Annotated in this window: 108 protein-coding genes (2 of these 108 running past the window's edge); 52 read left to right on the top strand and 56 right to left on the bottom strand. The window is 36.4% G+C overall.

Annotated elements, in window-relative coordinates:
• From CSC80_RS17590 to CSC80_RS17575, 4 genes are all read right to left on the bottom strand, one after another.
• On the bottom strand, positions 1–31 hold the 5' portion of the coding sequence (locus CSC80_RS17590) for a hypothetical protein (protein WP_099193248.1). It extends 608 nt beyond the left edge of the window; 31 of the gene's 639 nt are visible here — the first part of the coding sequence; its start codon is at positions 29–31; its stop codon lies off the left edge, out of view.
• A 305-nt stretch (positions 32–336) separates the two neighbouring features.
• Entirely contained in the window at positions 337–1,176 is an 840-nt protein-coding gene (locus CSC80_RS17585) for a universal stress protein (RefSeq protein ID WP_099193247.1), read from the bottom strand.
• A 64-nt stretch (positions 1,177–1,240) separates the two neighbouring features.
• A complete protein-coding gene (locus CSC80_RS17580) occupies positions 1,241–2,089 on the bottom strand; it encodes a universal stress protein (RefSeq protein WP_099193246.1) in 849 nt (282 codons plus the stop codon).
• 5 nt (positions 2,090–2,094) lie between these two features.
• Entirely contained in the window at positions 2,095–2,928 is an 834-nt protein-coding gene (locus CSC80_RS17575; protein WP_099193245.1) for a universal stress protein, read from the bottom strand.
• 113 nt (positions 2,929–3,041) lie between these two features.
• Between CSC80_RS17575 and CSC80_RS17570 the strand changes: the two genes are divergently transcribed.
• Positions 3,042–3,341 carry a thioredoxin family protein gene (locus tag CSC80_RS17570; protein WP_091603035.1) on the top strand — a complete coding sequence of 100 codons (300 nt, stop codon included), beginning with the start codon at positions 3,042–3,044 and terminating at the stop codon, positions 3,339–3,341.
• A gap of 27 nt (positions 3,342–3,368) precedes the next feature.
• Here CSC80_RS17570 and CSC80_RS17565 read toward each other — a convergent pair whose 3' ends face one another.
• Genes CSC80_RS17565 through CSC80_RS17555 form a run of 3 tightly spaced genes read right to left on the bottom strand, consistent with a single transcriptional unit; the run spans position 3,369 to position 5,939 of the window.
• Entirely contained in the window at positions 3,369–4,208 is an 840-nt protein-coding gene (locus CSC80_RS17565; RefSeq protein ID WP_099193244.1) for a universal stress protein, read from the bottom strand.
• Between the two features lie 23 nt (positions 4,209–4,231).
• Positions 4,232–5,077, bottom strand: a complete 846-nt coding sequence (locus CSC80_RS17560; RefSeq protein ID WP_099193243.1) for a universal stress protein — start codon at positions 5,075–5,077, stop codon at positions 4,232–4,234.
• A gap of 16 nt (positions 5,078–5,093) precedes the next feature.
• Entirely contained in the window at positions 5,094–5,939 is an 846-nt protein-coding gene (locus CSC80_RS17555; protein ID WP_099193242.1) for a universal stress protein, read from the bottom strand.
• Positions 5,940–6,144: 205 nt separating this feature from the next.
• Here CSC80_RS17555 and CSC80_RS17550 point away from each other — a divergent pair, with 205 nt between their 5' ends.
• Positions 6,145–6,906 (top strand): SDR family oxidoreductase, encoded by a 762-nt coding sequence (locus tag CSC80_RS17550; protein ID WP_099193241.1) that lies wholly within the window; start codon positions 6,145–6,147, stop codon positions 6,904–6,906.
• A gap of 108 nt (positions 6,907–7,014) precedes the next feature.
• Positions 7,015–7,668: a uracil phosphoribosyltransferase gene (gene upp, locus CSC80_RS17545; protein WP_099193240.1), complete on the top strand. Its 654-nt coding sequence runs from the start codon at positions 7,015–7,017 to the stop codon at positions 7,666–7,668.
• Here upp and CSC80_RS17540 read toward each other — a convergent pair whose 3' ends face one another.
• Positions 7,669–10,176 (bottom strand): cation-translocating P-type ATPase, encoded by a 2,508-nt coding sequence (locus tag CSC80_RS17540; RefSeq protein WP_099193239.1) that lies wholly within the window; start codon positions 10,174–10,176, stop codon positions 7,669–7,671. It abuts the gene before it with no gap.
• A gap of 131 nt (positions 10,177–10,307) precedes the next feature.
• Here CSC80_RS17540 and CSC80_RS17535 point away from each other — a divergent pair, with 131 nt between their 5' ends.
• Positions 10,308–11,066: a sigma-70 family RNA polymerase sigma factor gene (locus CSC80_RS17535; RefSeq protein ID WP_099193238.1), complete on the top strand. Its 759-nt coding sequence runs from the start codon at positions 10,308–10,310 to the stop codon at positions 11,064–11,066.
• Positions 11,067–11,123: 57 nt separating this feature from the next.
• Here CSC80_RS17535 and CSC80_RS17530 read toward each other — a convergent pair whose 3' ends face one another.
• The gene (locus CSC80_RS17530) at positions 11,124–11,585 is read right to left on the bottom strand and encodes a pyridoxamine 5'-phosphate oxidase family protein (RefSeq protein ID WP_099193237.1); all 462 of its coding nucleotides are present in this window, start codon (positions 11,583–11,585) and stop codon (positions 11,124–11,126) included.
• Between the two features lie 208 nt (positions 11,586–11,793).
• Here CSC80_RS17530 and CSC80_RS17525 point away from each other — a divergent pair, with 208 nt between their 5' ends.
• The 7 genes from CSC80_RS17525 to CSC80_RS17495 all read left to right on the top strand — a co-directional run bounded on the left by CSC80_RS17525 (position 11,794) and on the right by CSC80_RS17495 (position 23,049).
• Complete coding sequence (locus tag CSC80_RS17525) at positions 11,794–14,052, top strand: alpha-L-fucosidase (RefSeq protein ID WP_099193236.1); 2,259 nt, start codon at positions 11,794–11,796, stop codon at positions 14,050–14,052.
• Positions 14,053–14,319: 267 nt separating this feature from the next.
• Positions 14,320–16,467, top strand: coding sequence for a VIT and VWA domain-containing protein (locus CSC80_RS17520; protein ID WP_099193235.1), 2,148 nt, complete (start codon positions 14,320–14,322; stop codon positions 16,465–16,467).
• A 236-nt stretch (positions 16,468–16,703) separates the two neighbouring features.
• On the top strand, positions 16,704–17,261 hold the full coding sequence (locus CSC80_RS17515; protein ID WP_099193234.1) for a hypothetical protein: 558 nt from the start codon (positions 16,704–16,706) through the stop codon (positions 17,259–17,261).
• A 24-nt stretch (positions 17,262–17,285) separates the two neighbouring features.
• Positions 17,286–18,179, top strand: a complete 894-nt coding sequence (locus tag CSC80_RS17510) for an SH3 domain-containing protein (RefSeq protein WP_099193233.1) — start codon at positions 17,286–17,288, stop codon at positions 18,177–18,179.
• Positions 18,180–18,188: 9 nt separating this feature from the next.
• Positions 18,189–19,217, top strand: coding sequence for a hypothetical protein (locus CSC80_RS17505; protein WP_143751768.1), 1,029 nt, complete (start codon positions 18,189–18,191; stop codon positions 19,215–19,217).
• Between the two features lie 43 nt (positions 19,218–19,260).
• A complete protein-coding gene (locus tag CSC80_RS17500) occupies positions 19,261–22,293 on the top strand; it encodes a two-component regulator propeller domain-containing protein (protein ID WP_143751767.1) in 3,033 nt (1,010 codons plus the stop codon).
• Positions 22,294–22,299: 6 nt separating this feature from the next.
• Entirely contained in the window at positions 22,300–23,049 is a 750-nt protein-coding gene (locus CSC80_RS17495; protein ID WP_099193230.1) for a LytTR family DNA-binding domain-containing protein, read from the top strand.
• Between the two features lie 42 nt (positions 23,050–23,091).
• Here the strand turns inward: CSC80_RS17495 and CSC80_RS17490 are convergent, their stop codons facing one another.
• The 3 genes from CSC80_RS17490 to CSC80_RS17480 are packed head-to-tail and all read right to left on the bottom strand — an operon-like array spanning position 23,092 to position 24,266.
• Complete coding sequence (locus tag CSC80_RS17490; RefSeq protein ID WP_099193229.1) at positions 23,092–23,478, bottom strand: protein-export chaperone SecB; 387 nt, start codon at positions 23,476–23,478, stop codon at positions 23,092–23,094.
• A 1-nt stretch (position 23,479) separates the two neighbouring features.
• Positions 23,480–23,704, bottom strand: coding sequence for a hypothetical protein (locus CSC80_RS17485; protein WP_099193228.1), 225 nt, complete (start codon positions 23,702–23,704; stop codon positions 23,480–23,482).
• Positions 23,682–24,266, bottom strand: a complete 585-nt coding sequence (locus tag CSC80_RS17480; RefSeq protein ID WP_099193227.1) for a hypothetical protein — start codon at positions 24,264–24,266, stop codon at positions 23,682–23,684. The genes CSC80_RS17485 and CSC80_RS17480 overlap by 23 nt, the downstream gene beginning before the upstream one ends.
• A 430-nt stretch (positions 24,267–24,696) precedes the next feature.
• Here CSC80_RS17480 and CSC80_RS17475 point away from each other — a divergent pair, with 430 nt between their 5' ends.
• The 8 genes from CSC80_RS17475 (at position 24,697) to CSC80_RS17440 (ending at position 35,613) form a co-directional block, all read left to right on the top strand.
• The gene (locus tag CSC80_RS17475; RefSeq protein WP_099193226.1) at positions 24,697–26,337 is read left to right on the top strand and encodes a TldD/PmbA family protein; all 1,641 of its coding nucleotides are present in this window, start codon (positions 24,697–24,699) and stop codon (positions 26,335–26,337) included.
• 25 nt (positions 26,338–26,362) lie between these two features.
• Positions 26,363–27,679, top strand: coding sequence for a TldD/PmbA family protein (locus CSC80_RS17470; protein ID WP_058105550.1), 1,317 nt, complete (start codon positions 26,363–26,365; stop codon positions 27,677–27,679).
• 94 nt (positions 27,680–27,773) lie between these two features.
• Complete coding sequence (locus CSC80_RS17465; RefSeq protein WP_089260575.1) at positions 27,774–28,394, top strand: DUF4159 domain-containing protein; 621 nt, start codon at positions 27,774–27,776, stop codon at positions 28,392–28,394.
• 12 nt (positions 28,395–28,406) lie between these two features.
• Positions 28,407–29,411, top strand: a complete 1,005-nt coding sequence (locus CSC80_RS17460) for a MoxR family ATPase (RefSeq protein ID WP_099193225.1) — start codon at positions 28,407–28,409, stop codon at positions 29,409–29,411.
• Between the two features lie 21 nt (positions 29,412–29,432).
• Positions 29,433–30,332 (top strand): DUF58 domain-containing protein, encoded by a 900-nt coding sequence (locus CSC80_RS17455; protein ID WP_099193224.1) that lies wholly within the window; start codon positions 29,433–29,435, stop codon positions 30,330–30,332.
• A gap of 1 nt (position 30,333) precedes the next feature.
• Positions 30,334–31,629 carry a BatA domain-containing protein gene (locus CSC80_RS17450; protein WP_099193223.1) on the top strand — a complete coding sequence of 432 codons (1,296 nt, stop codon included), beginning with the start codon at positions 30,334–30,336 and terminating at the stop codon, positions 31,627–31,629.
• The gene (locus CSC80_RS17445; protein ID WP_236973429.1) at positions 31,629–33,866 is read left to right on the top strand and encodes a tryptophan-rich sensory protein; all 2,238 of its coding nucleotides are present in this window, start codon (positions 31,629–31,631) and stop codon (positions 33,864–33,866) included. Before CSC80_RS17450 ends, CSC80_RS17445 begins: the two co-directional genes overlap by 1 nt.
• Complete coding sequence (locus tag CSC80_RS17440) at positions 33,859–35,613, top strand: hypothetical protein (protein WP_099193221.1); 1,755 nt, start codon at positions 33,859–33,861, stop codon at positions 35,611–35,613. Before CSC80_RS17445 ends, CSC80_RS17440 begins: the two co-directional genes overlap by 8 nt.
• 7 nt (positions 35,614–35,620) lie before the next feature.
• Here the strand turns inward: CSC80_RS17440 and CSC80_RS17435 are convergent, their stop codons facing one another.
• The 5 genes from CSC80_RS17435 to CSC80_RS17415 form a co-directional block, all read right to left on the bottom strand.
• A complete protein-coding gene (locus CSC80_RS17435; RefSeq protein WP_091603114.1) occupies positions 35,621–36,034 on the bottom strand; it encodes a DUF6691 family protein in 414 nt (137 codons plus the stop codon).
• A gap of 1 nt (position 36,035) precedes the next feature.
• Positions 36,036–36,596, bottom strand: coding sequence for a YeeE/YedE thiosulfate transporter family protein (locus CSC80_RS17430; protein WP_058105558.1), 561 nt, complete (start codon positions 36,594–36,596; stop codon positions 36,036–36,038).
• Between the two features lie 66 nt (positions 36,597–36,662).
• Positions 36,663–37,682, bottom strand: a complete 1,020-nt coding sequence (locus CSC80_RS17425) for a cytochrome d ubiquinol oxidase subunit II (protein ID WP_058105559.1) — start codon at positions 37,680–37,682, stop codon at positions 36,663–36,665.
• On the bottom strand, positions 37,679–38,992 hold the full coding sequence (locus CSC80_RS17420; RefSeq protein ID WP_099193220.1) for a cytochrome ubiquinol oxidase subunit I: 1,314 nt from the start codon (positions 38,990–38,992) through the stop codon (positions 37,679–37,681). Before CSC80_RS17420 ends, CSC80_RS17425 begins: the two co-directional genes overlap by 4 nt.
• A 112-nt stretch (positions 38,993–39,104) precedes the next feature.
• Positions 39,105–39,632: a DsrE family protein gene (locus CSC80_RS17415; protein WP_099193219.1), complete on the bottom strand. Its 528-nt coding sequence runs from the start codon at positions 39,630–39,632 to the stop codon at positions 39,105–39,107.
• Positions 39,633–39,811: 179 nt separating this feature from the next.
• Here CSC80_RS17415 and CSC80_RS17410 point away from each other — a divergent pair, with 179 nt between their 5' ends.
• Positions 39,812–40,846 (top strand): c-type cytochrome, encoded by a 1,035-nt coding sequence (locus CSC80_RS17410; RefSeq protein WP_099193218.1) that lies wholly within the window; start codon positions 39,812–39,814, stop codon positions 40,844–40,846.
• Between the two features lie 4 nt (positions 40,847–40,850).
• Entirely contained in the window at positions 40,851–42,188 is a 1,338-nt protein-coding gene (locus CSC80_RS17405; RefSeq protein ID WP_143751766.1) for an OprD family outer membrane porin, read from the top strand.
• Between the two features lie 42 nt (positions 42,189–42,230).
• Here CSC80_RS17405 and CSC80_RS17400 read toward each other — a convergent pair whose 3' ends face one another.
• A complete protein-coding gene (locus CSC80_RS17400) occupies positions 42,231–42,437 on the bottom strand; it encodes a DUF2892 domain-containing protein (protein ID WP_071342453.1) in 207 nt (68 codons plus the stop codon).
• A 238-nt stretch (positions 42,438–42,675) separates the two neighbouring features.
• Here CSC80_RS17400 and CSC80_RS17395 point away from each other — a divergent pair, with 238 nt between their 5' ends.
• Positions 42,676–43,572: a sterol desaturase family protein gene (locus tag CSC80_RS17395; RefSeq protein WP_099193216.1), complete on the top strand. Its 897-nt coding sequence runs from the start codon at positions 42,676–42,678 to the stop codon at positions 43,570–43,572.
• A gap of 13 nt (positions 43,573–43,585) precedes the next feature.
• Here the strand turns inward: CSC80_RS17395 and CSC80_RS17390 are convergent, their stop codons facing one another.
• From CSC80_RS17390 to CSC80_RS17375, 4 genes are all read right to left on the bottom strand, one after another.
• Complete coding sequence (locus tag CSC80_RS17390) at positions 43,586–44,995, bottom strand: MBL fold metallo-hydrolase (protein WP_099193215.1); 1,410 nt, start codon at positions 44,993–44,995, stop codon at positions 43,586–43,588.
• An 82-nt stretch (positions 44,996–45,077) separates the two neighbouring features.
• Positions 45,078–45,878, bottom strand: coding sequence for a sulfite exporter TauE/SafE family protein (locus CSC80_RS17385; protein WP_099193214.1), 801 nt, complete (start codon positions 45,876–45,878; stop codon positions 45,078–45,080).
• A gap of 69 nt (positions 45,879–45,947) precedes the next feature.
• Positions 45,948–46,580, bottom strand: coding sequence for a Crp/Fnr family transcriptional regulator (locus CSC80_RS17380; RefSeq protein WP_071339754.1), 633 nt, complete (start codon positions 46,578–46,580; stop codon positions 45,948–45,950).
• 7 nt (positions 46,581–46,587) lie between these two features.
• Positions 46,588–46,977 (bottom strand): DUF983 domain-containing protein, encoded by a 390-nt coding sequence (locus tag CSC80_RS17375; protein WP_099193213.1) that lies wholly within the window; start codon positions 46,975–46,977, stop codon positions 46,588–46,590.
• 185 nt (positions 46,978–47,162) lie between these two features.
• On the opposite strand from CSC80_RS17375, the gene hemN reads away from it, so the two are divergent.
• Positions 47,163–48,524 (top strand): oxygen-independent coproporphyrinogen III oxidase, encoded by a 1,362-nt coding sequence (gene hemN, locus CSC80_RS17370; RefSeq protein WP_099193212.1) that lies wholly within the window; start codon positions 47,163–47,165, stop codon positions 48,522–48,524.
• Positions 48,525–48,562: 38 nt separating this feature from the next.
• Entirely contained in the window at positions 48,563–49,384 is an 822-nt protein-coding gene (locus CSC80_RS17365; RefSeq protein ID WP_058105570.1) for a universal stress protein, read from the top strand.
• Between the two features lie 85 nt (positions 49,385–49,469).
• On the opposite strand, the gene CSC80_RS17360 is transcribed toward CSC80_RS17365, so the two are convergent.
• From CSC80_RS17360 to CSC80_RS17315, 10 genes are all read right to left on the bottom strand, one after another.
• Positions 49,470–50,924: a vanadium-dependent haloperoxidase gene (locus tag CSC80_RS17360; RefSeq protein ID WP_099193211.1), complete on the bottom strand. Its 1,455-nt coding sequence runs from the start codon at positions 50,922–50,924 to the stop codon at positions 49,470–49,472.
• 65 nt (positions 50,925–50,989) lie between these two features.
• Positions 50,990–51,481: a GTP-binding protein gene (locus CSC80_RS17355; RefSeq protein ID WP_091603146.1), complete on the bottom strand. Its 492-nt coding sequence runs from the start codon at positions 51,479–51,481 to the stop codon at positions 50,990–50,992.
• A 27-nt stretch (positions 51,482–51,508) separates the two neighbouring features.
• Entirely contained in the window at positions 51,509–52,213 is a 705-nt protein-coding gene (locus CSC80_RS17350) for a sulfite exporter TauE/SafE family protein (RefSeq protein ID WP_099193210.1), read from the bottom strand.
• 3 nt (positions 52,214–52,216) lie between these two features.
• Positions 52,217–52,663 (bottom strand): FixH family protein, encoded by a 447-nt coding sequence (locus tag CSC80_RS17345; RefSeq protein WP_099193209.1) that lies wholly within the window; start codon positions 52,661–52,663, stop codon positions 52,217–52,219.
• A gap of 10 nt (positions 52,664–52,673) precedes the next feature.
• Entirely contained in the window at positions 52,674–54,092 is a 1,419-nt protein-coding gene (ccoG, locus tag CSC80_RS17340) for a cytochrome c oxidase accessory protein CcoG (protein WP_099193208.1), read from the bottom strand.
• Between the two features lie 46 nt (positions 54,093–54,138).
• On the bottom strand, positions 54,139–55,095 hold the full coding sequence (locus tag CSC80_RS17335; protein WP_099193207.1) for a cbb3-type cytochrome c oxidase N-terminal domain-containing protein: 957 nt from the start codon (positions 55,093–55,095) through the stop codon (positions 54,139–54,141).
• Positions 55,092–55,283: a cytochrome c oxidase subunit IV gene (locus CSC80_RS17330; protein ID WP_058105576.1), complete on the bottom strand. Its 192-nt coding sequence runs from the start codon at positions 55,281–55,283 to the stop codon at positions 55,092–55,094. Before CSC80_RS17330 ends, CSC80_RS17335 begins: the two co-directional genes overlap by 4 nt.
• 5 nt (positions 55,284–55,288) lie before the next feature.
• Positions 55,289–57,493, bottom strand: coding sequence for a cytochrome-c oxidase, cbb3-type subunit I (ccoN, locus tag CSC80_RS17325; RefSeq protein WP_099193206.1), 2,205 nt, complete (start codon positions 57,491–57,493; stop codon positions 55,289–55,291).
• A gap of 132 nt (positions 57,494–57,625) precedes the next feature.
• Positions 57,626–57,799, bottom strand: a complete 174-nt coding sequence (gene ccoS / locus CSC80_RS17320) for a cbb3-type cytochrome oxidase assembly protein CcoS (RefSeq protein ID WP_074674821.1) — start codon at positions 57,797–57,799, stop codon at positions 57,626–57,628.
• Positions 57,800–58,088: 289 nt separating this feature from the next.
• On the bottom strand, positions 58,089–60,482 hold the full coding sequence (locus CSC80_RS17315) for a heavy metal translocating P-type ATPase metal-binding domain-containing protein (protein WP_099193404.1): 2,394 nt from the start codon (positions 60,480–60,482) through the stop codon (positions 58,089–58,091).
• A gap of 118 nt (positions 60,483–60,600) precedes the next feature.
• On the opposite strand from CSC80_RS17315, the gene CSC80_RS17310 reads away from it, so the two are divergent.
• The 15 genes from CSC80_RS17310 to CSC80_RS17230 all read left to right on the top strand — a co-directional run bounded on the left by CSC80_RS17310 (position 60,601) and on the right by CSC80_RS17230 (position 79,425).
• Positions 60,601–61,290 carry a Crp/Fnr family transcriptional regulator gene (locus tag CSC80_RS17310; protein ID WP_099193205.1) on the top strand — a complete coding sequence of 230 codons (690 nt, stop codon included), beginning with the start codon at positions 60,601–60,603 and terminating at the stop codon, positions 61,288–61,290.
• Positions 61,291–61,370: 80 nt separating this feature from the next.
• Positions 61,371–62,225: a universal stress protein gene (locus tag CSC80_RS17305; RefSeq protein ID WP_099193204.1), complete on the top strand. Its 855-nt coding sequence runs from the start codon at positions 61,371–61,373 to the stop codon at positions 62,223–62,225.
• A 170-nt stretch (positions 62,226–62,395) separates the two neighbouring features.
• A complete protein-coding gene (rpiA, locus tag CSC80_RS17300) occupies positions 62,396–63,073 on the top strand; it encodes a ribose-5-phosphate isomerase RpiA (RefSeq protein WP_099193203.1) in 678 nt (225 codons plus the stop codon).
• A gap of 375 nt (positions 63,074–63,448) precedes the next feature.
• A complete protein-coding gene (locus CSC80_RS17295) occupies positions 63,449–65,479 on the top strand; it encodes a transketolase (RefSeq protein ID WP_074674334.1) in 2,031 nt (676 codons plus the stop codon).
• A 57-nt stretch (positions 65,480–65,536) separates the two neighbouring features.
• Positions 65,537–66,190, top strand: coding sequence for a fructose-6-phosphate aldolase (gene fsa / locus CSC80_RS17290; RefSeq protein ID WP_058105582.1), 654 nt, complete (start codon positions 65,537–65,539; stop codon positions 66,188–66,190).
• A gap of 128 nt (positions 66,191–66,318) precedes the next feature.
• Positions 66,319–67,239 (top strand): hypothetical protein, encoded by a 921-nt coding sequence (locus tag CSC80_RS17285; RefSeq protein ID WP_099193202.1) that lies wholly within the window; start codon positions 66,319–66,321, stop codon positions 67,237–67,239.
• 206 nt (positions 67,240–67,445) lie between these two features.
• Positions 67,446–67,955, top strand: a complete 510-nt coding sequence (locus CSC80_RS17280; protein ID WP_099193403.1) for a hypothetical protein — start codon at positions 67,446–67,448, stop codon at positions 67,953–67,955.
• A gap of 426 nt (positions 67,956–68,381) precedes the next feature.
• Complete coding sequence (locus CSC80_RS17270) at positions 68,382–68,900, top strand: hypothetical protein (RefSeq protein ID WP_099193200.1); 519 nt, start codon at positions 68,382–68,384, stop codon at positions 68,898–68,900.
• A 251-nt stretch (positions 68,901–69,151) separates the two neighbouring features.
• On the top strand, positions 69,152–69,727 hold the full coding sequence (locus CSC80_RS17265; protein ID WP_180268635.1) for a GrpB family protein: 576 nt from the start codon (positions 69,152–69,154) through the stop codon (positions 69,725–69,727).
• Between the two features lie 272 nt (positions 69,728–69,999).
• A complete protein-coding gene (locus tag CSC80_RS17260) occupies positions 70,000–70,491 on the top strand; it encodes a hypothetical protein (protein WP_099193198.1) in 492 nt (163 codons plus the stop codon).
• Between the two features lie 533 nt (positions 70,492–71,024).
• The gene (locus tag CSC80_RS17250) at positions 71,025–71,993 is read left to right on the top strand and encodes an MBL fold metallo-hydrolase (RefSeq protein ID WP_099193402.1); all 969 of its coding nucleotides are present in this window, start codon (positions 71,025–71,027) and stop codon (positions 71,991–71,993) included.
• Between the two features lie 110 nt (positions 71,994–72,103).
• Positions 72,104–73,237 (top strand): amidohydrolase, encoded by a 1,134-nt coding sequence (locus CSC80_RS17245; protein WP_099193197.1) that lies wholly within the window; start codon positions 72,104–72,106, stop codon positions 73,235–73,237.
• A 35-nt stretch (positions 73,238–73,272) separates the two neighbouring features.
• Complete coding sequence (locus CSC80_RS17240) at positions 73,273–74,826, top strand: arylsulfatase (RefSeq protein WP_201796647.1); 1,554 nt, start codon at positions 73,273–73,275, stop codon at positions 74,824–74,826.
• A gap of 224 nt (positions 74,827–75,050) precedes the next feature.
• The gene (locus tag CSC80_RS17235) at positions 75,051–78,242 is read left to right on the top strand and encodes a glycoside hydrolase family 2 TIM barrel-domain containing protein (RefSeq protein WP_099193196.1); all 3,192 of its coding nucleotides are present in this window, start codon (positions 75,051–75,053) and stop codon (positions 78,240–78,242) included.
• 49 nt (positions 78,243–78,291) lie between these two features.
• The gene (locus tag CSC80_RS17230) at positions 78,292–79,425 is read left to right on the top strand and encodes a formylglycine-generating enzyme family protein (protein ID WP_099193195.1); all 1,134 of its coding nucleotides are present in this window, start codon (positions 78,292–78,294) and stop codon (positions 79,423–79,425) included.
• Between the two features lie 13 nt (positions 79,426–79,438).
• On the opposite strand, the gene CSC80_RS17225 is transcribed toward CSC80_RS17230, so the two are convergent.
• Entirely contained in the window at positions 79,439–80,134 is a 696-nt protein-coding gene (locus CSC80_RS17225; protein WP_099193194.1) for a LytTR family DNA-binding domain-containing protein, read from the bottom strand.
• Between the two features lie 222 nt (positions 80,135–80,356).
• On the opposite strand from CSC80_RS17225, the gene trxB reads away from it, so the two are divergent.
• On the top strand, positions 80,357–81,334 hold the full coding sequence (gene trxB / locus CSC80_RS17220; protein WP_099193193.1) for a thioredoxin-disulfide reductase: 978 nt from the start codon (positions 80,357–80,359) through the stop codon (positions 81,332–81,334).
• A gap of 73 nt (positions 81,335–81,407) precedes the next feature.
• On the opposite strand, the gene CSC80_RS17215 is transcribed toward trxB, so the two are convergent.
• From CSC80_RS17215 to CSC80_RS17185, 7 genes are all read right to left on the bottom strand, one after another.
• Positions 81,408–81,854: a hypothetical protein gene (locus CSC80_RS17215; protein ID WP_099193192.1), complete on the bottom strand. Its 447-nt coding sequence runs from the start codon at positions 81,852–81,854 to the stop codon at positions 81,408–81,410.
• A 131-nt stretch (positions 81,855–81,985) separates the two neighbouring features.
• Entirely contained in the window at positions 81,986–83,026 is a 1,041-nt protein-coding gene (locus CSC80_RS17210) for a pyridoxal phosphate-dependent aminotransferase family protein (RefSeq protein ID WP_099193191.1), read from the bottom strand.
• Positions 83,026–84,039 carry a dipeptide epimerase gene (locus CSC80_RS17205; protein WP_099193190.1) on the bottom strand — a complete coding sequence of 338 codons (1,014 nt, stop codon included), beginning with the start codon at positions 84,037–84,039 and terminating at the stop codon, positions 83,026–83,028. Before CSC80_RS17205 ends, CSC80_RS17210 begins: the two co-directional genes overlap by 1 nt.
• A 90-nt stretch (positions 84,040–84,129) precedes the next feature.
• Entirely contained in the window at positions 84,130–84,852 is a 723-nt protein-coding gene (locus CSC80_RS17200) for a head GIN domain-containing protein (protein ID WP_058105601.1), read from the bottom strand.
• A gap of 107 nt (positions 84,853–84,959) precedes the next feature.
• Positions 84,960–86,753, bottom strand: a complete 1,794-nt coding sequence (locus tag CSC80_RS17195) for a PspC domain-containing protein (RefSeq protein ID WP_099193189.1) — start codon at positions 86,751–86,753, stop codon at positions 84,960–84,962.
• 2 nt (positions 86,754–86,755) lie between these two features.
• A complete protein-coding gene (locus CSC80_RS17190; protein ID WP_058105659.1) occupies positions 86,756–87,091 on the bottom strand; it encodes a PadR family transcriptional regulator in 336 nt (111 codons plus the stop codon).
• 211 nt (positions 87,092–87,302) lie between these two features.
• Entirely contained in the window at positions 87,303–87,785 is a 483-nt protein-coding gene (locus CSC80_RS17185) for a DUF4870 domain-containing protein (protein WP_099193188.1), read from the bottom strand.
• Positions 87,786–87,979: 194 nt separating this feature from the next.
• Between CSC80_RS17185 and CSC80_RS17180 the strand changes: the two genes are divergently transcribed.
• The 4 genes from CSC80_RS17180 to CSC80_RS17165 all read left to right on the top strand — a co-directional run bounded on the left by CSC80_RS17180 (position 87,980) and on the right by CSC80_RS17165 (position 90,742).
• Complete coding sequence (locus CSC80_RS17180) at positions 87,980–88,441, top strand: DUF4442 domain-containing protein (RefSeq protein WP_099193187.1); 462 nt, start codon at positions 87,980–87,982, stop codon at positions 88,439–88,441.
• Between the two features lie 5 nt (positions 88,442–88,446).
• Positions 88,447–88,956: a hypothetical protein gene (locus CSC80_RS17175; RefSeq protein ID WP_143751765.1), complete on the top strand. Its 510-nt coding sequence runs from the start codon at positions 88,447–88,449 to the stop codon at positions 88,954–88,956.
• A gap of 68 nt (positions 88,957–89,024) precedes the next feature.
• Positions 89,025–89,822: a TIGR00266 family protein gene (locus CSC80_RS17170; RefSeq protein WP_071339720.1), complete on the top strand. Its 798-nt coding sequence runs from the start codon at positions 89,025–89,027 to the stop codon at positions 89,820–89,822.
• A gap of 266 nt (positions 89,823–90,088) precedes the next feature.
• Positions 90,089–90,742, top strand: coding sequence for a DUF2461 domain-containing protein (locus tag CSC80_RS17165; RefSeq protein ID WP_074674319.1), 654 nt, complete (start codon positions 90,089–90,091; stop codon positions 90,740–90,742).
• Here the strand turns inward: CSC80_RS17165 and CSC80_RS17160 are convergent, their stop codons facing one another.
• The gene (locus CSC80_RS17160; RefSeq protein WP_201796646.1) at positions 90,743–92,311 is read right to left on the bottom strand and encodes a M81 family metallopeptidase; all 1,569 of its coding nucleotides are present in this window, start codon (positions 92,309–92,311) and stop codon (positions 90,743–90,745) included.
• Positions 92,312–92,494: 183 nt separating this feature from the next.
• On the opposite strand from CSC80_RS17160, the gene nudK reads away from it, so the two are divergent.
• Complete coding sequence (gene nudK / locus CSC80_RS17155) at positions 92,495–93,076, top strand: GDP-mannose pyrophosphatase NudK (protein WP_099193399.1); 582 nt, start codon at positions 92,495–92,497, stop codon at positions 93,074–93,076.
• A gap of 23 nt (positions 93,077–93,099) precedes the next feature.
• Complete coding sequence (locus tag CSC80_RS17150; RefSeq protein WP_099193185.1) at positions 93,100–93,600, top strand: peptide-methionine (S)-S-oxide reductase; 501 nt, start codon at positions 93,100–93,102, stop codon at positions 93,598–93,600.
• On the opposite strand, the gene CSC80_RS17145 is transcribed toward CSC80_RS17150, so the two are convergent.
• On the bottom strand, positions 93,601–94,869 hold the full coding sequence (locus CSC80_RS17145) for a D-alanyl-D-alanine carboxypeptidase (protein ID WP_099193184.1): 1,269 nt from the start codon (positions 94,867–94,869) through the stop codon (positions 93,601–93,603).
• Between the two features lie 145 nt (positions 94,870–95,014).
• Here CSC80_RS17145 and CSC80_RS17140 point away from each other — a divergent pair, with 145 nt between their 5' ends.
• Positions 95,015–95,212: a hypothetical protein gene (locus CSC80_RS17140; protein WP_058105611.1), complete on the top strand. Its 198-nt coding sequence runs from the start codon at positions 95,015–95,017 to the stop codon at positions 95,210–95,212.
• A gap of 73 nt (positions 95,213–95,285) precedes the next feature.
• On the top strand, positions 95,286–95,708 hold the full coding sequence (locus tag CSC80_RS17135; RefSeq protein WP_143751764.1) for a hypothetical protein: 423 nt from the start codon (positions 95,286–95,288) through the stop codon (positions 95,706–95,708).
• Positions 95,709–95,806: 98 nt separating this feature from the next.
• Here CSC80_RS17135 and CSC80_RS17130 read toward each other — a convergent pair whose 3' ends face one another.
• The 5 genes from CSC80_RS17130 to CSC80_RS17110 form a co-directional block, all read right to left on the bottom strand.
• The gene (locus tag CSC80_RS17130; protein ID WP_058105613.1) at positions 95,807–96,742 is read right to left on the bottom strand and encodes a LysR substrate-binding domain-containing protein; all 936 of its coding nucleotides are present in this window, start codon (positions 96,740–96,742) and stop codon (positions 95,807–95,809) included.
• A gap of 80 nt (positions 96,743–96,822) precedes the next feature.
• Positions 96,823–97,242 (bottom strand): DUF2141 domain-containing protein, encoded by a 420-nt coding sequence (locus tag CSC80_RS17125; RefSeq protein WP_099193182.1) that lies wholly within the window; start codon positions 97,240–97,242, stop codon positions 96,823–96,825.
• Between the two features lie 137 nt (positions 97,243–97,379).
• Entirely contained in the window at positions 97,380–97,865 is a 486-nt protein-coding gene (locus CSC80_RS17120) for a DoxX family membrane protein (RefSeq protein ID WP_099193181.1), read from the bottom strand.
• A gap of 102 nt (positions 97,866–97,967) precedes the next feature.
• Complete coding sequence (locus tag CSC80_RS17115; protein WP_099193180.1) at positions 97,968–98,465, bottom strand: CIA30 family protein; 498 nt, start codon at positions 98,463–98,465, stop codon at positions 97,968–97,970.
• A 96-nt stretch (positions 98,466–98,561) separates the two neighbouring features.
• Positions 98,562–99,173 (bottom strand): FMN-binding negative transcriptional regulator, encoded by a 612-nt coding sequence (locus CSC80_RS17110; protein ID WP_099193179.1) that lies wholly within the window; start codon positions 99,171–99,173, stop codon positions 98,562–98,564.
• Between the two features lie 130 nt (positions 99,174–99,303).
• Between CSC80_RS17110 and CSC80_RS17105 the strand changes: the two genes are divergently transcribed.
• On the top strand, positions 99,304–100,137 hold the full coding sequence (locus CSC80_RS17105; RefSeq protein ID WP_099193178.1) for an alpha/beta hydrolase: 834 nt from the start codon (positions 99,304–99,306) through the stop codon (positions 100,135–100,137).
• A gap of 77 nt (positions 100,138–100,214) precedes the next feature.
• Positions 100,215–101,351, top strand: a complete 1,137-nt coding sequence (locus CSC80_RS17100; protein ID WP_099193177.1) for a M23 family metallopeptidase — start codon at positions 100,215–100,217, stop codon at positions 101,349–101,351.
• An 83-nt stretch (positions 101,352–101,434) separates the two neighbouring features.
• Here CSC80_RS17100 and CSC80_RS17095 read toward each other — a convergent pair whose 3' ends face one another.
• Together CSC80_RS17095 and CSC80_RS17090 are read right to left on the bottom strand one after the other, a co-directional pair.
• Complete coding sequence (locus tag CSC80_RS17095; protein ID WP_236973428.1) at positions 101,435–102,283, bottom strand: endonuclease/exonuclease/phosphatase family protein; 849 nt, start codon at positions 102,281–102,283, stop codon at positions 101,435–101,437.
• Positions 102,273–104,300 carry a S9 family peptidase gene (locus tag CSC80_RS17090; protein ID WP_099193175.1) on the bottom strand — a complete coding sequence of 676 codons (2,028 nt, stop codon included), beginning with the start codon at positions 104,298–104,300 and terminating at the stop codon, positions 102,273–102,275. The genes CSC80_RS17095 and CSC80_RS17090 overlap by 11 nt, the downstream gene beginning before the upstream one ends.
• Positions 104,301–104,427: 127 nt before the next feature.
• Between CSC80_RS17090 and CSC80_RS17085 the strand changes: the two genes are divergently transcribed.
• Together CSC80_RS17085 and CSC80_RS17080 are read left to right on the top strand one after the other, a co-directional pair.
• Complete coding sequence (locus CSC80_RS17085; protein ID WP_058105621.1) at positions 104,428–104,808, top strand: glyoxalase/bleomycin resistance/extradiol dioxygenase family protein; 381 nt, start codon at positions 104,428–104,430, stop codon at positions 104,806–104,808.
• Positions 104,809–104,851: 43 nt separating this feature from the next.
• Positions 104,852–105,835 (top strand): SDR family oxidoreductase, encoded by a 984-nt coding sequence (locus CSC80_RS17080; protein ID WP_099193174.1) that lies wholly within the window; start codon positions 104,852–104,854, stop codon positions 105,833–105,835.
• A 309-nt stretch (positions 105,836–106,144) separates the two neighbouring features.
• Here CSC80_RS17080 and CSC80_RS17075 read toward each other — a convergent pair whose 3' ends face one another.
• From CSC80_RS17075 to CSC80_RS19730, 7 genes are all read right to left on the bottom strand, one after another.
• Positions 106,145–106,888 carry a DUF6090 family protein gene (locus CSC80_RS17075; RefSeq protein ID WP_071339705.1) on the bottom strand — a complete coding sequence of 248 codons (744 nt, stop codon included), beginning with the start codon at positions 106,886–106,888 and terminating at the stop codon, positions 106,145–106,147.
• A 52-nt stretch (positions 106,889–106,940) separates the two neighbouring features.
• On the bottom strand, positions 106,941–108,434 hold the full coding sequence (locus tag CSC80_RS17070; RefSeq protein ID WP_099193398.1) for a M28 family peptidase: 1,494 nt from the start codon (positions 108,432–108,434) through the stop codon (positions 106,941–106,943).
• 74 nt (positions 108,435–108,508) lie between these two features.
• Positions 108,509–109,135: a Pycsar system effector family protein gene (locus CSC80_RS17065; protein ID WP_236973427.1), complete on the bottom strand. Its 627-nt coding sequence runs from the start codon at positions 109,133–109,135 to the stop codon at positions 108,509–108,511.
• 23 nt (positions 109,136–109,158) lie between these two features.
• Complete coding sequence (locus CSC80_RS17060) at positions 109,159–110,199, bottom strand: adenylate/guanylate cyclase domain-containing protein (RefSeq protein WP_071339704.1); 1,041 nt, start codon at positions 110,197–110,199, stop codon at positions 109,159–109,161.
• 4 nt (positions 110,200–110,203) lie between these two features.
• Positions 110,204–110,578, bottom strand: a complete 375-nt coding sequence (locus tag CSC80_RS17055; RefSeq protein ID WP_071339703.1) for a response regulator — start codon at positions 110,576–110,578, stop codon at positions 110,204–110,206.
• Between the two features lie 51 nt (positions 110,579–110,629).
• On the bottom strand, positions 110,630–114,283 hold the full coding sequence (locus tag CSC80_RS17050) for a sensor histidine kinase (RefSeq protein ID WP_099193173.1): 3,654 nt from the start codon (positions 114,281–114,283) through the stop codon (positions 110,630–110,632).
• Positions 114,284–114,289: 6 nt separating this feature from the next.
• Positions 114,290–115,343: the 3' end of an ATP-binding protein gene (locus CSC80_RS19730; protein ID WP_236973426.1), read on the bottom strand. 1,106 nt of this gene lie beyond the right edge of the window; the window shows 1,054 of its 2,160 coding nt (coding positions 1,107–2,160); the start codon falls outside the window, past its right edge; its stop codon occupies positions 114,290–114,292.

Here is a 115,343-nt window from a genome sequence, read left to right as displayed (position 1 = left end):
TTAAAGAGAACAAAACCATAAACTTTTTCATGACACAGTATGTTTTATTTCTGTCGAAGGTACTTTATATCCAAGGTTGTAAAAATGACCATTGTCAGTTCTATTTTATAGTACAGCAGCTTATAAGACTGTTTTATAGAAATAGGTTAATACTTTCTTCTAGTTTTGGAATATGGCAGTTCCATCGTTGGCATTTCTAAATCTTACAACAAATATTTTTGAATAAAAAACCGCCAATGAAAAGAATTCTTTGACGGTTTAATTTTAGACATCAACCAACTAAAAATGTCTAAAATATTCTTACTTCTTGTTAACTGTAAATATCAAATAAACTTACTAGTGTAATGCTAAAATGGGTACATCACTATCGTAACCAATTTCTTTGATCAATGGTTTAGAAAAGACATTGCCAAAAAAGAAATGTTTACGGTTAATGAAAGAGACCATATCACTTTCTCTACTTTCAACAAAAAGCTGTATACCCTTCCCCAAATTTTTCTCCTTTAAAGTATGAAATTGATGTTTGGTCTCACTTAAAATAGATGATAATAATTGCTTATTACTTAATTGGGTTTCTGTAAGTTCTTTATTGTTTTCTAAATACAATACGGCAATTTCGGCATTGTGCATATTAGCCAATTCTATAAGGTATCTAAATTCTGATCTTTTATAGACATCTTTAAAATCTGTTGGAAAAACTATCTCTTTAGGCGACATGAACGATACATGTTCTGGTATGGCCAGTATTGGACATTCTCTAATTTTCTCCATGGCTATAACGGTATTACTGCCAAATAGGACACCTTTAGAGCCTGTAGCCCCTTTAGTCCCCATTGCGACCAAATCAATATCTTTCTCTTTTATATTTTGCTTAATGGCTTCTGAAAGAAAATTGGCTGTAGATTCTGTAAAATAATTGTGTTTAAAGTTCTCTTCATGTAAGCTAAGGGTGTTGATCAGTTTATCAAGTTTCTTTTCTGATTCCTGTTTTGCTAATAAATATTCTGCACTTCCTTCTTCAGGTATATTTAGACTATTGGTCGTATATTTTTCAAAACTGAACACGTTTAGAAAATAAAAGTCACAATTAAGTTTTGCATACAGATCAATGGTGTACCTAATGGCATTAAGGGCATTTTTAGAAAAATCCGTAGGTATTAAAATACGCTTGTTCATTATGGAATGATTTAGATGGTTCAATAAATATATGCGCTAACCATTTGATTCACTATGACATATATCAGTCCTGTACAGGTAGTATTAAAAACGGAACTGTAGCATAGATACTTAAATCCATTATTACAGGTTCATGTAAAAAACGTTGAAAAAACCTTCTACGGTGATAAGACATTGCCAGCATATTTATTTCTCTTTCAACTATAAAATCTTGAATAACATTGGCTTTGTCTGCGTAGTTCCAGATTTCATCATAACTATGTGGTATGTGAAGCAAACATTTATCCAGTAATTTCTGATTGGAAATTTGCTTTGAAGACATTATTTCTTCTTCATTGATATGAAGAACCGCTACCGAGGCGTCTGTAATGGCTGCAATGTTCAATAACATAGATAGCGTGCTTTTGGTACACCCTTTTTTATAATCGGTCACAAAGGCAATTTCTTTTATAGGTTTAAATGAAATTTCTTTGGGTATTGCCAAGATTGGGCACTGTGTAATGGTATTTGCGATCTGTATGGTATTACTGCCCATAAACAGTTCCTTGGCTCCTGTTTTTCCTTTATTGCCTAAAACAATGAGGTCAATTTTGTAATCCACCAATGTTTTTGAAATTAAAGTAGACAGACTTCCTTTGCTTGAAATGGTTTTGAATAAATGCTTGTCGTTAGCTGTGTCCAAAATAATTTTATGAACGGTTTTAGTCAGATTTTCATTTGAGCTGGCTTCAAGCTTTTTTAAAACTTTCTGACCTGTAAATAATGCATTTTTGGCACTGACCACAATGTCATCATATGCATTGACCAGGTAGAAAGTACATTGGTTTTCGGCAAAAATCTGTGTTGCATAAAAAAGGGCATTATACGCTTCATTGGAGAAATCCGTTGCAACAAGTATATTTTTAATTTTCATAGCTTTTATTGTGGAATTACCAAGAATGGAACGGTTACATGAAAGCCTATTTTCTTAATGACAGGCTCAATGAACAAACGCTCAAAAAAGGTGTGTTTGTTCTGTATCATTACCAATAAATTTATTTTTTGTTTAATCTGAAATTCATTGATGGCAGCTATAACTTCATTACAGGGTACTTCATGAAAAAAGCCACTTTCGGATAACACTTTGGCAAGTTGTTCTTTATTTTTTTGTTGTGTGGTATTTAATTCATCGCCTGTGTAAACATGAATTACATTTACTTGAGAAACGTGCGATTTGGTAATTTTCAGTAGTTGTGCCAAACTGTTCTTGTCTAGCCATACCTCAAAATCATTTGGAAATAGTATCTGTTCTGGAGCTTCATATTTAAAGCCCGAAGGGATGACCAAAACTGGGCATTTTGCATTTTTAATGACATGTACGGTGTTGGTGCCCAATAATATTTCCTTGGCCCCAGAAGCACCTTGCGTACCCATGACAATGACATCTATTTTTTCTGCCTCTACGGTTCTAGTGATTTCGCTAGAAAGTACATTTAGAGCAGAATGGGTGATAAAAGTGTGAAGGGGATTATTAAATTCCTTTTCTAGTGTATTTTTTAGTGCTTCAAGATTATCTTGCGAGTTTTGTTGCACAATATCTCCAAGACCAATTTGCGCCGGACTCCCCATTAAATATTCTGTATGATATACCGGCGGCATGTAACTGTTCAATAGAAAAAATGTGCATTTAAGATCTTTGTATAGTGTTAGGGCATACCGTATAGCGGTCAATGCGTTTTCAGAAAAATCTGTAGGTAGTAAAATACGTGTCATAATACTATAATTTAATAGAATAAAGTTACCTTCATTAGGTAGATTATAGTATGATATTCGTCAGTATTGAAAAGTATTTAATTGGTTATTATATAGTATAAAAGTAGTGTGTAATGAGAAAGCTTTTTAAAAAGACCATAGCCTCGGAAAATCCCACATTGGTGTACTTTTTTGCATCTTGGTGTGTACCCTGTAAACTTATGAGGCCAACAGTGGAGAAAATAGTAGAAGAAGGGGCAACAGCGATCAATAGTCTTGAAATAGACGTAGAGCTAGAAAAGGCAATCGTAAAAAAATATAAAATTAAGGGTGTACCTACCTTGGTGTTGTTCAAGAACGGTTTACCCATGTGGAGGCATACAGGTGTTATGCCCATTGAGGATATTAGATTGGCAATAAATGAACATCGTTAAAGTACTTTTGCTATAAAACCTTCTTTGTTACTCATGTATAACCAGAAATGGTACTTTGGTGTGGTAACTAATTTTTTCAACTGTTGGCCTAAAAAGAATTCGTTCTAGAAAATTAAGATTTTTTGCTACCATGATTACCATATCAAGATTTCTGCTCTCGGTAAAACATTGTACGGATTCGTCTATGTTTTTTCCTGTGATATTATGATAGGTACAAACATTATCCTTAAAATAATCTAATATGAAATTTTTGACTTTAGTTTGATTTTGGCTCAACGCTTCATTTGCGCCAGAAATATAAAGTAAGCGTAAGGCAGATCTTTTTAGAAGAATTATATCTTTTATCGTTTCCAAGACTTTGATATCATAAGCGATATTTAAATCTGAGGGAAAACCAATTTCATGAATATTTTCATAACATGCATTTTCAGGAACAGCCATTACATTACAGGGAACTTTGGTAATAACATTACCGGTGTTACTACCTATGGATACTGATTTAAGTCCCGTAGCACCCTTTGTGCCCATAATTATTAAATCGATTTTTTTATTGATCACCAAAGTCTTTAGTTCATTAATGAGAAAACCATATATAGCCTGAACTTTAAAATTATGTTTTGCATTTAATGGAAGTTTTTCAATTCTCTTTAATAGATGCTGTAGCTTTTCTTTAGGCTCCGCAAGTATGGTTTCTTCTAAAATATCTGGTGAAACATATAATGCGGCTTCTCCACTAGAATTGGTATTTATAGCGTTGATGTGCACAATATGAAAGGTACATTGCGTTTTTTTGAAGAATGTAATTCCGTATATAAGAGCGTTCCAGGCATTATCGGAAAAGTCGGTAGGGATTAATATGTTTTTCATGGTGACCGTTTAATTTTGACTAATTAGTATTGGGGCAAAAACAAAACCGGAATTTTAGAATGAAATGCAATTTTGTTGACAACCGGTTCTCCTATAACTTTCTCCCAAAATGAATGTTGATGTCTAATTAAGCTAAGAATTGCGGCAGTATTGTTACCTACATATTCATCAATACTTGTAGATATGTTTATGACAAACGGAATGTTACTGAATTTATATTTTTGACCGGTGAGTCTTTCCCTAAGTACATCTTTATGTAATTCTTGATTGTCGTTTAAATTAAACTCCAAAGCAACATGTACAATTTCAATAGAAGCTTTCCATATTTTAGAAAGTTCTAGAATAGGCTCTAATACACTTTTCTTATAAGCTGAACTATAATCCGTAGCAAAGATTACTTGGGTCAAGTTTTGAAAATTATGTCCGGTAGGTACCGTAAGTACAGGAATGTTCTTGATATGCTTTAAGACTTTTACGGTGTTGCTTCCCAAGAAAACCTCTTTGGCACCTGTAGCACCTTGTGTACCCATTATTAAAAAATCTATATCATTTTTATGGATAACGTTCTCAACCGCGGTTTCTAAGTTTCCCGGTTTTGACAAGGTCGTAAATTGATGCTTTGGGTTTTTATGGTTTGTTTTTAAATAGGATAGTACTTCTTCTAATTCTTGAACCGAGTATTTTGAAAGAGAATCATATATTGCTCCAAGTCGTTGCTGACTTTTAGCACCCATAAGATTTAAAGGGGTAGGCTCGTAAGCATGAAGTAAATAGAAGTGGCATTCGACTTCTGCATATATTTTCAACGCGGTAAAAATGGCGTTCCATGCATTATCAGAGAAATCCGTAGTAATCAATAAATTTTTCATGGCTATAGAAGATTAGTTATCGAGAAAGGTTTTGCATGACCAAAAACGGAATGGTTGGTGAAAGACCAATTTCATCAATAGTAGATTTATACAGCATATCTTCCAGAAAGGAGTGTCTTGAATTTACCATGACCAAAAGGTCCATTTTATGATCGGTAATATAAGTTGAGATGGCTTTGGCTCTATTTTCTACACCTTTGGTCACAAATGATAACCTGGCGTGAGGTAATGATTCTTCCAAGAATTTTTTATTGTCCAACTGCCTGTGGCTTAAATCAACAAAATCAGAAATATATAAACTATGAACCTCAGCCTTAAACTCTCCGGCTAAAATATCCAGTAGCTTCAATTCTCTTCGTTTGTACGGTATCATGTAATTACTGGGGAAAAGTATTTTTTTAGGTTGGCTATAATCATATTGGTCTGGGACTGCCAAAACAGGGCATTTTACATATTTAAAAACTTGTACGGTATTGCTTCCAAAAGTTATTTTAGAGCTGGCGGTTTTACCTTTGGTACCCAATATGATAAGATCAATATTTTTTAAATCGGCAAGGTTGTTCAAGGCATCTACCAAAGATTCAAAAGCGGGTACTGCTTCATATTTATGTAAAGGGTTATGCGTTTTAGTTTGGGTTTCGGTAACAAGTTTGTTTAGTTTATTTTCAGAATCATCAGCAATAGTCTTCTTCTGTTTCTCAAATGTTTCTGCATCTACCTTATGATAAGGTCCGTAAACTTCATCGGCATACGCATGTAAAAAGTAAAAATTTGCGCGTTCGCATTTAAACACATTCAATGCATACGAGATGGCGTGATCGGCATTGTTAGAGAAGTCAGTGGGTATGAGAATATTTTTCATGGCTTACCTTTTATTGATGATTTAAAAGTAAAGGAGTGCATAAAAAAATCCTATGATAAATATCATGAGCCAAATATGATATACAAGTAATTTAAAAGAAAAAAACTAGCACTTGCTGATGACTGATATTCGTCATATTATATTCTTGTTCAACAAATTACATTTATAGAAGAATGGTAACTCAATAACCATAAAATATGTAAAGATGAGCAGATTAAAAGATAAAGTAGCGGTAATAACAGGAGGTACGGGTGGCATTGGTATGGCATCGGCAAAATTATTCTTGGCACAAGGTGCGAAAGTAGTTTTGGTAGATAATAATGAAGAAGCCATAATTGAAGCACGTACTATACTCCATAATAAAAATGTGTCTTACTTTAAAGCGGATGTTTCTAAGAAAGAAGATACTATTCAGTATTTGAACCATGCTTTGGAGACCTTTGGTAAAATTGATGTTTTCTTTGCAAATGCTGGCATAGAAGGCATTTCAAGGCCTATTGTAGAATATCCGGAAGATGTGTTTGATAAGGTAGTTGCGGTAAACTTAAAAGGTGTTTGGCTGGGGTGTCAATACATAATTCCTAAAATGGAAGAGGGTGGTAGTGTTATCATAACATCATCTGTTGCAGGTTTAAAAGGATTTGCAGGTTTGGGCGCATATGTAGCTACAAAGCATGCCGTAGTAGGTATAATGCGCGTTGCGGCTGCGGAAAATGCATCTAGAACTATAAGGGTAAATACTATTCATCCAGGTCCTGTAGATAATGAAATGATGCGAAGAATAGAAAGTGATATGTCTCCTGATAGCCCAAATGCTGTTAAAGATGGTTTTACGGCTACAGTACCTTTTGGTCGTTATGCCACCTCAATAGAAGTAGCTGAACTTGCATTGTTTCTAGCATCGTATGAAAGTAAATATATAACAGGTTGTACCCACCTTATTGATGGGGGTATGTTGAACGCCTAAGTATTAGTTCATCGTAATTTTTGTAAAACTTGATAGTATAAATGATCACATTTAAACTGTCAAGTTTTATTTTTGAAAACAGTACCTTAGAATTAAAATATAGCAATAATGACCATTCATAATTTAGGAGACCAAAATTCAGTTCTTAATCAATTTATTTCCGAAATACGCGATGTACAGATTCAAAAAGATCCCATGCGATTTCGTAGAAATATAGAACGCATAGGAGAGGTGCTAGGTTATGAATTCAGTAAAGAGTTGCTTTACAGTTCTAAAGATATAGAAACTCCGCTTGGTAATAAATCTATGCATTTAAGTCAAGATCAAGTTGTTATATGTTCTATTTTAAGAGCAGGTTTACCATTGCACCAAGGGCTTTTAAATTATTTTGATGCGGCTGAAAATGCGTTTATATCTGCTTACCGTAAACATGAAAATAATGAAGATGATTTTGAAGTCGTGGTCGACTATTTTGCGGCACCATCTCTAGAAGGTAAGGTATTGGTGTTAACAGACCCTATGTTAGCTACCGGTAGAACTTTGGAAAATGTGTTAAAAGGTCTAAAGGACCATGGCACACCCAAACAAATTCATATTGTTTCTGTTATTGGCTCGCAACAGGGTATTGAGTTTGTACAAAGCGTTTTCCCGACTGGGACGCATTTATGGATTGCGGCAGTAGATCCGGAATTGAATGCCCGTGGTTATATTATTCCAGGTATAGGTGATGCCGGTGATCTTGCATATGGCCAAAAGCTATAATTATATATTTTTCTTTTTACGCTTTATTCCTTTGACTATTTCATACCATAGTACAGAAATAGCACCTATAACTATTGTAGTGCCTAATTGAGGTATAGTTAAACTGTCAAACTCAAAGAAGCGGGTTAGAACGGGCACGTACAATAATATCAATGAGAGTATGATAGTTAGACTAATAATAATAGGAACCAGATTATTCTTGTATTTCAAGGTGGTGAAAATAGAATAATAGAATGAACGATTCACTAGGGTCAAAAAGATATTGGCAACGATTAACACCATAAATACCATGGTACGTGTAGTGTTTTCAGAGAAACCTGACGATACCGAGTATTGATAAGCCGTCAATGCACCAACAGTAATGATTATGCCTTGAATAACACTAGTGGTCAGTTCTTTATAGTTGAAAAAAGTAGTTGAAAAAGGTCTAGGTTTTTTGATCATCAAATTTTTCTCCATAGGTTCGTTTTCAAAAATGATAGAACAGGTAGGTCCCATAATCAATTCTAAAATGATAACATGCGATGGTGAAAATATATTGGGATATACCCACCGTAATGCCAATGGTATAAATACCGTAAGAATAATGGGAATATGTATTGATATGATATATTGAATTGCCTTTTTAAGATTGGTATATATTTTTCTGCCCATGGCAACGGCATCTACCATTTTAGAAAGGTCATCATCAACCAAGATAAGAGAAGCCGCTTGTTTTGCAATTTCAGTTCCTTTTTTACCCATAGCAATACCAATGTGTGATGCTTTTAAAGCCGGACCATCATTTACGCCATCGCCCGTCATGGCAACAACTTCATTGTTCTTCTTTAGTGCATTAACAATTCTCAATTTTGCATCGGGGAACATTCTGGAGAATACATTGATATCTTTTACTTTTTCTTGAAGTTCAGCATCGGAAAGTAGCATTAGCTCATCACCTGAAATACATTTTTCGTATCCTATAAAATTTATTTGTTTGGCGATGGCCATAGCGGTATTGGCATTATCTCCGGTAACCAATTTAACTGCTATACCGGCATTGTCAAAGTCTTGCAATACCTGCTTAATGTTTTCTTTTGGAGGATCATAGAAAGCGATAATCCCTTTAAAATCAAATTTAAAATCTTGTTGCTCTTCAGGGTAATTTTCGCCTTCGAATATAGCCAAACCAACAGCAAGCATTCTATAGCCATCTTTACCTAATTCAGTAAGTGTAGTTTGTATGATATCAATTTCAGTATTGGTAAGGTTAGCTACCGAAATAATAGCTTCAGGCGCTCCCTTTGCTGCAATAATCTGTTTACCATCTGCATTCTGAAATACATGGGTCATCATGGGCGGTTTACCACCTAAAGGGTATTCATGAACCATTTTATAATCAGGGCGTTCATCATTTTCTATTGACCTTGCATATGTATTATGTATGGCTATTTCCATAGGGTCAAAGGGTATGGGTTCACTTGCCCACATAGCGATAGTAATAAGTTCTCTCTCGTTGGTTCCAATTATATCCTTAGTGTTGACGATTGTACCGGTATTTAGTGTAAATAGCTTGGCTAATGCCATTTTATTCTGCGTAATGGTACCGGTTTTGTCGGTACAGATTACAGTGGCGCTACCCAGGGTCTCCACAGTTTTCATCTGTTTAACCACAATTCCCATTTTCATTAATCGCCATGCTCCCAATGCCATAAACGTGGTGAAAGCTACAGGTATTTCTTCCGGTAGAATACTCATGGCCAAGGTCAGAGCTTTTAATAAACTATCTAGGAAAATACCGGAACGCATGTAATTGATGCCCCAAACCAATAGAAAAATACCACCTCCCCAGATAGACATCAATTTTACGAAGTTGAAAATCTTAATTTCCAAAGGTGTTTTTTCTTCGCTAATGTCTTCAAGGCTTTTACCTATTTTACCAAGTTTGGTCAAGTTTCCAATAGCAGTAATTTGGGCAATTGCTAATCCGCTAGCAACGGTACTTCCCGCATAAATTGAATTATCGGTACTTGTAGCATCTTTATAAACGGAAAGAGATTCTCCCGTCAATATAGATTCGTTTACAGAAAAATCATTAGAATGCACAATTATGCCATCTGCAGAAATGGTAGTGCCTTCTTCCACCATTAAAAAATCACCGATAACAATATCTTCGCTATCAATTTCAATAACCTGTGCATTACGTATAACTTTGCTTTTGGGGTGAGTAAGGTTTCTAAGATTCTCTAATGCTTTTCTACTACGTGAATCTTGATATAATGATATGGAGCCAACAAGAATAATTGCCGTTGCCAAAAAAAAACCATCGCGCCAATTACCCGAAATAAAATAAATACATGAAGCTATCAGCAGCAAAATGACCATGGGCTCTTTAGCAATACTTTTAAGGGCATCTATAAAGCTATTCTCTTTTTTATAGTTCAATGAATTTGTGCCATGTTCATTATTAGAAGCCTCCACCTGTTGGTCGGTGAGTCCGTTAATTCCGAAATCTTTAGAATTGAACATGGGCTGGTTTTATTAAAATTACGAAGTACTAAGGTATCTGAAATCTTAAGGTAAGGCACTGACATTTATCATATGAATTACGCCTTTAAGTTTGCAATTTTATACTGTAATAATCTTAAAAGTAAACAATTATGGAAATTGCCATGAACGATGTACGTATAATAATGAAAGAAACATATTCTAAATTGGTCTCCTTTAAACGTAAAGAGAATAGAGAATCTTTTAATAAAGAGTTGCTGAGGATTTTACCAAAAATATATAGATATGTTTCTAAGAGATTGAATAGTGCCGTTGCCAATGGTAAATTAAACAAAGGTATGTTTGATCCCAGTGATTTTACCGATCAGCTTTTTATAGAAGTGTATGATAATATTGATGATATAAAGAGTGAAAACGAGCTACATGTATTTTTGTTCAAAAAAGTAGATGAGCTTTTGGAAGATAGTTTGGTAGAAGAGGAGTTTGATCACGTTTTCTTTGATAATATAGACACCTATTCCAAACCGGAGTGGGATGCTATGGAAGAAGATTATACTCAAGATGGCGATGGCGACTTTTTACTTTTAGAAGAAATGGACGATAATTCTTTAGATAAAAGTAACTATACATTAGACCATGTTTTCATTACCGATGAAGAAAAGCAATTGGCAGATAAGCTCGATGCATCTTTAGATAAGGAACGTATAAATAAACACATTCAATTGGTTTTGGATAAGATGAACTTACCAATGAGAACGGTATTTGAGCTCTTCACTAACGAAGGGTTAACCACAGAAGAAATAGCTGACATACGTAAAACAACACTAGATCAAGTAGAAGAATTATTGGCTTCGGCAAGGCAACTGCTTAAGAATAGTTTTGAGAAACGATTTCTTATTGACAGCAATTAGAAAAAAAAGCTCTCATTAAAATGAGAGCTTTTTTTAATATGGTTTAGATAGTATCGTTTACAAATTGGTTACCCTAAGTTTTCCAGTAAGTTCATTAATATTGATACGAAATACGATCGGGGATTCTTCGGCATCAATTTTTGCAGAAAACTCACTTATATATTTTGGGTGCTCACCGTAAATGGTTGCTATTACTTTTTTAACGCCATCAGAAAATTCATGTAGCAAATGTTTGGCATCAATTCTAGAAAGCTCCTCAAAGGTACCCTGAACTAAAACGGACTTCCAATTGGCTATGGAGGCTATTTCATCAACTCCCAAGCAAACCGCGGTATTCTTTCGCATTTCTTGAATTTTGTGTCCCTCACTAGAATAGCTGGTAATGGAATGCGTGTCAGGATCGTAGTAAAATGTAATAGGCACAATGAAAGGGTGTCCTCCTGATATGTATGAAAGCCTGCCAATGTAGTTTTGTCCTAATAGCGCCTTACATTCTTCTTGATTCATATTTCTTCTCATGACCAATTGTTGTTTGTTGATACAATAAAAGTATACATCATTGATTTAGTGGCACATGATATTGGTCAGTTGATCATTAATTTAAAGTGTATTGCAAAAAAAGTATTGAATAACGCAAATTAAGCATCAGTTTCGCTATGAATATTAAGCTAGATTTGAAATTCATCACGTAAATTTTAATGACCAAACAACAATCAAAATTTTATCAATGACTAAGTCAACATTAACTAAAACATTATTTAAAATTGTTTCACTACTGTTAGTAGTGGCTTCTTGCATAGAGAATCCCAAACCAGTTCTAAACCTTGCTACAGCGAATACCATTGAGATAGATGGTGATGATTCAAAAGATTCCGTTATTTTAAAAGCAGCTCACGTTATACCTTCAAAAAATCAATTGAACGCATTAAAAGATGAGTTTATAGCATTTGTTCATTTTGGACCAAATACATTTACAAAACTGGAGTGGGGCAATGGTATGGAAAACCCATCTGTCTTCAATCTAGAGAACTTAGATACGGATCAATGGTGTAGTGCAATGAAAGATGCGGGGATGAAAAAGGTAATCATTACCGCAAAACATCACGATGGTTTTGTATTGTGGCAAAGTAGATATACTGAGCATGGGGTTATGTCTTCACCTTTTAAAGAAGGGAAAGGTGATGTTCTTAAAGAACTTTCAGTATCATGCAAAAAATATGGTATTAAACTAGGGGTTTACTTATCGCCTGCAGATCTATATCAAATAGAACATAAAGATGGATTATATGGTAATTTAAGCGAATATACGACACGAACTATTCCTAGACCAGTACAAGGAAGACCGTTTGAGAATAAGACAACTTTTGAGTTTGAAGTTGATGACTACAATGAATATTTTTTAAATCAACTCTTTGAATTGCTTACTGAATACGGTCCAATTGATGAGGTTTGGTTTGATGGTGCTCACCCAAAACGTAAAGGCGGTCAACAATATAAGTATAGGGACTGGAAAAAGCTTATCACGGCATTGGCACCAAATGCAGTAGTATTCGGTAAAGAAGGAACACGTTGGTGCGGCAATGAAGCCGGTGCAACCAGAGACACGGAGTGGAATGTAATACCATATACCGAAGACCCAAGAACAATGAATTTATTTGCAGATATCACCGGAGAAGATGTTGCTGGTGTTGATAAGCTAATGGAAGGTAAGTACTTACATTACCAACCTGCAGAAACAAATACTTCTATTAGAGAGGGTTGGTTCTATAGGAATGATGATGAACAAAAAGTACGAAATACAGATGATGTCTTTGATATATATGAGAGATCAGTTGGTGGTAATTCAATTTTTTTATTGAACATTCCACCAAATAGAGAGGGGAGATTTTCAGATGAAGATGTAAATGTTTTAAAAGAAACGGGTATTCGAATTAAAGAAACTTATGGTATTGATTTATTGGAAAATGCCGATGGTCCGGTAGAATTATTAGATGAAGATGAAGACACTTTTTTGGCGCTTGATAATGATAAATTAATGCTAGAATTTACACTTCCAAAAGGGGTGAAGATCAATAGATTTGCTATTCAAGAAGATATTAAAAGACATGGTGAACGAGTATCTTATCATGCCTTAGATGCATGGGTAGATGGTATGTGGAAAGAATTGGTCGTTAGCACCAACATAGGCTATAAAAGAATTTTGAGATTTCCCGAAGTAACAACGAATAAATTGCGGTTACGAATATTAGATTTTAGGGCAATTCCTGTGCTACAAAAAGTGACTGCTCACTATTATAAAAGTAGACCACCAATTTTAGATATGCATCGCTCGGAATTGGGTATGGTTGATATCGCTCCAAAAATGTCGGATTTTAAATGGAAACCCCACGGTGAAAATGCAAGTGGTAATTTAACCAAAGGAATGAAAATTGTATATACGACCAATGGTGAAGCGCCAAACGAATCTTCTACTGTGTTTAGTAAACCCTTTGCATTTGCAAATGGTACGGTTAAGGCGGCAGCAATTATGAACGGAGAATTAGGAAGTGTTACTGAATTGAGTTTTGGTATGCTTAAAGATAATTGGAAGGTTCTTAATACCGGTAGTTCTAAAAATGACCATAACGCAGAAAAGTTATTTGATGAGGATATAGAAACGTACTGGCAGTCTAATGAGAGTGGTGTAAATAACCATTTTGTAGCATTGGATTTAGGCGAAGAAACTGAAATTACCGCTTTTAAGTATACACCGCCTACTACTATTTCGACAGGTATGATCGAGAAAGGGATTATGTATATTAGTAAAGACGGTATAAAATGGCAAGAAAAAGAAACTTTTGAATTTGGTAATTTAATCAATGATCCAACGCCAAGGTTTTTCGAATTTAAAAATTCGTACTCTACCAGGTATGTAAAGTTTAAAGTAGTAGAAATTGCAGGAAGTAATTCTTCAGCAGCAATAGCTGAACTTGATTTTTATAAGTAAACCAAATTCGTTTTGAAAAAAGGATGTTACCTATTATAGTCAAGTAGCATCCTTTTTTTATTATTAATTAAAACAAAGCTATTCTGAATATTTGTTTATCGGAAAAATGTAAAGTACATATTGAGAAAATAGAAAAACCAAAATTTAAAGTTCGTTAAGCCTAATTTTACGAATTCTAGATAATACCCAACGAATACTAAAAGCCACCCTTTTTAGCGATTGTTCACTGTTAGATTTGACATCAAATAATAATCTAATACAACAAACATGAAACTACTTTACACCTTTTTACTGTGCGCAATCTGCTTTGCAGGTTTTTCCCAAGATACTGACAGTCCGTATTTATTGGTCTCTACAGAGAACGCCACTATACCTTTAAAATCTTCCATAACTGAAGCAAATATAGCGGGTACCGTTGCCCATGTTCGGGTTACACAAGTATATCAAAACAAAGGAACGGAGCCTATAGAAGCCAAGTATGTGTTTCCGCTATCTACACAGGCAGCGGTTCATAAAATGCATATGATAGTTGATGACCGACTTGTAGTTGCCAAAATTTTTGAAAAGCAAGAAGCTAAAAAAGTATACGATACCGCCATTGAAGAAGGTAAGCGTGCTGCAAAGTTAAAGCAACATAGACCCAATGTATTTCAAATGAATGTGGGCAATATTATGCCTGGCGATGAAATTACGATCGACATTTATTATACCGAAATGTTAGTGCCTGTAAATGGCGAATATCAGTTTGTGGCACCTGCCGTAGTGGGTCCACGATTTACTGGAGAAAGTACTGAAACAGAAAGTAGTTTTGCAATACCCTACATGGCAAAAGGTATTGCAGATAGTTTTGATTTTGATATTTCGGTTAGGCTAAACGCAGGTATGATCATTCAGCATGTTAATAGTGCATCACACAAAATTACAGTGGATTATCCTGATGCGGAAACAGCCGAGATTGTACTATCCGAAGAAAATAAAAATCCGTCCAACCGAGATTTTATCTTAAAATACAATTTAAGGGGCAATCAAATACAAACTGGATTATTGTTATACGAAGGCGAAGAAGAAAACTTCTTTTCTTTTCAAATGGAACCTAATAAGAATGTGGTGTTAGACGATATTCCGTCACGTGAATATTTGTTTATCGTTGATGTATCGGGTTCTATGAACGGGTATCCTTTAGAAGTATCGCGAGCCTTAATGCGCAATCTTTTATGTGGATTACGAATGACGGATACGTTCAATGTTCAGCTATTTGCATCAAGTTCTACTATGTTTAGCGCTGTGCCGGTAGAAATAAACGAGCAGAATATAGAGGCGGCAATTCGGTTTTTATCGGAAGGTCAAGGCGGTGGAGGCACACAATTGTTAAGTGCGCTGCAAACAGCATATAAACTGCCTAGAAAAGATATGAGTGTCGCAAGGTCTATGGTGGTCATCACCGATGGTTATGTAAGCGTTGAAAAAGAAGCCTTTGAACTTATACGTAACAATCTCGACCAAGCCAGTGTCTTCACCTTTGGTATCGGTTCTAGTGTCAATAGGTATTTAGTTGAAGGTATGGCAAAGGTTTCTAACAGCGAATCGTTCATTGCCACAACGTCTGAAGAAGCTGCAGAAGCGGCTAAAGACTTTGCAAATTATATAGCAACTCCATTATTGACACGAGTAAAGATTGAATCCAAAGGGTTTGATATGTACGACCTTGCCCAAAAAAGCATACCAGATGTATTTGCAGCAAGACCGGTAGTGGTTTACGGCAAATATAAGGGTAAGGCAGAAGGTAAAATTATCGTAACCGGTTACCAAGGTAAAAAACGCTTTAGACAAGTGTATAATGTAACTGACGGGCAATTAAGCAAGCAGAACAAAGCCTTGGGTTATTTGTGGGCTAGAAAGCGAATAGGGGAATTGGATGATTACAAGAAGCTATTTAATGAAGATGTGAAAGCTGAGGTGGTGGCACTAGGACTCAAATATAATTTGTTAACGAATTACACCTCTTTTGTAGCGGTTGATGAAGCCATAGTCAATAAAGACGGTACGTTGACGAAAATAAAACAGCCGTTGCCAATGCCAGATAACGTAAACAATTCTGCCGTAGGAGCAGAAGCTGAGGTCAAAGAAACCAGCAAATTCAAACGTTCGTTCAACATCATTTTTGAAGACGAGGTAGCAAAGAATGTAAAAAGACAGTTAACGATGGAATTTAAAGTGATGTATGCCAAATTAGTTTCGGAATACTTGAAAAAGTATGAAAGTCTGCGTATAAAATTCAATGCTGAAGGCAAGGTTATACGTGTAGAAAAATTTGAGAATGGCAGCTGGACCGTTGATGAAAGTATGCTGTTGGATTTTGAAAAAATAAGTTTAAAATCCGTTAAAAAAGAAATCACATTAACATTGAAAAAATAGGTAGTTAGTTTTGGTTAGTTGGTTCTCCGAAAGGAGAAGAAAACCTGTAAGATGTCTGTCATTTTGCAGGTTTTTCTTTTGCAACAATTTGAAGAATAAACATGTTGAAACCTGAATAAATACGGGCTGTTCAACGAATTCTAGATGAATAGCTACGAATACTAGAACACCCTTATAAAAGCCTTGTCTCCGTAGTAATTTAGTAGTGTAGAAAGAAAACAACTAAAATAATTATCATGAGAAAATTCATCTTTTTAGCAATCATATTATGTGTTTTTACCGCTAATGCACAAGAGTTTAAACTAACCGATACCTACGATGTTACTAACCAAAGAATCGTTGGGCAAGAGGAAGAAGACACCTGGGCGGTAGATGTCATTGAAACCAAAAATCCAGAGAAGACTATTGCCACATTGAATATTGCAGATTTTGGTTTGTTAGATGAAATAAGAATTTCGGTTTTAGAAGAACCGGCATTAGAAGGAATCACCGAAATTTTGAAAATCACTCTTGAGTATAATGCATGTTGCTCAAGTACAAAAGAGTTCTATTATTTGCTTGGTGAAGATGGGGTCATTGCCCTGCCAAGTATAAAAAATGAGTATGCCTACGAACCTATTTCAGACATACATTACATATTTCCTAACCAGTCTTTTGGCAAGGAAGGAACTATTCTAAGAGCCGCATTACAATACACGGAAACATATACGATCAAAGACATAAAAGTGCTAAGAAGCATTGCTTGGAACGATGATGACTTTGATACAGAAGATGCTATAACAGCAATTAATTAGTAATAACCCTTAAAATTTTAAATCATGAAAAATGTAAAGAAAAGTGTCCTGTTCATTTGCTTATTTGTAGTTGCAAATTTATTTGCGCAAAGTGTAGAACAAGTAGAGTTTGAAGTTATGGATAAAGAAATTCCAGCCGAAGAATTAACCTATGAGTATTTATTGGCACACAAGGTATTTTTACGAGAAAAGCCATCGGTGCGTAGTAAAAAAGTAACCTTGCTTAATATTGGTACTAAAATGGTGTTGTGGGAAAAGAGTCTGTACGCCAAGGAAATAGACTGTATCAAAAGCCATTGGTATAGAGTAACCACAGGAGACCAGACCGGATGGGTTTGGGGCGGAATGATAGCGCAGAAATCCTTTGGTAGTATTGCGGACAATCAGGTGAAGTTTGTGTACGGTTATGAAAGCAGTACAACGAACGAAGCAGGTATTACGGAGGTAAAGTACCAATTACGTGCCTTTAAAAACGGTCAGCAATTAGATAAAATGGTGTTAGATAGTTTGTCTGCTATACCGGCTCATATTGAAAACCACGGTAGTCTAGGTTTGTTCAATGTAGAAGATGTGATTACAGTAGATTTAGCCGATGTGGATACCGGTTACCAAGTAGGTAAGAGCTATGTGTTTTGGAACAATGGCAGATTTAAGAAAGTAGCAAGTTTAATTGACTATGCAGATAGCAATTATTTAAAGACAGAACATTTTGTTTTTCCTTCGGATATGCAAGGGGTAAAGAGTACCATTTTGTTAAAAACTACGATTACAAAGAATATAAAATCCTTAGATGATGCTTTGGCTCAAAACAATGTAGAATTTATTACTACGCCGTATATATGGAACGGTTCTAAGCTGATAAAAAAGCAAGAAAACCGTGAAATTGAAGACAATGCCGTAGTAAGTATAGACTTTTAAAATTAAGCAATGATGAACAAGTGTTTTATTATAGTATTGGTGAGTGTGCTAATGCTTGGTGGCAAGAAGCCGTTTTCGCAACAGTCGGAAACGGCACTTGCTTTACCGAACATAAGCATTCAAGAATCTATCGTATTTATAGCTGGTTTTGATGAGAGTGACAATACTTATTACAGCAATGCAAAACAGTATTTTCAAAAACAGGAAATGCCTATTGAAGAGGGTTTGCACACCATTAATGAGATAATCGCTTACATCAACAATGCAGGGGAGAACCAAGTTCGCTTTAAAGAAATTCACGTAGTAAGCCATAGCAATGCCTGGTTGGGAATGTCCATGAGAATTAAGGAAAATGGCGAACGCATTACCGTAAAGAGTTTAGAATATGCAGTTAAGGAGTATAACATAGAAAGCATTTGCAAAGAATATACGGGCAATACCAAGATTATTTTTCATTCATGTGGATTGGGCGAAAACAAAGCATTATTAACAGAATTGAAGCATGTTTTTAAGGCAGACCAAGTAAGTGCATCGCCCTATTTTAATGTATTTGGCGGTAAATATGCAGAACATTATCTGGCAAAACCTTACTATGGGTTTTACCCAACGGCAGAGTCTAAAGGACCAGCATTTCTCTCCCAAGAATTTAGAGAAAACTACCCAAATGTACATATAGATTGGTTAACTGCTTTAACCACTAGACAAGAGTCTTCATTTGGTGAGGCTTATAGTTTTAAATTTAATATTCCGGTTGAATGGGAATTTACTTTTGACAACAGCAACGATATGCCTAAATTGGCAGATAAGGAAGCTATCATGGATTGGGTTTCAGAATCCCCAGAAATGGCGGAGGTATTGTTTGCCTTGCAAATTCCGATAGAAAAATTTCGTTGGAGAAGTTCGGTAAATGGTAATACGCTAATTATAAAAGGAAAAACTACGGTACTGTGCGTATTGGCACCTATTTTGCAGTCTAATGGTGCTAATGAGTACCAAAATGTGTCGGTAGAAGACCGTTCGCTTTATCAAATATTATAGTAGCATTGGCGTTAGTTTAATACATAAAGGAAATCCGTTTTTTTTGAATCTGATTATTAAATACTTTTTGATTGTTTGCTGTTGTTTTGGAACAATACCATTATTTGCGCAAAACAGTCAGCTACGGTCATATACCATTGCAGATGGTTTACCGCAATCACAGGTATATGATATTGTACAAGATGATATGGGCTACTTGTGGCTAGGGACTCAAGGTGGCGGACTGGCAAATTTTGACGGAGAAATTTTTGAAGTATGGAATGAAAGTGATGGCTTGCTTTCTAATTATATAGATGCACTTTACACCGTTAACGACTCCTTGTTTATTGGAACAAAAAAGGGACTTTCCATAAAGGTAAAAAACAACTTTGTTAATCAAGAAGCTCCACAAATACTTCAATTTTTTCCAGTTGATGGTCAGTTGTATTTAGCGACTAAAAATGGACTCTATACCTACAGCAAAAATAAGCTAATAAGCAAGGTTAATTTCAATTCAGAAATTGATAATAGTGAAATCAATTCGGTTTTTTTTGATGGAAATTATTACTGGCTTGCGAGCAACAAAGCTTTGTGGAAGTTAAAAGAATTGGGTAACAACGCTACCGAAATTATAAAAGTTGAGAAGAATAATTTCAAGTCGGTCATAGCTCATAACAATCATATTATTGCAGCAACTTTTGATGATGGTGTCTTTATAATCGATAAGGCTACAACGGATAATCGTTTTTTAATGCCAGAGCCCTCACGTATAAATTCCATGTCAATTCAAAATGAAGATGAGTTATGGATAACTACAGATAATGAGGGAGTTACCATTGTGGAGACCACAACGTTTTCAGAAATAAAAAGATTGAATACTGCCAGTGGTTTGGCAACACCACACATAAGAAAGGTTATAAATGATGAAAACGGCAATATTTGGATCGCTACATCAGGTGGCGGATTCTATAAGTATTTTCAGAACAATTTTAAACATTATGATCAAGTAACAGGCTTAAAGGGCAATCGCATTTATGCGGTACATAACGCTCCGGACGGAATATGGTTTTCCACTTCGGAAAAAGGCTTGGCGAAAATTGATTCCGAAGGCATTCACCCATTGCCAAACGAGAGTACCTTTTTTGATGTAAAAATCAAGACCATTACTAGTGATGCCAAGGGAAATATTTGGGCAGGGTCAGATAATAGAGGCTTGCTTTTTAGAGAGACCAAGATGGTAGACAGCTTGGTGTTTTCATCGAGCGAAAATTACCTCATACAAATGGATACCGTTTCGGTAGAACGCACGGCAAATCATATCATTGATGAAAGCAAAGGATTTCCTTCCGATTGGGTTAGAACCGTAATTGCAGACGATAATTACATATGGGCGGCAACCTATGCCCATGGTATCGTGAAATTCAAGTACTATTCAGAAAATGACAGTCTGGTCATTGGCAAAACCTTTTCTAGTAGAGATGGTATTACAGATATGATCATAAAAAGCATGATAAAAGATACTGATGGTAAATTTTGGTTCGCAACCCAAAAGGGTCATTTGGGGTATATAGAAAATAATAAAGTGACAACTGTAGAAACAGGCTTGGAAGAACAAACTGCAATCGGTTCCATTTTGTTTCATGATGATACTATATTCTTGGGAACTTCAGGTAAGGGAATTTGGTATGCTAACAGTACGAATCCGGTAAATTTTCAGCAGCTAAAGGGTAGTAAACGCTTATCGTCTAATAATATATATCAGCTTATTTTTGATGACCAAGGCAACCTGTGGGCAGGTTCTGAACGCGGTGTAGATAAAATAGAACTTAGTGCAACGAACGAAATTGTAGATATCTATCATTTTGGTAGAAACGACGGATTTTTAGGTATAGAAACCTGCTTAAATGCGGTCGATAAAGATGAGGAAGGCAATTTGTGGTTTGGCGCTATTTATGGGTTGACCAAACATATCCCAAGTGAAAGTAAAAAAACGGCGGCTGCGCCTAAAGTATATTTTACGGGAGTAGAAGAGCGGTATAAAAGCATTGATTCCTTGATTTTAAAAGATTGGACGAATACGAGTAAAATTTTACAATTAACTCCCGATCAAACCCAGTTGGGTTTTTCCTTTAGAACAGTAGATGTTGACCACCCAAACGAAGTAGCGTATAGAACTCGGTTAGATGATAATGAGTGGAGCCCTTGGGTAAAGGAGAATAAGCAAAATTTTGCAGGTTTGGCGTATGGCGCACATACCTTTTCGGTACAATCCAGAAATTACAGATGGCAAGAAAGTGAACCTATAGCATTCCGTTTTTTTATTGATAGTCCGCTTTACCAAAAAGACTGGTTTCAATGGTCGGTTTTGGCATTGGCGGTGGTACTGTTATTAGGCTTTAGTTGGTGGTATATACGTAAGATAAAGGCAAAAAATAGGGCGGAACAGGAACGCTTGAAAACACAAAACTATTTGTTGACCCTAGAGCAAAAAGCGCTTCAGTTACAAATGAATCCGCATTTCATTTTTAATGTTTTAAATGGTGTAAAGGCAATGGCAGGCACCAAACCAGATAAGATGGATGCTACCATTAATAGTTTTGCCATACTGTTACGGGAAACACTACAAAATTCAAGAAAAGAGCATATCGGTCTAGACCAGGAAATAAAAACGTTAAAACACTACATAGAGGTAGAACGGTTAATGGCGCAAAAGCCTTTTGAATACGCGATAAAAGTTAAAACCACTCCCGATGCCGAAGAAATATTGATACCGCCCATGCTTATTCAGCCATTTGTGGAGAATGCCATACGACACGGAATTTTAAAAGGCAAAAAGGAAGGGAAATTGGAAATAGGCTTCACTACTACAAAAACACATTTGCATTGTAGTATTATTGATAACGGATTGGGTATTTTTAAATCGCAGAACGAAAAGCCAAAAACGGACCATCAATCTATGGCATTGACCGTTACCAAAGAAAGATTGGAATCCATTGCGGGTAAAAATACCTTGCATATCACTGAAATTAAAAATGAAGATGGTGGTATTGATGGAACCAAGATTTCCTTTAAAATACCGTTACTAACAGATTATTAAACACCTATGCATACAGCGATTATAGTAGAAGATATGATTGACGCCTTAACCCTTTTAAAAAGGGATATTGAGGCGCAGCACCCAGAAATTGAAATTATCGCCACGGCGCAGAGTGTAGTGGAAGCTGCCAAATTACTGCGTAAAAATCAGCCGGACATTCTGTTTTTAGATATTATGTTAGGTGACGGTACAGGCTTTGATATTTTAGAGATTTTTCCAGATTTAAAATCGAAGATCATATTTGTAACCGCAAGTGATGAGTTCGCGATAAGAGCCTTTAAATTTGCCGCAATCGACTATGTATTAAAACCCTATTCCAACGAAGATTTAGGTTTAGCGATATCTAGAGCAAAAGAGCAGTTACAGCCCAATAAAGAGCGTTTACAGATTTTAAAGGAGACCATTTCCGCGCCAGAGAAAAAACCCAATAAGATATCGTTACATACACTAGACCAAATTATAATTGTCAGTCTAGACGATATCATTCGGTGTGAATCCGATAGTAACAACACCATTTTCCACCTTCAAGATAAACGCAAGATATTCGTAACAAAGACACTAAAATACTTTGCCGATTTATTAAGTAGTCACGATTTTGTTCGTGTACACCAAAGTCACTTGGTCAATCTACAATGCATCAGCGCCTATATCAAAACAGATGGTGGTTATTTAATGTTGAAGAATGGAGTAAATGTACCTGTATCTGTCCGCAAAAAAACCGAGATTATTGAGATTTTGGATAAGATGCATAGGTAATTTACTTTTTGGTGTGAACCTAGTCTAAAATATATTAAATAACTAAGAATCCTCTTTATCTTTTGCGGCTTTGACAAAATTTATGGAGGGTAGAATAACTGGCGAATACCCTGATTGAAGTGTTAAATTTGAGATATAGGCTCGTAAATAGGGAAAAGCAATTGCAGGTGCATTAATTTTAGGAAAATTTGATAACTTAAATTCCTCCGTGATTTCCTCTTCTAATGAGAACATAAAAATAGCATCAACAAATAAGTCGAAGTCCGTATCTTTAATTTCAATTTCAAAACCTATTCCAAAAGATTTTACTTTTTCTTCTGGAAAAAAATGTCCTGTAGATAAATCAAAAGAATTATCTTTTTTTATAACTTCTGTATTTGAAGAAAAGTTGACTTTTAAAACTTTCCAATTATCTAACTGGATTTTCATACTAAGCGGCTAAAAGCAATGATTCCATATCATTAGTGTCCAGGGAGTTATCTGAATTTGGGCAGTAGAAATTTTGACCAACTTTATCAAATGACTGATTGTCGATTTCAAAATCTATATTTTCAATAAAACCGTACTTACCAAAAGCTATAGAATAAAGCTCCTCTGATTCAATTCCATCAAAGTATTGGTCAATTCGATTTTTAATTTCCTTGTTCAATTTCATCTTTTATATCTCCTATTTCTATAATTTTAGAACTAACAATATTATCACTTGGTTTATAGACTGTACATATAGTACTATTAGCTGTTCTTAAGGTAATCTTTTTAGTTCTTTCTTTTGCAAATTTAATGTAAAAATTCCCTTTAACAACATCTATAGGTAAAATGCCTTCTCCTCTCGCTAAATTAATTAATAAACCATCCATTGGTTTAAATCTAACATTTAGCTTTTTAATTTTCTTTTCAAATTTATCATATAGATATGATAGTACTTCTATTCCATCTTCACTTGTTAAATCCAAAAAATTATCTTCTTCTACTTCAATTAATGAATTTATTGTGCAATAACTTTTATGTTCATATATCTTTTTTTGATTATTCCATGAAGTAGCAATCGCCCATTTTTTAGCTTGCTCTTCAGGTTTTGAACTTAAACCATTGATAAAAAAGTAAACTCCATTTCCCATCCATTCATCATCACCTTTGGATATATCATAGTTTGAACTTACAATATTTTTGGCGGCAATTAGATTGGTCCCATGATAACCAGTGAATTGTAATGTCATTTAATAAAGTTTGTAACAAAAATAAAAACTACAAACATTAAAGTAAATAAAATTAAGGTTCTCATTAATTAATATAAATTATTTACAACTTAATAACGCATAATTAGACGTCAAAGTATTTGTTTACTAACATCTTGCCTAATTTATGATTTTTTTATTTAAAATAGAATCAACCCGATTTTTTTATAGAATTCTCAAAAGCAGCATTAAAAGTTATATTTTATGTTAAGGTTAACATAATTGTTTCAAAAGCCTGTCTATTTTTAGAGGGCTAGAATTTAATGCAGAATAAAATCTACTAAGGTTCTAGAAGTTTTGATTTTTAAAAAATGCATTTAGCTTTTTAAAATGAATAGAATTTAGAACTCACATATATGTTATTCTTTTAGGGATGTATATGGTATTATAAAAACCGATTTAAAACTAACACATGAAAAGAAGAGATTTTGTACAGTACGCCGGGTTGGGTGCCGGAGCATTGATGATGCCATCATTATTGCTAGGTAACGACATCCCTACAGAGGCGTTACTGGAACCAGGTATGGATGCCTTGGTGAAAAAACGAATGGCAGATGTTGCCTTAAATACTGCCAAATCATTAGGCGCTACCTATGCAGATGCCCGTATAGGCAGATATTTAAATCAGTATGTATTCACTAGGGAAGACAAAGTACAGAACGTGGTCAATACAGAATCCTTTGGTATAGGTATACGTGTAATCGCTAACGGTACATGGGGTTTTGCCTCTACCAATAGTGTTACCGAAGATGGTATTAAAAAAGCAACGGAGCAGGCAGTTGCCATAGCAAAAGCTAACTCTAAAATTCAAAAAGAACCGGTGAAGTTGGCTCCTGTTAACTCATATGGAGAAGTGTCTTGGAAGACACCGATCAAAAAGGATTTTAAGGAAGTTCCGGTTTCGGAAAAGGTAGACCTTTTATTAAGCGCCAACGCTGCTGCTTTGGATAACGGAGCAAACTTTGTGAACTCCGCCTTATTTATGGTGAACGAACAAAAGTACTTTGCTTCAACGGACGGTTCTTATATTGATCAGGATATTCACCGCTTGTGGCCAACACTGCGAGTAACTGCTGTAGACAAGGCTGCCGGTACTTTTAAGACTAGAGAGAATATGAGTGCTCCCGTAGGTATGGGCTATGAATATTTAGACGGATTGGAATCTGAGAAAATTGATGGTCCTGCTGGATTACGTTTATATAGAAACAGCTATGACATGGTAGAAGATGCCACTATCGCAGCAAAACAGGCAAGAGAAAAATTAACGGCTAAATCTGTTGATGCCGGTAAGTATGATTTGGTCTTAGAGCCTAATCACCTAGGTTTAACTATTCATGAGTCTGTGGGTCACCCATTGGAATTGGATCGTGTATTGGGTTACGAAGCCAACTATGCAGGTACAAGTTTTGCCTCATTGGATAAATTAAAATCGGGCAACTTTAAATATGGTAGCGACATTGTAAACCTTGTTGCGGACAAGACCCAAGTAGGTTCCTTAGGCGCTGTTGGTTATGATGACGAAGGAGTAAAAGCTAAAAAGTGGGATTTGGTGCGAAACGGCGTATTGACAAATTTCCAAGCCATACGTGACCAAGCACATATGATCGGGGAAGAGGAATCTCACGGGTGTTGCTATGCACAAAGTTGGGACGATGTTCAGTTTCAGCGTATGCCAAACGTATCATTAGAGCCAGGTAAAGAAAAGTACTCTATTGCCGAAATGATAAAGGATGTAGAAAAAGGTATTTATATTGCTGGTAGAGGTTCTTACTCTATTGATCAGCAACGTTATAATTTCCAGTTTGGTGGTACTGTTTTTTATGAGATTAAAAATGGTGAAATTGCAGGTATGTTAGAAGATGTAGCCTACCAAAGCAACACCCAAGAATTTTGGAATTCATGTGTTAAGATTTGCGATAAGGATGATTACCGTTTGTTCGGTACGTTCTTCGATGGTAAAGGGCAGCCTTCTCAGGTGAGCGCTGTATCTCATGGTAGTTCTACTGCCAGGTTCAATGATGTAAACGTAATTAACACAGGTAGAAATATTTAATTGTTTCACTCTAAAAAGAACAACAATGGCAATTTATACAAAAGAAGAAGCAAGAAAAATATTGGAGAAGGCATTGAGCTTTTCCAAAGCCGATACCTGCGAGATTAATTTAAGCGGGTATAATAGTGGTAATATAAGATATGCAAGAAATACAGTATCTACATCTGGGTACAGTTCTAACCAAAGCTTGGCGGTACAGTCTAGCTTCGGTAAAAAATCAGGTACGGCAACTATTGATGAGTTCGATGATGCATCATTGGAAAAAGTAGTGAGAAGGGCTGAGGAGTTGGCACAACTTTCTCCTGAGAATCCTGAGTTTATGGAGCCTTTAGGTCCGCAAGAGTATGATGAATCGATCACATATAGCGAGTCAACAGCAAACATAACGCCTGAGTATAGAGCAGAAGTAGCCAGTAGCAGTATTGTACCTGCAGCTGCAAAAGATGTTACCGCAGCAGGATTTTTAAACGATTCGGCAGGTTTTAGCGCTATGATCAACTCTAAGGGGTTATTCGCTTACAATCAATCTACAGATTTAGAGTTTACAGTAACCATGCGTACCAATGACGGTACCGGTTCTGGTTGGGTAACAAGAGATTTTAACGATGTAGATAAGTTCGATGCGGAAGAAGCTGCAAAGACCGCAATTGATAAAGCGGTACTTTCAAGAGAGGCAAAAGCAATAGAGCCAGGGAAATACACGGTAATATTGGAACCAGCCGCTTCGGCAGATTTGTTACGTAACATGTTCCGTTCGTTAAACGCGCGTTCTGCAGATGAGGGAAGGAGTTTTATGTCCGCTCCTGAAGGTAAAAATAAGATTGGGGAAAAAATAGTGGATGAGCGTGTCAATATTTATTCAGACCCATTGCACCCAGAAGTACCTACAGCTACTTGGAACGGAGAGGGGCAACCTATAAAAAAGACAAGTTGGATTGAAAACGGAGTGGTGAAGAACTTGGCGTATGACCGTTTTTGGGCAAAGGAAAAAGGTGTGGAGCCAGTTCCTTTTCCGTCGAACGCAATTATGGCTGGTGGCGATGCCAGTTTAGAGGATTTGATCAAGAGCACTAAAAAAGGAATTTTGGTAACACGTTTATGGTATATACGTAGCGTAGATCCACAGACCTTGTTATATACGGGACTTACTAGAGACGGAACCTTCTACATAGAAAACGGTGAAATTAAATATCCTGTAAAAAACTTCAGGTTTAATGAGAGTCCGATCATCATGCTGAACAATCTAGAAACTCTTGGAAAACAAGTACGTATCAACGGTAATTTAATACCCTATATGAAGGTGCGCGACTTTACGTTTACCAGTCTTTCAGATGCGGTGTAAGGCATCATAAAGCACTATAAACTGGTTGATTGTGACATTTCACATCAGCCAGTTTTCTTTTTTCAAGCGGAATAAAAACACTAATTACTTGCCCTTGAGCAACGAATTTTTCTTTACGAGATTACAGTATGAATCCGGCGATTGGGATGTGGATCAGCGCATGCCATCCAACCTGCTGAATTCATTGGTAGAGTACACCACCTTGAAAGTGGATACGCAAGAGAAGATAATCACCTTGGCAAGCGATGATATTTTCAAGAGTCCGTTTTGTTATATCTCAGGTCATAAGTTGGTAGAGTTTACCAAGAAGGAAAAAGAAAATTTTGAAAAATATGTGCGCAATGGAGGCTTTGTTTTTGCCGATGACTGCAATCACGATATAGACGGCTTGTTCGCAAAATCCTTTGAGCGGCAAATGGAAGAAATATTTGGTCCTTCCGAATTAAAAAAAATACCCAACGACCATGAAATCTATACCATATTCTTTGATTTTGAAGACGGTCCACCCACCACATCACAAGAGCTGAACGGCTGGGGCGATGATTTGGTGCACGATTATTTAAAGGCAATAGTCATCAATGGTAGAATAGGAGTGCTGTACAGCAATAAAGATTACGGTTGCGAGTGGGATTATGATTTTAGAAACAAACGTTGGTACAAAATAGACAATACACGGTTTGGGGTCAACATTGTCATGTATGCCCTAACCTCATAAACATATTTTTGAATGGATAAAGAATTACAACGCATTGCAGATGAGGTAGAAATGCTTTCCGGTAAATTAAGTGCTTTAAAGCAAGAAATCGGGAAAGTGATTATTGGGCAAGAAGAAACCGTATCTCAATTACTGATTACGTTTTTAGCTGGTGGTCATGCATTGTTAGAAGGGGTTCCCGGTTTGGCAAAAACACTAATGATCAGGACTTTGGCAAATGCCATAGATTTAAAGTTTAAAAGAATACAGTTTACGCCGGATCTAATGCCTTCGGATATTATTGGGACAGAGATTTTAGAAGAAGACCATACTACGGGCAAAAAGTTCTTTAAGTTCAATAAAGGTCCTATTTTCTCTAATATTATTTTGGCGGATGAAATTAACCGTACACCACCAAAAACACAAGCTGCATTGTTGGAAGCTATGCAGGAGTTTGAGGTAACTTACGGAGATAAAACCTATCCGTTAGATAAGCCATTCTTTATTTTGGCTACACAAAACCCCATTGAGCAGTCTGGTACATTTGTTTTACCCGAAGCACAGCAAGACAGATTCTTGTTGTACATAAAAATAGGATATCCAACACAGCAAGATGAAGAAGCCATTTTAAAAGCGACCACGGGTACCTTTAAAAAGAAATTGAACCGAGTTATTTCGGGCGATGATATTGTGCGTTTGCAACAGTTGGTAAGAGAGGTATCCATCAGTGATGCGCTCATCAGTTTTGTGAGTGATATCATCAGGGCAACCCGCCCAGAAACCACGATCGATGCGTATGTAAAAGACTGGGTAGATTGGGGGGCAGGTCCGCGTGCAGGTCAAGCTATGATCTTAACGGCAAAGGCTAATGCCTTGTTAGAAGGTAGGTTAGCGGTAACATTAGATGATATTAAAGCAGTGGCATTGCCCGTACTTAGACATAGGGTTTTAGTGAATTTCAGGGCAGAAGCGGAAGGCATTACGTCTGATAATGTGGCAACCCATTTACTGAGTGCCATTCAACTAAGAGGTAAATAATAACTCTCGATTATCGAGTTTATGGCAAAACAGGACTATCAAGATTTATTAAAACCAGAGGTCATCAATACAGTTGAGGGACTTTCCTTAATATCGCGCATTGTGGTAGAGGGCTTTACGGCGGGTTTAAATAGAAGTGCCAGTGTGGGTCCTGGAATGGAATTTAGTCAGTACAGAGGTTACGAACCCGGTGACGATTTACGGCTGTTAGATTGGAAAATGTTGGCACGCTCGGGCAGGTATTACATCAAACAGTCGGAAATTGAGAGTCAGGTAACTATTAAGTTTATTGTAGATACCAGTGCATCTATGCTGCACAAGGAAACCGAATTGTCAAAGGTAGACTTTGTTCGCGTGTTGGTGGCTACCTTAGCCTATTTGGCGCATAGGCAAGGTGATGCCGTGGGCTTATTCGCTTTAAATGAAAAAGATGCAATTAGCATATATCCTAAAGCAAATAAAAAGCATTATAACAGGTTGCTGTTAGAGTTGATTAAACTCTCAAACACTGGCAAGTGGCCTGCAGCCCATATTTCAAACAAGCGCATACCGAACAGAGGAGGGAAGGAGCTAATTTTTTTCTTAACGGATATGTATGAAACCGGTGACGAGATTTCAAAATTTATAAAGGGATTAAAATCCGCCAAGAACGAAGTGGTGGTTTTGCAAATTATGGGTGCTGCCGAAATGGATTTCAATTACGGTGCTAATATCACTTTTGAGGATTGGGAAACAGGGGCAAGAATAAAAGTAGATACGCAGCAGGCAAAAACCGAATATTTGAATGCTCTTGAAAACAGATTGAAAAATATTAAAGAAGAATTGCTATCTAACGGAATAGACCATCATGTATTTAGAATGGATGCACCTTTGGGCGAAGCACTTCAGTTATTTTTAAAACAACGAAAAAGAATCGGTTAGTATGTCATTTGCACATCCTTCATATCTATGGGCTTTATTGGGACTTCTGGTTCCCATAGCCATCCATTTATGGAGTAAAAAGGAAGCAAAGACCATAAAAATTGGTAGTGTACAGTGGTTATCAGAATCAAAATCAAAACAATCTAGCAGTATTCAATTGAATGAATGGTGGTTGTTGGTATTACGCATGGGCATGGTTTCGCTATTGGTATTATTGATGGCAAAACCACAATGGCATTCAAAAGTGAGTACTACATCCCTGACTTACATCATTGAACCAGAGCTTGTACAGCATACTGATTTTATGTCTCGCTTCAATGAAATAACCGATGATCAGGAAATTAGACTGTTGCGTAAAGGCTTACCGTTAAAGGAAAATGAACAAGACATAACTGCGCAGCATTTCCTACCTGATTATTGGGCTCTGGCATCTGAAATGGATGCCCTGCAGACCGATAGTATTGTTGTCTTTACCAAGGGTTTTGCAATAGGGTTAAAAGGAGCCAGACCAGTAACCAAGCATAAGATGCATTGGGTAGTCATTGATTCCGCATTAGCGATAGAGACACCTTTACTAGCCTATAAAAAGAAGAACGGTTTACAAGTGTTTACAGGCGAGAGTACTCCGTTTGACACTAAAGTCACCAATAAAAATATCAACTTAGGCGATGAATTTACGCTTAGCAATAATGGGGATAGCTTAGTAATTGCAGGAAAGAATCCGTCTAAGAAAATTCCTGTGTATGTTCAGAAACCCATTAAAATAGCACTTCATTATACCGATAGTTTACAGAAGGACAAATTGTATATAGAGGCAGCGTTAAAGACACTTTCCATTTATTTGGATAGGGAGATTCAGGTAGAATCTAGCTTAGATACTGAAGTAGTATCGAACAAAGAAGTAGATGCGATGATTTGGCTGAGTACGAAACCTGCCCCTAAAACGGCTAAAAAGTTACTAGCTTTTAAAGAGGATGCGCTATCGCAATCAATGATAATTGCCGGTGTAGCCGAGCATAGTTTCTATTTGACCAAACGAATTAACTCAGAGAACGCGGTTACGGAGCGATTAACGGAGCAATTGTTGCAAATGCTGGAAATCAATGATGAAGTTGAAAAATTAGTAGCTGAGGTGGATCATCGTTCGGTAACTGCGGCTGAATTGGAAACCACTTATACACCTAGTAAAAAGAAGCAAAAACAATTGGCAAGTCAGCATGTGAATCCGTACTTATGGTTAATACTTTTAGTATTGTTATTGGTAGAACGCTTTGTAGCATATAAACGCAAACAGTGATGGAGCAGGGCAAGTTGCATTTAGTCAAATTTCAAAAGCGATGGCAGTTGTTGTCATACGCCGAGACAGTTCTGTATGCCTTGGGAATTGCCGTACTATGCTATTTTGTTACTGAAAACGTATGGTTTGGCTTGGCATTATTTATTATAAGCGTGCTATTTTTTGTTTTCATTAAAAAGCCTTGGAAGCATAATTTGAACGCTACCAGTTCATATATAGATGCCCACGTTTTAGAAGCATCTTTTAGTACGGGATTGTTATTACAACCAGAAGACAACTTATCCAATTTAGCGAGGTTGCAACGCTATAAGGTATCGGAAGAACTCACCAAAAGATTGGGAGATATAAGTCCGCCAAATGCCTTAAAACAAGCATTTTTAGTTATGCTAGGTTGTATATTACTCGGCTTTGTTTTGCACAAATTGGCTATATTTCGCGGGGTTGTAGATGAGCTGAACAATCCGAAAAATACAGAGCAAATTCAGTTCGTGGCAACGGATAGTGTACAAGCTAAAAGCAGTATACCGGCAATTGAGCAGCAGGAAATACGGGTTATTTATCCGTCGTACACAAGATTGGGGAGTAAAACTACAGCAGACCCAAATATAAAGGCTGTTACCGGAGCTAAAATTCAATGGAAGTTACAATTTGATGCCGCAGTTGTAACACCGGTATTAGATGTGATGGGCGAGTTAATACCCATGCAAAAATCAGAAACAGGTTATCAAGTGCAATTGCCTCTAACAGCATCAGGTTTTTATAGTTTCAAATTTCAAAATGAAGAAGGAACAGAGTATACATCCGATTTGTTTTCATTGGAGGCAGTAGCGGATAATCCGCCAGAAATAGAGGTTTTAGGATTGGAGCAATACACCTATTTTGATTTTTCCGATAAAAAATTGGTAGAACTGCAAAGTACCATTACAGATGATTTTGGAATTGATGAAAGCTACATTATTGCAACGGTAAGTAAAGGAACGGGAGAGTCTGTAAAGTTTAGGGAAGAAAAATTGAATTTTAAGGAAGCCATTTCAAAAGGAACCAAATCTACACGAGCCACCAAAACACTAGATTTGAATGCCTTGAAAATGGAAGTAGGCGATGAGCTATATTTTTATATAGAAGCCTTTGATGAAAAACAGCCGAAGCGTAATGTGGCACGTAGCGAAACGTATTTTGCAGTAATCAAAGATACCGTGGGAGAGCAATTTGGTGTAGAAGGAACTTTAGGCGTAGACCAAATGCCCGATTATTTTAGAAGTCAGCGACAATTGATTATAGATACCGAGAAATTAATAAAGGATAAACCCAGCATTTCAATTCAAGAATTTAAATCGAGAAGTAATGAATTGGGGTTTGACCAAAAAGCGTTGCGCCTTAAATACGGACAGTTTATGGGCGATGAATCTGAGATAGAAGTAGCACCTGCCGTGAACGAAAGTCATGAAGAAGGTGAAGACCATGATCATGCTGAAGATCAAGAAAATATACTAAAAGAATTTATGCATGACCATGATGGTGATAACGAGCATAACTTGGTAGAACAGCATGGGCACGAACATGAAGAAACAAGCGAAGAACCAGAAGACCCTTTACATGATTACCTTCATAATCATGATGATCCAGAAGAATCTACCTTGTTTGAAGAATCGTTAAAAACCAAATTAAGAAAGGCATTAAGTATCATGTGGGATGCCGAATTACATTTGCGATTGTACGAGCCAGAAAAGTCGTTGCCATTTCAATACGAGGCTTTAAAATATATTCAAGAAATAAAGAACAGTGCTCGTATTTATGTGCACCGAATAGGATTTGACCCACCACCGATTAAGGAAGAGAGCCGACTTACCGGAAAAATAAAGGACATTAAAAATTATAGTAAAAACGAAACTACTAGTGCAGATTTACCTTTTGAAGGTATTAAAAACGCAGTTAGCCGATTGGAACAGTTGGTGCAAGGCGAACAGGAGTTTAAAGAGGATGATACTATACTTTTTACCGCTGCAGGCAATGAGCTGGCACAATTGGTAATAGAAAACCCGGGTAAATATTTGCAGGTCTTGCAAGGGTTAAAAAGTATAGAGAACAACACAGGAAGAACCCTTGAAAATTACCAATTCGTTCAAAAAGGATTGTTATTGGCTTTGCCAAGTACACCGCAGGTGCCCGGATCTGAAAAAGTGTATACAGACGAAATTAATTCACTATTTCTAAAACAATTGGAAGTGTATGATTGATGGAATTTCGTTTGTACAGAAAGAATTGCTACTACCTATAATTTTATGTGGTGTATTGTTATTTGCTGCATTTATTTTTAAGGAATGGCAAACACGAAACAAGGGCAGGTTTACTTTAAACGCTATAGTTGCATTTATAACATTGTTCGCCTTAATATTAATTGTTTTAGAACCTAGCAAAGAAGTAGAAATACAGCACAAGCAAGGACTACTCTTAACCGAAGGCTACCGAACGGCACAACAAGATAGTTTAGAGTCGATTTACCTGGGGATTCAGGTATTGGAATATAACCACAAGCAATCGGTTCGTAGGGCTTTAGATTCGCTCACAAGTCTGGTTGTTATTGGCGATGGAGTAGCACCTTACGATTTTTATAAGTTCGATAGTATTCCAACAAGTTATTTAGCTAACGAAATTACACCAGGTATTACCAAGGTAAAATTTAATAATCATCTTGTTTTAGGGGATAAGTTTAGGCTGAATGGAACTTATGCTAAATCGAAGCCAGGTTCCATTTTGGTATTGCAAGATTCACGCGGTAATGGTTTGGATTCCATTATTTTAGAAGACAGAAGTTTGCAAAATTTCTCCTTAAAAACAGTCCCAAAAGTTAGTGGTGATTTTATTTTTCGATTATCCGAAAAAGATAGTGTGGGCAAGATGTTAGCATCGAATCCGCTACCAATTACGATTCGTAAAAAAGAACCTATTCGTGTGTTGATTGTAAACACTTTTCCAACATTTGAAACAAAATACCTCAAGAATTTTTTAGCGGATGAAGGGTATCAAGTTACGGTTCGTAGTCAGCTGACAAAAGGCAAGTTTAAGTTCGAGTATTTTAATACGAAAGCGTCGCCAATTTATCAATTTACCGAGGAAAGCTTAAGTAAGTTCAATGTGGTTATTACAGATACCGAAACCTATTTCAATTTCGGAAAAACGGTAAAAGATCACTTTGAAAATAGCATACGTGAAAACGGATTAGGCTTGTTTATTCAACCAACGGAACTACTGTTTAAACTTGGTAAAGCAATGCCTTATTTTAGTTTTAAAAGCGATGGCGTAAATGAGGTGCAATTACCCAATAATACCGTAAACATAGAAAAATATCCATTTACATTTAATGAAACATTCGCTGTTAATGCTATAGATTCAAATGAACTTGGAAAATTATCGTATTACAAGCAATTGGGCTTGGGTAGAGTTGCAACCACAACATTGTTAAATAGTTATCAATTATTGTTGCAGGGAAAGAATCACCCCTATAAGAGCATTTGGACTCAGATTTTAGATAAGATCGTACAACGAAAAGAACAAGTGGTAGCATGGCAATCGCAAACGGAATTGCCAAAAGTGGGCGAGCCTTTCTCTTTTGTATTACGTACCGGTTTGGAAAATTTTCAGGTACTGAATACTGAAGAAAAACGTATTCCATTGCTACAAGATGCAAGCGTATCTTTTAAATATTCGGGTACTACATATCCGAAGAAAGCAGAGTGGAATACTTTGGAAGTAGAGGGCGACAGTACAACTCAATTTTCCTATTACGTTTACGATGCCGATGATTGGAAATCTTTAAGTGCCTCGAATACAAGAGCTGCTAATACTAAAAAGTTTGGTAAAGAAATAAAAGAAAATAGGACAGTTATGGTGAACCGTCCTATATCGCTACTATTGCTTTATATATTGTTTCTATTGGGAATTGGATGGTTATGGTTGTCTCCAAAATTATCATCCCAAAGTTAAATCAGTTTTAATGTGGTAGTTTGTCCTTTAGCAAACCGTAAACGAATGTGCCTAGAATAGCACTTGCAATTACGATTAAGATAGAAAAGTAACCAGCGCCTGCAAGCACGTACATAGGACCTGGGCAAGCACCTGCCAACGCCCATCCTAATCCAAAAATGATTCCACCAATCAAATAATTGGTAACACCTTTTCTTTTGGGGTGCAAGTTCATTTCTTTTCCTCCAATGGCTTTGATGTTATTTCTTTTAATAATCTGAACGCCTATTACCCCTAAAACAAGGGCAGAGCCAATAATGCCATACATATGGAAAGAGCCAAATTGGAACATTTCATAAATACGAAACCACGAAGCAGCTTCAGATTTATACATGATAATGCCGAAAAATATACCTATGGTTAAATAACTTAAATACTTCATGTTAACTAAAAATTAGGGGGAATAAAAGGTGAATCATAACCAAGCCGCCAATAAAGAAACCTATCACGGCAATTAAAGAAGGCAACTGTAAATTACTTAGTCCGGATATAGCGTGACCACTGGTACAACCACCCGCATAACGAGCACCAAACCCAACCATGAATCCGCCTAAAATTAGCACGGCAAGTACAAATGGATCAGTTAGGTTTTCAGAGGCAAAAAGCTCCGTAGGTAAATAAGCTTCACCCGCGCTTTCAATTCCGTAATCCGTTGAAAGTTGTTGTGCAACTTCAGGATTTATTTTTACTGTATTGTTGGACATAAATTGAGAAGCGATAAATCCGCCAATAACAGCACCAAGAACAACAATTAGATTCCAGCGTTGTGCTTTCCAATCGAACTTAAAGAAATCGGAATATTTTGCGGCACCACCAATAGAACACATGGTTCTAAGGTTAGAAGACATGCCAAATTGTTTGCCTATGTACAGTAGTACAAACATGGTTAAGGCAATTAAAGGTCCGGCCACATACCATGGCCAAGGATCGTAAATCAAATTCATAGTCATATTTTGAAACGCAAAGAAATGGAATTTAAAACACTTGCTTGGTAACCAATGTTACACAAGTTAGCGCTCTAAGAGTTTGATCAATTTAAAAGATTTGAGTAAATGGAAAAGCCCCGGAATAATTAAGACACCGCCTACAAGTAAAGAAATGCCCAAAACGTTCATAACACTATCAGGAACAGGTTGATCATAAATGCTGATGCTACCTGTGGTAGTGAAAAGTATTTTTGGAAAATGAGTAATAGTAGCCGCAAATAGAATAAAGAATATTTGAATGCCTGCCAATGCCCTAGAAATGATTCTTCTACCGGATTTAATACTTTTCCATAGCGGAAACAATAAAATGCCGGAAACTATAATGGCAGAGATAGACCAGATGTTACTAATGAAATCTACAACAAAAGCGATACCTGACAAATACCCATATGCCAATGTTATAAAACCCAAAGAAACTACTACTATAGTTGCTATAGAGGCTTTTCTCATGTACATGGATTTACTGGTGTCATCTACCTCGCCAATTAGAAATACCGATGCCAAGAAAGCACAAAGGGCTGCATAAAAGAATCCCGTTAAAATGGAAAAAATATTGAACCAAGAGTGTACATAAACTTCCAAAAAACTATGGTTTTCCATTTGTGATGGATTAATAATGTCTCCACTGACCACGCCGCCCATGGTAAGGCCTAAGAATATTGGGGTAACTAGACTAGAGGTTTTAAACATCCAATCATATAAAATTTGAGAACTGTCTTTATAGGCATCATAATATCGAAATACAAAGGCAACACCTCTAAGGGTTATACCCAATAACACCAGGGTCAATGGAATATGTAGTGCGAGTACTAAAATGTTGTAGTAATGGGGGAAGGCGATCCATAGAATCACGATTAAAATAATGATCCAAATATGGTTGGCCTCCCAAACTGGACCCATTACTTGGTAGACGGTCTTCTTATTGATAGCTTGGTTTTCTTTAGAGGAGAACAACTCAATGATTCCCGCGCCAAAATCTGCTCCAGCCAGTAAAACGTAGAGCAATAAAGAAATGGCAAGAAAGGCTAGTACAACGTAGATCATGCTTCATTGGTTTTAACACTGTTCAAGAATTTAATTTGCCTTGCCATTAACCATGTTACTGCAATGGTCAATATGGTATATACAGCTATATAAGTGTACAAACTAAATACAATACCTGGCATTGGGGTAACGGCATCTTTGGTTTTCATAATGTTGTGTATGATCCAAGGTTGCCTACCAACTTCGGTAACGATCCAACCAGCTTCAAGGGCAACAAAGCCCAATGGAGCTAAAAGCGCAAATAACAACCAGAATTTTGGCATATTGAACCAAGATTTCTTTTTGTACTTGGCTACAAAAAATAGCATTCCCGCTATCATTAAAAGAGAGCCTAGTCCCACCATGGTCTGAAAAGCGTAATGGACCATGGCAACATTAGGTTGCTCATCTTTAGGAAAATCATTTAATCCTTTTACTTCGGCATTAAAATCACCAAAAGCAAGAAAGGATAAGGCATTGGGAATTTCCAACTTGTACTTGACCTCTTGAGTTTCGTTATCCACAATTCCGCCAATATAGAGCGGAGCTCCTTTTTTGGTTTCGTAATGCGCTTCCATGGCAGCCAACTTAACGGGTTGCCTTTCTGCAATATCCTTGGCAGAAAGATCTCCGCTTAAGGGCTGTAGAATAGCAGCTATGGCGGCAAATGTTATGGCTATTTTAAATGCTTTCTTATGTAGCTCAACATTACGTTTTTTATAAACTTGGTAAGCATGAATACCTGCTACGGCAAATCCTGTAGCCGTAAAAGCGGCTAAGGTCATATGCAAAGCTTGGGTAAACCATGCAGGATTAAATAGTGCTTTTATCGGATCGATATTTAAGAATTCGCCATTAATGTAATCAAAACCGGAAGGTGCATTCATCCAACCATTGGCGGAAACTACTAAAATACCGGACATTACTCCAGATATACCTACGATGATACCGGTGAACCAGTGAAAAGTTTCAGGAATTTTTTTCCATCCGTAAAGGTAAAATCCTAAAGCAACGGCCTCCACAAAAAATGCTGCACCCTCTAATGAAAATGGCATTCCAATAATAGGACCTGCATGTTTCATGAATTCAGGCCACAAGAGACCTAGTTCAAAGGAAAGTGCAGTACCGGATACGGCACCTGTAACAAAGAAAATGGCAACACCTTTTTGCCAAGATTTTGTGAGTGTAAGGTAAATGGGATTGCGTGTATTCAACCATTTTTTGTGGGATACCACCATAAAAAATGGCATAACCATACCAATGCAGGCGAACACAATATGGAAAATAAGGGTAAACGCCATTTGTAGTCTTGCAGCATCTATATTTTCCATAATCCACCTGTTTTAAATATGGATATAAAGATACGAAACGGTGTGTTTTTCTTACGTTACAAAGGTTACCTAAATCAAAAGAAAAGTGTTAAAAATCCATATGGTTCGCTGGTTATGGCATTAAGATATAACCATCTAATTGATAATTGGCCAGCACCATCATTGCAGAAAGACCAAGTTGTGTGTTTGGGTTAAGATCTTCGTCTCCAATACCTCTAGAAGCTGTTGCTTGAGCGCAAACATAGAATTGTACTCCGTAGTCCTTTAAAAGCTGTATAACCTCTGCATTAGGGTTTTCTTTCTCATATTTGGCTTTGTATTTTTCGTCGTTCAAAGCCGTGAATGTTGCACCACCATGTATGGCAGCAACAATATTTATATTGTCAGCGGAAACACCACCCGAGCCTAACATGTTTATTAAACGGGCAATTTTAAAATAACCAATATTGGTACCATGCATTTCACGGTCATCCTTAAGGTCAAAAACGATATTATATTTTTTAGAAGCATCGGGTTGAACTGCTACGTCCTTGAATTCTTTAATTTTTCCGTAACCGTTTATGATCGGGGTCGTCCATTCCTGAGCGGTAGTAAGTTGTATTGCCATAATTGTTATTAATAAAAGAAGCGCTTTTTTCATGTGTTTCGGTATTTGAAATGATTGTAAAACTGGTTTGAATCTAGAAGTACTAATTTCTACATTTTTGTATAGTAATGAAAGTAAGTTAATGTATTTAACGCAAGTGTAACTAGGGTTACTGTCATTATGGTGCAATAATTATAGATTCGTTATTTAAATTAGCGTTAGATTACATTTATATGGGTGATTTACGAATTTTGGCGAAACAATTTTTTAGGTTGTTTACAATTGTGTTTGTATTAATAGGTCTAATTTTTATTTGGCTTTTTACCTATGAACCCAATACTTCCGCTGGAGTTTCAAATGAAGGTGGAAAGGAAGAAGAAGTTGTTTGGCAACCTAAAAATCCCATTTCTGAAATAGAAAACATGCCTATTGAAGTCAAAAAGGGATATTACCTAATATCGGAGACTTCAAGGTATATGGGGCCTGGGGCAGCAAAAACCGAAGATAGGTATAGCGGTAACAACTTGGCATGTTCCAATTGCCACTTACAAAAAGGAGCCCAGGCAGGTTCAGGTTCTTGGGTGGGAATTTTAGAACGTTTTCCGCAATTTGGTGGTAGGGGCAATAAAATTGGGACTATAGAAGACCGCATTAATGGTTGTATGGAACGCAGTATGAACGGTAGAATGCTTCCACCGGATTCAGATAAACTTGTGGCCATTGTTGCCTATATGAATTGGTTGAGCGAAGGCTTACCTGAAGATAGAAAGGCGGAATTTAAAGGGTATCCAAAGATTAAAATTCCGGATGAAAAGGTAGATTTAGTAAAAGGTAAGCAAGTGTATACCAAAGAGTGTGTTATTTGCCATGGAGAAAACGGAGCTGGGGTTTTGAGTCTAGAGGATAACAACAGTTATACGTACCCACCATTGTGGGGAGAAGATAGTTTTAATGATGGTGCGGGTATGCACAGGGTAATTACGTCGGCGGAATTTATAAAGAGTAACATGCCCTATTTACAAGCCACTTGGGATAATCCTAAGCTAACCGATGAAGAAGCATACCATGTAGCGGGTTATATTAATAGCTTTAGCAGACCACATAAACTAAGTACGGAAAAAGATTATCCCGATAAAAAGCTAAAACCGGTATCTACACCCTACGGTCCTTGGGTAGATGATTTTACGCCCGAGCAGCATAAATATGGACCGTTTCCACCTATAATGGACTTCTACAAGGAGAAATACGGAATCACTAAAACAAAGTAACCCCATGCGATTTGTATATCTGTTCATTATTTGTTTGCCTATATTTTCTATTGCACAGGATTCTGTAGCGGTAAAGAAAAAAGGAACCCTTTCAGGGCAATGGCGTACGTATTATATGATGACATCAAATAAGGGGGAGTTAAAAGACTTTAATGCTTTGGCAACCGGAGGTAAACTAAAGTATCAGTATAATTTATTGGAAAATTTAGAAATAGGTGGGGCATTGTATAATTCTACGAATTTAGGGTTACAAGATTTAACCATACCAGATGTAACAACCGGAAGAATTAGTAGATATGAAGAAGGATTGTTTGATAGGTTGGATTTAGAAAACGATGCAGTTTTTTTATTGGGAGAACTGTATGCGAAATATAAATTAAATAAGCACACCTTTACATTAGGTAGAATGAAGATCAATACACCCTTGATCAACCCCGAAGATGGCAGAATGATACCTACTTTGGTACAAGGCTTTTGGTATTGGTTTAATGCGGAAAAGGCAAAGTTTCAATTGGGCGTTTTAAATGAAATAGCACCGCGGTCAACCGGAGAGTTTTTTGATATTGGGGAAAGTATTGGTACCTATCCAGTAGGTAGAAATATTTATGGTAATACATCGGGGTATGGTGGTAATACTGAATCTGACTATGTATTAATGGCAAATGCGGAATTTAAGCTGTCAAAAGAATTTAGTGTAAATGTTTGGAACCAATATGTGGATAACGTCTTTAATGCTGTCTATATAAAACCTAAATTAAAAGTATCTAAAACTATTAGTTTAGAAGGGGAGTGGCTGCATCAAAATAAGGTAGGTGATGGTGGTAATACTATAGATTCTCTCAGGTATTACAATCAAAATTCATCGGACATATTAGGGTTAAAAATTGGGTATAAAAGTAAAGTAGGTTTACTATCATTAGGTTACGATAGAATATTGCCGAACGGTCAATTTTTATCACCTAGAGAGTGGGGTAGGGAAGACTTGTTCAGTTTTCAGAAAAGAGAACGTAGTGAAGGCTCTGCAGATAATCATGCACTAGTGTTCAACTATGTTTATACTTCTAATATAATTGATGAAGAATTAAATCTAAAAACTATTTTAAGCATAGGAAAACATTGGAAGGGTAGCGTAACCGATGCTACTTTGAACAAATACGCATTACCAGATTACACCCATATTAATTTAGATGTTTTCTTTACGATTAAAAAGTTAAAACATTTACAACCAGAACTATTGATCACTTCTAAAATTGCAAATGGGAATATTCCGAACAACCCTAACCTATATTTCAATAAGGTTGATATGTTTCATTTAGATATAATTTTCAATTACAATTTTTAAACTATTCAACGGTATGGTAGTTAATGGTAAATATAATTAGCCCTACTTTCTCATTTTACAAGTATTTATCCCTAACAATGAATATAGCGGGCAAAAGCTTATAAAAGTAGTTAAGATTAAAACACCGGCCACTGCTGCCATTATATAGCCTAAAGTACCGGTAACAGTATCAGTATAGAACGTAGTCAACAATGCTACTGCGATAAAAAGTCTGATGAAACGGTCTGTGCTTCCCATATTTTTTTTCATAATATTAGTTTTAATGGTTTTTGATGTATTGTTATATGTAATGTTGTCCTAAGTTTTTAGACCTATATCAAAGGCAATGGTTATTCTAAATAACTACTAGCCAAAGTAGTATTAATTGAGCACCTTTGGTATGATATTCGTCATGTTCAAAATTGACCAAAAACAAGGAATTGTATTGTAACTTTGGTTACAGCACCATTAATATGAATAAGGTATTTTTGCAAAAAGTTAGAGGACAATGGAAGCATATGTAGAGGCCTTTTTAAATGCGATTACCGGAACGTTAAGTTGGACATGGAAATCTATCATTTTCAACGTTCCATGGTATCTAAACTATTTTTGGGGATTGATTTTGATTTCACTTATCGTCTGGATATTGGAAATTGTTTTTCCATGGAGAAAAAATCAAGGTGTTTTTAGAAAGGATTTTTGGTTAGATGGCTTTTATATGTTTTTCAACTTCTTTTTGTTTGCCATTGCCATAAGTGGAATTTACAAGATACTGGGGGTTTTCTTTGAAGATATAGGTATTAAAGCCAATAGTTTAGCACTTATAGATATCTCTAATTGGCCTATGTGGGGGCAATTATTACTGTTTTTTATCGTATTGGATTTTGTACAATGGTTTACCCATGTTTTGCTTCATAAATATGCATTTCTATGGAATTTTCACCAAGTACACCATAGTGTAAAGGAAATGGGCTTTGCGGCTCATTTGCGCTATCATTGGATGGAGAATATATTCTATAAACCTTTAAAGACATTTGGGGTTATGATTCTTGGCGGTTTTGAACCGGAACAAGCTTATATTGTTCATTTTGCCGCTATAGCCATAGGTCATTTTAATCACTCTAATATTAAGATTACTTGGGGACCTTTAAAATATGTTTTAAACAATCCGGTAATGCATTTATACCATCATGCTTATGATTTACCAAAAGGTACATACGGTGTAAATTTCGGAATTAGTTTAAGTCTTTGGGATTATATATTTAAAACCAATTACATACCTGAAGATAGTGGGAATGTAAGGCTAGGTTATCCGGGAGATGACGATTTGCCCAAGAGCTTTTTTGGGCAACTGGTACACGGTTTTGCACCAAAAAAGAAAAGTCGGCCTTCTAAGACCGACTAACTTTTTACTCAAATTATAATGTAGTCGGGCAAACAAATTCCGTTACGGGAACACCAGCTTCTTTTATTGCCGCAAATCCTCCTTTGACATCAATTAGGTTATGTATACCTCTACTTTTTAAGATAGACGATGCTATCATGCTTCTATAGCCACCTGCACAATGTAGGTAGAACAATTTATTGTCTGGAAACTTAGTTAAATGGTCATTAATGTAATCTAGCGGCGTATTAACAGCATCTATGATGTGTTCAGATAAAAATTCGGATTCTTTTCTTACATCAAAAACTGGAGGTTTCTCGGTCTCAATTGCTTTTTTAAGTCCGTCTGCATTAACCTGACTTACGGTGTCATACTCCATTGATGCATTTTTCCAAGCATCAAAACCTCCATCTAGGTATCCTAAGGTACCATCAAAGCCAACTCTAGATAATCTGGTGACCGCTTCTTTTTCCATACCTATAGGAGCAACTAACAAAATTGGTTGTTCTACATCTGCAATCAGGGCGCCCACCCAAGGTGCAAAACTTCCGTTCAATCCAATGAATATGGATCGTGGAACATGTCCTTTGGCAAAATCATCTTGATGGCGTACATCTAAAACAATGGCACCGGTTTCATTGGCTGCCGCCTCAAAAGCAGCTGGTGATAAAGCTCTTGTACCACGTTCCAAAACTTTTTTAACGTCCTCATAACCTTCTTTGTTCATTTTAACGTTCAATGGAAAATATTGCGGTGGAGGTAACAATCCGTCGATTACCTCATCAATAAACTCTTCTTTGGTCATATCCGCGCGCAAAGCATAGTTCATTTTTTTCTGGTTGCCTAGCGTGTCTACCGTTTCTTTCATCATGTTTTTTCCGCATGCAGAACCGGCTCCATGGGCAGGATATACAATTACCTCATCTGCCAGTGGCATTATTTTTTCTCTTAAACTGTCATATAAAAAACCTGCAAGATCACGCTCTGTGATTTCTCCCATTTTCTGTGCTAAATCTGGTCTGCCTACATCACCCAAAAACAAGGTGTCACCACTAAAAATGGCATGGTCTTTACCTTGTTCATCTTTTAGTAAATATGTTGTACTTTCCATTGTATGCCCGGGTGTGTGTAGTGCAATAATGGTAACATTACCTAATGTGAACGATTCATTATCCTTGGCTATATAGGCATCAAACGACGGATTGGCCTGTGGACCATATATAATTTTTGCGCCGGTTTCTTTAGCTAACGTTACATGACCACTCACAAAATCTGCATGAAAATGCGTCTCAAAAATATATTTGATCTTGGCATTATTGGAATTTGCTTTTTTAATGTAAGGTTGTACCTCCCGTAACGGGTCAATAATAGCCACTTCACCATTACTTTCAATGTAATAGGCGCCTTGTGCAAGACAGCCTGTATATATTTGTTCTACTTTCATTGTACTATATATTTTGATTAATACCACAAAATTATCTTATGTGATGCAGGTGTACAGTGACATTGGTCACATAAGAAAAATTTTACCTAAAGAATTCCATGTAGAATATAAAAGCGGCCATTACTAATATGAAATAGCCAAAACCTTTCTTTAGTTTGTTACCGTCAATGAAATTGCTAAGGTAGCTACCTATGAAAATGCCTATCAATGAAAGAAAGGTGAAAAGCGCTAAAAATTGCCAATCGATAAGCATAGTCATTGCATCACCTAATAAGAAACCCAACAAAGATTTTATAGCGATGATGATCAAAGAAGTGCCAACGGCAACCTTCATTTCAACGTTTGCTAAAATGACCAATGCCGGTATAATTAAAAATCCGCCCCCTGCGCCAATAAGTCCCGTAATACTGCCCACCAATAGACCTTCCAACAAAATTAGAGGGTAGTTATAGGCAACCGTTCCGGTATTCTCAATACATTTTTCTTTTTTTAGCATTGAGTAAGCTGCTGGGATCATTAAAATAGCAAATAGCCCAAACATGGCCATTCTACGTGTAAATTGAAAACTATCTATTTCGAATAAAATGTTCGGTAATGCCGGTACAACATAATGTCTTACCAAGGTTACACCTATAATGGCCGGAATACCAAAAACGATAGCGGTACGCCAATCTACGTAACCTTTTAAATGTTGTTTATAACCACCTACCAGTGCGCTTGCACCAACTATAAAGAGAGAATACGCAGTTGCAGCTTTTTCATTAATTGAAAAAAGATAGGCTAAAACGGGCACGGCAAGAATGGAGCCTCCCCCGCCAATAAGACCTAAAGATATACCAATAATTAGGGCGCTGATGTATCCTAAAATATGCAATACTTCCATGTAATTTATTTAGTAGCACAAAAGTAGAGCGGTGTGGAAACCTGTGCAGTAACAAAGGTTACAGAGGTATTATAAATCTAAAATTTTTAAATAGTTACGGTGTAGTTTTATTTTTCCCATTTCTTCCAACTTTTTTAAAAGTCTAGAAATTACGACCCTAGAACTATGTAGGTCATATGCAATTTCTTGATGGGTACTATGAATAATATCATCTTTTGTTACTCTGGCTTTTTCCTTTAAATAACCAATTAAACGTTCGTCCATTTTTTGGAACGCAATATTATCCAAGGTATTTAAAAGCTCATTTAATCTCTCATGGTAACTATTGAATACAAAATTTCGCCAAGACTTATATTTGGTAGTCCATTCTTCCATTTTTTGAATAGGCACCATGATCAGTTTGGTATCCGTTTCGGCTATGGCCCTAATTTCACTTTTATTATCTCCCATGCAGCAAGCCATGGTCATGGAACAGGTATCCCCTTTTTCCAGATAGTATAGCAGTAGTTCATCGCCATCTTCATCTTCTCTTAAAATCTTAATAACACCAGAAATTAGTAAAGGCATACCCCTTACAAAGTCGCCGATCTCCATGAGTTTGAAACCTTCCGGCACTTCTTTGAACGTACCCACTTGAACTATTTCATTAATAAGCTCATTTTCGAATGTTTTACCATATGCTGCGGTCAAGTCTTGGATCATGTTCGTGTTAATTGATATTCTTAGCTATTTTCTTATCATAGGTAAAAAACATGTTTGCCCATATGGATTTTGAAACCGCCGCGATCCATGGCATTGTCAGTACTAGGGCAACCACAATACTTATGAATAGGCTTACCAATGAAAGTTGTAAATTAAAAATCAAGGACAAAACATATGTTGCAACGGCAACGGCAATACCAACGGCATACGAAACATACATAGATCCGGTATAGAAACTGGGTTCTATGCTGTATTTTAACTTACACTTAGGGCAATGGTCTTTTACCTTGTTGAAATTACTTAATTTATAGGGATTAGCTTCAAAGAATTCCCCTTTATGGCATCTAGGGCATTTTAAAAAGAGGATACTGTACAATTTAGAGCCTTTTAAAAACATAGAAGTACTTTATATATCAAAACTATGATAACTGAATATGCTATACGGTAACATTGGTTACATAGCATGTTTTAAACTGTTTTAATGTTCATGAAAAGTTAGGGGTATTACTTTTCTATTGAACTGATATAAATCATATTTTTTGGTTTTTATGACGTGTATGTTTGTTATTAAATAAGATAAATATGTGCTCGCTTGTTCAAAAGTATAATGTACCAGGACCCAGGTATACAAGTTACCCTACCGTACCTTTTTGGGATGTAAATACCTTCTCAGGTAAGAAATGGGAAGAAACGGTGAAAAAAAGTTTTCATGCCAGTAATTCTTTGACCGGTATCAGTCTCTATATTCATTTACCGTTTTGCGAAAACATGTGCACGTTCTGCGGATGTCATAAGCGAATTACCAAAAGGCATGATGTAGAATTACCTTATATAAAATCGATCTTAAAAGAATGGAGTTTGTACAGGGCAATGTTCGATGAAAAACCAGTTATAAAAGAATTGCATTTGGGTGGTGGTACACCTACTTTTTTTAGTCCAGAACATTTAGTGTTTTTAATTGAGGGTATTTTAAGACACGCCGATAAAGCCCCTGATGCCGAATTTAGTTTTGAGGGGCATCCTAACAACACCACCAAAGAACATTTACAGGCATTATATGATGTAGGGTTCAGAAGAGTAAGTTTTGGAGTACAGGATTACAATGAAACCGTTCAAAAAGCAATACACAGAATTCAACCTTTTGATAATGTAAAAAATGTTACTGATTGGGCTAGTGAAATAGGATATACATCAATAAGTCATGATATCATTTTTGGGTTACCGCATCAAAAACTTGAACATGTGATAAATACTATTGAAAAGACCAAGGAGCTTAAACCGGACCGTATTGCTTTTTATAGTTATGCACATGTGCCCTGGTTGGCAGGTAATGGGCAAAGAGGCTATAATGATGAAGATTTACCGGCTGGTGATGAAAAGCGAAAACAATATGAACTTGGCAAAGAACTCTTGTTAAAATTTGGCTATCACGAAATTGGAATGGACCATTTTGCGCTTGAGACCGATAGTTTATATCAAGCGATGGAGAAGGGAAGTCTACATAGAAATTTTATGGGCTATACAAGTTTTAATACCCATTTAATGGTAGGCTTAGGAGCTTCTAGTATAAGTGATAGCTGGTTTGGTTTTGCACAGAACGTGAAAAATGTAGAGGAATATCAAAATCTGGTGGAAAATGATATTATACCGTTATATAGAGGACATATTTTAACGCATGAAGATCAAATAATTAGAAGGCATATATTAAATTTAATGTGCCAGTTTAAAACAACTTGGACGGCCTTTAAGCTATATCTGCCGCAAATGGATGACATTCTAGGTCGACTTAAAGAATTGGAAGAAGATGGAATAGTAACCGTTAAAGAAAATAGTTTAACCATTACAGAAAAGGGTAGACCATTTGTGCGAAATGTGTGTATGGCATTTGATTTGCCTTTACAAAAGAAAAAGCCAAATACTCGGTTGTTTTCAATGACCGTTTAAAGTATATCACCGTCAGTTTAATTACTAAATACAAAATCATGAAAAAAATTATAGTACTTACAGATTTTTCAGAACCTTCGGAAAACGCCTTAAAAGCTGCTGCGGATCTGGCTAAAAAGCATGATGTGGAACTTTTTGTGGTGCATATGTTAGAGCTTAACCAAGCCATATTGACCTCACCGGATGGTATGTATATTGAACAGACCGTCTTTTTAGTAAAACTGGCAGAGAAAAACTTGGAAGAGTTTCTACAAAAACCATATTTAGACGGCATAAAAGTGACACCGGTCATTAAACATTATAAAGTTTACAGTGAGTTGGATGCTATTGCAGAAGAACACAATGCAGATTTAATAGTAATGGGCTCTAATGGTTCTAGTGGGTTTGAAGAAATATTCATTGGTTCAAATGCCGAAAAGGTAGTTAGAAATGCTACTGTACCGGTATTGGTCATAAAAGGTGAAGTAAATGGCCTAAGCATTGATAGATTTGTATTTGCCTGTGATTTCAATGACGATAACTTACCGGCTTTTCAAAAAGCCAGAGAGTTTGCAGACATGATCAATGCTAAAATGGAAGTAGTGTTCATAAATACGCCTAATGATGCCTTTATGAGCAATAGGGATGCATATCAAAAAATAAATAAGTTTCTTACGAAAGCGAATGCCGCCGTTCAGGTTGAAATCTACAATGACTATAGTGTAGAGCAAGGAATCTTAAATTATGGTAATACCATTTTAGCAGATGCCATTGCAATGCCTACCCATGGTAGAAAAGGAATTTCACATCTGTTTAATGGCAGTATAGGGGAAGATGTTGTCAACCATGCAAGAATACCCGTGATTACCTTTAAAATATAGCAGCTAACCAAAGCCTATAAGCAAAATCAACCCCAAGGAAATTTATCTCCTTGGGGTTGTTTATTTACATACGATAGATGATGGATTAGTTTCCTAAGTGCTCATTGTAAAATTTCCAAGCTTGCTGTGCAACATCTCTCCCTAATTTTAACCCTGCAACATTATCCGCTTGTATATGATAACCGCCCATTACCCTAGATATGCCCGCCATATTTGCAGCCTCGGTAAATGTAGGAAAGGTAATGGTCACGGGTTTTCCATAATACGCCGTATCTATTTCGGTTAAGCTACCGGGAATTAGTTCCACAGACTCTCCAAAGTAATCGTTACCGGTAAATAAACGTAACACTTCTGCGCAACCACCGCTAATGGTGCTATGACCGGAAGTATAACTTGGAAATGGTGGACAAAGAAAAATATCTGGGGAATAAGGCCTCCATTCCTGTCCGTTCATTTCAACTATTCCTTTACCTGGTCCGCCCCAGGCTTTTATTTTTTTATCCTTATAGTACTCATGTACTAGGGCATAAGGTCTTGCGTAATCATAGAACATTTTTGAATCCCAAGAAGCAATAAAAGCATCCATCGCAGTAATTTCCGTTAAGAAATACATTTTTACATCTTGGTCTAATGTATGATTGTCGCGACGAGAAACGTCTTGTGCAAATTTAAGCCAGTGTCCTGCCTGTTGCACAGATTGTGGACCGTCTCGCATAAATTCCACCAGAGCTTTGTCCTCATCAGAAAGGTTGGCTTGTAAATCGACCACTTCTTTTACTTCTTCTTTTAATTGCTCTGAACCAACCATTGGTGGTGGTCCCGGTCTAAATTGATCGGCAGATGACATAGTGATCGGTTTAACCTTTTGCCAGTATGGTGTAAGGCATCCTGGGGCATACTGACCTCCGTTGCCATCGGAGAAATATTTTGGTTGCCAACGGTTGATATCGGTACTTTCATCTGCGGTATTTACTGGGCTATAATGGGTATAGTCAAAATAAGCTTCTCCGTTAGAGCCTTCCACTTCACCATATTGGTTGCTGCCATCATTTTTTCTTGCATCTATTATAGCTTTGGCAGATAAATTACCAATACCTTCAGGCGTTGTTGGATCTGTAGAGGTATTGTCAGAATCTAAACCTAATTGAACCATGAATTCCCTGAACAATTTGGTATCGGAATAGTAGTATTCTTTCATAGCACCAAAAGCAGCGTAGCTTATAGCTATTTCTTTGTTTTTAAGGGTCTGTTCGCTTAAAGGCCTTCTATCAATATTGGTCAAGTAAACAGGAATGGCATTTTCATCATATCTAGACCAGGCATCAAAGATAGAAGTAAAGATTAAACCCAAATAGCGAGATGTAATGGTAGGTCTGGGTTTAAATTTCTCTGTGTCCGATGCGGTGGCATCCAAAGCCATTTTCCCCCATTTATAGGCAATATTGTCAACACCCTTTGGTTCTTCAGGTTTTTCTTGTCCGAAATTGATGGTAGCGGATATCACGATAAATGCTACCGATAAGAGTAACTTATAATTCATGCTTGTAGTGGTTGGTTGTTTTTTTGGTGTTTTAAATATAATAATGAGTTTTCAACCATTAAAATTTAAGCTGTAAGAACATTCTGCATATAATCAAATAATTGCTGCATTTGAGGTTGTCCTTTCTTTTTACCGCGTCTACCTGCAAAATAGAGAACAAACCACAGCGCAATAAGTACTATCATGATGATGATCTGAATATGGTATTCTTTATGTAAAGATGCACTGGAATATGCCCATATTGCTACAATGATAAACAGGGTTGCAATGACAAAGTGAACAAACATAAAGAAGGTCCATAGGGTAGGGTTAGGTCCAAAAATGCCATATAATTTACAACTGCCATCATCCTTATCCTCAAATTCTAAGTGTAGTTGTGGCGACCAAAAATGATTTTCCCTTTCATTGAATTTGATAAAAATATGCTCGCCCAATCTCTTGACAAGAAAAGGAGGTTCGGCAGCATGTTCAAATTTCGAAATTATAAATTCCTTAGGTTTGGTCACTTGCATTTGAAACCTTGGGCGAAGCACTATTTCGTTCGGTAGCGGTTTCATAAGATTCAATTTATTTGGTTATCGTCATTAGTTATGACATTCTATAGCACTAGATACCAATTGGGTAACTGGAGCAGGGGATACATAAGGAATACCCAAGCCAAGACCTCTAAGAATAAAAAGCGCACCAATAATAATTACAAATACGGGAATGGCTTTTTGCACTTTTTGTCTAATGCCTCCTTTTAATAAGTTGCTAAAATAAATGGCAGCCGTCATTAGCGGTAAAGTACCAACGCCAAAAAGCATCATATATAAACTGCCCTGCAAAACATCACCCATGGCAATAGAACCAAAAAGAGCTATATATACTAAACCACATGGTAAAAAACCATTTAGAAAACCAATGGTTAAAAATGTATCGGGCGATTTCTTTTTAAGCTCTTTTCCCAGTTGATTTTTAACTTTTGATATGACTTTGTAAATAGGTTTGGACAAGTTGTACTTGTTGAAAGTCTGATACGGAATCAAAACAATCAGGATCATTATAATACCAATAGCAATAGAAAGTTTCTGTTGTATACCAAAGATGGAAAGCCCTTTACCCAATAATCCGAATACAAGACCTATGATGCCGTAAGCCAATAGACGACCAAAATGATAGATAAATATTTGACCGAATTTTTTATAATTATTTGTTCTATCTACGGGAAGCATAAAGGCAATGGGTCCGCACATACCTACGCAGTGCAAACTTCCCATAAGACCTAGTATAAGGGCAGATAATAACATGGTTTATAAGGTTATACTTTCTTTATGTAAAAATTCTTTACCGGCATATTCCCAGAAAATTTTTATATCCCAACGACCTTCCAACAATTGATTGTCCGGTATGAGCAATTGTGAATTGGATAAACTAATGGGCAAATTAAAATCCAAATTCTTGTTGGAAGGTCTATAAAGGGATACGATACCATTGATATTGGCATCATTAAATCCATCGGGAAAAATAACGAGTAAACCCTCTGGAGATTTTTTGAGTCTTATTTGTGACAACGCTGCACGTGCATTGGTCTCCGCATCTATTTCTTTTTGATAGCCAAGCTCTGCTTTATAATATTCTTCTGTCACCAGATCATGGTTTGCATCATGACTTGTGGTCATTTTAACCACAAAAAACATAATAAAACTAATGAAAGCCATAATAGCTATTACAATACCGGTACCCCAATTAATTTTCATGATGCTATATTTATTTATAACTACGTGGTGCTAAAAAACGAGCCGTAGTAGTCTCAATTAACTTATCGTTACTATATACCCCAATTTTAAGGTTGTTCTTATCGCCGCTTAATGCAGATGCATTAATTTCTATGAACAAAGTGCCTTCAGCAAGGGCTTCTGGTTCAACATCAAAATTCTCATGTCTAACCAGTTTAATTTCTCCTTTAGGTGAGATGAGTTCAAAATGAACATTTTCAACAGCCTTTGTGGTTTTGTTCAACAATTTATAGGTGTAAACATTGCTAATGATGTTTCCTTCTTTATGTTCATATAGCTGCCCAGGTAACCTTAGAATATTTGCTTCAAGGTCATTTCTTAAAAACATCATACCAATAAGAACACCTGTTAAAATCACCAAAACAGCGGTATATCCTTTTAAGCGAGGCGTAAATTTGAACTTTTCCTTTTTGGTAATTTCATCTTCACTGGCATAACGTATTAATCCCTTGGGTAGGTTTACCTTTTCCATGATCGTATCGCACTCGTCAATACATGCTGTGCAGTTTACACATTCTAACTGTGTTCCGTTTCTAATATCAATACCCGTGGGGCAAACGTTTACACATTGAAAACAGTCTATACAATCACCGTGTCCTAAAGCTGCTCTGTCTTCATTTTTACGCCATTTTTTTCTACCGTTTTCAGCTTCACCACGCTTATGGTCATAGGCAACGACAATAGATTTATTATCTAATAACACTCCTTGCATACGACCGTATGGGCAGGCAATGATACATACCTGTTCTCTAAACCATGCGAATACAAAATAGAATACCGCGGTGAAAATCAATAAGGATACCATGGTGCTAATGTGCTGTGCAGGTCCGTCGGTTATGTACTGTATCAAGCGATCACTACCTATTAGGTAAGCAAGAAATACATTGGCTATAATGAATGATATGATAAAAAAGATGGACCATTTTAAGACACGTTTTCTGATTTTTTCTGCATTCCATTCTTGCCTGTCCAACCGCATTTGAGCACCACGATCACCATCTATCCAATATTCAATTCTACGGAATACCATTTCCATGAATATGGTCTGTGGGCACATCCATCCGCAGAAAATGCGTCCAAAAGCAACGGTAAATAGAGCAATGAAAACTACACCAATGATCATGGAGATGACAAAAAGGTGAAAGTCTTGCGGATAAAACGGAAATCCAAAGATGTTGAATCGTCTTTCCAGCACATTGAACATTAAAAATTGGTTGCCGTTTATTTTGATGAAAGGAGACGCGATCAAAAAGGTAAGTAAAACGTAGCTTACATACTTTCTATACTTATACAGTTTGCCACTGGGTTTTTTTGGAAATACCCAAGCCCGTTTTCCATCTTCCTTTATGGTTCCGATAGAATCCCTGAAATGATCTTGATCTTGTGACATTTTATCTTTTTAACAGCATGTACAAAGCATTGCCTTGCATTAAAATTTAGTTCATAGTAACCGCAGCCGAGTCGATTGCAACTTCTGGAGCAACAACTTCATCTTTACTATTTTCAACGGGGGCGTTAGGGTCTTCCCAAATATCACCTTCAGGTGCCTTGGGGTTTGCCGGTGTGGTACCTTGAAAACTTAATACATAACTAGCTACTTGCGCAATTTCAGCAGGTTTCAGGTTTTGTTTCCAAGCGATCATACCCTTACCATCACGACCACCTTCAGATATGGTATTGAACACATTTTTAATGCCGCCGCCAAGAATCCAATGGTTGTCGGTTAAATTTGGACCAATACCACCGCCACCATCAGCCATATGACACGCAACACAGTTACTTTCAAAGATGCCTTTACCTGCATTTAGGTCTGCCGCATCGGTCAATAGTTCAACAGTACTGGCATCAACAAGATCTTTAGCGGTTTTTTTGTACGCTTCAATTTCTAACTCGGCGGCAGCCACTTCTTGTTCGTATTCAAGATCTTGGTCATAATCGTTAAATACATGAAAGCGAGCTAAGTAAACTACCCCAAAAACAATAGAGGCGTAGAAAAGATATACCCACCAAGGGGGTAAATTGTTATCTAGTTCACGTATACCATCATAGTTATGGTCAAGAATAATTTCCTCTTCTGACTCTATTGGCTTGCTGCCCAACATTTTGGCATACATTTTTTTACCCCAGGTCCATTCCCACTTTTTTTCCTTCTCTGCCAAGTATCTTACTTTAGCTTCATCATCTAAAGTATTATAAAGCACATTTTCAATAGCTTGAACAATGAAGGCAATCGCAATTAATAGCAATAAGATAAGTGTCATAAAACCGAACATTAAAGTAGGGTAGGCTATAAAAGCCGGCTTATCGCCACTATCAATATAAATTTCCATAAGTACGATGACCAAGAAGAAGGCCACGGTTATTCTCAACCACCAAGCTGTAGTATTTTTCATATTTCGTTATTTAGTTGGTTATCTTCTTCTAAAGGCAATTCGCTAACTTCTTTTATGTATGATTTTGATGCGGTTATGACCCACCAAAATAACAATGTGAAGAACACAAAGAAGATCAGTAATGATATCATGGGGTAGGTAGCTACACCATCAATAGTTTCCATGTAACCTTTTACAAATTTGAACATGACTTTTAGTTTTTGTTATCAGATAATAGTTCTCCAGTTTCCTTCACTTTTATATCCGTACCCAAACGTTGTAGGTAAGCAATTAGGGAAACAATTTCACGATCTCTCATTTCTATAAAATCCTCTCCATTTTCTGCAGCATATTTTTTATCGGCTTCATAAGTCTTTGCAAAATCAGGATCGCTGTACAGGTTTTTTTCAATTTGTGTTGCTTGCGCATCCATTGAAGCTTCTGCACTTGCAATGTCTTCTTCTGTATAAGGAACACCTAAAGTGACCATAGCTTCCATTTTTGCCTGTATATCGCTTCTATCATGCTCATTTCTAACCAGCCAAGCATATGCGGGCATTATAGAACCAGATGAGGTGCTTTGTGGATCGTACATATGGTTTAAGTGCCAGTTATCCGAGTATTTGCCACCAACCCTTAATAGATCCGGCCCTGTACGTTTGCTACCCCAAAGGAACGGGTGGTCATAAACAAACTCCCCAGCTTTGGCATACTCACCATAGCGTTCCACTTCACTTCTAAATGGGCGTACCATTTGAGAGTGACAGCTAACACAGCCTTCACGAATGTATAAGTCACGACCTTCTAATTCTAAAGGTGTATATGGTTTTACACTTGTAATGGTAGGTATGTTGGACTTTACCAAAATGGTAGGTACAATTTGAATAATACCTCCAATTAATATGGCAATAGTAGCCAGAATGGTCAATTGAATTGGCTTACGCTCTAACCAAGTATGGAAGGTTTCGCCAGCGGTTCTTCTTTTAGATACACGTGTAAGTGCAGCAGCTTCAGCTAGTTCATCTTCAATAACGCTACCAGCTTTAATAGTGCGTACTACGTTGTATATCATTACAATTGCACCAACAATATAAAGGCTACCACCAATGGCACGCATCCAATACATAGGCATGATCTCGTTTACGGTTTCTAAAAAGTTACCGTAGACCAAAGTACCATCAGGATTAAAATCTTTCCACATTAGGGCCTGTGTAAATCCGGCAACGTACATTGGTAAGGCATACAGTATAATACCAAGTGTACCGATCCAGAAGTGGAAGTTGGCCAATGGGGTAGAGAATAATTTCTTCTTGGTCATTTTTGGTACTAACCAATAGATCATACCAAAGGTTAAGAAACCGTTCCATGCCAACGCACCTACATGCACGTGGGCAATAATCCAATCACTGAAGTGGGCAATGGCATTTACGTTTTTAAGTGAAAGCATGGGACCCTCAAAAGTTGCCATACCATAACCGGTGATAGCGACCACCATAAATTTTAGAACAGGATCAGTGCGTACCTTGTCCCATGCTCCACGTAAGGTCAATAGTCCGTTGATCATACCACCCCAGGATGGAGCCAATAACATGATGGAAAAGGCAACCCCTAAGTTTTGAGCCCAGTCTGGCAAAGCAGAATATAATAGGTGGTGCGGACCTGCCCATATATAGATAAAAATTAGCGACCAGAAGTGAACAATAGACAGTCTATAGGAGTAGACAGGTCTGTTTGCCGCTTTAGGTACAAAATAATACATAAGCCCCAAAAATGGAGTAGTCAAAAAGAAAGCAACCGCATTATGCCCATACCACCATTGTACCAATGCATCTTGCACACCTGCATAAACAGAATAACTTTTTAATGCCGTAACCGGTAGTTCCAAGCTATTGAAAATATGGAGTACCGCAACGGTTACAAACGTAGCCAAATAGAACCAAATGGCCACATAAAGGTGACGTTGTCTTCTTTTGATCATGGTACCTATGAGGTTAACACCGAAAGCAACCCAAACAACGGCAATGGCTATATCTATTGGCCATTCTAGCTCAGCGTATTCTTTAGAACTGGTATACCCTAAGGGTAAGGTAATGGCGGCGGCTACAATAATCAATTGCCAGCCCCAAAAGTTGAATTTGCTCAAAAAATCGCTATACATACGAGCTTTCAACAAACGTTGGGTAGAGTAGTAGACACCCGCATAAATAGCATTACCTACAAATGCAAAAATAACGGCATTGGTATGTAAAGGCCTTAGACGACCAAAGCTTAACCATGATATGCCGTCGGTTAAATTAGGGAACATGAACATAAAGGCTAACAATAAGCCTACGGACATACCCACAATACCCCAAAACATGGTTGCATAAAGGAAATTTTTCACGATTTTGTTATCGTAATAAAACTGCTGTACTTCCATAATTATACTTGTTTATTTAGTTGGATTTTATTTTTATTATTTGGAGAACAGAGAGAAAAGAATTTAGAGAATAGACTCTTATTTATTTGCATCTGTTCCACCCGTTCATTTATTTACTTCACTCTTCACTCTTCACTCTTCACTCTTCACTTTCTTTGGCTTTACCAATTCATCCTCAAAAAGCATTCTTACAGAAGGTGTGTAAGCATCGTCATATTGTCCTTTTTTGACCGATACGATAAAGGCGGCAAAAAAGATAATTGCGACCACTAGGCTAATTGCCAATAAAACATAGATTACACTCATACCAATCTTAATTATTCGGTAAATTTAGGGGGGTAGGCTACCTTAGAAAATGACAATTGTCATACTTTGATTTTTTTCTTAAAAAATATAAAAGAGGAGAAGGTTTTATGGTTGATTTTTGATATTTAAAATATTGATAAATAATGTTTTACGTATGTTTTGTTGAAGTTTGAAATAGTGGGTATTATCATCAAAAAAATAAAGGAATGTAGTATGGCAAACCTGTTCATGAGGTTTGTCTGTACATACCTTGAAATTATTTAAGTACATGTATTTTTTTGGATTCAGATTAAGACAATTTTCTACCAATAAAATTTGTCATGACCGTAGTAAATGCGACAATGCTAATAGAACTTAATGGCATAAGAATAGCGGCAATTACTGGTTCTAACTGTCCGGTTACCGCAAAATATAAGCCTACGCAATTATAGAGCAGCGATAGCATAAAACTCATTTTAATAATACGTATCGCTTTTTTAGATGCAAGCATATAACTGTACAATTGTTGAAATTTAGAAGCGTCTAAGATGGCATCACATGCGGGAGAGAAGACATTGATGTTTTCAGATATGGCGATACCTACATTACTTTGTGCCAATGCACCGGCATCATTTAACCCATCACCAACCATAAGCACCTTTTTGCCTTGTTCTTGTAATGTTTTAATAAACGCTAATTTATGCTCTGGTTTTTGATTGAAGAATAAGGGGGTAAGTTTGGGCAACAAAGCTTCCAATCTAGTTTTTTCTCCCTCATTATCCCCAGATAAAATTGCCAGGTTCAAGGTCTGCGACATATTCTTGAAAGTGGTAGATAGCCCTTCGCGATATTGATTTTGAAAAACATACCTGCCCTTGTAATTGTTATTGGCACTAATGTACATAGAGGTGTCAAGCATATTTTCAGGGATTGCTTTGCCAACAAAATTTGCCGAACCAATTTTCATTTTAATGTTTCCCTTACTACTTACAAGTCCTTTGCCAATATGCTCTTCATACTCATCTAAGGTGATGATATTCTGTTCTTTAAGTAGATCATATAAAGATCTGCTTAAAGGATGGTTAGATGCCCTTATGGTATTCTTTAAAAGGGATTCTTCTTCTGCGGTCAAAGGCATGCCTTCATAATAAGCAGTGCTTTTTTGACTAGTGGTAATGGTACCTGTTTTATCATAAATGGCAGTATCTATTTTGGCTAGTTGCTCAATGGTCTGGGTATTTTTAATGTAGAATTTTTTCTTGCCAAAAATGCGTAGCATGTTTCCAAGGGTAAAAGGAGAAGCCAAAGCAATGGCGCATGGGCAAGCAATGATCAATACCGCTGTAAATACGTTCATGGCCTTAGTAGGGTCATGGAATAACCAAATGGTGGTAGATACAAAAGCAATAGTAAGTACAGCAATGGTAAAACGCTTACCAATACTATCGGTCAGGTTTTGAAAAGTGGTGGTTTTATCTGTCTTAAAAACGGCATTGCTCCATAATTGTGTAAGGTAACTTTGCGAAACGGATTTTAAGGCTACCATTTCAATAACACCATTTAACTGTTTTCCACCGGCAAATAATTGTTCGCCAATTTCTTTTTTTACAGGTTCAGATTCCCCAGAAACAAAACTATAATCAATTTGTGCACTGCCGTATACTAAGGTGCCGTCTACAGGAATCATTTCTTCGTTTCTGATCAATATGCGATCTCCTTTTTCAATATTTTGAACAGGCACGGTCTCCTCTGTTCCGTCTGTGTTCAAACGGGTAATGGCAATAGGAAAATAGGACTTATAATCTCGCTCAAAAGATAGAAAACTGTAGGTTCTTTGTTGAAAGAATTTGCCGAGTAAAAGAAAGAAAACCAACCCTGTAAGTGAGTCAAAAAATCCGCTACCTAGGTCAAAAGCAATATCAAAAGTACTTCTGAGAAAAAGCACTAGAATACCTAAAGCAATGGGCACATCAATATTTAAGTGTTTGGCACGTAGCCCTTTAAAAGCCGATACAAAATAGTCCCATCCGGCATAAAAGACTACAGGTAATGAAAAAACGAACATCATCCACCGAAAAAGACCTTGATACTGGTTAAGCCAAAATTCACCACCGGAAGCCGCACTGGAACCTAGGTCAAAATATTCCGGGAAAGATAAAAACATAACATTACCAAAAGCAAAGCCTGCAACACCAAGTTTGTATATCAGGCTTCTATCGGTCGCTTTCTTTTTTCCTTCAAAATCCTCTAAAGATATATAAGGCTCATATCCAATTTTTGCCAAGAGCAAAACGAGGGATTTTAATCCAAACTCTTTTGTATAGGTAACCCTAATGGTTTTCTTTGGGAAATCTACTTGAGAGTTCGTTACATTGTTGTTCAGTTTGTTCAGGTTTTCCAAAATCCAGATACATGAACTACAGTGTATTGTGGGTATATAAAGATTAACAATCTGTATGTTGCCATCATTAAACTCTAGTAGTTTGGTAATGATATCTTCACTATCCAAAAAATCATATTTGCCTTCTATGGCTTTTGGTGTAGAACCGGCCGCTTCTTGCAATTCGTAATAATGGGAGAGGTCGTTAGATGAAAAAATTTCATATACGGTTTTGCAACCGCTACAACAAAAAGACTTTTCTTCAAAAGTGATCAGTTGCCTATCACAAGGATCTCCGCAATGAAAACAAGTATTAACCTTCATAATCATTAACCAATTAAGTATACAAAGGTGAAAACCAATCACTTTTTAAAACATGATAATTGTCAGTTCTTAGCATAATTGGCTTGTTTAATTTTGTGCTATATTAAATTGTATAGCCATGGAAAGTAGATGTGAGAACTGTATTATAAGACAATTTAATTCGCTACGAGCATTGAGTAAAGAAGAGCTAAAAAAGGTCTCCAATGCCAAAATTTCCAAAAAGATAAAAAAGGGAGATGCATTGTTTTCAGAAGGGCAAAAGTTAGATGGCGTTTACTGCGTACGTAACGGTGTTTCTAAGTTGTCCAAGCTTAGTAGCAACGGGAAGGAGCAAATAGTAAAATTGACCAATAGGGGCGAAATAATGGGACAACGTTCTGTAATTGCAGAGGATTATACCAATTTGAGCGCCACGGCGATCAATGATATGGAGGTATGTTTTATTCCCAAAGAAATAATTACGACAACTTTAAATACCAATCCATATTTTTCTTTAGAAGTGTTACGTCATATGGCGCACGATTTAAAAGAGGCAGATGATGTCATTGTAAATATGTCTCAGAAGACCGTAAAACAGCGCCTTGCAGAGGCATTATTGTATTTGAGACAGAACTATGGCGAAGACGAAAGCGGTTTTCTGTTACTCACGTTAAGTAGAGATGATTATGCCAACATTGTAGGTGCCGCAACGGAATCTTTGATTAGAATGCTATCCGATTTTAAAAAGAAAGGGCTTATTAAAACCGAAGGTAAAAAAATAGGTATCGTAAATGATTGTGCCTTAAAAGAACTCATAGACGGATTTTAAAATTTCCATGATCTGATAAATGTCATAGTTTCTAGGGACCATGACATCTACATTTATCTTCGTATTGATACGTTCTACTCATGAAAAACATTCTAATACCTACAGATTTTTCTTTGGCCGCATGGAATGCTACCGAGTTTGCACTACGTCTTTTTGCCAATACTACATGTACGTTCTATTTTTTAAATGCTTATACCCCAGAAATTTACAGTAATAGATTAATGGCGGGTAATGCCGTTGTAGAAGCCAAAGTTTGTACTGCACAGCAAGCATCGGAAAAGGGACTTTCAATGTTGCTGTCACGTGTTAAAAAGCAACATGGTAATCACCGTCATACCTATGTAAAAATCCCAACATTTTCATTATTGATTGAAGAAGTGAAAGAGGCCATAGAAAAGTATGCTTTAGATTTTATAGTAATGGGCGCAACAGGAGAAGAAGAGGACCCTTCTTGTTTAATGGGTAGAAATGCGGTAAGGATTTTGGATAATGTACAAAATTGCCCTGTTTTAGTAATACCAAAAAAGTTTACGTTTAGGGACCTAGCCAATATTGCCTTGGTGTCAGATGCAAATTATTTTTATAAGGGAAACGAATTGAATTCATTGTTACAAGTATGTAGCGGTTTTAATAGTACTGTTCATATTCTCAATTTTCAGAAATCTAATGATCATTTAAATACCCTTAAAAAATTGAATTTGTATACCATAGATAAAACACTACATAATGTATCACATGAATTTTACAATATATCGGTTAAGGACGCTTTATCTTTTACTTTAAGTACTTTCATTAATCAAAATAATTGTCAATTGGTTGTGGTATTCAGTAGTAATCATGAGTTTATGAAAAACCTGAGGCTTAATTATGTCATTGACAAGGCATATTTTTGTAAAGACGTGCCTATACTGTCTTTAAAATCAATTGAAAATTAATAACTGTTCTCAAATAATGAAAATAGAAAATCTACCGTAATGTTTTTGCAATTGGTGTAGGGTGAATTCAAAAGCACTAAAGTTTTTTTTAGAACAAATGAACAATCACGGGAACATCGATCATTTATAAATATCTTTAGCGAAAATAACGAACCTAAATACCATTATAAGTGAGCGCGGTAAACGAGAAAAAAGTAGCAGCATTAGAGGCGGTAAAATTTATTGAATCAGGAATGAATGTAGGTCTAGGTACCGGATCTACAGCATTTTTTATGATTGAAGCCATTGGTGAAATGGTGCAGAACGGATTACAGATCAAAGCCGTTGCAACATCTAACGAGACTGAAAAATTAGCAAGAAAACTAGGTGTTGATGTCATTACCTTGGCAGAGGCAAAGCGGTTGAATGTTACCATTGATGGTGCGGATGAGGTAGATCAAGACTTTCAGTTGATCAAAGGCGGTGGAGGTGCATTGCTGCGCGAAAAAATTGTGGCACATAATTCCGATCTTAATATTGTTATTGCCGATTCTTCTAAAAGTGTAAAAAAACTAGGTAAGTTCAAATTGCCTATAGAAACCATTCCCTTTGCAACACAGCTTATCATAAAGGAACTTGAAGGCATGAAACTTAGTCCCGTTCAACGTTTAAAAGATGGTGAGCATTATAGAACGGACGAAAACAACGACATTATAGACATAGATATTTGGGATGCCGATGTTAAACTGACGACCTTAGAACAGCAATTAAAGACCATACCCGGTATAGTAGAAACAGGATTGTTCTTGTCCACTACCGATATTGTTATCATTGGGGAAGGGGATCAAGCAGTTGTCAAAAAGAGATAACTGCATTTTAGGGGTACAGAAAACGTTAAAATTGTTATAATATCCAGATTGTAAATATGCAAACCTGTGAAAGTCATTTAATGATTTCACTAGTGTAGGCATTCTTTGAATTTTGCTATTCCATTTATCAAAACATAAGTGTTTTATTTTGAGGAGATAAACCAAAAAATACATCAGGAGGCACGTGAAAAACTCTTCGAAAACCCTTTCGAAAGAGTTCAAGCATCAATCTATCGAAGTTTAGCCGTTTAATAGTTGAGTGCTATAGAATTATGTTGTGCAAATAATTTTAATTAGAGCCCTATATAAAGTATCTTTGAGGAGATTTAATAAGTTTTGAATTTAACACGAACCTGAAAAATAATCTAAAATATAATGAACAAGGAACTAGATCAATTAGCGGCCGATAATATTAGGGCATTAGCTGTAGCGATGGTAGAAAAGGCAAACTCTGGGCACCCAGGTGGGCCAATGGGAGGAGCAGACTACATGCACATTTTATATACTGAATTTTTCAACTATGATCCTTCTGATATGAAATGGCCTTTTAGAGATCGTTTCTTTATGGATGCTGGTCACTTATCAACATTGATGTATGCGCAATATTACCTTTTGGGGAACTACTCAAAAGACGACGTATCCAATTTTAGACAATGGGGATCGGTAACACCTGGTCACCCTGAGGTAGATGTGGCAAGAGGTATTGAAAATACTTCTGGTCCATTAGGTCAAGGGCATACTATGGGTGTTGGTGCAGCGGTAGCGGCCAATTTCTTAAAAGCGCGTTTTGGCGATTGGATGAACCATAAGATCTATGGTTTTATTTCCGATGGTGGTGTACAAGAAGAAATTTCTCAAGGTGCAGGTAGAATTGCTGGTCACTTAGGCTTAAGTAATTTTATCATGTTCTATGATTCTAACGATGTTCAATTATCATCTAAAACAGATGAGGTAACTTCTGAGGATACTGCAAAGAAATATGAGGCATGGGGATGGAAAGTAGTTACTATAGACGGTCACGATCATGAGCAGATCAGAAAAGCGTTGACAGATGCCAATGCAGAAACCGAAAAGCCAACCTTGATCATTGGTCAGACCATAATGGGTAAAGGTTGTGTAACTGCAGATGGAACTCCGTACGAAGGGTACACCGAGTTACATGGTAAGCCAATTGGCGATACAGGAGCTGATTATGAAAAGACTTTGGTGAATTTAGGAGCCGATGTTGACAATCCTTTTGATATCTATTCAAAAGTAGAGGAATACTACGAAGGGATCATCAATAGAAAGAAAGATGAAGCTCAGGCAAAGAAAAGGGAAATAGATGCATGGCGTTCAGAGAACCCAGAGTTATCTGCTAAGTTAGATGGTTTCCTTGAAGGAAAATTACCTAAATTGGATTTCAGTTCTATAGCTCAAAAAGAAGGTCAGGCAACAAGAGCGGCATCTTCTAATGTTTTGGCTTACTTGGCACAGAACGTGGAGAACATGATCGTATCTTCTGCGGATTTATCCAACAGTGATAAAACGGACGGGTTCTTAAAGAAAACAAGTATTTTAAAGAAAGGTGATTTCTCCGGAGCCTTCTTACAGGCAGGTGTAGCGGAATTGACCATGGCAACTATGGCAAACGGTATTGCCTTACATGGTGGGGTTATGGCGGTAGTGGCCACATTCTTTGTGTTTTCTGATTATATGAAACCAGCCATTCGTTTAAGCTGTATTCAAGAATTACCGGTGAAGTTTGTTTGGACACATGATGCCTTTAGGGTAGGAGAGGATGGCCCAACGCACCAACCCATAGAGCAAGAAGCTCAAATACGTTTATTAGAGAAATTAAAGAACCATAGCCATGAGCAAAGTTTTGTAGCATTGCGCCCGGCAGATTCTCAAGAAACGAACGTAGCTTGGAAAATGGCCATGGAAAACCAAAAGACGCCAACAGGTCTTATCTTGTCCAGACAAGGTATAGGTGATGTACCTGCCAAGAGCGGTAACCGTTATGAAGAAGCTTTAGGAGCGGAAAAAGGAGGTTACTTAGTACAAGAAGTAGCTGATCCAGATGTAATATTAATTGCTAACGGTTCTGAGGTATCTACTTTAGTAGCGGCAACCAAATTATTGGAAGAGAAAGAAGGCTTGAAAGTGAATATAGCTTCAATACCTTCAGAAGGTTTGTTTAGACAACAATCAGAAGCATACCAAGAAAAAATTATTCCGCCAAACAAGCCGGTATTCGGTCTTACGGCAGGTTTACCTGTAAACTTGGAAGGTTTAGCAGGACCAAATGGTAAAGTATTCGGTTTAGAGCACTTTGGGTACTCTGCACCGGCAACCGTACTTGATGAGAAATTTGGGTTTACCGGAGATCAAGTATACCAACAAGTAGTAGATTTTTTAAAATAAATAATCTTTAAGGCATTGCTTTAGGGACATTGATTATAAATTTAAAATTAGTAACAGATGAAATTTTTTATAGATACAGCAAATTTAGACGAGATCAAAGAAGCTCAGGATATGGGTATTTTAGATGGTGTAACCACAAACCCATCTTTAATGGCTAAAGAAGGCATTACAGGTGCCGATAATATTTTGGCACATTACAAGAAAATATGTGACTTGGTAGACGGTGATGTTAGTGCTGAGGTAATTTCTACCGATTTTGACGGAATGGTTGAAGAAGGGGAGAAGTTGGTTAAAATTAGCCCACAGATCGTAATTAAGGTACCTATGATCAAAGAAGGTGTAAAAGCGATAAAGTATTTCTCTGATAAAGGATACAGAACTAACTGTACGTTGGTATTCTCTTCAGGTCAAGCTTTATTGGCTGCAAAAGCAGGAGCAACTTATGTATCTCCGTTCATTGGTCGTTTAGATGATATCTCAACAGATGGTTTAGGCTTAATAGCGGATATTCGTTTGATCTATGATAACTACGGTTTTGAAACTGAAATTTTAGCAGCATCTGTACGTCACGTAATGCATATTATTGACTGTGCTAAGATCGGTGCCGATGTTATGACCGGTGGCTTAGGTGCAATTACAGGACTTTTAAAGCACCCATTGACAGATAGTGGTCTAGAGAAGTTCTTGGCAGATTACAAAAAAGGTAACTAAGTTGTAAGACCTTATCTAATTGATATTAAAAACCATCACTGAAAAGTGATGGTTTTTTTGTTTTATATTAGTTGTGATATAAAAGATATATGTGCAATTGTGTACATATACAATTGTTGTGCTTAATTATGACCAAACCGACAAACAATACCATAAATGAAGATATGAGGAACACCTGTTTCTTCTGCTCTGAATCTATTTCTGGAAAAAAAACTCAAGAACATATAATTCCAAATAGCTTATTAGGAAAATTAGGGATTAAAGAAGAAACTGTAACAGGAAAAGGAGTATTTCAATATAGTCGAATAAAAGTACCAGCACATAGCTCTTGCAATAGTGGTTTCGGAAGTGAATATGAAGATAGAATAATAAAACTACTAGAAGAACCTGAACAATTATTTAACGATTTAAAAGCTGAGGAATCTGGTATATCTATTATTTACGGTCCAGATGAATCTATTACTGCACTTGTTTCTACTTGGCTATCTAAAATTTATTATGGGCTATTTTATAATGATTACCTTAAAGTTGATGATAGTGAGCACAAAAAAGTAGCTCAAAAGATAATTGATACTGATAACTTTAGAATGATTCAAAGTGCCTACAAAGATGGTGTTGGGTTTTGTTTGCCATCAAGCCTCTATGTTTTTAAATCTGAAAAAGACTTCTTTGATTTAAGAACGTTTGTTTATCCTCAAATGATAATGATTAAAATCAAAAAATTAATATTCATACTATTAATTGGAGACGGATTTTTGACAAAAAACTATCTCAACGAAGACCTACTTTCGAGTTTTAGAGAAAAACTATTATTGGAGGAAAAAGTAAATGATAAATTCCCTCTTCATCTGTATGCAGTATCTGAAATAATGGCTTTAAGAATGTGTATTTTAAAAACACCATCATTTATCTATTCAAATAAAGAGATTATGAATATGAGTCTATCGACAGGAGTTTCGAATCCAGAGGAATATTATAAAGTTGATGAGGAATTAATCGAAAAAACGCGAAATGAAATTCTAGTTGATTTAGGTGTGAAAATAGAATAACTAAGCACAACAATGGCTATAATTAATACGGGTTTTGGTGCTTAACCTAAAGTTTAGGGATGTTTACGAAGTCCGCCAAATCTTTTTGATTTGGCTTTATAAAGAAAAAAAGATAAAACAAAATAAAAAGTTTTGGCTAAGTGCTTAATCGGAAAATCAGTAATTTTAATTCCCGTACTAACCATAGCCGAGCCGTTCTACACCATTTGAAAAAAACATTCGTATTCATATTGACCCTAATTGGATTTTTATCATTTGCTCAGGAAAACGAAACTGAGCGGATTGAGAAATTTGTCCAATCAATAGAATCGGACTCAACTCTAAGCGAATCGGAATTTGATTGGGTTGAATTAACCGGAATTGCAACTGACGGTGGCGGAATTTTAAATGTTTGGCGTAAGGGAAATCAAATTGTTAAAGTTTATGAAGAAATCGGACTTTCATACGGTCGAATATCAACTACGATTTATTTCCAGAATGGAAAGCCAATTAAAATAATCGAAACAGAAGAAAATTTTAGACTAACAAATCAAGGAGTTGTTTACGATGAACTGAACGAAGTATTTAGAGCTGAGATTTATGTATTTGATTGGGAAAATGACAAGAGTGAAGTCAAAAGAATTGGTAAAAGAATTATGAGCGAGGGAAATTGCTCAAATTTTGATTACGAGCCGATTTTTGAAAGAGCGAAAAAAGCAATTAAGGATAGTGAATGAAGAAATCATTTGTAGAGATTAGAAAATACTCAAGAAAATTGCTGTATTTATTGTTAGTGGTATTTGGCATTACCTTACTTCTATGCTTTTGGAAAGCAGAGATAATGTACATAAGCTTTTATATTTTCTTATGGGGAATAATGCCAATCTCACTATTGTTATTAGCGGATTTGATAGCGAGAAAATATAAGCTCATAGAATAAAAACGGTGTAGAACAACGTGTATAACTCATTGCTGGTCAGTTGCTTAAGCCCAAGTTAAGGCGTATTTGGAAAGTCGCCAAATTTTTAAATTTGACGATTTCCAATAAAAAAAGATAAATAGTAAAATTTAAAAATCTGGCTTGTGGCTCAACCGAAAAATAATAGCTAATTTGCACGCAACGAGCCATACACAAAACCGTTGTACTTCATTAAAATAACAATATGAAAAAAGGTTTTATACTGTTTTTTTTAGTTTTGTCCATAGTTTCTTGCGGACAAAAATCAAATAAGAAACAAAAGGAAATAAACCCTGATACGCTACAACACAATAGTGAATCAAAAAATGATGCAAATAAAATTGATATAAAGGTGATTAATGAAATTGAAGACACCAACTCATCTATTTCAAATTATATTTGTTACACAAACGATAATAATAAATCTCAGAAAATTTGGATTCGCTTTAACAATTCAAATAAGGCTATGGAAATCAAATACCATGGACAATCAGAATCTATACCATTGAAATTTGTTAGAAATGAATACATTGAAGGCGGAACCCAACCGACAATTATTGATTATTACGATGAGATTTACCATGGGGAAATAAATGGACATTATAAATTAACTAAATCTGGAAATTGGTACTATGTCTTATACATAAGAGGGAGAGATAATAAAGAATTCAATTTTACTGTTGACCATACTACTAATATTCTTTCTTCTACATCTTGCTTTTAAAAAAAACGAAAGCACAACAATGCATAAAAAAATATAGGGCTCTAGGGCAAAACCGTATGGTCTGTGTATTTTTACAAAGTAGCTACATTGAAAATTACGCGAGAACGAAATACTCAAATTTAGTTTTGGAAAAAGAAAAGGGCAATTAAACAATGAGCTTTAGCTTTGTGCGTAGACGGAAGATAAATACAAAAATACCTACTATAATTCATAAATTATCCGCAATACAAAATCTAAGAACTAAAGAATTAATGAAAAAGACATTAAATGATTTAACTAAAGAGGATTGGAATACACTTTTTCCGATAGCATTGGTGGACCATAATCCTGAATGGAAAAACATTTTTGAAAACGAGAAAAAACGGATTTTAGATAAGGTTGGTAATGAAAAGATTTTACGTATGGAGCATTTTGGGAGTTCATCAATTCCTTCGATAAAATCCAAACCATATATTGATATAATGATTGAAATACCTAAAGCATATTTGTTTGATGAAAATTTGATTGAAGAATTTACGCAGTTGGGCTACGCTCATTTTAAAGTGCCAGCAAGAGAAGATATAGAGGAATATTCATCATTTGGAAAAGGATATAATCTGGACGGCAAAAAGGAACAAATTTTCCATATTCATATGTGCCCAAAAGAGAATGTGATGTGGAAACAAATAGATTTTCGAGACTATCTGAATACCAATAAAAAACGAGCGAAAGAGTACGAAAATCTGAAACTTGAGCTAGCCTCTAAATTTAAAAATGATAGAGGTTCTTATGTATTGGGAAAAACCGATTTTATTAAAGAAACATTAGAGTTGATAGGGAACAACTAAGTGTGCAACGATCAATAAACTCTACGAAGGCAGGTTGAACTAAAATAAAATCCATTCCGTATCAATGAAGTATACTCCAAACTTAAAGTAAACCTAGTTTAACTACTTACTTAATAAAGAAAAATAACTGTAAAGTCCATAAACTAAACTTATAAATGATACAATTCTTCTTAAGGCTCAAACATTGGCAACTCTTCATTGTTATGTTAGGTCTCCCTATAATATATCAATTGTACTTCATATTTGAAATTTTCGGAAGCCGTACACAACCAATGGAAGTAGTTGGAGAAGAAGGTGTTACCCAAGTGCTTAATGAGCGTTATTTTCATTTTAATTTTTTACCTTATGTACTAATATTGTTTAGTCTAGTGTTTTTTGGTTGGTTTTGGTCAATAGCAATTGGACTTCAAAAAAACATACCTGTCGAAATTGAAATGAAGGTTAAGAGGTTTAAAGCCTTTTTCATAATTCCGTTGGTCTATACTATTGTTTTTATGATGCTTATAGGCGGTCTTTTTTCTGGGATGTTTACTTATGGTTTTTCAAATAGTACTTGGTTCTTAGTTATTATTCTGCCACTTCATTTATTTTCAATGTTCTGTATTTTCCATACCATATATTTCGTGGCTAAAACAATAAGAACCGCAGAGCTTCAAAGAGTTGTAACTTTTGGCGATTTCGCTGGAGAGTTTTTTCTGCTTTGGTTCTATATCATTGGCATTTGGATTATTCAACCAAAAGTAAATAGGTTAAATCGTGAATAACACAGCCTTGTATTATACGTCGGAATTCAAATTTTACATGGTTTTTTAGACTTTATTTGAAAGCTGTTGGCTTTTCTATATGAGCGTAAAGTAACCAACTTAGCTAATACTAATTGGTCACTTATGTTCAGTGTTAGTATCTTATCCTTATGTTTTAGAAACATATATATTATCCTGGACCATTACTGGCGGTTTAGAAAAGACGATAGAAAATGTTGAAAATTTTAAAAAAAAATGAAGAATGAATTAAAACCCTTTTGGAGTAAAGTTTTCAGGTTTAACTGGAAATTTGGACTTTTTTTAATTCTTCTTCTATCCATTTGTAACAATTTAAAATGGGTACTATAATAACCTAGATTTACAATCAAAGATTTAAATTTAGCTTAGTAAAAAAATAATTTAAATCAGACTGTTAGGAACCTTCTGCAGTATTTTTGAAAACACTTGGATTGGAGATTGATAGCATTATTCATATAAAATAAATAGTCTACTATTTAAACCAAGTATGATTTTGGTATAGAATGAAAAATAAAATGAAAAAGCATATTTTAATTTTAGCGGTATTACTATTTATTTCCTGCGCAGATAAATCAACACCAAAACAGACCGTGCAACAGGTGAAAGCCAATGCTATAGAAGAAACCGCTATTGTGGTTCTTGGCAATGTTCAAGATGCCGGGTCGCCCCAAATTGCTTGTAAAAAAGAATGCTGCGCTGATTTGTTTGAACATCCAGATTCTCAGAGAAGGGTGGTGTCATTAGGCTTGGTAGACGCTGAACATCATAAGTCTTACATGTTTGAAGCTAGCCCGGACATTGCCCAACAAATGAAAATGCTAACGAAAGATAATGCAAATGGTCCTAATGAGGTAGTAAACGGAATTTTCTTGACCCACGCACATATTGGTCATTACACAGGTTTAATGTATTTAGGTAAGGAAGCAATGGATGCCCGTGAAACTCCGGTCTATGTCATGCCTAAAATGGAAGATTTCCTTTTGAACAATGGACCTTGGGATCAGCTTGTAAAAAGAAAAAATGTGCAACTGCATAAAATGGTTGAACAGGTTGCTATACAACTATCTGATAAAATAAGTGTAACTCCCATAGTGGTACCACATAGAGATGAGTATTCAGAAACGGTGGGTTATCATATTAAGGGTCCAAATAAAAGTGCACTGTTTATTCCGGATATTGATAAATGGGATAAGTGGGACAAGAATATTATTGAGGAAATACAAAAAGTAGATTATGCATTTTTAGACGCCACATTTTACAGTGGAAAAGAAATTAATAATAGGGATATTGGCGAAATTCCACATCCTTTTGTCATTGAAAGTTTAGAGAAGTTTAAAGGGTTGACAGAGGCAGAAAAAAGCAAGATTGTTTTCATTCATTTTAACCATACCAATCCGTTATTAAATCCGGAAAGCGAAGAAAGTAAATTTGTGCTTGAACAAGGTTTTAAAATTGGAAGACTTAATGATGTTTTTAAGTTGTAGTAGTAAATGATGATTTTGATATTTTCATTTAGAAGAAATTTTTAATAACTAATACACCTTTTAAAGTAAGTTAGTTTCTGTAAATTTTAGTTTATAAGTAATTTTAAACTATGATCGATACTTTGGTTCTTCTTAGAAAACAACTACATGAAAATCCTGAGCTTTCAGGTAAGGAACATGAAACGGCAAATCGTATTGTTGAGTTTGTAAAAAGTTTTAATCCTACCCAAATCATTGAAGGTGTAGGAGGTACAGGGGTTGGGGTTGTTTATCAATTTGCAGAAAGTGGACCTACGGTTGTAATTAGGTGCGAGTTAGATGCTTTACCTATAGTTGAGGAAAATACATTTAATTACCGTTCTAAAAATAGTGGAGTTTCGCACAAATGTGGTCATGACGGTCATATGACCATTGTTGCCGGTTTGGCGCCATGGTTGAAAGAGGCAACCTTTAAACGGGGTAAAGTAGTGCTGTTGTTTCAGCCTGCAGAGGAAACCGGTAAAGGCGCGGCAAACGTCATTGAAGATAGTAGGTTCAAAAACTTAACAATAGACTATGTATTTGCCTTACATAATTTACCAGGTAGTAAAAAACATTCAATAACGGTAAGGTCGGGTTATTTTACGGCTACCGTACAAAGTATGTGTATTCGGCTTAAAGGAAAAAAAGCCCATGCTTCAGAGCCTGAAAATGGGGTGAATCCCGCATTGGCAGTTTCAGAGTTGATTAAAAGTATTGCCCACTTTTCAGAGCCAAATGCTCATAAAGAAAACTTTGCCTTGTGTACGCCCATTTATATGAATTTAGGGGAGAAAAACTATGGCATATCGGCAGAAGATGCTGAAATCCATTACACCATACGTACATGGAGTGGTGAAAATATGACCCAGTTAGAAGATAAAATTAAAAAGGCGGTGAATGCCATTGCGCAATCCTATTCGCTTCAATATACTATAGATTGGTTTGAATATTTTCCGGCATCCAATAATGATGACATTTGTGTTTCTTTGATTAAAAAAGTAGCGAAGCAAGAAAACCTTTATGTAAACCAGCATGTAAATTCCTTGAAATTCGGAGAAGATTTTGGATGGTATTCCCAACAATATAAAAGCGCTATTTTCGGTTTAGGGGCAGGTGAGGAGCATCCAGCATTGCACCATGCCAATTATGATTTTCCAGATGAATTAATAGCAACCGGCATACAAATGTTCAAAGGGATGATAGCAGAGGTTTTGGATAAATAGGTATCTTTAAAACTACCAACGCCAAACGATCCATCATGAAATATGTATTTATAATGGCTATGCTTCTTATATCGTGTAAAGAAGAAAGTAAAACAGGAGCGCCCACAGAACAAAAACCTAACATTATTTATATTTTGGCAGATGATTTGGGCTATGCTGAAATTGGCGCCTTTGGTCAAGAAAAAATTGAAACCCCTAATATAGATGCCTTGGCAAAACAAGGCATGATTTTTACACAGCATTATTCAAGTGCCCCGGTATGTGCCCCGGCAAGGTATATGTTTCTTACAGGTAAACATGCGGGTAAGGCATTTATACGTGGTAATGATGAGTGGAACGATCGTGGTGATGTTTGGAACTATAGGGCAATGGCTAAGGACTCAACTTTAGAAGGTCAACGACCGGTACCAAAGGGTACTAAAACCATTGCCAATTATTTGCAAGATGAGGGGTATAGAACCGCGTTAATTGGAAAGTGGGGCTTGGGGGCTCCACATACGCATTCCATCCCTAATGAAATGGGTTTTGATTTTTTCTACGGATTCAATTGTCAGCGACAGGCGCATACCTATTATCCGCTGCATTTGTACAAAAACAGAAACCGTGTGCATTTGACGAACGATACTATTGCGCCAAGTACACCTTTTCCAAAAGGATTAGACCCAAAGAACCCAGAAAGTTATAAAGACTATACGCTTACCGATTATGCTCCAGACTTAATGTTTAAAGAGCTTACAGCCTTTGTAAATGAGCATAAGGAAAATCCGTTTTTCCTGTATTGGGCTACGCCAATACCCCATGTGGCGTTACAAGCACCACAGCGTTGGGTAGATTATTACAAAGAAAAGTACGGCGCAGAGGAGCCTTATTTATCCGGTAACGGTAATGGGTACTTTTCACATCAAAATCCACATGCTGCCTATGCGGCTATGGTGTCTTATTTTGACGAGAATGTGGGTAAATTGGTACAACAATTAAAAGACGAGGGTATATATGAAAACACTTTGATCGTTTTCACTTCGGATAACGGTCCAAGCTACGCTGGTGGTGCAGATCCAACATTTTTTGAAAGCGCCAAACCTTTTGACGGGGAATATGGGAAAGGCAAAGGGTTTGTCTATGAAGGCGGTATACGTGTGCCAACATTTTTTACTTGGCCTGGTAAAATCAAGCCTGGTACTACGAGCGATCATGCATCTGCCCATTATGATATGCTGGCAACATTTGCAGATATTATTGATTATGAAACACCAATAGATACGGATGGCATTAGTTTTATGCCCACCTTTTTGGGAGAAAAGTCACAAGCTGAGCATGAATTTATGTACTGGGAATTCCCGGAGTATGGTGGGCAAATTGCCATAAGAATGGGTGAATGGAAGGTGGTACGTCAGCATTTGAAGGATGATAAAGACCCTACATTAGAATTGTATAATTTAAATGACGACCCTACCGAAACCAATAATGTTGCCAGTGAGCATCCTGATATTTTAAAGAGGGCAGCTGAAATATTTAAAAGGGAACACACAAAGCCCAAAACCGAACGTTTTCAAATACCTCTTTTAGAAAACGGATTGTTAAGCGAATAGAAAACTGTCTTCGGAAATCTTACCATAAAATAAAACATCAATTTATATGCATTTTTAAATCCACAAGTTTAGTTGTATTTTGCAAGGATGGAATTTAATGTAGTACATAATTATGTGTGTATTAAAATGTGAATTTCATTGATTGAAATCGGTATAAATGCGAAATCTTTATTATATGAGTGATTTTGCAAATATTGAAACTAACACACTTGAACAACTAAAACATGAAAAACGGTATTAAAATTTGCGTACTCGGCATCTTTTTATTCACTGCATTTTTAAATGCACAAGCTCCAACATGGGAAAATCCGAAATGGGAGAATCCTGAAATATTTCAGATCAACAGAGAAGAGCCTACGGCATCGCTTTATCGCTATGAGGACGTGAAATCAGCTTTGGCCAATGAAAGTTGGGAGAATTCTTTAAACTATCAGTCTTTAAATGGAGAATGGAGTTTTAATTACGCGGCAAGTGTACCGGAAAGACCTATATCGTTTTATAAACCGGATTATGATACCTCTGGGTGGAACAAGATAAAGGTTCCGTCTAATTGGGAACTGGAAGGTTACGGTACGCCCATATATACGAATGTGGTATATCCGTTTCCAAAGAATCCGCCATTTATACCTCACGATATTAATTCCGTTGGTAGTTATAAGCGTCATTTTGTAACTCCTAAAAACTGGGAAGATAAAGAAGTGTACCTGCATTTTGGAGCCGTCAGCGGTGCCATGTACGTATACTTGAACGGGCAAATGGTAGGGTATAGTGAAGGCAGTAAAACTCCGGCAGAATTTCATATCAACAAGTATTTAAAAGAAGGCAGAAATGACCTTTCCGTACAGGTGTTACGCTGGTCTGATGCCAGTTATTTAGAAGATCAGGATTTTTGGAGGTTAAGCGGTATAGATAGGGATGTTTATTTGTATACAACCAATAAAGCTACTATCAAAGACTACACGGTGGTGGCAGATTTAGATGAGACCTATACGAACGGTAAATTCCGTTTAGACCTAGAATTGGCAAATACCGGTAAGAAACAAAAAGGTACCCAAGTAGAAATTACATTATTTGATGGAGCACAAGAAGTCTTTAAAGTAAACCAAAGTTTAGATGTCGTTGAAGGAATTACTACGGTACAATTTGCTCAAGAAATTCCTAATGTAAAAACATGGAATGCTGAAAAACCTAATCTTTATAAACTACTTTTTACATTAAAGGACAGAAAAGGCAATGTTACCGAAACCATCAGTTCAAAAATCGGATTTAGAAAAATTGAGATCAAGAACAATCAATTTTTGGTGAACGGTATGCCCGTATTGATCAAAGGCGTAAACCTTCATGATCATGATGAAGTAACCGGGCATGTGATCAGTGAAGAGGTTACGTTGAAAGATATGGAGGTGATGAAGCAAAACAATATCAATGCTATTCGCTGTAGTCATTATCCTAAAAACGAATTTTTCTATAGAATGGCAGATAAATATGGTTTTTATGTAGTTGATGAAGCCAATATTGAAATTCATGGTATGGGAGCAACCAATCAAGGTTTGGATGGTGATGAGGCCGCAATTGCCATTCACCCTGCATATAGACCTGAGTGGAGGGAAATGCATTTAGATAGAACGATAAGAATGTTTGAACGCGATAAAAATTATACTTCTATAGTAACCTGGTCTTTAGGAAACGAAGCCGGTAACGGTCAAAACCTTTTTGATACGTATGATTGGTTAAAGGCACATGATACAACAAGACCTGTACAGTACGAAGGAGCTACAAATTTCTCTAATACCGATATACAGGCACCTATGTATGCAAGAATACCTGAAACTATAGCCTATGCGGAGAACGACCCCAAAAGACCATTGATTCAGTGCGAGTATGCGCATGCCATGGGCAACAGCGTCGGTAATTTACAAGATTATTGGGATGTTATCGAGAAATATGATGTTTTACAAGGTGGCTTTATTTGGGATTGGGTAGATCAAGGTCTAAAGGCTACCAATGAGAATGGTGAAGCGTTTTATGCCTTTGGGGGCGATTTGGGCGGTGCGGAATTACAGAACGATAACAACTTCTGCTTGAACGGTTTGGTTAATCCTGACCGTTCTGCACATCCGGCTTTATATGAAGTGAAAAAAGTTTATCAATATGTAAAGTTTACATCGGAGAATCCAAAAGCGGGAAAAATCAGTTTAAAGAATATGTATGATTTTACAAACCTGTCCGAATATAATTTTTCATGGAGATTGTTGGAGAATGGGGTGGAAGTAGGTAAAGGAAAAATTGCCGATGTTGATATTGCTCCGAATCAAACTAAAGAGGTGCAAATAGAATTGCCAGAATTAGCAAATGCCACTTCTGAGTATCATTTGAATGTGTATATGACCACAAAGCAAGAAAGTGCATTAATTCCTGAGCACTATCTATTGGCTTACGAACAGTTTCAATTGACAGATTTTAAACCATCTGTTTTTAAAGAGAATATTGACGGATTAAAACTGACCAAGAAAGAAGATATCATTACCGTTACAGGTGACGGATTCAAAATAGGTTTTAATAGTAAGAACGGAACATTGTCATCCATAGATTACGGACAGGGAAATTTGCTGCAAAAGGGACCTGCCGTTAATTTCTGGCGCGCACCTAACGATAATGATTATGGCTACAATATGCCTAAATTATTAAAGCCTTGGAAAGATGCTACCGATACTCAAAATCTATTGCGTTTAGAAGTGAATTCCAATGAAGGCAAGAAAATTATTGATGCTGTAAAGTTAACCGCTAATCCGTTTAAGATTAGAAATGATTTTAAGTTAAATGCAACATACGGTCTACCATCGGTAAATGGAGAGGTACAGGTAACCTACACTATTAATGCGAAAGGTGAAATTTTGGTGAGCACACAATTGACAGGTATTAAGGGCGATTTGCCCATTCTGCCAAGATTTGGTAATAACCTGATTATTGATAACAGTTACGATCAGGTAGCATGGTATGGTAGGGGAAAACATGAAAACTACCAAGATCGTAAAACATCTGCTCTGGTGGGCGTATATAATGCAAAGGTATCTGATCTGTATTATGAATATATTCGTCCGCAAGAGAATGGAAACAGAACGGATATTAGAACTTTGTCCTTTGAGAACAAGGACGGGAAGGGTATTAAAATTACAGCACCAGATCTATTCTCGTTTAGTGCGCACCATCAATTGAATTCAGATTTTGATGAAGGAATGGAAAAAAGGCAGCAGCATACGTTTGATATCCCTACAAGAGATTTGATCAATATAAATATTGATCAAAGTCAAATGGGTGTAGGTGGTGATAACAGCTGGGGAAACCTGCCGTTAGAAGCATATCAGATCAAACCGGAAAACCTTTCTTTTGATTATGTAATAAGTCCAATACGTTAAAATCTTATTATTGATCAGAATTTTAAATAGTAGAAAGTATATTTAGACCATGAAGAAAAGCATGCATTATGTAGCCTTGATCGTTTTTGGTGTGTTGATGGTCAATTGTAAGTCGGAACCCAAGAAAGACAGAATACTGCAAGAAGAAAAAACCGAGATTGAAAAGCCTACACCGGTAATAGATCATACGGTATTGAATGAAAAACCGGAAGGAGTAACTGCTCCTGAAGGTATGGTTTGGGTGCCGGGCGCTGTTTTTAAACAAGGTGCTGTTAACAATGATAAAATAGCAATGGATCATGAAAAGCCGGCAATCGATGTAATGGTGGATGGCTTTTTTATGGACGTTACCGAAGTGACCAATGCACAATTTTCTGCATTTGTAAAAGCAACAGGCTATGTAACGGTCGCAGAAAGGGGAATTGATTGGGAAGAATTGAAAAAGCAAGTACCGGCAGGCACAGAAAAACCGCACGATTCCATATTGCAGCCTGGTTCATTGACTTTTAAAAAAGCAAAATCTTCAGTACCTAATCTTTATGATTTTTCCCAGTGGTGGAATTGGACCATTGGCGCAGATTGGAAACACCCTAACGGGCCAAAGAGTTCCATAAAGGGAAAAGATGATTACCCGGTAGTACAGGTTTCATACGAAGATGCATTGGCTTATTGCGAATGGGCAAATAGGCGCTTGCCTACAGAGGCGGAATGGGAGCTGGCATCAAGAGCGGGCTCATATGGTACCATTTATAATTGGGGCGATGATGTATCCGTTCTGGCGGAAAAAGCGAATACGTGGGAAGGAGAATTTCCTGTTGAAAATACCATGGCAGATGGTTTTGAACTTAGGGCTCCCGTAAAATCATATCCGCCAAATGCATTGGGATTATATGATATGGCAGGTAATGTGTGGGAATGGACCAGTGATTGGTATAATACCGATTATTACAAAGAAGTCAAATCTAAAAATACGGTTTTGGTGAACCCCAAAGGTGCTGAAAGTCCGTACATACCAAATAACCCGCTTGCAAAAGAAAGAGTGATCAAAGGAGGGTCATTTTTGTGTAGTGCATCGTATTGCGCAAGTTACCGTGTATCTGCAAGAATGGGGTCCAGTATGGATTCCTCATTAGAGCATACAGGTTTTAGAACGGTTGCAACTGCTGAAATGCTGAAAGAATAGAAAAATACAGTTTTTAATCTATGCAGTTTAACAGTTGATCAAGTTCAACAATTTTTGCACGGCTAATAGGTATTTTCTTGTTTTGAATTTCTATGAATTCATGGTTATAGCGTTCAACCATTTTTAGGTTAACGATATAAGATTTGTGAATTCTTATGAACTTATCTGCCTCTAGTCTATCGTTAAAAGCGCTCATTGTAGATAAGATAACATAATTACGCTCTTCGGTTACCACCTTTACATAATCGCCCAGTGCCTCAACGTATAAAATTGCGTGCACGTTAAGTTCAACTTGCTTAAGGTTGTGCTTTACGACCAATTTGCTTTCCGGCTGTTTCTTTTTAGCAGATTTCACCTTATCTATGGCCTTGGTAATGGCAGCCTCAAACCGATCGGTGCTATAGGGTTTTAATAGAAAATCGGTTACATTGAAATCAAACGCTTCAAGCGCATACTTTTGATCATGGCTGGTAATAATTACCTGGGGCTGTATGGTCAGTCCAGATAAAAACTCAAAACCGTTCATGTCCGGCATTTCAATATCAAGAAATAATAAATCAATTTTTGACTTATTTATTTCCTTTAAAGTTTCCGCATTGGCGCTGGCAGCGTGTATTAATTTTAAATGCTTACTTTTTGCAATAATTTGTTCTAGAAGCTTCCTTTGGGTAATGGAATCCTCTATAATAGCACAGTTAAAGGTCTTCATTCAATAATCATAAAAGTTCTACGATACTTACGTTAAGAGTGGGGGGAAGGTTCATTTTTCCATTAATTAATATTAATTTAAACTTAGAAAAACAGCGGAAAATTAGTGAATAGTTATCTTCATTACTAATAATCGTATAAAAACTTTTGATAACTATATTGTAAGTTTCTAGCTCAAAAACCTACTTTTGTTATAGATAAATTAATAGAACCACTTGATATTATGTCTGATAAAATAGAACGTGTAAAAACATTGATTATAGGGTCTGGACCTGCAGGTTATACAGCAGCAATATATGCTGCACGTGCAGATTTAAAGCCTGTTATGTACACAGGAATGGAACCTGGAGGTCAATTGACCACCACGACTGAAGTTGATAATTTTCCAGGATATCCAGAAGGTATAGACGGTCCTACTATGATGGTACAATTGCAACAACAAGCAGAACGCTTTGGTACAGAGGTTAGAATTGGTATGATTACTTCTGTAGAGTTTTCAAAAGAAAAAGGCGGTATTCATAAGGTTGTCGCAGATAATGATAAGGAAATTGAAGCTGAAACTGTTATAATTTCAACAGGGGCTTCCGCTAAATATTTAAACTTGCCAAGTGAGCAACGCTTACGTGGTGGTGGAGTATCCGCATGTGCCGTTTGTGACGGTTTCTTCTATAAGGGACAGGACGTTGCAATTGTTGGTGCAGGGGATACTGCGGCAGAGGAGGCTTCTTATTTGGCAAACATCTGTAACAAGGTAACCATGTTGGTGCGTAGAGATGAAATGAGAGCATCAAAAGCTATGCAACATAGGGTAAACAGTATCAAGAATATTGAGGTACGTTACAATACTGAGGTTGATGAGGTTTTGGGTGAGCAAGTTGTAGAAGGTTTACGTATGGTGAATAATCAGACTGGTGAAAAGGAAGAAATTGCAATTACCGGTCTTTTCATTGCTATTGGGCATAAACCTAATACAGATATCTTTAAAGGTCAATTGGATATGGATGAAACGGGTTACCTAATTACCAAAGGTAAGTCTACGATGACCAATTTACCAGGGGTATTCGCTAGTGGCGATGCTCAAGATAAGGAATATAGACAAGCTGTTACAGCTGCAGGAACCGGTTGTATGGCAGCGCTAGATGCTGAACGCTATTTAGCCTCTATTGGTTCTGTTGAAGAAGCAATAGCCGATAAATATTAAGAACTATTCAATATAATATATTAATAAGAGCCCGTTCATGTGAACGGGCTCTTTTAATGTTTGCTATATGTGTTTAGTCTATCCTAACGTAGTTTTCAGAAAATGTTCTGTTGCCTTCTTCATCAAGGCTTATTTGGCTGAACCTATCATCGGTTAGTTGTAGTTCAAAAGTAAAAATACGCATGGTATCCATGGCTTCAATCATTTCATTGTCGCCATATTCCAATGTTTCCATTAATCTGTCATCGGTAATTTTATAAGTGCCATAGCCGAATCTTCCTATTTTGTCCACAGGAACATATCTTGTCCACATAATTTTACCATTATAGTACATTTTAACCTGTCTATAACCGTCAGCCGTAGGCACGGTGTCAATTACTTGTTGACCATCGTAATTATAAAAACTTTCAAGTTCCCATGTACCTTGTATGGTATGCATGTAGTTGTCGTTTATGGAATTTGTTGAAGCGGCTGAGACCAATACCAGCATCAACAATACCAATCCTAATAATTTTTTCATAGTGGTAGCGTGTTAGTTAATAAAAGAGTTGAATGTGTATTAAAAAGATACGAATAATTTTCAGAATTTGATAAAAATAATATCAAATAATTATGAATAATATATTGAAAATTAAGTAATTGTAGTAAATACTACGATTGTGTAGGGAAAGTGTTAAGAATATTGCAAAGACTTATAATGTCTTTTTGGTTATGGGAAGCACTTAAAACTATACGGCTCATTAAAGAATCGTTTTCTGTGGGATACCTGAAATTTGTAACTATGATGTTGTTTTCTTGTAAATATTGGGCGAGCAATTCATTTTGAAAATTAAAGGTAGGGTGCCCTTTTGCATATACAAATAGCGAAGGGTCAACGATAGTTTTTAGAAACAAATGGATGTGTTGATCCAGTTGTTTCCTTTTGTTCGATATTAATATATTGGCATCTTTTATAGTAGCTAATGATGCTGGAGTGGCAGGGCTGGCACCTCCATAAAATGAGGTGTTTTTTAAATTTTCTATTGTTTTGTTACTCCCAAAAATGGCGCCTGCTTGTATGCCAAAACCTTTACCTAAAGAGCAAGAAACTAATAGTTCCTTTGGCTGTAACATTTGTAAAAAACGATAGCTTCCGCCACCTTGCTCTCCTGTAATTCCTATACCATGAGAATCATCTACTACTAGAATGATATCTTTCAGCGGTAGTTTTTTAAGAAAGTTGTAGTTAGGGAAATTGTCGCCATGAAAATCAATACTATCCAAAAAAAGGACTGGTGTTTTGCCAGTGTTATTATGAATAGCCCCTTCAAGTTCTTGCCAGTTTTTAAATACTTTTTGTTGATTTCTAAAGAGTGCCGAGTGGGTGTTTGGTGCATAATACAAACTGTAGTTGATATTACTGAAATAGTCACATACCAATTGCCCGGCCAAATAACCGGAAGACATGGTAACACAAGCCTCGCTGCCTGTTAGCTCTCTAAGATAGCTTTCAATCTCATTGAAAATTGATATCTTAATATTAGACTTTCGTGAAGCACTATAGGATGTGCCGTATTTTTTGATGTTATTAATGAACAGTGATTGAAACTCTTCATTGGTTTGAAGTCCTAAATAAGAAGTGCCTCCAAAATAGAGGTGTTCTTTACCATCTTTGGTTATCGTCCTTCCTGGAAATTCATTAATAGTAAGCATCAATCTATAAGTTGAACACCGCTACCGGCTAAGTTTGGAAAAATTACTTTTCCATCATCTGTTATTTGAACACCAGTGGCAATATCACTTTTTAACAACATGGCGCCATCCATATCTACATAATCCAATTGCGGAATTAGTTGGGCTATTGCAGAAATACCAACGGTAGATTCTGTCATGCAGCCTACCATTACCTTAATACCCAATTCTTTTGCTTTGCTGATCATACGTAGGGCAGGGGTTAGGCCTCCACATTTGGTCAATTTAATATTTATACCATTAAAATGCAGAGCACATTTTTCAACGTCGTTTTCTACAATGCAACTTTCATCTGCAATTAGCGGTAGCACACTGTGGTGCATAACCTCTTCCATGCCAGACCAGTCGTCCGCTTTTAAAGGTTGTTCTAAAAATTCTACACCTAAATCTTTTAATAAAGGAGCATTATGTATGGTTTCCTCTGCCGTCCACGCACAATTGGCATCAATTCTAAAAATGGCATTTGTATGTTCACGTAACTCACGAACAATGGCAACATCATCACTAGTACCCAATTTAATTTTATAGATAGGCCATGGCACTTCTTGCATTTTGGCGAGCATTACATCAATAGGAGCTATACCAATAGTATAATTTGTGGTAGGGTAATGATTATTATCCGTACCCCATAACTTATATAATGGTTTTCCCTGTAATTTTCCATACAGATCATGAGCTGCCAGATCAAGTGCACAAATGGCAAAATTAGATAAGCCTTTACCTACCAAAAACGAGTGAAAAAGTTCAGGTGTGGTAAAATTGAAATTTTCAATCTCTGAGGCTATTGCATTAATTTCATTGGTCATGCTCAGAACCGTAATTTTATAATATGGGTTAGCAGTGGCTTCACCATAACCGGTTTTACCGTTCAAGGATAAGGAAGCTATTAAAGTATCTTGAAAATCATGAGATTCCCGTGATATGCTAAAGGTGTGCCTTAAGGGTAAAATGTATTTTTTTAGATGTACTTGCATAGTACTAATATACAGATAAGGATAGGACTAAAAAACGAAAACCCACTGATATTTCAGTGGGTTCCCATGTTGAATTGATTGATGAATTTTTTAGTACTTGTGAACACTGCCGGAAACCGATTTATTCTTCTGAACCGTTGGGTCTCCTTTATAAGAAATATTGCCACCGCTAGAGGCTTCAGCAGTTAAATTGTCTTTTACATCAATGCTAATATTGGCACCACTACTGGCATCGGCATTAGCGTTTGAGGTTGCTAAATCATTTGCCCTAACATTAGATCCGCTACTGGCATCTACATATACTTCATTAGCATTGCCCTCAAGTGAAATATTTGCACCGCTGCTAGCGTCTATATCCATATTGTTAGCTTGTACCATGGCATTTAATATGGCACCGCTACTTGCATCTATCTCCAACTTGTCCGATTTAATTTTATTTTCGGTAGTTAAGTGTGCACCACTTGAAGCATATAGTCCTGTGACGTTGGGCATAGTTACGAATATCTTTTTGGTGGCACGACCAATGTTCTCTACACAGTGAATTTTTAATTTACCGTTTTTGATATCTGTACCTATGAGGTCTATGATATTTTCATCTGCTTCTACAGCAATGTCAAAATCGCTTCCTTGTGAAATAAAAACTTCTAGACCTTCTGAGGCAGAAACTTCGGTGAATTCTTCGGTTATTTCCCTAGTTTCTTCTACTACTACCCCGTTGCCGGCTTCTCCAGTTCCAAAATTGATGTCAAAGCCACAAGATGAAAGTAAAAGGGCTAAAACAAAAGCTACTGTTATTCTTACTAATGTTGTCATGATTGTTTGTTTTTATGATTGTTATTTGATGATGTAAAAATGATCGTTTGTTACCTTTTCTACCACTATATGTTACTGAATTGTAGATTTAGGTATATGAACCGTAATTAATTGATACTATCGTTGGCATCTATTTTAACGCCATTTTCGTCTAACTTCATTTTAAACGATTCTCCATTATCGTTTACGTCAATGTTAATGCCATTTTCGTTAATGATGATCTTGCCTTTTTCGCCGTTATCGTTAATGTTGATGTCAATGCCGTTCTCGTTGATATTTATACGGTTAGAGCCATTGTGGTCTTCGTCATCGTTCATTTCAATATACTCAGGGCAATCAAGACATTCCAGTTCTCCGTTATTGTTCATTTTCCATAAGTATCCCTCTAAGCCGTCTGTATCCCTATCCGTATTTGCCGTGGTAATCCAGCTTCTGGAATTGGTTTGTTCATAAGTTAAGATGGTACCTACGGGCAAAAATATACTCACACGAACTTCTTGGTCTTTAAACTTAGGACCTTGCGTGGTCAAATAATCATTCAATGAGATGGTATTTCCGCTTACCTCATATTCGTATAGTATTTGACTTGCTATATCCTTTGCTTCTCTATTGGAAGGACCGTCAGCTTCTTTTCTGATCTGAACCCTAACTAACGAATCTTTGGATTTACGAATTCTAAACCTTACATCATCTGAAACCAATATTTTATTACCGGCCTCATCGTAAGAGATAAAGGTATCTCCCATATGCATATCCTTTTCATAATCGTACTCGTCAGTAGATACTAATCTAATGTTCAAAGTATCTGTAGGTATTACGTTCGTAATCTCATCTTCAATAGAAGTGCTACCGGTATATGCATGTGAAGCTGCTTCTCTTATACCAAAAATGATCAGTAGTATAATTGAAATCAACCATAAGCCTAATAGCGCAAACTTGGCAACCGTTCCAATAGATTTTAAGTTGTTCACTAAAATTTTCAACCCTAAATACATTAAGAAAAAGAACGGAATTCCAATGGCAAAAAATGCTAGTAATGAAACTACCCAAATTGGCATGTTGGTAGAGTTGACCACATTGTAAAAGTCAATGCCCGGTACATGAATTATGTCTAGTATACCCACAGTGAACATACCCACAAATAGACCAATTAAGGTGGTTGCACCAATAATTACTAATAGTATACCAATGAATTTGCCAAAGATCTTAAATAGAAACATAACAATATCTCCAAATGTGTCAAAGATTGTTTTTCCTCCTTTTTTGACGGTATTGCCTACTTTTTCATAGTCAACACTTTTTACACGATCCGCAACGTCATCAAAACCCTCTTTAACTTTACGTTCAATATTGCTGATATTGACAGTTTCCCCGCTCATGTCCAATTTTTGGGCCGTAGTTTTAGCTTCAGGTATAAGAATCCAAAGTAAGCCGTAAATAAAGATAAAGCCGCCCCATGTGAAAATGGTCAAAAAGATCCAAAGTAGACGGATCCATAATGGGTCAATGTTGAAATAGTGTGCTAAACCGGCAGAAACCCCGGCAACATATTTTTTCTCGGTGTCTCTATAAAGTTTTTTCACCTTGTTCTGAGATGAAGCGGTTTTTGCCCTTGGCTCGTCTTCAAAGATATCCTCATCAACCATATAATCTTCTGGTTGTCCCATAATGGCAATAACTTCATCTACCTCTTTTTTGGTAATGACTTGTCTTTCGTTTTCAAGTTTATCATGAAAAAGCTCGGCAATTCTTGCTTCTATATCAGCAATGATCTCATCGCTACCAGGTGTATTGGCAAAAGATCGTTTTACCGATTCTAAATACCTACGCATTATATTGTATGCCTCTTCATCTATATGAAAGAGCATGTTCGCTAAATTTATATTTACTGTTTTGTTCATGATTAGCTGTTTTTTGAGTTGGTTACTAGGTTGGTTGCTTTTCTTAATTCGTCCCAGGTAGTATCCAGTTCCTTAAGGAAAAGTTTGCCGGTTTCGGTAAGTGTATAATATTTTCTTGGTGGTCCAGATGTAGATTCTTCCCAGCGATAGTTCAGAAGACCTGCATTTTTTAACCTGGTCAGTAGTGGGTAAATAGTTCCTTCCACTACTAGCATTTTAGCATCTTTTAGCGTTTTTAAGATTTCTGAAGCATACTTGTCTTCCCCATTCAAGATGGACAGGATGCAGTACTCCAAAACCCCTTTTCGCATTTGCGCTTTTGTATTTTCTACGTTCATAATGTCTTTTTGCTTTTTATGCAGTCCCGCTTTTGGAGGGGATTGCTCCATTGTTTCTGTCGTCTGCATAGGTTAACTGTTCGTTTTTTGTTCGATGAATAAACATGTTGATCGATTGATTGTTTTGACTGTGATTAAACAGGTTTTAATTGATTGATAAATAAACTCCTACGGGTGTGATGAATACCCTGATATATATTGACTGATTTACTTATTTTATAAATTTAAAACTTAACGGATATTCAAAAACTTCGCCTTCATTGGTCTTGATCGTCGCAAGAATGGTATATACTATATTGATGATGAATAGGGCAGATTGTGCCAATCCAAGTAACCCAACGGGTATCATCCATGGACCAAAAAAATCATCTGAGTCGAAATGAAAATTGATGTTATTGAAGCTATGAACGTTCACTAAGCCAAAATTGTCAAAGTCAAAAATATTAGGTAAGAATCCACCTAGGAAAAACGGAATACTTACCATACCTACAAGAATAGAGTAGAGTAATATGCTAATTTGAAAGTTCAATGCTTGTTTGCCATTGTGGTCCACAAACTCATATTCTTTTTTATTTGCCGTCCATAATACGAGCGGAATGATGAAGTTTCCGAACGGAATAAAGAATTTAGAAAACGTACTGGCATGTATTAGTGCAGAGAGGTTTCTTTCGTGTTTTGTTACTGATTCTGTCATGATTGCTTCGTTGATGATGATGATTGATTTTAATACTATGTAAAAGCCAATTACTTTGATTACCTATTAACTTCCTATGCAAATATATGTCTAAAAAAAGGTACTATGTAACGCATAGTACTAATATTTAACAATATTTTAACATTTTAGAATGGTCTAAATAAATACTACTTTTAGCAAAATAAATAGACAATATGGCGGTAACAGCTAGTAAATTCAATATGTTTTCATTTTTTAAACTACCTGCAGCATGGTGGTGCGGAGTACGTTTAAGAGAAATAGATAAAAGTAGGTCTGTAGTGACCGTTACCCACCGTTGGATCAATCAGAATCCGTTTAATTCTATGTTTTGGGCAGTACAGGGTATGGCTGCGGAACTATCTACCGGAGCAATGATGATAGACCAGATTGAAGCAACAGGAAAGAAGATTTCTATGTTGGTCGCTAATAATAAGGCTAACTTTTCTAAAAAAGCTACCGGTAAAATAACGTTTACCTGTGAGGACGGACACTTAATTAAAGAAGCTTTGGAAAAGACCATTGCAACTGGAGAAGGACAAACCATTTGGATGAAATCTGTTGGTGTTAATGAAGACGGGATAGTGGTAAGTACTTTTGATTTTGAATGGACGGTAAGGTTGAAACAGAAAAAGTAGTTTCAATGAAAAGAGCAATAAGATTCAAAGAGACTCAGAAGTTTACCCAATGGTGGTTGTGGTTGATCATACTTGCTCCAATACTATTATTTGTAATAGGTAAGGTAATAACTATTATATGTTTATTTACAGCTCAAATTCCTAATGCTTCCGGTAATATTAGCATTTCATGGATATCGGGTAGGTTATCTATTGTTCAATTTATCTGCGTCCTTGTTTATGTAGCTACCATATTATTTTTGGCATTATCAAAACTTAAAGTAGTGGTTTCAGATAAGGATATAAAAATTCGTCATCTATTATTTTTTAGTAAAGTCATTGATTTAAATGAAGTAGTAGAACAACAGATCGTTAATTATGATTTTGTAGGGTACGGTATCAGAAAAACTAAAAAGTACGGTACGGTTTATAATGTTAAGGGTAAAGAAGGAGTCTCCATAACATTGACCAATGGTAAAAAGTACCTTGTTGGTTCGCAAAAGTCCGAAGAATTTTTAAAATCTCTTTTAAAATAATTCGGTTTAGTTGTAACAAAAGTACTTCTGCTAGCAACTAATTAGCATCAATCAAAAACAATATAGAAATGAACGCACACGAAATAGATTACGAGATTTTTGGAGAAGAAATGCAATATGTTGAAATAGAGTTAGATCCGCAAGAGGCAGTAGTAGCCGAAGCAGGAAGCTTTATGATGATGGATACCGATATTAAAATGAATACCATTTTTGGTGATGGTAGCAATCAAGACAATAGTGTTCTTGGTAAAATTTTCTCGGCAGGTAAACGTATGCTTACGGGAGAAAGTCTATTTATGACGGCATTTTTAAATATTGGTCAAGGTAAAAAACAGGTAAGTTTTGCCTCTCCATATCCAGGTAAAATTTTGCCAATTGACCTTTCTGAAATGGGCGGACGCTTTATTTGTCAGAAAGATGCCTTTTTATGCGCTGCAAAGGGTGTATCTGTCGGTATTGAATTTTCTAAGAGATTAGGTCGTGGACTTTTTGGAGGTGAAGGTTTTATTATGCAAAAGCTTGAAGGAGACGGAATGTCCTTTATACATGCAGGTGGCACGTTGGCAAAGAAAACCCTTGGTCCTGGTGAGGTACTAAAAGTAGATACGGGATGTATTGTTGGCTTTACAAAAGATGTGGACTATGATATAGAATTCGTTGGTGGTATTCGTAATACGGTTTTTGGTGGTGAAGGCTTATTCTTCGCAACCCTTCGCGGACCCGGCACAGTCTATATTCAGTCCTTACCTTTCAGTCGTTTAGCTGGTAGAGTGCTGGCATCTATACCAAGAGGAGGAAAAGATAAAGGAGAAGGTAGTATCCTTGGGACTTTAGGAGATATTGTTGGTGGAGATACTAGGTTTTAAGAATTATGGACAGGGTACAAGGTACAAAGAACAGAGTATTAAGTAGATAGTACTAAGTATTAAGAAAAAGAGTATGGACTAATTTATGAGGATATTTTGTAAAGTTCTGATGTATTATGTTTGAATAGGAAGTATGAAGCTCTAATTTGGATGTAAATTTGAATTTGGATTTGAATTTGATTTTTGAGCTTGAGTTTGTATTTTAATTTTCCAACAACCAACAACCAACAACCAACAACCAGCAAGGAGCAACGAGCAACGAACTTATGAGTTTTAAAAATCAGATAGACTTCCTAAAAAAATTACAACAAAACAATTCAAAGGAATGGATGGATGCCAATCGTAAATGGTACAAACAGGTACGTGATGAATATATAGACTGGTTAAATAGTATGAATAGGAGACTATCGGCTATTGATGACGAGTACTATGATACTCCAGGTAAAAAGGGAATAAATCGTATCAATAATAACCTTATGTTTCATCCCAATAAACCTATTTATAAAGACCACTTAGGAGCGGGATTTGATAAGAAACCAAAAACTGCCGATTTCTATTTTGAGTTGGGTATAGACCGTTGCATTTTTGCGGGAGGATTATGGAGACCGGAGCCAAAAGTATTGCGTAGTGTTCGTGAAGCCATTGATTATGATGGAGAAGAATTGGTGAAAATATTAAATAGGAAATCCTTTAAAACCCGTTTTGGTGACCTCTATGAAGATGCTAAACTGACCAATGCACCTAAGGGGTTCGCCAAAGATCATAAACATGTAGAATTGCTCAAAAACAAAACCTTTGCCGTATTCCAAGAGTTTAATACTAAGGAAACCAACAAAGCTAAGTTTGATGATGAATTAATAGCAGCTTATAAAGAAATGCTACCATTTAGGCGTTATTTGAATAAGGCCATTACCGTGTAATTATTTCGCATCCGCTGCCGGAATCCACTTAGGTTTCAAATCTGGCTGTGCCATAGTGCTATCCAATGGAAACATAGGTCTTTTAATTCTCTTATAACCTAATCTATTTAAATCTTGGTCCACTCCGCCGGGAGTAAGTGCCATGGTCCAATCGCCACGCATATCATAAAGTTCAGGAACCAAGTAGCCAATTTTTACGACTACAATATCCGTGTTTTTAGGGTCCAAGCCTAAATTGGTAAAATCACTTAAAAGATGGTAGGGTTTGCGTTTTTTGGTCACGATGACATCAATATTACCAACCTTAACAACTACTTCTATCTCAGCGTTAACATCACCTTCTTTAATAGCGGTAACGGTACCTTCTAACGTTAGGGGTCCTGCAAATCTATCATCCACGGCAGCGCCTGCTTCAGCTTTAATTTTACCACCAATTCCTATTTCTAACGCCTTTTCTACAAACTCAGGTCCTGGTATAGATGCATAAATAAGAGAGGTTCCGTTTTTAGACTTAAATTCCGGTCTGGCCAAAAGCTCTTTCAATGTCCAAGTTACATCACCTGCACCACCAGCAGTAGGGTTATCGCCCATATCACTGATCATGTAAGGTTTCTTTTCACTGGCCAAAGCAAGTTTTAAGCTTTCGTCTAGCGTGGTAGTAGGTGCAACAAATTCAAATTCGTTACGCACATCCCAAAAATTTTGTGCCAATTTTTCTGCTCCTTCGGCAACTTTTTCCTTATCATCTCCGGTTACCATTACAACGGCGTGGTTACGGGGTTCATCTGCCCAGGCATAGCCGATCCATATGGCGGCATCAATAACACCTTCTTGATTGGCAACGGTAGGAACTTTTGCGTATAAACTCTTACCGGGCTCTATACGCGTACTTGTTTTTTCTCCGGGTAATAAAATAGGTACAGGTACCCAAGCCTTAAAGGCGGGTTTACCTTTGCCACTTTCAAGTCGGTCAATTAAATTAGTAACCGCTCTTCTTTTAGATTCAATAGCATCTTCATGCGGTGCCATACGGTAGCACGTTATTAAATCGGTATGTTTTGCCAATCGTTCAGATACGTTACCGTGCAAATCCATAGATGTAGAAATAAGTACATCATCACCAATTACTTCACGAATACGCATTATAAGGTCACCTTCAGGATCATCTAACCCAACCACGCTCATTGCGCCATGTATGTCAAAAAAGAGTCCGTCATATGGTTTGTTTTCTTCTAGCATTTTCAAACTTTTGCCAACCAAAGATTCGTAGGCTTCTCGCGTTACCGTTCCACCCGGTAGCGATTTCCCCACAAGTGTTGGTACCCATTGCGCTCTTTTTCTATTTATAGAATCTGGCTGTAAAAAGGGATATCTTGTAAAAACCGAATCACTTACTTTAGCATGAAAGGCTTCCTCAGTAGAAAGGGCAGGTGAAAAGGTGCTACTTTCAATGCCCAAACCGGCAATGGCGATCTTAGGTAAGTTTTTGGTTTCAGTATCTTTTTTTTCTTTATTGCAAGAAGTAGCTAAGCTAAGTAACAGAACGGCGTAAAGGTATAAATGCTTCAAAATCAAAGGTTGTTTGGTTTGTTATGAAAAGATACTGGTTCATAGGGCATATTAGCAAGAGTTTTTGCTAAATAACCTTTTCTAAGCTATTAATGTAAGTATTGGAAAGACTTAGTTTATTTCTTCACGTTTTAAAGCGTACTGCTTTATCTTTATAATCACAATTTAAAACGGCTATTGATTTTGAAAAATGGAGGCATAAAGAATGTAAAAAGAGAAATACTTTCTGATAATTGGTATATTTTAAATAAATACACCTATGACTACCAAAAGCCAGATGGTAGTTGGGAAACCCAGGAAAGAGAGGCTTATGATAGGGGTAATGGTGCTGCCATTTTATTGTATAACTCTAAAAAAAAGACTGTGGTTCTTACCAGGCAATTTAGAATGCCTACCTATGTTAATGGGAATGAAGACGGAATGATGATCGAAGTTTGTGCCGGGCTTTTAGATGGCGATAACCCTTCAGATTGTGTACGAAAAGAAACTGAGGAAGAAACCGGATATAAGATCAATAATGTGGAAAAAGTTTTTCAAACCTACATGTCGCCCGGTTCAGTTACCGAAGAGCTGTTTCTTTTTGTGGGAGAATATGATGATAGTATGAAGGTAAGTGATGGTGGTGGCGCAGAAGATGAAACCGAAAACATTGAAGTCTTAGAATTGAATTTTGATGAAGCTATCACCATGGTTTCAAATGGGGAAATTAAGGATGCCAAGACAATTATGTTATTGCAATATGCAAAATTGAATGGGTTAGTTTAGGCACGCTTTATCGACAAATAGGTATGCAAAATCTCTTTAAAATAGGGTTTGGTGGTGGTTGCCATTGGTGCACAGAAGCCGTTTTTATGGCTTTAAAAGGTGTACATAAGGTAGAACAGGGTTTTATAGCACCTAAAGAAGATCCTGAAAATTTTTCAGAGGCTGTAGTTGTGTACTATTATCCTAATTTAATAGCGCTAAAAGATTTAGTTGCCATTCATTTAGATACTCATAGAAGTACCCAGAATCATTCAATGCGCCATAAGTATAGGTCTGGTATTTATTATTTTATGAATAATGAACAAGCTGTTTTAAAAGAGCTATTGTCAGCGTTACAATTGGAATTTAAAGAGCCGATTATTACAGGGATATTACCATTTGGGGCATTTAATGCCTCAGAAGAACGATTTCAAAATTACTATTTTAAAGATACCGAAAAGCCATTTTGCAAAACACATATTACGCCAAAAATCCAATTACTTAAAGAGAAATATGCAAAACATGTATCAACAGATGTTTTATGATCAATAGTTGTCCCTAAGTGTTTGTAGCATAAGTTCAAGTTGGGTTCTTTCGTCACTGGTAGCGTTTTTATAATGGTTATTCATAAAACTGAAGATAAGCGTTTTACCAGATTTTGTCAGTAAATAACCGCTTAAGCAGTAATTGTTGCTTAAACTGCCCGATTTGGCAAAAATATACGGTTGGTCTACACCTTTAAATCTATTCTTGAGAGTTCCTGATGAGCCACCGGCAGGAAAAATGGAATATAACCTCTCTTTGGGTACAAGAACAAATAATTCGTTTAAAACGTGCACCATATTTTGTGGGGTAAACAGATTGTAGCGAGATAAACCTGAGCCGTCTACCCATCTTGGAGTTTGCGCTAATTGGTTTAGTTCATGTTCTAAGATATATTCTCTAGCTAAACCACTATTCAAAGTATCCTTTAATGTAGAGGCAGCTAGTACCAATAATTGTTCTGCAATGAAATTATCACTTTCATGCATCATTCTAATGTAGAGTGAATCTGCCTGAATTCCAGGTAAAGTTTGTTTTGTTCCAATGGGCATTTTAGACCTGTTCAAAATAGGCTTGTTCAATGCTTGCTCTAAAATAGCTTTTGTGTTGAGGGTGTTTATAATAAAAGGTATTTCTAAAGTGTCAGCATAATTGGGTGGGTAAAAAAATAGGTTCGAAGTCTCCTTACGGTTTTTGGTATTTCTAATTTGTAAAATACTATCCTTAAAGTATGTGGGCGAAACCAAAAGTGATGTATTCTTGTGTATCATTACCACATTGCCATACAGTGGAAAAGCGTTGCGCTCAGGCGAATAATAATACTGATAATCGTCCCATGCCCAACCTGATCCAAATTTGGTATCCATGAAATTATCTGTTGCGAATACTAAATTCTTTTTACTTTTTAGAAATTTAAATGCGGTAGAATCTTTTAGATAAGGATGTAGGAATGATGGGTCGCCTGTGCCTTCAAAATACAAGGTGTCGTTACGGTCAATATATTGCAATGTAGGTATTTGGTCCGGGAGTGTTTTTATAGCGGTAAAAAGTGTGAAAATTTTTGTGTTGCTGGCAGGGGTAAAATACTTATGATCATTAAGGTTATAAATGGTGTCTTTAGAATTTGCATCAATTACTAAAACACCTGTGAACTGATTTTCATAAAAAGCGGATGTTAGACGTTGGTCTAAATTTTTCTTAATGAGAGATTTTTTTGAACCACAAGAGGATACAAGAAAAATAAGTACAATAATTAAAACCAAGTTTTTCATGAATTCGAAAGTACAAAATAGAAATCTTATGATACCCATAAAAATTTAACACGAAGAGTATTACTTTAACTTTTTGTATACAATATTAATTCTGTATTTCTGTTTACCTTTATGCAACAACAAAACCTATTAATCTAACAACAAAATGTCTAAGTCTATGCTAGAGTATAGTAAAACAGTACTTAAAAAGGTTAGTTTTGATACCTTGCTTTTTTGTAAGGAGTTAAAGAAAGCCTTAAAGACGTTATTACCTGAAGAGGTAGAAGAATTGAAAATCTGGTTAGAAAGTTTCATAACGGATAAACCGGAGTTAAAACAAAGTTTAGTTTATTTAAAAGCATAAGTAAGAGCCACGTAAAGTGGCTCTTTTTTTTTAAGCAACCAATTGGTGTTTTGTGAGTCTTATTTAAAAAAGTATGATGATTACTAGAATATTTGTTGCCATTAGTTTGCTCTTTTTAATGCAATGTCAAAATGATGACACGGAATTTGACAATACGCCAGTAGACGATACTAGTTTAGTGGGAGAGTGGCTGTTGACAGAATCTTACGTAAGTCCTGGTGGAGCTACCGAATGGCAAGATGTTGATGAGGGTTATCGGTATATTTTTGATGAATTCGGTAATTATGAAAGAACCAACTTTGATAAGGAGACTTTGAATACAGGTAGTTATGAAATAATAGCGCCAGAACTTTATTTGTATTTTATTACCGAAGGAGAAAAAGATACATTAGGTTTTACGGCAGATTTTAACACTAGCAAGACTAGCTTAACACTATCACCTTCTTACCCTGGCATATGCATTGAAGGATGTTTATACAGATTTAAGAAACAATAAATTTATTGGCACCGCCAAAGGGTATAATATCCCGAGGCTTACCTCGAATTTATAAGTTTGTTTCCTTTGAGTGCCTCACGGGCTTGCCCTGAGGTACTTTACTTAGTGAGCGGACTAATAATCTTTACATCTTGAAATGCAATGGCACCGCGAACAATGCCAGTAATAACATCTCTTAAGGCTTCCGTAATTTGAACTTTAAGTTCCTTTTTATGGTATATTAGACTTACCTCCCTTGCCGGTGATGGGTCCTTAAAATATTTTAAATTCTTTTTCTTTGAACTGTCAAGCTCAAGTGTATTTAAATATGGAAGTAATGTCATACCTAAACCTTCATTAGATAAGTTAATAAGTGTTTCAAAACTACCGCTTTGTAGGCTAAAGTGTTCTCCTCCAATTTTTGGTGCTTTGCACAAATTTAGGACACCTTCCCTAAAACAATGACCATCTTGTAATAACAGTATATCTTCAATATCTAAATCGTCCGGGGTTATTTTAGTGCTTTTGCCCAAGCGGTGCTCCATAGGAACATAGCCAACAAATGGCTCATAATATAAAGGTCTTTCTGTTATGAAATCTACTTCTAAAGGTGTTGCTGCAATTGCAGCATCTATGTGGCCATCTTCAATGTTTTGAATAAGACTTTCTGTATTTTGTTCTTTGATAATTAGATTTACCTTGGGATATTTCTGAATAAAATTCTTAAGAAACATAGGCAATAAAGTAGGCATTATCGTTGGGATAATTCCCAGAACATAATCTCCGCCAATATACCCTTTTTCTTGCTCTACAATATCTTTTATACGTGCAGCCTCATTTACGATATTCTTTGCTTGATCTACAATTTTTTTACCCACTTCAGTAATGGTTATCGGTTTTTTGCTACGATCAAATAATAGTATATCTAGCTCATCTTCAAGTTTTTGTACTTGCATACTCAATGTAGGTTGTGTAACAAAGCTTTTCTCTGCTGCTAAGGTAAAATTCTTGTGCTCTGCAACCGCTAGAACATATTGTAATTGAGTAATGGTCATGTGTATAGTTTAAAGCTTTAAAATTACTAAAAACCATTATCATGACCTATTACAAGAACTACATGTAAGCTATTTTTATGTTAGAAACGCAACCTTAATTCATGGTCCTCCGTGGAAACCGTAAATTTAGAATCTGCAAATGTCGGTGGACCCATTGGCATTGAATTACCGCTCATTGCATAATCTTCCGTTGGCATTCCGTTAGTGGCAAAATCCATTCGGTTATTGTCATTTTTATCGTGCAATACAGAAAATGCATAATCACCGGGTTGAATATTTTCAAAGGTCAATACCAATTTTCCAGCTTCCGCTTTGTCCTTACTTGTTTTTATGCCTTCTGCTTTCATAAAGGTGTCTTCATTATGAAGTCCGCTTAATACATGTCCTTCACTGTTTAAAACATTTTCAATAACTACTGTTAATGTAATGCCTTCACTATTTTGAGCATTCATGGTTAAACTCATGGCTAATACGATAATAGAGAATAGTAACTTTTTCATTTTTAAAGGTTTTAAAGATTAATTGATTACTTCAAAGGTGCATTAAACCTGTATTTTTTGAAAAAGTAGATTACCCAATTGTTTTATTGTAGCACCCAATTGTCGTAATTCAATGCCGATATAAAAATATTGACCATCTAGCGTTTGGTAATGAGGTAGTCTAACCCAAATTTCCCAGAGCCAAAACCCATAAAAAATAGACCTAAGCAGAAAAACATAAAAGTGGGCATAATGTTCCAAGATTGGTCCCACGGTCTAAATGCAATGCTAATGAACATAGTTGTAGTAATAAAAAAAGCTGTAATTCTGGTATTAAGACCTAATAACAGTAAAATACCGCCCAATGCTTCGGTTAAACCGGCAGACCAAGCAAAAACTTCTGGCATTAAAGAAAATGGTAATCCAAAATCCTTGGTTAATTCTACAAACCAATCTGATACTTCAAATAATTGAAGGTTCATTGATTTAGGTGTCCAGGGAGTGCCAAATTTGTTGATGGCAAATACGAATGCGAGAAGATAGCCAGTAAATACTCTTGGAATTAAAATGAAGATGTTTGGTAAGAGTGCATCTACTTTAAAAGGGACTATCAATCTCTTTAAAGATGTAAGTTGATAAATCATATTGTTGGTGGTTGATTATCTAAACTTACCTAAAAATTAGTAAAATAAAAATGACTAAAATCAACGGGGATTAGTTCAAAATTTATTATTTTATTTGCTTGCCTAAACTATTTTAATACTATCTATTTTTAAGGTGAAATCTTCAGCTACTCCGTTTTTTATTATAAAGGCAATTTGAGCCAGAAAATCCCCATGGTAATTTGGCAGTTCTAAGTTATCGCCCCTAAATACAGCTTCCATTTCTTTAAAAGGTATTTGGATGATTTGCCAATCTTTGGTAGTCTTAAAACTATAGCTATAAGTATGGCGTTGATGTTCGCCAGATTTACATCTAAAGGCATATTTTTTACCATCACCCATCAATTTGATAACGAAAGATGAGTATTTTTCAACCGATATGCGATTTATATCATGCTTAATTAGGCAAAATCCGCCATTGTTTTCCAATGATACATGACCACTGAAAACACCGTTACCATCATCATCAATTTGAAGAAGCCCCATGGAAATACCACCCATAACTTCATCATTGACCAAATCCCATTGTTTTCGGTTGCTGGTTTTATTGAAATCAAAAATTGTTACTTCTTCACGCATCATAAGATATTTTAAGGGTGTTCAAATTCAAGTTAAAATTACTTGATAGGCACAAAGGATGGCAACTCTAAAGGTTTAAATGTTAGCTTGAACACTAACTTATTCATGCAATCTTTTTTTCATTTCTTCTGCAACCGCTTTTTCAGATGCACCTTGTTTTTCTAACTCAGAGATAATTTTTGGGTGGTCATGGCTTCTTCCTTGAGATAGTTTGTTTACAGCCTGTATATCATTAATTTCAATTTCAAAACCAATGATGCCAGTTACTTGTCTCATTGTTTTTTTAGACATGTTGTTCAGTGAAACAGGATGTTCAGATTGTTGCTCATACTTATCTACTAGAGCATGTAGAGAGGTCAATAATTCATCGGATGTCTGAATTTTTACGGTACCATAAACATGTACTGCAATATAGTTCCATGTTGGTACTTCTTCTTGCTGGTACCAAGATGAAGAAATATAGCTATGCGGTCCATTAAAAATACATAACACCTGATCCCCGTTATTAAGGTTCTTGCTTTGTAAATTGGCTTTGGCAATATGTCCCACCAAAATGTCATTACCCATTTCATTTTTACTTAGTTCTAAAGGAATATGGGTTCCCCAAGGTTTACCTTCAATAGTATTGATTAAAATACCAAAACTGTTATTTTTTAAGAAATCATGTATTTCTTTGACGTCTGTGTTCTTATAGTGTTCGGGTATAAACATATGGTCTTAAATATATTGAATTCAAAAGATGGTTATAAATATCCGTTTTTTGAACCAATAATTTCACCTTTAACGCTAAGTAAATTCGTTAATCTTAAATATCTTAGAAGTGAATTTAAAATAGACATATATGCCCTTTATAACAAATACAAAAGCAAAAGAACAAGTAGATATATTTTATGAGGATTACGGTAGCGGACAACCGGTAATATTAATTCATGGTTGGCCGTTGAGCAGAAAATCATGGGAACAACAGGTTTGGAAAATAGTAGAAGAAGGTTTTAGGTGTATTTCTTATGATCGTAGAGGTTTTGGTACTTCTTCATCTCCATGGGATGCCTATGATTATTCTTCATTGGCGAGTGACTTAAACGCTATTATTGAAGAGCTGGAACTAAAGGATGCAATTATTGTTGGTTTTTCAATGGGAGGTGGTGAAGTTGTACGCTATTTAACGGATTATGGTCCTAGTAGAATAGCAAAAGCAGCATTGATCAGCTCTATTATACCATTGGTAAAACAAAAACCGGATAATCCATCAGGAGTGCCAGAAGATGCCTTGGAAGGTATTATTGATGCTCTTCAAAAAGATAGGGTGGGTTTCTTAAAGGAATTCAGTAAAGGTTTCTACAATTTTGAAGAAAATAAAGGAGAGAAAATCAGTCAGGCGCAGTTAGACTATGATTTTACCATTGCCTCTTTTGCTTCTCCCAGAGCTACTATACAGGCTGCGTTGGCATGGATGCATACAGATTTTAGACCAGAGCTTGAAAATGTTACCGTACCTACATTAATTATACATGGTGATGCCGATGCAACAGTACCTATAGAAACTTCCGCAAAACAAGCACATGATGGCATAAAATATAGCACTCTTGAAGTAATTGAAGGTGCTCCACACGGGCTAAACGTAACACACCCTGACGAATTGAATGAAATTTTGATTTCTTTTTTAAAGAAGTAATTGAATGAAATGAAATGAAAATCGGACCCTAATACGGTCCGATTTTTCATTTGTAATAATAGCTATACATAGAATAAATGAGTTTAAGTTCAAAAATCAAAGCATGTATTTTTCTACTGTTTATGGTAATGATTTATAGCTGTAAGCAAATAAGAAAAGTTACCGATGTCATTGTACAACCAACGGCAAGAGAGCTTTATGCACGAGAATTTGAAAATTTAGATTCGTTACGTCTTAATACCTGGCAACAGGCGTATAAATTGGCAAAAGCCGATAGTCTTCAAATACGCCTTCCTTATGCCGAGCAAGGTCAATATTTTAAAGATCGCATTACAGTTTATAGTTATAATATGTACTTGAATGAAGGTGAGGTATTGAATGTTGAGGTTGAGAACAATGTACTGGGAATACGAAGTTTTATTAATCTCATAAAGGTTAACCCAGATAGTAGTTTAACAGATGAATTTCATAATAAGTTGGGAGAACATCATGCGAAAGTTCCTATTGATGAAACCGGAATTTATAAAATTACTATTCAACCGGAATTGAACTCACAAGGAATGTTTTCCTTTCAAATGTATACATCGCCTAGTTTTGGTTTTCCCGTGTTCGGAAAGGACAATAAAGCCATTCAAAGTTTTTGGGGCGCGGTTAGAGGGGGTGGAGCACGAAGTCATGAGGGTATTGATATTTTTGCAGAAAGGGGAACACCGGTAGTTGCGGCGGTTGATGGTATGGTAAGCGCTACTGGCGAAAAAGGATTAGGTGGTAAACAGGTTTGGTTAAGAGCGGGACTCTTTGGTAAATCGCTTTATTATGCTCATTTGGATCGTATATTGGTATCAACCGGTAATAGAGTAACAATAGGTGATACTTTGGGCCTGGTAGGAAATACGGGAAATGCCCGTACTACTGCACCACATTTACATTTTGGAATTTATAAATCCGGTCAAGGGGCTATTGATCCGCTTCCGTTTGTAAAGAAGACAGAAAGACCTGATATAAAAAGGGTATTGAGCACATCTAAATTTATAAAAGTATCGGCAGCAATTGCCAATTATAGAAATGCCCCAGAGGTTGCGGGTATAAAGTTAGGAGAAGTAAAACGGAATGACACCTTGTCATTATTAGGGTATACAAAAGATTGGGCACACATAGAACGTTCAAGCGGGGATAAGGGGTTTATTTATAAGAGTCTGGTATTGGAACTTTAAATGAAAATACTTTTATATTAAAATACAAAGCCTCTTAATTTTAAAAAAAAGAGGCTTCGTATTATCTAAAATGAAAGAAGTACTTATTTGCTCATTAAAAGCTTTGCAAAGACCGGTAGGTGGTCAGAGATATGTTTATTGTTTTCCATTCTATCATCAATATGTAGGTACTCTAAAACTTCAAAGTTTTCTACGAATATGTAATCGATACGATTGGTTAATATACGCGAATGGTCAAAACCACTAAAGGTTCCCGTTGGTCCGTAAAAAGGTTTTTGAGCGATTGATTTTCCATCAGCCAAGGCATTCTGTAAAAATTGAATCGGTTTTTCCGTGGGATTCAAATTCAAGTCGCCCATAAGCACCACCGGAAGGTGATCACCATTAACCTCCTTTATCTTGGATACAATGAGTTTTGCCGATTTTTCACGAGCAACTGTACCTACATGGTCAAAATGCGTATTGAAGACCAAAAATTGCTTTCCCGTATTTAAATCTTCAAATAATCCGTAGGTGCAAATACGTTCCATTGCGGCATCCCATCCTACAGATATTTTACTTGGTGTATCGGACAACCAAAATGTTTCACTTTTTAATAGTTTATATAATTTGGTGTTGAACAGAATAGGGGAGTATTCGCCTTTTTCTTTTCCGTCATCACGACCAACACCTATATAATTATAATTGGAAAGCTGTTCATCTAAAAACGTTAGCTGATGATGCAGAACTTCTTGCATGCCAATGACACCAGGGTCATAATATTGTAAAAGATCAACCATGGCGGCTTTGCGATCGTTCCAATTGTTTACTGTATCATTAACATTGTCGTACTTTATATTATAGGTAAGTATATTAATTTCTTGACCACAAAGGCTTGATATCGACATGCATAATGCCAGAACAAAACTTATATATTCTATACTATTCCGCATCCTTGTATTTTTCAAACCAAGCTAGTACACTGGCAATTTTGGCTACTAAATTACTAGGTCTGTTAGCAATGCCATGTCCTGCTCCGGGAATACGCACCATAGCCGTTTCAACACCTTCTAATTTAAGGGCGGTATAGAATTGTTCAGATTCTGCAATAGGCGTTCTATAATCTTCTTCACCCGTTAGTAACATGGTTGGCGTAGTAACATTGGCAACATACATTAACGGAGAGCGTCTAAAATAGTTTTCCGGATCTTCCCAAGGTTTTTTGCCGAACCAATATTTAGAAAAGAAAGCGGCACCATCTGCATAAAGCACAAAACTTGTCCAGTTTATTACCGGTTTGGCAACTACGGCAGCTTTAAATCGGTCAGTTTTACCCACTATCCATGCAGTAAGTACTCCGCCGCCACTACCACCGGTAACAAATAGATTGTTGGTATCTATAAATCCTTTTTCAATGACGGCATCTACACCGCTCATTAAATCTTCATAATCGTGATTAGGGTAGTCGTGGTGAATTAAGTTACCAAACTCCGCTCCATAGCTAGTACTTCCCCTTGGGTTACTGTACAGCACAACATAACCAGCTGCGGCATAAGCCTGTATCTCGGCACTGTAAACTGAGCCGTAGCTAGTGAACGGTCCACCATGAATTTCAAGAATAAACGGATATTTTTTACCTGGGTCAAAATTTGGCGGTGTAACCACCCAACCTTGAATTTTTTTCTGGTCATATGAAGATTCCCACCAAATTTCTTCAGTCTTGCCTAAATCACGAAAAGAGAAAAGATCGTCGTTTACAAAAGTCAATCGTTTAGAACCTTTTTTATCGGCAGCACCTAAATCAGACGGGTGTTCGGTATTACCTAACGTATAGGCAAATTTAGAGTTGTTAGAAACGGTAAAATCACCCGCGTTATAGGGTCTTCCCAATGACAACCCACCAAGACCTTCAACAAGAGTGGTTACTTTACCATTCAAAGTAATATGGCCTATTTTAGTAGCTCCTTCCGTATCATATTGAAAATAAAGACCTTTGCCATCATTTGACCACTGCACATTGGCAATATCCCTATCAAAATCACCGGAAATTAACCTAGGGTTGCTTCCATCGGTATTCATCACATAAAGATTGGTAATTTCATACCCCTGTAATTTATCATCTTTACCGGTGTAAGCTATTAAATTGCCATCTGGAGAAACTGTAGGTGAATTGTCCGGCCCATATCTAGAAGTCAGCGGAGTTACCTCTGCTGTTGATAAGTCTAATTTAAAGACCTCGCTATTGGCAGGTTCAAAAGCCTCATCGGGATTAAAATTTGCGGAGAAGTATAACGCTTTGTCATTTTTGGCCCATACGGGAGCACCATGGTCAAATGCTGTAGTCGTTAATTGCTTTGGCGTACCGCCATCAATAGATAAGGTGAAAATTTGAGTATGTCCGCCTTTAATATATCCTTGACCGTCACCCCTATAGTTTAATTTGTCAATATATGTTGGTGGGGTATTCCATTTGGCGCCTTCAGGTTTCGCAGGCATTTTCACGATAGATTTTTCAGCCTCTGGCACAAACATGGTAAAAGCTAAATAACGATCATCATGAGACCAGCTTACGGCACCGGGACTTTTAGGAGTATTCGTTAAAGGAGCAATTTCTTTGGTATCCATCCACATGAGGTATAATTTCATTTTGGAATCCTCTTTGTTCGATTTAAAAATGATTTTTTTACCGTCATGAGACCAGCGTGGATAGTAGTCGTTTTGGTTGCCAGTTGTCAAAGGTCTATTTTGTGAACCGTCGTAATTTATGATCCAAAGATTAGATAAATTCTTGTCGGTCATAATATCCTTGAAGTTTCTAACATAGATTATTTTACTGCCATCTGGCGATATCTGAGGGTCAGATACATACTCCATATTAAATATATCGGTAAGCTCAAGATTTGAAGAAACCTGTGCGGATACCGTTATTGAAAATAATAGGAGAAAGAGTGTTTTGGTAATAACTTTCATAGTGTTGAATTTGGTTTGAAATAATCCTATGAAGATAGCGAATTACTTAAAAAAATAGAACGGCATGCATTAAGAATTGAGGAAGTATTAACATTAAATCCTTTAATCCTTTTTGTATTTTCACGGTATGGAAGAAAAAGGCTATTTACATCAAATTCACCCTGTGCTTCCGGTTTGGGATGTGGTTGAAGCGTTAGATTTTTATGTTAACCGATTGGGGTTTAAGATTGCCTTCGCAGATGATGCCAAAAACCCAAAATATGCGGGTATCTTAAGGGACGATATTGAGATCCATTTGCAATGGCACAATAAAAAAATGTGGGAGGTAGATATAGATAGACCTATGTTGCGCATTGTATCTCAAAACATAGAAGCTTTGTACAACGAGTATTCAAACGTAGATGTTTTTAATGCACATACATTGCTAAGGGAAACCGCATGGGGAACACGGGAGTTTGCTTTTTACGATCCATTTAAAAACGGATTAACATTTTATAGAGATGTTTAGACCGTTCAGTTTCATGGAATCATCAAGAATTTAAAATATAGAAATGAAAGTATTATTTATAGGAGGAACAGGGAATATAAGTACACCAAGTAGTAGATTGGCGGTTGCCAAAGGAATGGATTTGTACTTATTAAATAGGGGCAAAGCCAAAGTTGATATTAAGGGTGCACACAGCATTATTGGTGATATCAACAAACCAGATGAACTTGAAGAGCTGAAAAAACATGAGTGGGATGTTGTGGTGAACTGGATAGCATTTACACCTGATGATATTGTGCGCGATATTGAATTGTTTAAAGGAAAGACCAAGCAATACATTTTTATAAGTTCGGCATCTTGTTATCAAACGCCATTGAGCTATCCTGTGATTACGGAATCTACTCCTTTACATAATAATCTATGGGATTATTCTCAAGGAAAAATTCAATGTGAGGACAGGTTACAGAAAGCATATCGTGAGGAAGGGTTTCCTATTACTATAGTAAGACCATCCTTAACGTATGATACGGTAATACCTATAGCCGTTGGTGGATTTGATAAGTTCAATACTGCACAGCGAATATTGGATGGCAAAGAAATAATTGTACATGGAGACGGAACCTCACTTTGGACAGTGACACATTCAGATGATTTTGCAAAGGGATTTGTAGGTTTATTAGGATTACAGACCGCAATAGGGCATGCTTTTCATATTACTTCAGATGAGGTGCTGACCTGGAATATGATTTATAAGATTTTGGCTGATGCCTTAGGGAAGGAAGCAAAAGTAGTTCATATAGCGTCGGACTTTATTTGTAAAGTAGAGCCGTCATTTACGGGTACACTTTTAGCGGACAAAGCAGAAAGTGTCTTGTTCGATAATACCAAGATAAAAACTTTTGTACCGGGGTTTAAAGCCACAATTCCGTTCTCGGAAGGGATAAAAAGGACCGTAAAGTGGTTGTTAGAGCATCCAGAACATCAAAACATAGATGAAGAGACAGAGGCTAAGATTGAGAATGTGTTGAAGGCTTATAAAGGTTTGTAGATTTTTGAGAGCACTAGCAGGTTGATTCACTATTCGTATTACCCACCCCTTAATCCCCTCCCGGGAGGGGAGGAATACGTGATATTTGTGAGTATTTAGCGTTTTTAAATGTTATTTTACACGTATCATTCTATGAATTGGTTGGAGTAAAGCAATTAAACATTCCCCTCCTTGGAGGGGCTAGGGGTGGGTTCTTTGAGTCTGCTTAGAAATTATTTATTTAAGATTCGATAGAAGTATACACTGTGCACAATCATTTTCTTCATCTTGGAGTGGTAAGTGATGGGTAATTAAAAACTAGCTTGAATCTTACTTTTCATGATGCTCTAAATAATTATCTATTCTGTGATATAAGAGTGCAGCATCTTTTTTGACATATTCAAGCCTATTTAGAATGGAATAGGCATAGGTTAATTCTGAATTAGTGAGTTGGTAAAATTTATCCTTACGCATCATTTTTAAAAGAATGGGGATTTCGGCGGGGCTTACTGAATCTGGAAATTTAGGGTTAAATACTTTATATGAGTTCATAAAATGAGGATAATCACTCCGTGAATCGGCTCCATATTCATATAAGAATTCTAAATTTAAATAGTACGCAACAATCTCATCACGAATGTCTTGGTCTGAGATTAGGCTAATATTACCTGTACTTGACAACTCATTATAAGTTCTGTTATTAGGGGTAAGCCTACCGATGCCATAAATACCTCCATAAGCAACATCATTTATAAATGTGATGGTATCGGTTGGTATAATACCGTTCAGATAATAATTTTTAGCTTTATTTAAGCCTTGTATTTTTTTATCACCTCTTTTAAACCAACTTCTTTCAAAATATAAAGAATCCGATAGTATATCTTCTTGAATGTTCTTGAGGTAATTCAATTCTACTTTTCTGCTTTTACGATACTCATTCCAATTATTAATCTGTAATGCAATCAATATTCCAACAACAACGAGAATAATTTCACCGATGGCGTATTTTAAGTACTTGGAGACTTTGCCTTCTTCGAGCAGGTTTCTGCGGATTTTTCTAAAGAAATTAATCATTGGTCAATTGTTCTGATTTCTTGGCGTCAAATTGATTTATTTTAGAGGGGGTTCAATTTTTAATTGGAGCTTCAGGAACTTTACCATACAACACATTACCTGCAGCTTCATATTTATCATCTTTCACCCAAAAAGGAGTTTCAGGGTCATTGGCTATCAACCTACCTGAGAGCACATAGCCTTGGTAAAATTTCAATAGATAATCATAATCCAAACTATCCGCCTCATCACCAGGTTGGTGGTAATATTTGTTAATTTCATCATCAAAGGCATCAAAACCAGTTGAATAAGTAGGGGCGGGAACACCCTTACTGGCAAAGCTTACATTATCGCTACGATCAAATAGTCCTTGTTCAGGAGCAGGGTCATCAATGGCTTTTAAACCAAAAGTTGCGGCACCTGAAACAATATGTTTTTGTGCTGTTGTTCTATTTAATCCAATTACGGTAGCCAATTTTGTATTGTTATACCCTCCACCATCGGTATTGAAACCATATACTATTTGCTTGAGTGGAAATATAGGGTGCTCAACATAATATTGACTACCTAATAAACCTTTTTCCTCTCCGGTAAAAAAAATGAATATAGCTGACCGTTTTGTAGGAAACTTTCCAATATTCTCTGCCATACTTAAAACAGCAGTAGTGCCTATGGCATTATCCCGTGCACCATTATAAATACTATCACCCACAGCATCAGGTTTACCAATACCCACATGGTCATAATGTGCAGAATACATAATGAATTCTTCTTTTAATTTTGGATCGGTACCTTCTAGAACACCTATTACATTTTGTGTTTCTAGTGTTTCTTCTTTTATTCCGTCAGTTTCTATTGCATATGCTAGCTTAGCATTATTGAATGTAGCAAGTTTATTAGCTGAGGAATTTACCCAAAGATGAATAAAATCTGGTTTTGGCATTTGTTCATCTTTAGTATCAGGTATCTTAACACCTTCTTCCATGAAATGAGAAACCCTGGTCCACCAATCTTCTTCAAGTAAAGTCATCTCAAGTAACCCTATTGCCCCATTTTTGATTGCTAATTCCTGTTTTTCTTTATGTGCATTATAAACTGCTCTAGCATCTGAAGCTTCTGAAGTTCCACCTTTTACTATAATAAGTTTTCCGTTGACATCTTTTCCTTTGTAATCTTCTTCAATTCCAAAATTAAGATAGATTGCTTCTCCGGAAAGATCACTCCCTTTTGCTTCCACTGCAATGGTGTGTGGATAGTTTTCCCCATTTATAGAAACCTTAAGTACTTTGGGTGCAGTGGTTTGTATTAAATTAAATTTCTGATAGTAAGAATTTATGGCAGAATGCGGTTTTATGCCATACCCGCGTAAAGTATTAGCTAGATAGGATGCCGCTATTTTTAATTCTGGAGATCCAGTAGCACGACCTTTTAGGGCATCATCGGCCAAAAAATATATATGTCCCTCAATTTCATTTTTATCAACGGTCATCTCTGCTTTTTCTGAATCTGTCTGAGCAAAAACCAGAGTGGTCAAGCATAAAGTTATAAGTAGTAGTAAAGGTTTCATAGTATTCATTATATGGGTTATTTGATGTTAGTTTTAAATAATACATTTAAGTGTTATAGCGGTCTGTGTTATGGTCACATAATTCTTAACACTCCATAATAAACTGCTGTTAATAGCAGTAGTACAAGGCTAATAGCTAAAAAGAATATAGATCGTTGAACGTTTCTAAACTTCCACGCAGATATTTTTGAATTGATGTAAATCTGTTCCCCCAGTTGCTCAAAAACTTCTTGTTCATTAATGCTCACGTTGTAAAATTTCCTTGAAAATTCTTTGATGGTTCCAAATTTGGTAATGACATCTCCAAAATAAAACACATTATCACTGTAGTTCCCTTCAAGTTTTGGAATAAAGCAGCGTACACTAAAAAAAATGGAAACTACGGTAGCTACAAACCACAGTCCAATTAGTATATAGAACAAAATGGCATTTGATACGGAATGCATTACTGGAGCAGCACTTTGGTAGATGAAATTGAGAATAATACCGTAAAAAGAGAGTATAAGTCCCGCCTTCAATTCCGAAGCCTTTATGAGTCCAGATACATAATTAATGGTGCCCCAATAATGATCTACTAATTCTTCTGCATGTCCCTTGGATTTTAATTCATCTAAAAGACCTTTCTCAAAAGCGGACAATGGGTTATGCTCTTGTTTGGTTTTATTGGAATTCTGGTTTTTATTGTCAATCGGTTTGGTCATGGCTTTAAATTTAGTTTCAATGGCTATTCTATCACATTGTACACCGTAAGAGGTTTTGCTTTGTTCTTCATGTTAATACTACCTAGGTTCTCACATTTAAAAGCCTCTTTTACCTGTTCGTAACAACTTTCACAGATGATAATTTGATTTTCTTTAGCGGCATCTTGCAATCTAGCGGCAGTATTTACCGAGTCTCCTATAACAGTGTAATCTAGACGCTTAAGGGTAGCGGAACCAATATTTCCGGAAATCATTTCACCACTTTTAATACCTATAGAAACTTTTGGCTGGTATGTTTCTTTGCCTTCCTCTTTGGGTAAGCTGTTCACTTGATTTCTAATGGCCAATGCGGCATCAATGGCACGGTCTAAATGATATTCTCCTCTAAAAACGGCCATGACGGCATCACCTATAAATTTGTCTATAATACCATCTTGCTCCATTATTTCTTTGACCATGGTATCGAAATAGGTATTTAGCATTGAAACAACAATGTCAGGACTAGTGGTTTCACTAATTTTTGTGAATCCGCATACGTCTACAAACATTATGGTACCTTCAATATTCTCGTTTGCCATTATTTTAGACTCATACTCTTGGCCACCCATAAAATTGAGTACGTTTTCATCAACATACATTTTTAGAATATTGTTTTCTTTAATGGCCTGCAGTGTTTTTCTAATTTCCATGGCATGCTTTAAAGTCTTTTCCATCGTAATCGTTAAGTCTTCAAAGTTTATGGGTTTGGTGATAAAATCAAAGGCACCTCGGTTCATGGCTACACGAATATTTTCCATGTCACCATAGGCGGAAACAATAACCGATTTAATTAAAGGGCTAGATTCATGCAATTCCGAGAGTAGGGTAAGACCGTCCATCTCTGGCATGTTAATATCGCTCAAAACAATATCTATACCAGGATTTTCCCCAAGTTTCTCTAGCGCATCTCTACCGTTTATAGCAAATACAAACTCGTATTCGTTCTGCCGTATCTGTTTTCTAAATTTCTGTTTGATGAGAATCTCTAAGTCCGTCTCATCATCTACTACCATTATTTTTGCCATAGTCTTACGTTAAGTTTATCAGCTTGTCTTTAAGAAGTGAAAAATCTAAAGGTTTGGTTAGAAAGTCGTCCGCACCTAGATTTTTTGCCATTGTTCTATTTTCATCATCTCCATAAGCGGTAATCATCATAACCATTGGTGGTGGTTTTACATAATTTTTTTTGATGTTATCCAATAACTCTAAGCCGCTCATGCCAGGCATATTGATATCTGATAGAATCAATACCGCTTCATGCTCCATAGTTTTCATAATTTTGAGTGCATCTTCTCCAGAGAATGCAAAAACAAATTCTAGTTCCTCTTTTCTTATTTCTTTTCTAAAACGCTGTTGAAAAAGCACTTTTACATCTTGTTCGTCATCTACAACTAATATCTTCATAATCTGTTTTTTTGTATTTGTACATATTATAATGAGGGAACATTTTGCTATTTAATTCATTGGTAATGAGATGGTGAAGGTGGTGCCTTCTCCTTGTTTTGTTTCTACCGTTAATTCGCCACCATGTACCTTTACAATATCATAGCTTAGTGATAGTCCTAATCCGGTGCCTTCACCAGAAGGTTTGGTAGTGAAAAAGGGCTGAAATATTTTATCCAATACCTCTTTAGGCACTCCATTACCATTATCAGATACTTTAATAAGCACCATATTGCCCTGTTTTTCTGTACTTACAGAAACGGTAGGTTCGTAACCATTTGGGTTTTCTTCTTTTTTCTTTTTTACCACATAAAAGGCATTGGTAATAAGGTTTAGAATAACCCTCCCAATATCCTGGCCAACAATGTTTATTTTACCGATAGCATCATCAAAGTCGGTATTTAACGTGGCATTGAAGCTTTTGTCCTTTGCACGTAAACCATGATAGGCTAGGCGTAGGTATTCATCTGATAAAGTATTGATATCGGTCATTTCTTTTTGACCGGTGCTGCTACGGCTATGCTGTAGCATTCCTTTCACGATACCATCGGCACGTTTGCCATGAAAGATAATTTTATCTTCGTTGGCAGATACATCTTTAGCCAAAGCCTTTACTTCATCATAATTACCATTATCAATTTCTTCTTCCAGTTCTTCCAGAAGTTCTTTATTTACCTCAGAGAAGTTGTTGACAAAGTTTAACGGATTCTGAATTTCATGGGCAATGCCGGCAGTGAGTTCACCCAAGCTTGCCATTTTCTCGGATTGGATAAGCTTTGATTGTGTAGACTTTAATTCGTCTATTTTAGTCTTAAGCTGAACCGTTCTATGAGAAACACGTTCTTCTAAGATTCTATTCTCTTTAGTTAATTTTCTGGCTCTAAAAACAATATATGCCCTTAAAATACTAGCTGCAATTAAACCGAAGAGCAAGTATGCCCACCAAGTTTGCCACCATGGCGGCTTTATTTTAAATGAAAGTGTATCTGGTACGGACCAGCCGCTATTACCACTTCTATCAGCCACTTTAAAGGTGTATTCCCCTGGTTTTAAGTTATAATAATTTTTGGTCTTTGTGGCATTTGCAGCATAGCTCCAATCTTCATCTTCACCATCTAGAATAAATCGATAGTTTAATTTATCTCTATTAAATATAGCATCACTACCGTAACCAAAACTAATACTGTTCTGGTCATAGGGTAGTATAAGTCCTTCGGGAATATTATAAGGACGTTTAACAGAATCCCATGTTATACTGTTGGTAATGGCGTAGGTTGAAGTTTGCACCTTTGTAGAATCTTTCTTTAGGTTGAACCCGAACCCCGGGTTTTCATCCATGATGAACATGTTATTAATTTGAACGGCGCTTATGGTACTATCAATTTTAGGTTCAGTATTCAACACCATCAGCCTAAATTCACTAGATGAATTAGTAACACCAGACCAAAACTGACCGTTTTTTAAAAATTTAGGTGAGCCTTGTAAATAATCGTTCAATTTAAATCCAAGTCCACCGTTAAAATTGTAGAAGCCTTTATCTATTGTTTTTGCAGTGGCTTTTTCCACGGCAATTAAGCCATTACCACTAGCGGCGTACATCATGTCTTCTTTTTCTATCAGATCATAAAAATCTGTAGGGTATAGTCCGTTTTCTTTTTGTATTGGGGTAAGCGTATTTTGTTCTAAGTTAAGTATGTTAATACCATTTGCGGTAGCTAACCATAGCTCTCCTTCATTAGAAATTTTGGCTATGGATACGTTGTTATTGCTAAGACCTTGTTCTTCTCTAAGGTAACTTACGGCATTCGTTTTTAAATTTACCTTGGCTAACCCTTTCATAGTGGGGATCCAAAGAATTTCTTTATCATAAAATAGTATGGACCCGCTTCCTGCTATTAAAATATCAGGGTCACTTTTAGAAACTACTTTTTTAAAGCTGTTGTTTTCAATATTGTAGACATACAGACCTGTATTGGTATATATAGCAAATGTAAAATCGTTAATAATTGCAATTCCTGCTCCGAAAACAGCGGCAGAATTGGCATATGAAGTTAGTTTACTATTTTTCCTATCAAGAATAGAAAAGCCATCTCTAGTATTTATAAAATAAATATTAGGTGTGATCTCTTTAATGTAACTAATTGTGTTAGTGTTGCAATGTAACTGATCAAAACCTAGAGCTTTTATAGTTTTTTTATTTAAGTTGACAATATTGATCCCCGCAGCCGTTCCTAGCCATAGTTCTCCACTTGAATCTTCTTCTATTTCCCATATTTCATTATTTACTAAGCCTCTTGTGTCATCAAAATATTCTGTCTTTAAAGTGAACTCATTGGCAATGACTACTCCTTTATCATTTGTAGCAATCCAAATAGACCCATCTTTACGTTTTAAAGGGGTTGGTATTCTAAGAGAACCTTGAAGAGTAGCGTTTAGGGCAATTGTTTTGGAAGCATCCCTATTTTTATTTAGTATAAAGGCCTCTGTCGATCCAAATATCCATAAGTTGCCTTGGGCATCTTCTTCTAGTTTATCACCTGTAATGGTATATCCGTTTTCAGAACCCAAAACACTAACTATTTGCTTATCTTTTGCTATTCTTAAAACACTGGAAGAAGCATTGGAATTACCATTAGGTGCTGGGTAAGGATAACTTAACCAAATATTATTATTGGCATCTTCTTTAATATCCCAAACTATAGAGTTAAGTTCAAATTCGGCTATATTAGAAATTGTTCTAAATTCTTTTCTAGAGGGATTCAACACGCTCAAACCATCTTGATAACTGAGCCATAAATTATTTTTGCTGTCCTCAAATATTTTCCAAGGTTTATTGGAGCCTTCATTTTTAATCTTTCGTAAACTTTTCATTTCCGCATCCATTGCGTAGAATCCTTCAGTAAGTGAATTCAGGTAGATTGTCCCTGTATGGTCGCAAAGAATATCGAAAGGTGTAAAATTGTCTGTCATGGTAATCTTGTATGCCGTATTATTCTTAAAATCCAATACTGTTAAAAAACGAGGACCCGGACTAACCAACCAAAGTTTACCTTGATGGTCAAAGGTCATTTTGTACACTCCTGGGTAATCATATACAAAGGCGTTCTCACCATCATAGTAGGTTAGTGGTGTATTGGTTGCAGAAGACCCTATCCAAATAGCCCCATCTTCGGTTTCTAAAAAGGAAGTAACATCATTAGAGGGCAATCCTTCATTGGTAGAAAGTTGTAGTAAGTTAACATGGGTACCGTCCATATTTCCTGGAGGTTTCATTTTGGTAATGGTCGGTTTTTTTATGGGGGATTTGGTTACTGTAAAGGGCACGGAATCAAATTTTAATTCACCCGTACGATAATTGTCCCAGTCCAAATCGTATTCCTTCATTGAGGACTTCAGCGGTTTAAACGTGTTTAGTTCAAAAGGTTTGCTGGGCAAGGCATCCACATTTAAATCATACGATATAGGAGTTGTCAGCGTGTCGTTGGTTATAATTTCCCATTCAAAAGGTTCGGGGTCCGTAAATTGTAAAGGAATGGTTTTTGGAACTTTATAATCACCCACCGTAGTTTCATCTTCAGACTTGCTCTGTTTGTGGCAAGAAATCAGAAATAGACCGTAAAAGATACTGATTAAGAATATTGGTCTTATTAATGTTATGTTCTTCATACTGGTCTAGTTATCGGTTGAGTTTGGCAATTCTATAATGAAGGTGGTTCCCTTGTTTTCAGACGTTTCTACTATTAATTTACCACCATGCCCTTTCGTTACAATATCATAACTCATACTTAAACCCAAGCCGGTACCTTGCCCAGTAGGTTTAGTGGTAAAAAAGGGTTGGAATATTTTCTCTACAATTTCCTTCGGAATGCCGTTACCGTTATCGGAAATAGAAATTTGTACACTTTGAGACCCACCCCCAACCCCTCCAAGGAGGGGAGTTCGCTTTGATGTAATTTTTACGGTAGGTTTATAACCTTCAATGTCAGAATTAGCTTTTTCATTTACCGCATAAAAGGCATTGGTAATTAAATTGAGAATTACCCGCCCCATGTCCTGTGGTACAATATTTACTTTTCCCATGTTCTCGTCAAAATCGGTAATGAGTTCTGCATTAAATGACTTATCCTTTGCCCGAAGACCATGATAGGCCAAGCGCAAATATTCATCTGCAAGGGCATTGATATCTGTAGGTTCTTTTGTGCCACTGCTACTTCTAGAATGTTGTAACATACCTTTTACAATATTGTCCGCACGTTTGCCGTGATGGTTTATTTTCTCAAGGTTTTGTTTGATATCCAGCGAAATAGCTTTGACTTCTTCAAGATCTCCTTTATCCAATTCCTCGTTCATTTCATCAACAAGTTCGTTGCTTACTTCAGAGAAATTGTTGACGAAGTTTAAGGGGTTTTGGATTTCATGGGCAATGCCGGCTGTGAGTTCACCAAGGCTCGCCATTTTTTCAGATTGGATGAGTTGAGATTGGGTGGTTTTTAATTCATCTAAAGATTGATTTAATTCTAATGTTCTTTCTTTAACTAGTTGCTCTAAAGTATCTTTTTGTTGAGATAAAATGGATTCTTTTTCTTTGGATAGTTTTTGAACACGTTCTAAATTTAAACGTAAGGATTGACTTCGGTTACCAAAGAAATAGCCCAAATATATGGCGATACTTAAGGGTAGTAGGACATGGGCAAAAGGTACATAGTAGATTAATTGTGGTAGATGA

Origin of the sequence: Maribacter sp. 6B07, assembly GCF_002700155.1 — a bacterium.
In the GTDB taxonomy this organism is placed as follows: domain Bacteria; phylum Bacteroidota; class Bacteroidia; order Flavobacteriales; family Flavobacteriaceae; genus Maribacter; species Maribacter dokdonensis.
This window is presented reverse-complemented; position numbering and strand designations above follow the sequence as displayed.

Excerpts from the sequence above, each read along its gene's own strand:
- CSC80_RS17585 (WP_099193247.1), bottom strand. The coding sequence starts at position 1,176 with ATGAACAAGCGTATTTTAATACCTACGGATTTTTCTAAAAATGCCCTT.
- CSC80_RS17580 (WP_099193246.1), bottom strand. The coding sequence starts at position 2,089 with ATGAAAATTAAAAATATACTTGTTGCAACGGATTTCTCCAATGAAGCG.
- CSC80_RS17575 (WP_099193245.1), bottom strand. The coding sequence starts at position 2,928 with ATGACACGTATTTTACTACCTACAGATTTTTCTGAAAACGCATTGACC.
- CSC80_RS17570 (WP_091603035.1), top strand. The coding sequence starts at position 3,042 with ATGAGAAAGCTTTTTAAAAAGACCATAGCCTCGGAAAATCCCACATTG.
- CSC80_RS17565 (WP_099193244.1), bottom strand. The coding sequence starts at position 4,208 with ATGAAAAACATATTAATCCCTACCGACTTTTCCGATAATGCCTGGAAC.
- CSC80_RS17560 (WP_099193243.1), bottom strand. The coding sequence starts at position 5,077 with ATGAAAAATTTATTGATTACTACGGATTTCTCTGATAATGCATGGAAC.
- CSC80_RS17555 (WP_099193242.1), bottom strand. The coding sequence starts at position 5,939 with ATGAAAAATATTCTCATACCCACTGACTTCTCTAACAATGCCGATCAC.
- CSC80_RS17550 (WP_099193241.1), top strand. The coding sequence starts at position 6,145 with ATGAGCAGATTAAAAGATAAAGTAGCGGTAATAACAGGAGGTACGGGT.
- upp (WP_099193240.1), top strand. The coding sequence starts at position 7,015 with ATGACCATTCATAATTTAGGAGACCAAAATTCAGTTCTTAATCAATTT.
- CSC80_RS17540 (WP_099193239.1), bottom strand. The coding sequence starts at position 10,176 with ATGTTCAATTCTAAAGATTTCGGAATTAACGGACTCACCGACCAACAG.
- CSC80_RS17535 (WP_099193238.1), top strand. The coding sequence starts at position 10,308 with ATGGAAATTGCCATGAACGATGTACGTATAATAATGAAAGAAACATAT.
- CSC80_RS17530 (WP_099193237.1), bottom strand. The coding sequence starts at position 11,585 with ATGAGAAGAAATATGAATCAAGAAGAATGTAAGGCGCTATTAGGACAA.
- CSC80_RS17525 (WP_099193236.1), top strand. The coding sequence starts at position 11,794 with ATGACTAAGTCAACATTAACTAAAACATTATTTAAAATTGTTTCACTA.
- CSC80_RS17520 (WP_099193235.1), top strand. The coding sequence starts at position 14,320 with ATGAAACTACTTTACACCTTTTTACTGTGCGCAATCTGCTTTGCAGGT.
- CSC80_RS17515 (WP_099193234.1), top strand. The coding sequence starts at position 16,704 with ATGAGAAAATTCATCTTTTTAGCAATCATATTATGTGTTTTTACCGCT.
- CSC80_RS17510 (WP_099193233.1), top strand. The coding sequence starts at position 17,286 with ATGAAAAATGTAAAGAAAAGTGTCCTGTTCATTTGCTTATTTGTAGTT.
- CSC80_RS17505 (WP_143751768.1), top strand. The coding sequence starts at position 18,189 with ATGATGAACAAGTGTTTTATTATAGTATTGGTGAGTGTGCTAATGCTT.
- CSC80_RS17495 (WP_099193230.1), top strand. The coding sequence starts at position 22,300 with ATGCATACAGCGATTATAGTAGAAGATATGATTGACGCCTTAACCCTT.
- CSC80_RS17490 (WP_099193229.1), bottom strand. The coding sequence starts at position 23,478 with ATGAAAATCCAGTTAGATAATTGGAAAGTTTTAAAAGTCAACTTTTCT.
- CSC80_RS17485 (WP_099193228.1), bottom strand. The coding sequence starts at position 23,704 with ATGAAATTGAACAAGGAAATTAAAAATCGAATTGACCAATACTTTGAT.
- CSC80_RS17480 (WP_099193227.1), bottom strand. The coding sequence starts at position 24,266 with ATGACATTACAATTCACTGGTTATCATGGGACCAATCTAATTGCCGCC.
- CSC80_RS17475 (WP_099193226.1), top strand. The coding sequence starts at position 24,697 with ATGAAAAGAAGAGATTTTGTACAGTACGCCGGGTTGGGTGCCGGAGCA.
- CSC80_RS17470 (WP_058105550.1), top strand. The coding sequence starts at position 26,363 with ATGGCAATTTATACAAAAGAAGAAGCAAGAAAAATATTGGAGAAGGCA.
- CSC80_RS17460 (WP_099193225.1), top strand. The coding sequence starts at position 28,407 with ATGGATAAAGAATTACAACGCATTGCAGATGAGGTAGAAATGCTTTCC.
- CSC80_RS17455 (WP_099193224.1), top strand. The coding sequence starts at position 29,433 with ATGGCAAAACAGGACTATCAAGATTTATTAAAACCAGAGGTCATCAAT.
- CSC80_RS17450 (WP_099193223.1), top strand. The coding sequence starts at position 30,334 with ATGTCATTTGCACATCCTTCATATCTATGGGCTTTATTGGGACTTCTG.
- CSC80_RS17445 (WP_236973429.1), top strand. The coding sequence starts at position 31,629 with ATGGAGCAGGGCAAGTTGCATTTAGTCAAATTTCAAAAGCGATGGCAG.
- CSC80_RS17440 (WP_099193221.1), top strand. The coding sequence starts at position 33,859 with ATGATTGATGGAATTTCGTTTGTACAGAAAGAATTGCTACTACCTATA.
- CSC80_RS17435 (WP_091603114.1), bottom strand. The coding sequence starts at position 36,034 with ATGAAGTATTTAAGTTATTTAACCATAGGTATATTTTTCGGCATTATC.
- CSC80_RS17430 (WP_058105558.1), bottom strand. The coding sequence starts at position 36,596 with ATGAATTTGATTTACGATCCTTGGCCATGGTATGTGGCCGGACCTTTA.
- CSC80_RS17425 (WP_058105559.1), bottom strand. The coding sequence starts at position 37,682 with ATGATCTACGTTGTACTAGCCTTTCTTGCCATTTCTTTATTGCTCTAC.
- CSC80_RS17420 (WP_099193220.1), bottom strand. The coding sequence starts at position 38,992 with ATGGAAAATATAGATGCTGCAAGACTACAAATGGCGTTTACCCTTATT.
- CSC80_RS17415 (WP_099193219.1), bottom strand. The coding sequence starts at position 39,632 with ATGAAAAAAGCGCTTCTTTTATTAATAACAATTATGGCAATACAACTT.
- CSC80_RS17410 (WP_099193218.1), top strand. The coding sequence starts at position 39,812 with ATGGGTGATTTACGAATTTTGGCGAAACAATTTTTTAGGTTGTTTACA.
- CSC80_RS17405 (WP_143751766.1), top strand. The coding sequence starts at position 40,851 with ATGCGATTTGTATATCTGTTCATTATTTGTTTGCCTATATTTTCTATT.
- CSC80_RS17400 (WP_071342453.1), bottom strand. The coding sequence starts at position 42,437 with ATGAAAAAAAATATGGGAAGCACAGACCGTTTCATCAGACTTTTTATC.
- CSC80_RS17395 (WP_099193216.1), top strand. The coding sequence starts at position 42,676 with ATGGAAGCATATGTAGAGGCCTTTTTAAATGCGATTACCGGAACGTTA.
- CSC80_RS17390 (WP_099193215.1), bottom strand. The coding sequence starts at position 44,995 with ATGAAAGTAGAACAAATATATACAGGCTGTCTTGCACAAGGCGCCTAT.
- CSC80_RS17385 (WP_099193214.1), bottom strand. The coding sequence starts at position 45,878 with ATGGAAGTATTGCATATTTTAGGATACATCAGCGCCCTAATTATTGGT.
- CSC80_RS17380 (WP_071339754.1), bottom strand. The coding sequence starts at position 46,580 with ATGATCCAAGACTTGACCGCAGCATATGGTAAAACATTCGAAAATGAG.
- CSC80_RS17375 (WP_099193213.1), bottom strand. The coding sequence starts at position 46,977 with ATGTTTTTAAAAGGCTCTAAATTGTACAGTATCCTCTTTTTAAAATGC.
- hemN (WP_099193212.1), top strand. The coding sequence starts at position 47,163 with ATGTGCTCGCTTGTTCAAAAGTATAATGTACCAGGACCCAGGTATACA.
- CSC80_RS17365 (WP_058105570.1), top strand. The coding sequence starts at position 48,563 with ATGAAAAAAATTATAGTACTTACAGATTTTTCAGAACCTTCGGAAAAC.
- CSC80_RS17360 (WP_099193211.1), bottom strand. The coding sequence starts at position 50,924 with ATGAATTATAAGTTACTCTTATCGGTAGCATTTATCGTGATATCCGCT.
- CSC80_RS17355 (WP_091603146.1), bottom strand. The coding sequence starts at position 51,481 with ATGAAACCGCTACCGAACGAAATAGTGCTTCGCCCAAGGTTTCAAATG.
- CSC80_RS17350 (WP_099193210.1), bottom strand. The coding sequence starts at position 52,213 with ATGTTATTATCTGCCCTTATACTAGGTCTTATGGGAAGTTTGCACTGC.
- CSC80_RS17345 (WP_099193209.1), bottom strand. The coding sequence starts at position 52,663 with ATGAAAATTAATTGGGGTACCGGTATTGTAATAGCTATTATGGCTTTC.
- ccoG (WP_099193208.1), bottom strand. The coding sequence starts at position 54,092 with ATGTCACAAGATCAAGATCATTTCAGGGATTCTATCGGAACCATAAAG.
- CSC80_RS17335 (WP_099193207.1), bottom strand. The coding sequence starts at position 55,095 with ATGAAAAATACTACAGCTTGGTGGTTGAGAATAACCGTGGCCTTCTTC.
- CSC80_RS17330 (WP_058105576.1), bottom strand. The coding sequence starts at position 55,283 with ATGTTCAAATTTGTAAAAGGTTACATGGAAACTATTGATGGTGTAGCT.
- ccoN (WP_099193206.1), bottom strand. The coding sequence starts at position 57,493 with ATGGAAGTACAGCAGTTTTATTACGATAACAAAATCGTGAAAAATTTC.
- ccoS (WP_074674821.1), bottom strand. The coding sequence starts at position 57,799 with ATGAGTGTAATCTATGTTTTATTGGCAATTAGCCTAGTGGTCGCAATT.
- CSC80_RS17315 (WP_099193404.1), bottom strand. The coding sequence starts at position 60,482 with ATGAAGGTTAATACTTGTTTTCATTGCGGAGATCCTTGTGATAGGCAA.
- CSC80_RS17310 (WP_099193205.1), top strand. The coding sequence starts at position 60,601 with ATGGAAAGTAGATGTGAGAACTGTATTATAAGACAATTTAATTCGCTA.
- CSC80_RS17305 (WP_099193204.1), top strand. The coding sequence starts at position 61,371 with ATGAAAAACATTCTAATACCTACAGATTTTTCTTTGGCCGCATGGAAT.
- CSC80_RS17295 (WP_074674334.1), top strand. The coding sequence starts at position 63,449 with ATGAACAAGGAACTAGATCAATTAGCGGCCGATAATATTAGGGCATTA.
- fsa (WP_058105582.1), top strand. The coding sequence starts at position 65,537 with ATGAAATTTTTTATAGATACAGCAAATTTAGACGAGATCAAAGAAGCT.
- CSC80_RS17285 (WP_099193202.1), top strand. The coding sequence starts at position 66,319 with ATGACCAAACCGACAAACAATACCATAAATGAAGATATGAGGAACACC.
- CSC80_RS17270 (WP_099193200.1), top strand. The coding sequence starts at position 68,382 with ATGAAAAAAGGTTTTATACTGTTTTTTTTAGTTTTGTCCATAGTTTCT.
- CSC80_RS17265 (WP_180268635.1), top strand. The coding sequence starts at position 69,152 with ATGAAAAAGACATTAAATGATTTAACTAAAGAGGATTGGAATACACTT.
- CSC80_RS17260 (WP_099193198.1), top strand. The coding sequence starts at position 70,000 with ATGGAAGTAGTTGGAGAAGAAGGTGTTACCCAAGTGCTTAATGAGCGT.
- CSC80_RS17250 (WP_099193402.1), top strand. The coding sequence starts at position 71,025 with ATGAAAAAGCATATTTTAATTTTAGCGGTATTACTATTTATTTCCTGC.
- CSC80_RS17245 (WP_099193197.1), top strand. The coding sequence starts at position 72,104 with ATGATCGATACTTTGGTTCTTCTTAGAAAACAACTACATGAAAATCCT.
- CSC80_RS17240 (WP_201796647.1), top strand. The coding sequence starts at position 73,273 with ATGAAATATGTATTTATAATGGCTATGCTTCTTATATCGTGTAAAGAA.
- CSC80_RS17235 (WP_099193196.1), top strand. The coding sequence starts at position 75,051 with ATGAAAAACGGTATTAAAATTTGCGTACTCGGCATCTTTTTATTCACT.
- CSC80_RS17230 (WP_099193195.1), top strand. The coding sequence starts at position 78,292 with ATGAAGAAAAGCATGCATTATGTAGCCTTGATCGTTTTTGGTGTGTTG.
- CSC80_RS17225 (WP_099193194.1), bottom strand. The coding sequence starts at position 80,134 with ATGAAGACCTTTAACTGTGCTATTATAGAGGATTCCATTACCCAAAGG.
- trxB (WP_099193193.1), top strand. The coding sequence starts at position 80,357 with ATGTCTGATAAAATAGAACGTGTAAAAACATTGATTATAGGGTCTGGA.
- CSC80_RS17215 (WP_099193192.1), bottom strand. The coding sequence starts at position 81,854 with ATGAAAAAATTATTAGGATTGGTATTGTTGATGCTGGTATTGGTCTCA.
- CSC80_RS17210 (WP_099193191.1), bottom strand. The coding sequence starts at position 83,026 with ATGCTTACTATTAATGAATTTCCAGGAAGGACGATAACCAAAGATGGT.
- CSC80_RS17205 (WP_099193190.1), bottom strand. The coding sequence starts at position 84,039 with ATGCAAGTACATCTAAAAAAATACATTTTACCCTTAAGGCACACCTTT.
- CSC80_RS17200 (WP_058105601.1), bottom strand. The coding sequence starts at position 84,852 with ATGACAACATTAGTAAGAATAACAGTAGCTTTTGTTTTAGCCCTTTTA.
- CSC80_RS17195 (WP_099193189.1), bottom strand. The coding sequence starts at position 86,753 with ATGAACAAAACAGTAAATATAAATTTAGCGAACATGCTCTTTCATATA.
- CSC80_RS17190 (WP_058105659.1), bottom strand. The coding sequence starts at position 87,091 with ATGAACGTAGAAAATACAAAAGCGCAAATGCGAAAAGGGGTTTTGGAG.
- CSC80_RS17185 (WP_099193188.1), bottom strand. The coding sequence starts at position 87,785 with ATGACAGAATCAGTAACAAAACACGAAAGAAACCTCTCTGCACTAATA.
- CSC80_RS17180 (WP_099193187.1), top strand. The coding sequence starts at position 87,980 with ATGGCGGTAACAGCTAGTAAATTCAATATGTTTTCATTTTTTAAACTA.
- CSC80_RS17175 (WP_143751765.1), top strand. The coding sequence starts at position 88,447 with ATGAAAAGAGCAATAAGATTCAAAGAGACTCAGAAGTTTACCCAATGG.
- CSC80_RS17170 (WP_071339720.1), top strand. The coding sequence starts at position 89,025 with ATGAACGCACACGAAATAGATTACGAGATTTTTGGAGAAGAAATGCAA.
- CSC80_RS17165 (WP_074674319.1), top strand. The coding sequence starts at position 90,089 with ATGAGTTTTAAAAATCAGATAGACTTCCTAAAAAAATTACAACAAAAC.
- CSC80_RS17150 (WP_099193185.1), top strand. The coding sequence starts at position 93,100 with ATGCAAAATCTCTTTAAAATAGGGTTTGGTGGTGGTTGCCATTGGTGC.
- CSC80_RS17145 (WP_099193184.1), bottom strand. The coding sequence starts at position 94,869 with ATGAAAAACTTGGTTTTAATTATTGTACTTATTTTTCTTGTATCCTCT.
- CSC80_RS17140 (WP_058105611.1), top strand. The coding sequence starts at position 95,015 with ATGTCTAAGTCTATGCTAGAGTATAGTAAAACAGTACTTAAAAAGGTT.
- CSC80_RS17135 (WP_143751764.1), top strand. The coding sequence starts at position 95,286 with ATGATGATTACTAGAATATTTGTTGCCATTAGTTTGCTCTTTTTAATG.
- CSC80_RS17130 (WP_058105613.1), bottom strand. The coding sequence starts at position 96,742 with ATGACCATTACTCAATTACAATATGTTCTAGCGGTTGCAGAGCACAAG.
- CSC80_RS17125 (WP_099193182.1), bottom strand. The coding sequence starts at position 97,242 with ATGAAAAAGTTACTATTCTCTATTATCGTATTAGCCATGAGTTTAACC.
- CSC80_RS17120 (WP_099193181.1), bottom strand. The coding sequence starts at position 97,865 with ATGATTTATCAACTTACATCTTTAAAGAGATTGATAGTCCCTTTTAAA.
- CSC80_RS17115 (WP_099193180.1), bottom strand. The coding sequence starts at position 98,465 with ATGATGCGTGAAGAAGTAACAATTTTTGATTTCAATAAAACCAGCAAC.
- CSC80_RS17110 (WP_099193179.1), bottom strand. The coding sequence starts at position 99,173 with ATGTTTATACCCGAACACTATAAGAACACAGACGTCAAAGAAATACAT.
- CSC80_RS17105 (WP_099193178.1), top strand. The coding sequence starts at position 99,304 with ATGCCCTTTATAACAAATACAAAAGCAAAAGAACAAGTAGATATATTT.
- CSC80_RS17100 (WP_099193177.1), top strand. The coding sequence starts at position 100,215 with ATGAGTTTAAGTTCAAAAATCAAAGCATGTATTTTTCTACTGTTTATG.
- CSC80_RS17095 (WP_236973428.1), bottom strand. The coding sequence starts at position 102,283 with ATGCGGAATAGTATAGAATATATAAGTTTTGTTCTGGCATTATGCATG.
- CSC80_RS17090 (WP_099193175.1), bottom strand. The coding sequence starts at position 104,300 with ATGAAAGTTATTACCAAAACACTCTTTCTCCTATTATTTTCAATAACG.
- CSC80_RS17085 (WP_058105621.1), top strand. The coding sequence starts at position 104,428 with ATGGAAGAAAAAGGCTATTTACATCAAATTCACCCTGTGCTTCCGGTT.
- CSC80_RS17080 (WP_099193174.1), top strand. The coding sequence starts at position 104,852 with ATGAAAGTATTATTTATAGGAGGAACAGGGAATATAAGTACACCAAGT.
- CSC80_RS17075 (WP_071339705.1), bottom strand. The coding sequence starts at position 106,888 with ATGATTAATTTCTTTAGAAAAATCCGCAGAAACCTGCTCGAAGAAGGC.
- CSC80_RS17070 (WP_099193398.1), bottom strand. The coding sequence starts at position 108,434 with ATGAAACCTTTACTACTACTTATAACTTTATGCTTGACCACTCTGGTT.
- CSC80_RS17065 (WP_236973427.1), bottom strand. The coding sequence starts at position 109,135 with ATGACCAAACCGATTGACAATAAAAACCAGAATTCCAATAAAACCAAA.
- CSC80_RS17060 (WP_071339704.1), bottom strand. The coding sequence starts at position 110,199 with ATGGCAAAAATAATGGTAGTAGATGATGAGACGGACTTAGAGATTCTC.
- CSC80_RS17055 (WP_071339703.1), bottom strand. The coding sequence starts at position 110,578 with ATGAAGATATTAGTTGTAGATGACGAACAAGATGTAAAAGTGCTTTTT.
- CSC80_RS17050 (WP_099193173.1), bottom strand. The coding sequence starts at position 114,283 with ATGAAGAACATAACATTAATAAGACCAATATTCTTAATCAGTATCTTT.